This window comes from Escherichia sp. HH091_1A, from assembly GCF_030295175.1.
Classification (GTDB): Bacteria; Pseudomonadota; Gammaproteobacteria; order Enterobacterales; family Enterobacteriaceae; genus Escherichia; species Escherichia coli_F.
This window is the reverse complement of record NZ_AP025747.1, coordinates 1326447-1439516: the sequence shown is the minus strand read 5'-3', so window position 1 is coordinate 1439516 and position 113070 is coordinate 1326447. Positions and strand designations below refer to the sequence as shown.

Here is a 113070-nt window from a genome sequence, read left to right as displayed (position 1 = left end):
CCGCCGCACCAAGACGTTTCCCCATGCCGTAGCGCGGATGGGTCAGCATATCCCACAGACACCAGGCCATGTTGTTGCTGTATGCCGGTTTAAACGTTCCGTCCCAGATACCGCTGTATTGCCGCGTCTGCGGGTTATAGTTCGACGGCACCTGCAGAATGCGCCCGCGAAGATGATAATTACGACTCACCTGCTGGCTGCCGAACTGCTCCGAGTCCACCTGTACACCGACCAGTGCCGTGTTCGGGTAGCCCTGTTTCACATCGATGATTTCGGTGTATGACGACCAGAGCGTTTTGTTCTGCAGCTGGTCTGTAGTGCTGTCCGGCGTCATCCTGCGCATCCGGATACTGAACGGGCGCGGCGGCAGGTTACCCACCACCACCGAGGCCAGATACTGTGAGGTGGTTTTTCCCTTAATGGTGATGTCTTTTTCCGTCACCCAGCCACCGTTACGTTGTATCTGAACCAGCAGGCGGACTTCCGACGGATTCCGGTCCCCCTTTGAGGTGGTTTCCACCAGTGCCTGCACACCGAAGGTAAAGCGCAGACGGTCGATGTTTGCAGACGTGATGGTCCGGGTAATCGGCGTGTCGTACTTCACTTCCGTACCCAGCACCGTCTCGGAGCCGGAGGATTCAAATCCCTCCGGCGGTGTCTGCTCCTGCTCACCTGCACGGAACACCACCGTGACACCGGAGATATTGGTATTCCCCTCACTGTCCAGCACCGGCGTACTGTTCAGCAGCACGCTTTTTAATCCATCCACCGGACCTTCAACCGGCCCTTCGCTGATGGCATCGATCACACTCAGCAACTGCGTGGACTTCAGGTTATCCTTCGCTTCGCGCGGGGTATGCCCCTTACTGCTTCCTTTACCCATTCCTCACACTCCATAAACGACAAAGCCGCCCAAAAGGCGGCTCATGAGTTACGGCAGGATTAACTATTATTTACATGCATTAACACTATCAGCAAAAATTTTTGGCGTTAATGCTGGTACGCGTTCATAAAGAGTAAAACTACTGCCATTTCCTGCTTTTTTGATATCAAGCACAACATCGTACCCACCCATAGCCTGTGGAACTAAAAGGCTTACCCCATTCTCAATAGGAAGGGATGTTATAGGTGTTCCATTACCAGCCCATTGTCTGGATATGCAGCCTGACAATTCATCAATATTTTTTAATGAATTACCTTCCATTACAGGTTTTCCGGATTTTACGTAATCCAAAGATTTACATCCTGTTAAGGCAATAATCGTGCAGAATAAAATCGTTTTGTTCATATAGCTAACCAACAGAATAATTATCAGTATTCGATATAAATATTAAATCAGTTAAAACATGAGTAAATAATATTACCGCCCAATTACCACAACCTGACCACCATCCCCTTCATCTGCCGTGCTGATCTCCTGAGATGCCACACGTGACCCCACGCGCATTTCACCGTACAGAACAGGCAGGACATTGCCCTGGGCAACCATGTTATCCAGCGAGGAGAAATAGGTGTTCTGTTTGCCGTTATCCGTTGTCTGTGTACGTGGAGTTTTGGGTTTAGGGGCCAGCATCTGTGCAACACCACCAAGCGTCATCGCTGCCCCCATAGAAAAGAGAATGTCACTGAAAGCGATACTGATTCCCGGCATCCAGATTGCCGTAGCAATCAGCGCCGCACCCAGCACTGCCTGAAAAACACCGCCACTTTTGGCACCCGCCAGACGCGGTACGATGTGGATCACGGCACCATTTGCCAGCGGCTCATTAAGACGGGCAGATAATTCGTTTTCGCCTGCATCACGCCCGGCAATGCGCACCTGATACCAGCCCTCATTCAGTTTCTGGCGAAACGACGGTAGCTGCGTGGCCAGCGCCCGGATGGCTTCGGCTCCCGTTTTCACACGAAGGTCGATGCGGCGGCCAAATCGTTGCAAATCCCCGTAAAGGCAGATGCGTGCCATGCCCGGTGACGCCAGAGGGAGTGTGTGCGTCGCTGCCATTTGTCGGTATACCTCTCTCGTTTGCTCAGTTGTTCAGGAATATGGTGCAGCAGCTCGCCGTCACCACAGTAAATGGCGGCATGATTCGGCACAGATGAACCAAAACAGCACAGCAGCACATCGCCCGGCTGCGCCGCTGACAACGGCACCTGATACAGCCCTGTGGCCTCCAGATTATCCAGATAGAGATTCTGACCGTTACGCCACCAGTCATCCCCGCGATGAAAATCCGGCATCTCTATCCCCGCCAGATGATAAGCATCCCGGAACAGCGTGTAACAGTCCGTCACCCCGTGCTCAAAGAGCCGCCCTGTAAGATGCGGCACACAGCGGAACTTGTGAATCGCCCCCCGGCAGACCAGCCACCACGGCAAATCACTCTGCACCTGCAGCCGTCTGTCAGCCTCGCTCAGCCAGGGCAGGCCACCGGGGTGGCTGTGGACCAGCGCCATAATCTCACCCTGCATCTCTGCCCGCAGCCAGTCCTCCGGCGACATCCGGAAATACGCCTCCGGCTCACCGGAGATATTCACGCAGGGAAGATACCTGTCTTCCTCCGGCGTTCTCACCACGAAGCCGCACGATTCCGCAGGCGCACACCGCCGGGCGTGCGCCAGAATCGCTGATTCTGTCTGTGTCATGGGATTTACTGCGAAAGTTTGTTAATGGAAAGGAAGCCGCCAAAGTTGCCGACGTTATTGCGGAACTTACAACCGCTCAGGCATTTGCTGCATTTATCCTTCGTGATATCGGACGTTGGCTGGTCATATTCATCCGCGACCGCCGGACCGTGATAACCGCACTCATCGCCGCGATAGGTCCAGGTGCAGGTGTTGACCAGCATGATACGTCCCGGAAAAACAGCGCCGTCCGTTTCCGTCGGCGTGGACAGTACAAAAGAGGCACTCACCGCGCTCAGTTCGCTGCACTGCTCAATGCGCCAGCGGCTGATCACCTCCTGCTCCGGATCGGCGTCACTGTTTCCGTTGACGAAGTTCACCGCATCCAGAAAACGGGCGTAAACCTTACGCCGGACCACCGTTCCGCCGACCAGACTCTGCAGATCTTCCGCCATCCCGGTGACCATACCGTACAGGTTAGAAACCGTCAGCGTGGGGCGCGTACTGGTGCCTTTGCCATTCAGTTCAAAACCACTCCCCTGAATGGGATACGGCTGATACTGTCGCCCCTGCCAGGTGACCGGCTCACCTTTTTCGTTCTGCTCATTACAGAAAAAATAACGTTCACCACCGACCTCTGTCAGATCGATTTCCCAGAGCACCACGCTGGCCGACTGCTCCGCACGGGTGCATTCATTCAGTGTTTCCTGCCGGATATCCTGCATCAGTTCACCACCTGTTTAAACTCTGCGCTGAACTCAACACGCAACATACTGACCCGCGACGTCCATTTTGCGCAGGTCACCTTTATCTGCCGCCAGTCATAAGGCGGCGTCCACAGAAAGGCTTTCCAGCCTCCGTGCTCTGCCAGAAACGATTCCAGCGCCGTGGCCTCCCAACGGGGGACAGAAATCGTCACGCTGTACGTTTTCAGGTTGGCATTCAGCCCGGCAGGCGCGCGCTGGGAGTAACCATCACCAAAGCGCACCTCCCTGACGGAAGGAGCCGAAGCCACATCCATACCCGGTTTCACTTTCCAGCGGAAGGTTTTCATCGCCCACCTCCGGAGAACAGACCACCATCACGCATCTGCCCGGTCACGACATCCATTGCCGCCTTACGGGCTACGTCATAAACAGCCTTCAGCGCCTGTGGCCCTATCTGACCGTTCGTGCCGTCGTTATTAATCACCACATGGTTATTCTGCTCAAACTTCCCGGACGCCTGCGACCGACTGTCCGCCATGCTGCCCGGTGTACCGACATAACCGCCGGTGGCATAGCCGCGCATCAGCCGGTAAAGATTCCCCACGCCAATCCGGCTGGTTGCCTCCTTCGTGAAGACAAATTCACCACGGTGAACAATCCCCGCAGGCTCGTATTTGCCGCCAGTACCTGTAAAACCACCACCGGCAAACCCAATGGCACTACCGATACTCCCGACAATCCCCACCATTGCCTGCTTAAGCAGAATTTCTGTCATCATGGACAGCACGGAACGGGTGAAGCTGCGCCAGTTCTGTTCACTGCCGGTCAGCATCGCCGCCATATTCTGTGCAATACCGTCAACGGTCTGCGTGGCCGCGCTTTTAACCTGCGAAAAACTGTCCATGGCACTTTCCGCCCACTCACCCCAGCCGGATTTCAGCCCGGCCATCCAGCTTCCACGAAGCTGCTCCTCCGCAGACCAGGTGTTCTTCAGTGCAGATGTGGCCTTCGCCAGCGCATCCGGATTATCACCGTACACGTCACGAAGGCGCTGCTCTTCCGACTCCCGCTGCGCCTGACGGTCGGTGAGGCCGCGGGCTTTTGCGCTGATGGCGGCCTGCTTCGCGCTCTGCTGCTGTTCAAACCGCGCCGCCTGCTGTGCCAGCTCATTCAGCCGTTTCTGATGTTCAACCTTGTCGCCCAGGTCAGCCAGCTGGCGTTTGTACTCCAGCGTCTCGTCTTTATGCGCCAGCAGGGATTTCTCCTGTGCAGACAGCCGGCGACGTTGCGCCGCCTCCTCCAGTACCGCGAACTGACTCTCCGCCTTCCACAAATCCCGGCGCTGCTGGCTGATTTTCTCATTCGCACCGGCATGCTTCTCCAGCGTCCTGAGCTCAGTTTCAAGCGCCAGCATGGCTGCATGCGCCCGGTCTTCCTGACGCTCCCCGGCTGACACTTTGACACCTGACGACTTCGGTTTTTTCAGCGTCGATTCATAATCCTTTTTCGCCGCCGCCATCAGCGTGTTGTAATCCGCCTGCAGGATTTTCCCGTCTTTCAGGGCCTTATTCAGCTCTTCCTGCCGGTCAGTATATTTCTCCAGTGGCGTCAGCAGGCGCTCATACGCCTTCTGCGCCTCTCCGGTATACTTCAGCTGTGACGCCTCACGCTCAGCCCGGTCCCTTGCCGCCAGTTCACCGGCTTTTTCCATATCCGACTGCAGCGTGGCTGCCGCCAGCCCCAGACGGGCATTTTCACGGTCATCCCATGCACCCTGAAGGTTGGCACGGAAAGAGGAGGTCTTTCCCCGACGCTGACTCCGGCTCTGGTACCACTGCCATTTTTTATCCGCCTCATCAAATGCCTTCTGCGCACTGGCGAGCATATCCGCTGAGGATTCAGGACGACCGATATCCAGGATGGCATCCCACATCAATTTGAATGCCTTCCCGGTTTTATCCGCCCAGGTTTCCAGCGTCCCCATGTTTTCTTTCAGGCGACGGGTCTGCTCATCAAAGCCTTTTGTGGCGATATCGTTCGCCGCCTGTAAGGCCCCTGCCTCATCACCCGAACGCTGCAGCTGCGCAACATACGCAATCTGCTCTGCCGTCACGTTACGGAACTGGCGCGCCATAGCCATCAGTCCCGACGTCGGGTCGGTGGTCAGCTTTCCAAAAGCCTCTGCAACCTTGTCCACTTCCACACCGGATACAGAAGCAAAACGCGCCACACTCTGGTTGATGGCATCAAACTGTTCACCACCACGCACACCGGCATTCACCAGGGCTGCCAGTGACTCACTCGCCTGGTTAAACGTCAGCCCTGCTGCCTGTCCGGCTCTGGAGAGCGTCAGCATGCGATCGGCAGTCAGTCCGGACTGATTACCGGAAAGAACCAGGGTTTTATTAAACGCTGAAAGCGTGGAATCCCCCTGGTACCAGGCATACGCCAGCGCACCTGTCGCCACCGCCAGCGAGGTGACCCCGACCATCGGCAGGGTGATCGCACCGGCAAGCCCCCTGAACATGGGGAGCATCCCGCCGAAGGCGTCCTTCACCTGACCGCCCTGTTGCAGCAGAATAAGCCAGGGATTCTGACCACCGGCAAGCTGCGTGGCGATATCCGTAAACTGTGCAGGCAGGGTACGCATGGCCGCTTTATACTGCCCGACGGAAATCCCGGCTTTTTGTGCAGCCAGCGCCTGACGGCTCAGGCCCTGTTCAACGGCAGTGGCCTGTTTCTTAAAAGACTGGCTGACACGCCCGGCCATCAAATCCGCAAGGTCACTGGTTTCACCCAGTTCTTTCTTTACCCGTGCAGCCTCTTCAGAAAAACGGGTTGAATCCAGTGTAAGAACAGCTGTCAGATCGGCAAAATTACCCGCCATAGCGTACACCTCCTGGAATTCCCTCAGACACCATCATCAGCATGGCTTCATCCTCTGTACTGCTCCGCATGTCATCACTGACCGTAACGATTTCCTTCCCGTCAGCCCCAAAGCGGACACCACCAGAAAGTCCTGCCGCTTTCCGCATCAGCATATCGTCCTCATCCGGCATCTCCGTCTGCTCATCATCACGTCGGGGTGCAAGCAGACTGAAATCCGCCGGATGCATATCCGGATCGCAAAAAAACAGGCTGAGTACGGTGTACGTCAGCCCGGAAAAATGCATATCCAGCTGGGTATCGTGAAAATAATGCGTGCGGTAAAAACGGTGCCAGTCGGCATATTCGGTGGATGTCATCCCGGCAAGCATGGTGCGCCAGTCAGGCCTCCCCATCTCACGCGCCAGTCTGAGGGCAAAATTCAGCTCGCCGTCGAAGACTTTCCCGCAGAAAAATCATCATCAGTAAGCGCATTATTTTTCGCCACTTCGGTGATATCCGTATCCACATGAACAGGCTCACTCATCCCGGACAGGCACAACACCACTTCTTCCGCCCGGGCAACGGCATCGGCAGGCCAGGTGGTGAGCACTTCCTGCTCTATCTTCATCACGGCCTCATTCATTGACGGTGACTGCGTTTTCTGTGGATGGTTATGCCACAGGGACATCGCCACCAGAAACGCCCCGGTTCTGACAAGGTCTTCCACGCTCACCTGCAGGTTGCCGCTGACTTCAGCCTCTTCTGCCCGCCGTTTCAGGAGGGCAAGATGCTCAATACGCTGCAGCGCAGACAGCTCAGAAAGCGTGACAGACACACCGTTATATTCAAATTGTTCTGTTTTCAGAAACATGCTTTATCTCCCCTCTCAGCCTGAAGCGCCATCCGTGACGGTGATCTCCGCCACCGCCGCAAACTCACCATTGCCGGTGACAACAGGGATCTGCGCTTTACCTGCCGCAATACCTTTCACCGTGATCGTGTTCCCTTTCACAGTAATGGTCGCAAAATTCTGATTCGCCGACGTGGCGCGGAAGGTTTTATCCGTCGCCCCTTCCGGCTGAACAGCCACGGTCAGGGTGATATTCTGACCTTTTGCCACATTGCCCGTTGGTGGCGTCACGGTAATACCGGTGACCGGTGTGATGTCCCCCTGATCTTCCGCCAGCGACGGACGGCCGATATTGGTGATCTTAACGGTACGGGTGATCACCTCTCTGGCGGTCACCGCTTTACCAATGGCGCTCACCCAGCCACGGAACACATCCACCGTGCCGTTCGGGAAACGGATTTTGTAGGCCCGGGTCTCACTGCTGTCAAACCAGGCGATCAAATCGCGCTGCCCTTTCTCGCCCGGCTTCCAGGCCAGCGTAAAACTGGTGTCACCGGCAGATTTCTGCCCCTGCCCGGTGGATACCCAGTCAGCATCCTCATCATCCAGATAGTTATCATCGTAGGATTCTGCCGTCATCTCGCCGGGGGTCAGATCCTTTATTTTTGCCAGGCGCGTCCACTCATCGTCTGACAACGGGTTGGCATAAGCATCACCAGTGCCGGTGTACACCCATAGTGTGGTGCCGGAACCTTTCACCGGCTCAAGAGGATTTGGTATTGCCATATCGTCCTCACATCTCGTAGGTAATTTTCCACAGGAGATCTGCCGATCCCCACATCATAAACTCATCATCCCGGCGGTAGTCATACCCCTGAAGATTCATCTTCAGCAGTAACGCACTGAGGCCGGGAACCGCCTCCAGCGCAGGAAGGATTTTCTCTTCCATCCACATATCCAGTGCCGAGTCCGGTTCTTTTGCCCTGAGAAAAACTTCAATATGCAGTGTCGCCTCCCAGGTCCCCTCATCAACGAACTCGTCAGCAGCAGACGCATCAGTCAGGTAAACAGCAACAGCAGGTAGTTCCTGTTCATCAATAAAAACCGGGCGGCCGTCAAACCAGCTCACCCGCTCAGAAATATTTTCTTTCAGGGCAGACAGAACTGCCGCCCGTATTTCACGGTGTTTCATACACCCTCCCTGTCATTTTCTTTTCAGCACCAGGCGTAACTGATGCGTCATGGCTTTCATCATCTGTTCCGGTAATTTCTCCCGGTACATCCGGTCACGTTCGCGCTCAAAGGTTTCCGCCAGCGGTCTGGCCGTCGGTATTTTCACCACTTCGATCGGCAGACGGTGGCGTTTCGGCCTCCCTTTGCTGTCCGCGCCGGTGGACGATGATGCCCACGGCATACGCTGCATCACATGCCACCGGCCATTTTCCAGCCGGGTAATAAAAGCATTCGGGATCCGCCGTTTCCCGACAATCAGCACACTGCCACCGCCTTTCGTGACCGAACGCTCACCTTTCTTTCGCCGCTTTCTGCGGGAAAGCCGCACGCTGGCCGTCCCCAGTTTTATGACGGGCAGATTACCGGTGTTGATGATGACCTTCGCATAAACCCTGTCTGCGCTGGCCCGTTGCAGGCGGATACGCTCACGGATGAGACGGCGTGGGACCGCCAGCTCCCGGGCAACCGAAGAGGCCGTTTTCGCGATGATGGACTCCGCCACACGATTAAGCGTCGTGGCGGCAGCCCGGGGAACGGCACGGCGGTTAATCGCATCCAGATTTTTCATGGCCTGCGCCAGACCTTTTATCGCCATACTTATTCCTGTTCGACAAAAATCCGGGGATTACCGTTGTACGTGTCATAACGGGTCACCACCAGTGAGCGACCGTCAAACACAACCACATCATCGCGGGCCGGCCGGTACTGCGCTGAAAACACCACCAGTGACAACTGACTGCCGGAAAGCGCCCCCATATCCGCAGACTCATACTCCGGTATCACGTCATACACTACGCCGTTAATCTCCGCCGTTTTCCCCATCATGCGTACGGTCGCCAGGTCCATCCGGCTGCACATTCGCGCAAACAGATCAGGCATTGATTTTAACCGCCACCGTGGTGGTGCCTGACGGCGCATGCTCCCATGCCATTCCCGCCGCCACTGCACCGTCTGCGGCAGGCTGCACAGTCCCGTCCTTCAGATAAACCGCCACACCGGCCTGAATATCGTCGGCAGACTGTTTGGGCAGCAGGAACACGCCTTCGGCGAACCCGTCACCGGTCTCCCCGGCAGGAATATCGGTAATGGTCACTGCCACCATGCTGCCAACCACCACAGCGGCACCGCTCAGAATGGTCTGATCCCCGGCATTCACCAGCTCAATGGTGGTGCCGTCCTGTACAAAATTTTTAGCCATAATGCTGTCTCTCCGGACAGCCCCCGGGGGGCTGTTTTCAGGCATAAAAAAAGCCCTTTCGGGCAGTGATTGTGATAACGCGGTTATCAGGCCACCGACGAACGCACCAGTCCGCGCCAGTCAAGTGGTGCCACACCGGCATCAATACGGATTTTTGTGGCAATACCGTCAGTGGTGAAACCTTCCTGCTGATCAATGTATGGCGTGTCCACACCATCCAGCCAGGCCACTTCAATGGTGTCGGTGCCCTGTGCCGCCGCCAGATACCAGGTTTTCGGATCTGCCGCATCAAGACGCGCTTCCGCAATCACCTCAGCAAAGTTCTGGATAGGGTTAATGACACCGGCGTTTGCATCCGCCCCTTTCACACTGGCCGATTTGATGGTCTGGTTCGCCACCGTCTCCAGTGCCACCGGTACCAGCATAAAGGACGGACGGATATTCAGGGCGCGATCGCCTTCTTTCTGCAGGCGCATCATCTGACGGGCCGCATCCAGTCCGGAAACGGAGATCCCGCCGGTGGCAATATTTTTGTGATCGGCATGGAACAGCGCCTTACCGTCTGACAGTTTCGGGTTATCCGTCAACACCTTGTAGACCAGGTCACCAATCGTTGCCTTCGCCGCACGCCCCATCTTCATCGGCACGTCAACCAGCATATTCAGGTCATCATTGATAATGGCCTGGCGGGTGATGGAGAAAATCTCCCCGTAAGTGGCCAGAGCAATGGTCTCCTTGCGATCTGAGGTGGTGATGTATTTATACTCCGCCCCTTCACGAACCTGACGCAGAGAACCAAAACCGCCCATCCCCACGCGATACGCTGTTTTGAAGTCTGACAGGCGTCCCTTACGGGTCCACTTCTGGAAGGTTTCTTCTGATTCCTCCCAGCCCTGGATCAGCCCCTTGTTCGACACATCCAGCAGAATATTGCCAAAATCAGAGGTGCTGTGCGTCAGCGCCAGCCCGACCATCTGCATGGGGTTATAACTGGCCACCCCAATACCACGCTCGGTCAGTGACATGCGAGCCCATTCACGCAGGGTCATCCCGTTATAGACATTATCCTTCTCGACATTTTCAAATCCGGCACGGGCCAGCATCGCCTGGCGGATCCCGTCTCCCACAAAATTGCCGTTTCCGGCATAAATATGGGCCGGTGTGTTTTTGTTGGTCGGCGAGGACTCCTTGCCCATTTCATTCAGAAGGCGCTCGCGGGCCATTTCCAGCGAACAGTCAGGATCGGCCACACACTGCGCCTGAAGCGCCTGATAGCGCCCGCCAAACATGGCAAACAGATCGTTAATGCCTGACATGCGGGCTTTCTGCTCAGCCATAACGCGGGCGCGAATGGTCGCCTCATCAGACACTGCCGGTACCGGTGATGGTTCTGTTACCGCCGGTGCAGGGATTGTCACTGTGGTATCACGCGGGGCACTGTTGTGTGGCTGCGTGATCATATTTCGGATGGATTCCGGCATCTTTTTAAATTCCTCTGTACGTTTTGACTGAATACATGCCATTGCCTTAACGGCTGGCGTCACCTGGTCAGCAAATCCGTGTGCCAGACACTCGGCACCGGACATCCAGGTCTCATCCGCCAGCATGGCGGCAATTTCATCGGTGGTTTTTCCGGTTTTCTGCGCATATACCGGCACCATAACCGACTCAAGTTTGTCCAGACGTTCGGCATAAGTGCGCATTTTCTCCGCATCACCACCGCTGATCCCCCAGGGTTTATGGATCATCATGAAGGCATTTTCCGGCATAATGACCGTGTCACCGGCCATCGCAATCAGGGATGCCATCGAGGCGGCAACGCCATCCACATACACGGTAATGGCCGCACCGTGATTTTTCAGGGCATTAAAAATGGCGATGCCTTCAAAGACATCGCCACCCGGTGAGTTGATGTGGAGATTAATGTGGGTGATATCACCCAGGGCATTCATATCGCTGACAAACTGCTTCGCGGTGACGCCCCAGAAACCAATCTCATCATAAATATAAATATCCGCCTCACCCTGACCACCCGCCTGCATCCTGAACCAGGATTTATTCTTCATGCTGGCTGTCGGTGGCCTGCTGACGCTGTTGTTCAGTTCCGGCACTGTTGCCTCCTTTGTCGTTAGCGGGGTCAGTATCAAAGACCAGCCCCAGCCTGCGATTTTCCTCAGTTTCAGCCTTACGGCGACGTTTGACCTCATCCGGGTTGCGCCCGCCTGCGCGGATCCAGTCGGATTCCGTCGCGGCACCACCCCGGATCTGTATCCGCCAGGCTTCAGCCTCCTTAACCGGGTCGATCCACGGCATCACCGGACCGGAATACGTCGCGTTATATAGCGTCTTCATCTCCACATCCGCCGGAATTTTCAGCAGACCTGCCGCAACCACCATATTCAGCCATGTCCGGTACACCGGGCGGGTTACCGCACCAATAAAACAGTCCTGCAGGATCAGGTAACCATCCGTGGACTCGACCAGCTCCTGCCGCTGGGCGCTGTAGGTGCCGTTATAGTTACGCGCCGCACTGGAAAAACTCAGACGACTGCCAGCTGCCACTGCACGCAACTGGCCGTTGCGGAAAGTTTCAAGGTTGGGATTGGGACGATCGGATTTGACCATGCCGATATCCTCGCCCTTGCGCAAATCGTCATAAATAATCCCCGGGGTGATATGGACTTCCCGCTCGGTTTCTTTGATCCCCGGATCTTCATAGTCCTGTCCGTCACCTTTACGGATATACAGTCCCAGCGCCGCAGCAATACGCGCCGCTGTCAGTTCCGCATCCTCATACTCCTTAAGGGCACTGATCCGCATCAGCACCCCCGATAACATGGATGAGCCTCGCGTCTGATGCAGACGACGAGTGAACTTCAGGTGGATCATTTTTCCGGCGGCGATTTCTTTCGTATCACTCTGCCGACCACTGACCGGATAATTTTTATAAACCAGATATTTTTTCGGTCTGCCCCACTCATCAAGAAAAACCCCCTGATTCAGCCCGGCGGATTCATCACTGTGCATGGGAACAAAATCCGGCTCCATCGCTTCAAGCCAGAATGGCACTCCCGCCGTCCGTTCCAGACCGTTTCCCGCACCACTGACCATCTGCGCAAACACTTCACCATCCCGCAGCCAGGTCCGCAGCAGTAAACGCTCAAGCACGGGACGGGTATACTGCCCTGTCACATCCGGACTCACGGACCATTCAGCCCACAACCGGCGGATATCCGCAGCCAGCTCTGCCGCCATTTCCCCGTTTTTTCGTAATGGCTGAGGCTCCACAGTAATTCCTCTGGCACCAATCACCCGCTCTTCAAGCTTGTCAAACACACCAATCACCAGGTCATGATTGATATCCAGAAAACGGGCCTGCTCCCGCAGGGAAACCGCGCCATATTTACTGAGTTGATCAGCAGATCGATTTTCACGCCGGGCTTTATGTGTCCGGGTCGGTTTCACCGCCTCATAGGCCATGATTAACGCCCTTGAACGCAGTCTGGCCGCTTTCCAGCCTGGAGAGAACACGCCTATCACATCATCAATAATTGCCATTAAAACCTCGCCAGTTTAAATCCCGGTTTTCCCCGCCTGCGGCTCACCATCGCGGCAAGCCTGCGTTCCCACTCCTGACGTCCGGCGCGGATCTGAGAAAGGCTTTCCAGCGTCAGTTGCTGTCCGTTGAAGGTGACAGACTTCCCCTCCAGTACGGCCATTTCCGCTTCACGGTACCGCTGTATCATTTCTCTGGCTTCTTCTGTGCTCACAACCAGCCTCCTGATGTTATCCATGGATTATCTTCCGCACGCTCCGTCCGCAGTTTTTTCTTCCGGCGACGGCGTTTTTCTGCCCCGGCCGTCAGTTCCGGGGATGCCGTTTCACCAGAACGCTCCTGCGGGAAGACGAGCCACGTTTCCCGCTGTGCCCAGTCCGGTGCGGAGGGCCAGCGGATCTTTTCGTAACCATGCAGAACGGCAAGCGCATCCGCATAAACCAGCAGGTCAAACGCCTCGTTAGCGCCCCTGCCCGGTTTTCGCCATTTTCCGTCACTGCCGCGCTCTTCATAGGTCAGCTCATCGTAAAACCACCGCCCCAGCCAGTCGGGAAAGTGGATATAGTTCGGCCCCGGTGTGTCACGCCACAGGGCATTATTTACACGGTCCTTAAACGCATCCGTCTGAACCAGCCACAGCGCGACATCGCCACTGGCTCTGGCACGGCGGGCACTTCTGCCGGTATTATCCGGGAAGGTACGGTTAATCAGCCTGTCACGGCGAAGACCATCCCCCTTGAACAGAAACACCCTGTTGCCCAGTCCGTCACTCCGGCAACGACGCCAGAAACGATAGGCGTTATCTGTCACCCCGGCTTCCCCTCCCGTATCCACCGCCATGGCCATCAGACGCATGCGCACATCCGGATCAGAAGCCAGCGGCCATGTTTTATGGAACACATCCGTCAGCAACAAATCCCAGTCCTCCGGATATGCCGCCGGATCAACCGGCAGACTTTCACCGTTGGGACTGCAGCGCAGTGAATGCCGGATGTTGTAGCGATCAACAATCCAGCGTTCCCCCTGCTCTCCGTATCCGGTGATCTGCACAACAAAACGGCGATTTTTACCGCCCTGTACGTCAACCGTTGCCTCAATAAAACGCACACCATCCGGCACAGATCGCCGGGGAAACGGCTCGGCACGCTGTTCAAGCAGTTCACTTTTACGCTGTTCCGTGGCTGAACGGGGCAGATAGGGTCGTCCGATATCGGTGTTCACCACCGCTTTCAGGGTCTCTTCACTGCCGGTTCGCTCATACTCTTCTTCTGCCGCCAGCAGTTTAAAAATCAGTTGTTCCCAGGTCTGAAACGCCGCAGCCGGCCCCTCCATCCAGAATGACGCAATCCGGGAATTTCGTGGCGTTCCGGTGATACTGCCGTCCGCCGCCGCCCGTTCACCTTCACGAAGCCAGATCCCCTGGTTATTCAGTTCACGTTTCTGTTCCGGAGCAATCAGGCCGCAGCAGTGCGGACACATCAGGCGGGCCGCCTGCCCGGCAGCCACAAAATCAGGGTTATTCCGGTAACCGGTCATGTTATCCATCACCGGCTGAAAATATTCCCCACAGTGCGGACACGGCCAGTACCACCGACGGCGGTCTCCCCGGTTATACAGGGACAGGATCCCCGTTGTTGGGGGTGCCTCATGTGTGCCGCCACATCGCCATTTGGTGTCAGTGATATCCCGCCCGGGTGAACTCTCGACCAAGGTCATCCCGGAAGACATAAAGGTGGTGGTACGCTTTGATGCCAGGGTGAAGGCATCCCCTTCCCCGTCCACGTTTTCAGGGAAACGGTCATAATCCGTCAGCGCCACACGACGGTAATCCGAGGAGGAAAATACGGTGATCGACGGCCAGCCAATCTTCAGGAAGGAGCCGTCAAGAAACATTTTATCGTGGACGTTGTTGTCATTACGGGAAGGACTGAGACGCTTACTGACCTCCGGGCTGTGACGAAACGTTCTGGAAAGACGCGTTCTGGAGTGTTCCCGCGCCTTGGTCTCGGTCATCTGCACCACCAGCATATCCGCCGGATCACAGATGATGCCGTACACAATCCAGCCATCAATCAGCCCTTCGGTTTTCCCGGTCCGCGCCGGTCCTACAAACACCACCGCGTCATATTCACGGGCTGATAATGTATTAATGGGGTCAATCATATAGGGCGTCAGTGATGACTCCCACGGACCGGAAGTGTTGGCTCCCCGTGGTACCCGCATATAACGCCTGATGGCTTCCGCTACTGGTAACCGGCCAGGTGGGCGAAACAGCGAGGCCACTTCGCGCCAGATATCGGATGCGCGGCTATGGCTCTCGTTCACCTGATTCACATATCGGCCTCATCACAACAGTCAATGACTGCCTTTTCCAGTGTGTCGCGGATCTCATCAACCACAATCTGTACTTCATTCAGTTGTGATGCAGTCCACCCCCGGTCCCTCTCCAGCCGGTCAGGCCAGGTTTCCAGTACCTGAACTATCGCTTTCACCACGACAGAAAACGACCGCCTGACATCACTGACAGGGACAAGCTGAACAGTTTCATGCTGAAATTTAAGACGCTCGCGCTCGGACTGATACCATGCCTTGCGATCGTGTGGATTCATCTCCTCATCTTCGGTGGATGGTGTTTTTGCCAGCAGCGCAGTAATCAGGTCCGTCAGGAGATAAAGTTTTTTCTTCTCATTACTGCCCGGAGCAAGAGGAACATCCGCCATTCTTGCGGTAACGGTCTGCCGGTGCAGGCCTGAAAGGGCTGCCAGTTGATTAATATTTAACTTCATATTTTTCAGCTCGCCGTCCATCTACGCCTCCTCCACATACCCCTCTGAACAGAAGTGATTCTGTTTTTTTTGTAAAGAAATGCCGCCACCCAAAGATGTCGAACAAAAATTGGCCACAACCATCATCTTTTTTGCATCAATTACATTAAAAACAACAGCTTACATACATGATGATGATGACGATAAAATCACAAAAATGCGCTTTTTTCCGCGCCGACCCGCCCCGTGTACAGGCCCACCCCGCCAGGAGGACCCGAAAAATGATAATTGTTATCATTTTGTAATGTGTTCCGGTTTCTTCCACCATCGCACCGGCCAGGCGACTATGAGGGGACAACGCCGCGCTCCGTTAACGCAGTAAACCCCGGTGTGTATCGTTTTTGATTATCCCCGCACACTCGCGCAGAGGAGTCTCCCCGTAGGGCTGCGGTCTCTGTTAATGCGGAAATACGGCGACGATACAACGCATTGAAAAAACTATTTCAGGCACTGAGTACGGATATATTCCTGAAGCGTTCTCAATGCTGCCTGGTCGCTGATGATTCCGTCTCTGATACCGAGAACGTTTCGTCCAGCAACTGGAGAGAGTTCGACGCTGGCATCATTGCCCACGCGGGCGGTGGCGGTGGCTTCACGCACGGAGCCTGGACAGGTGGCGTTGATCCGCAGGCGCTTACGACCAGCGGTAACATCAGCACGCAGAGTTTCATTTTCAGCTCTCGCATCGGCTAATTCCCTCGAGTATTTTGCATCGAGCGCAGCAACATCGTGCTGGCGCTGCTGCATGTCAGCGATGGTGGCGGTCGCCTGCTTCAGCTCACTGACTTTTTTATCACGCTGTTCTTTGTAGGCGATGGCGTTATCACGGTAATGATTGACCGCCCACGACAGGCAGACGATGATGCAGATAACCAGAGCATAAATAATCGCGGCGACTCTGCTCACTGATCTATCCCCCAACAGGCTAATGCGCTTTCCTGGTCACGACGAATAACCTGTCCATAGCAGTTATTTGAACGTATGCGGCAATCGCGCCCACCATCTTTTATCCACCAGCGAATCGCCTCGCATGCACCCTTACGATCACCGGCATTCAGCCGCTTATAAAACGTCGACGGGAAACACTTACCGGGGCCAATGTTATAGGGACAAAATGACGCTATACCCGCTTTCTGTGGTTCGGTCAGTGGTACTTTAATATTGCGTTCCACCCATGCCAGCGCCTTATCACGTTCAATAGCGTTAACCTGGTTGCATTTTTCCTTCGACAGCTTCATTCCCGGTATGACGGGCTTACCATCCACCATTGTGACACCACGACAGATGGTCCATATACCGGAACCATCGCGGTATGCCGTAGTGTGGTTACCCTCTTTTTCATCCAGAAACTGGTCAAGTATTTGAGGAGCAGACGCGCCTGCAGCAATCAGCGCCAGAACGGCAGCTGACAGGCCGTATTTGATTTTTGCGCTCATGGATATTTATCAGGATGCTACCAATGAAAGATACTGGAAAGCCAACTGCAAAAAGCTAACAACCCGTAATCGAGTTATCAGAACTGTTAATTTTTATGGTATACCACGCCTCTGAACAGGGGCGCGTTTCTGGCAACAGCTCGTCCCCTTCACATAACCCGGCAGCAACATCCAGGAATACCTGTCTGATTCTCATTCTGGCTGCTGCCTCATAAAACTCCAGCGCGGCACCTTCAACACGGTCCAGCGAGATGTCCAGGTCAAAAATTTCACCGTCAAAGCGTTTTTTGTCCCGTAACGCTAAAGTTACCGTAACTTTATTCTCAAAATTGCGGATCCCTTTCACAATCAGTTCATAGTTTTGAGTCATTGAATTACTCTCCCCGTGCAGCCTTACGCTTGTCTTCTCTGATTTTGAAGTACAGATTTGTCAGATAAGTCAGGAAGCTCAGAACCAGACTCCCCAGTACACCAATCGCAGCCCACTGTGACGGACTGACCTGATCAAGCCACTGTAAAAACCAGTAGCCAGCACTGCCTGCGGAGGTGCCGTAGGCAATGCCCGTTGAAATTTTGTCCATGGATTTCATAACCCCCACCTCGCAGATGCGGGCGTTGTGTAATGGAAACAAAAAAGGCCACCAGCGGCCCGTAAAAACAACACCCAATCAAAGGCACCCGCAGATGCCTTTTGCGTGGTGTTATTCAGATTTGCGCAGTAAAGGCCGGAGCACGACCAGCACCATCACCACCAGCACACCATCTGCCAGTACCGACATCAGCCGTCCGGTAAAATCCACTGCCACTACCAGAAACAGCAGGATGGCAGCCAGCACAAGGCGCGCACTTTTCACAGGTACTGCTCCAGTGGTAGCTGCAGCGCCTGAGCAATTTTCTTGAGCTGTGCTTCTTCATCCGGACCAATGCCGTCCTGGTCAGCGATATCCAGACACAGGCACAGCACATTAACTGCGTCATCAGTACCTGCAATATCAGCCAGCTGGCGGAGGGCTTCGGCATTGGCAGAACGCGGCGATGCTTCATAACGGGCGCGGATATTTGCACTCATTTGTGCAATCTCACCCGAGAACGGCGCAAAGGCAGGAAGTGCTGCAATGGTTTTCTCCAGTACCGCGATTTCTTTCGCGTCACAGGTGCCGTCAGCATATGCAATGGAATACGCACCCCAGACGGTCGCCTCCACTGCATCGCGATTCTCCATCTTCTTCACTTCGGTAATGGCCTTGCGTGTTTTCTTTTTGAAAATACCAAACATCGTGACTTTTCCTTTTAGTGGGTGAGCCTGCGCCCGGGGGTGACCAGCCCACAGAGAAAGTCACACTGACCATCCCGTAAGCTCACCCCTGAAAGGCTCTGTGGTTTTTGATATGCGCCGGGCGTGGCGCGGATACAAAAAAAGCCGCCAATAGCGACCTCAGTTACGGGATTATTCTGGGGTTAAACGACTGTTACTCCCCCCAGACAAAATCATCACTTCCTGTTCGATGCGAGCCATAGTGAACCTCGTACTTATCTCCCATCTTTCTTGCTTCCGTTTCTGCGTCTTCCTCTGTCGCAAAAACCCCAACAAGATGCCAGGGCGAGCTTCTTACCACAGCCCAACCTTTAACCCATCCTTTGTTGTCCTTATCTTCCATTAACACTTCAGAAACAAACATATTTATCTCCTTGTGGGTACCCAGAGATATTTTATGATTGCTCCTGGTCAGATCAATAAAGTGGCTTCAATTTTGCCTTAATGATCAAATCAGGGTGATTGACGGAATCGTACACCACCTCAATATTTTCATCCGTGGCGTCGATAAGATATTCTTTTACATAAGGACCTGTTGATTTTCCATGAAATACATCTTCAACAAGTACACTCTCCCCCTGAACAACACGAAAACTAACTTCTGTTTCGAACGGACCAATCGCCACCATCAGTTTTTTCACATAGCCTCCTGATAAGCACTCGATTTATTAGTTAATGGTGTAACGCAGATACAAAAAAGGCCCGCCAAAGCGAGCCGGGAAAAATAAGTCTGGCGCGTTGTACAGGATTCGAACCAGTGACCGATTGCTTAGAAGGCAATTGCTCTGTCCGACTGAGCTAACAACGCATGATGCAGATAATGGACCGCCATCGAGGACTCGAACCCCGCACCAACAACCCTGTTATCGTGTCGTCTGCTCTTCCTGATGAGCTAATGGCGGTATGTTATGGTGGCCCTTGCTGGATTTGAACCAGCGACCTGGCGATTATGAGTCGCTCGCTCTCACCACTGAGCTAAAGGGCCGGGCGCAGGATAATAACGGTACGTAACTAATTCTGCAATATCATCCGTTCTGACTGACTAAATCCTGAACTTCCTTGACCGTCTGCTCAAAACGCTCAGTCTCCAGCTCAACGCCAATTGCACGACGTCCCAGCGCCATCGCTGCTTTGACCGTCGAACCCGACCCCATGAAAAAATCTGCAACCAGATCTCCCGGACGACTGCTTGCGCTGATTATCTGCTGCAACATTTCTGCCGGTTTTTCGCACGGATGTTTCCCGGGATAGTACTGCACCGGTTTATGCATCCACACATCGGTGTACGGCACCTGCACAGTCACACCGAAATACCGCCGCAAATTTTTATATTCTCTCAGCAGTTCCGTATACTGCCGGTTCAGTTCACTGTATGTGCTGACCAGCTGGTGGTGTGGCTGCTCCAGTTCACCGCGCTGATGTTTTTCTGCTGCAACACGCGCAAACAACGCCTGCAATTTGTTGTAATCAGCTTCGTTCGGTAACTGCCACTGGCGGGCACCAAACCAGTGCGACACCATGTTTTTCTTTCCGGTGGCTTCCGCTATCTGTTTCGACGTTATCCCCAGTGATTCACGCGCATCACGAAAGTAAGAAATCAGCGGAGACATCACATGCTGTTTAAGCTCGCGCTCCTTTGCCGCATAGCCGCCATTTTTTGGCTGGTATGGCCCCTGATAATGTTCAGCAAACAGAATACGCTCTGTGGCGGGAAAATACGCCCGCAGGCTTTCCTTACTGCACCCGTTCCAGCGTCCGGACGGCTTCGCCCAGATGATATGGTTCAGCACGTTAAAGCATTCGCGCATCATGATTTCGATATCAGATGCCAGGCGATGACCACAGAACAGGTAAAGACTTCCGGCAGGCTTCAGTACCCGCCAGAACTGCGCCAGACACTGGTCCAGCCATTTCAGGTAGTCATCGTCGCCCTTCCACTGGTTATCCCAGCCTTCGGGTTTCACTTTAAAGTATGGCGGGTCTGTGACTATCAGATCGACAGAGTTTTCCGGTAAGGTCTGGATAAATTCCAAGCAATCAGAGTTGATTAAATCAACACTGTTTATTTTCACAGTATTTTCATGGATCAGTAAGCGTAACTCTGGTAGGCTCATTCCGCTTTTGCGCAAAGCTGATGGGCCTGAGATTTGCTTGTGACCTCAACGCATGAGCAAATGGCTGGCAGGTGCCGCTAACACCCACCAGCCGCCCATTACCACAAATAAAACAGCCTTCACTGCGGAAGGCGTCTGTAACAACCGAACTGATAATCTGCCAGACCCGCCATAACAAGCTGGGTCAGTATTAACTGGCAATGTTCGCGTGAAAGGTAATTATTCTGCGCAATTTCCCCGACGGTCGCCGGTTCGGTAACGCTCAATTCATTAAACACCACTCTGGCGGTTTCGGTCATATCCTGCTGTTTTAGCATGTCTTTTTCCCTTTTCTGGTTAACGTGACATACCAATAACTCTTGTCGAAACAGCCAGCAAGCTGAAAGACCAGTATTCGCAACCACCAGCGCGTTTAATGTTCTGTACCGTTTTTCAGGCATAAAAAACCCGCTCAGCGGCGGGCCTTGCTTACTTTGCCATCGCGTACAAAATCGGCAAAATATCAAATTTACACGAAATGTACGCGATTTAATTGATTTTTGCAACATCTCGTCGCGAAAAGATCGCTTTTTGTTGTGTTCTCATTTTCACTGTACAAATCAAGGATTCCGTATCGAGATTCTTAAAAATATCGCACATCTTACGCCAGTAGTTCGCATAATTATGGCTCCAGTTGTCAGGTTTAATTCCACACAGCCTGGCAAGTTCCTGTCGCTGGTAGTTCTCATGCCCGGTTACCCATCCCCTGACATCCTGCGCCGCCAGCCAGATTAATTTTTTCAGGCGTTCCCGTGTTTTCTCCGCAATTTTTCTGGTACCAGATTGCGTGTTAAGTTCATTCCACGCCCACTGGGTTATCGCAATCTGGTGTTCCCAGCAAATGCTGCCGCTGTAACACCACAGCAACCAGGCTTTATGGTGTTCTTCAAGAGACAGAACTGCCCGTCGCCATGATGATGTCGAAAACTCAACCTGACTTACCAGAGGAATTGACGTCCCCTTTGCCAGCGATTGTTTCCCCGGGATTGGTGGATTATCCCGCGTGATCATTTTTCCAGTCACTTCATCGCGGTACCGGATTTTTTTACGCCTGTAACGCCCTGTATCAAACATGGCATTCTCCTGCCAGGCTTCAAGCTGACCTTTTGTTGCCCCACTCAAATCAGCGGTGGCGATAATGAGCTGCTCACGAACAAACTGTAAATACTGGTTATTCATGCGCACTCCAGTTCAGTAATTTTTATCCCCAGCCGCCCACCAGGTACAGGCTGACCGCGCACAATATTGATTTCATCAAACTGCTCGTCGTCTATGAGCAACCCCGCATGTGTCAGTGCATCCAGTGGTGCCTTCAGGATATTGTCCAGGTCACGACGGCGCTTATCCTGCGGCTCTGCGATAACCTTTATCGCCAGCCTTCCGGACAGATTTAATTTCAGCCGCTGCTGGCGAACAATAAGTGCCACATCACGGCGATAACGCTTACCGGCTTCCGATATAAAATACGTGCTGCCACGGCGTCGCCAGTAGGTGTTCACCGTCGGCGGGTAAGGCAAAACAAATTCTATACGCATCAGTAACCTCTTTTACCCGAGCACGCCGGTTGCAAAGGCGTGATCAAGAAAACGAAAAATTAAATCAACCTGGGAACCATGCTTTTCTTCGAACGCCAGCGGATCCGCATGAAGTTCATTGTGATGTTCCCGGCACAGCGGTAGCGTGAAAATATCGTGGGATTTTGTTCCCATTCCGCCCTGACCATGACCAATCAGGTGATGGGGATCGTCTGCTGGTTTACCACAACACGTACACGGCTGTGTCTTTACCCAACGCGTGTATTTCTCGTTAACCCAACGGCGATGTTTAGGTCGCTTCATGAATGATTCAGGAGACTCCGGATCAACGGCAATGCTGACCACCGTCTTTTCCTGTGGTGGGTTCTGTTGCTGGTGGGCGTGAGGCAGCGGCGCAAGATTTTTTGTGCGCTGCTTCAGTATGCTGTTGGCGGTCTGCTCTCCCGGTATGATGTCTCTTTCACGGTACACAGAGCGAATTTTTTCCGCACGCAACCCCAGAGAACGACGTAATACTGCCTCCGGAAGCGCGTCCGCCACCTGATTGCAGACCGACCACCAGGATAATTCAGCCAGCGATAATTCCCGCTCCTGTGTGCCATTCATTGCATGGCGTATGACGTCAATCATCCATGCTGACAGGTTTTGATGAGCAAGTTGCTCCAGTGATTCGGAGGTCTGGTCACGCAGCTGGTTGTCGCAGTGCCAGCACAACACCATCGCGCCGGTACCGTAACGATGTATGACGGTTTCACTGTGATGGTAATCACCATGAGGCCACTGGCAGGATTTAACATGACGCAGGAGCCAGTCAGACAGTGCACCAGCACCGCCTGCAGCGCGAATCACCCGTTCGTTGCTGAAAAATGGCAGTAATGATTTATCTTCCGCCAGCGGCTGGCGAACGGCAGGAACAACTCCGGACGGCAGACCGCGCATGCTTTTCGGTTCCGGCTCCACCAGCACTCGAGGATTATGAAATACCCGCATGGATTCACGGCCCGGCTTTAGCACCACCAGTCCAAGTTCCGGTACCGGAACAGGTCGAAGCAATACCCGCACGTTACCTCCAGATCCGTTGCTGTAATGTGCGGGACGGACGTGGTGGGCGTTCGGAATAAGGGAGTCTGACGTAGATTATCCAGAGACGATAATCGAGGGTGAGGGCTTTCCTAAACTCATACCCACGTCTGCGGTAGTTCTGAATCAGCCATTCGGCCTGTTCTTCAGTGCAGGGATCGTGCTGATACCAGTCATATTTGAATGCATGAGAACGCCGCCCGTGCCTGCTGGCACGAACGGTATCAGAATTGTGTAATTTGGTCTTGTGCGCCATCTGTTTTCTCTGCTGGCGCAGCAGGTGCCAGTTGTTCAGGCTGGCGTGCGGCAATATTGTCTCTGATTTCTGTTGTCGTCAACAGGCAACGTGCTATCATCGAATAGTGTTCTATCCTACTCCGTGAGGTTTACCATGCGTACAACCCAACAATTCAGCATTACATTAACTAACGAAATGGCTGACATGGTGCGCGCCCGTGTGGCTTCCGGTGCCTATGCTTCAGAAAGCGAGGTCATTCGTGAAGGACTTCGCGCACTGAATGAGCGCGATAAAGCAATCGAAGCGTGGTTAACGCATTCAGCCGCCCCCTCTCTTGATTCTATCCGCGAAAATCCAAACAACGGACGCTCCATTTCACAGGTTCGCGCCACGATTCGATCCGGGAAGTAATCTGCATGACATATGAAGTCATCATTACTCCTGAGGCCGAACAACAAATAATCAACCTGCACAGATATATAACGGAGAAAACAGGGAACGTCATTGCTGACAATTATGCCAATGCGCTTCTTGATTATCTTGATGGGTTTTCTACATTCCCGCATCGGGGCAATAAACGCGATGATATTCGCCAGGGGATGCGGGTAACTCATTTCCGCCACAGAACGATTATTGCTTTTGCCGTTGATGACAGAAAAGTCTTTATTGTCGGTATCTATCATGGTGGGCAAAGTTATGAAACCGATTTCTTATAAACTTTTACCCACATCATTCCGGTGTTAGAATAAACCATCCGCCCCCTCTCTTACTGGCGGATTCGTAGGCTATATAAATCAAAGATCCCGGCTCATGTTTGTGTCGGGATCTTTTTTCGGCGATTTATCCCCAGCGGCAAATCGAATACACCACCAGCGCCACCGCCATCGCAATTCCTACCGTTGTGAATGCTTCAGGCCAGGTCATCGATTCACCTCCTGCGGCGGTTCTGGTAGAGGCATCCAGTGAGTTGCCTGCTCAATACCATTACCCGGCTTAATCGTTGTTTCTCCTCGCCGAAAGGTGCTTCCGGTATAGCGTGCTGAGCATATTAGCGGCTCAACCAGATCACTATCGAAATTCACCGAAATAAGCACGTTCTGATTCTTTTCCGGCATTCGCTCACTACAGCTTATCCAACCATCCGGAGTTACCGGAGAGCTGGTTGACGTTTCCGAGATTTCCCGAAAATTGTTGGTTGACGAATTCGTATTTCCCCGAAATTTTCCGCCATGAAGCACGGCGGCGTTATATCCATCCGCGAAAATCTCTGCTTCTTCGTTATTCAGTTCGGCACCAAGTTTAAGCGCAATAGCTTTTGCCATTGAGGCGGTAATTTGATGGCATGGCTGACGTCCGTGAAGCATGGCGTCGCTCCGCTCTATGCCATCCAGCGCAATTCGAAGCGCATGAATTGTAGTGATGCAATCGTTTGGGGTTATTCCGTATCGTTCGAATACAGCGATATGGTTGCGCATAATCGCGGGTGTAAGCTCTTTGTAAGCAAGAGCAAGAGGTCCAGATACATCGTTCAGCACTACCGTCATCGGTGAGGCGGCGTAGACTTCAATAATCCCAGTATCAATAGGCCATTCCCCATCCTTGATATAGTAACTTGTTCCGTCAACTTGCTGTTCTACAATGTGGAAAGTACCTATTGGTTCTGCTTCCAGCGATGCCAGTGCAATTTTGAATAACTCGCCCTCTACCTGTGCCATCCCTGAATTTGGGTGGCATTTCGCAATCGCTATTTTTAATTTGGCTTCTTCGATTAATTGCTCTTTGGTTAATTCTGCCATTTTTATTACCGCCCTTTCGGGCGGCCTCCTGATGATTGAGGGTGCAGGGTTCCCTCCAGTAAAGGATTAATCTTTATTTACAATGCTGAATTTAATTATTCAGATTTGGATTCCGCTTTCAGAACAGCCTCTGCCATTCTGATATCTGAATTTTCTGAAATCATCTTTTCTGGTGAATCGCAGTCACCACCACATTCAGTAATGCGTTCGTAACCAGAACGAATTGTGATTTTATACGCATTAATCATTTGCATAAGCGCGTCTGTCAATTCTACAATGCGTTTGTCTTTATCTTCCAGTTCATCAAGAACCTTCTTTATGGCTGGTGAATGTGTCATATAACTCGCAGCCGGACCAGCAAGCATTATCCTGAGCTGTGCTTTCGCTTTTTCTATTCTCATCTATGCCATCACCTTGTTTCGCAACCAGACACAAACCGGACCATCTTCAGTATCATGAATGGAGCCAATAAACCAGCCTTCGCCCTCTGGTCGTTCCGGTTCCCAGGCGGAAATATCGGGGTCATCTGCAACCGGATTTAAATAATCTTCATCCATGCTGCAAATAGTCCACTGAAGATTATTTGCCTTCATCCAGGCGTTAAACTCTTCCGTTGAAATATATTCCCGACCGTCACAGAATTTTTCATATTCTGGATGTATCCAGCAGCCATATTCATCACGTTCTACTGGTATTTCTCTAATTTCATTCATTTCTGTTCTCCCACGTTTTCAGACTTTCACCGCAGAACGGGCAAAATGAAACCCGAACTGGTGATTTAGAAAATTCACCGGATCGCAACATCACCAAATCAGGGCCGCGAGTTAAACTCTCATTCCAGATTTTGTATATCAGCAGACCTTTTCGCGTCGTGTATTCAGCATCATGCTCAAGGGAGTTTGCCAGTGCCGTACACGGTTCTATCTTGTTGCCATAAACCTGGCATTTTGATTTACCCACTGGTCGCTTCCTTCACAAAAATAATCCAATGTGTTTTATCGTTCTTACCGGTGCGCTGGCTGATGATTGGTTTCGCGTCGGTTAGTGCCAATATCTGGCGGACAGGTATTTGCGTTTCATTCCATTTAAAAATCAGAACACCGTGTGGCCACAACACACGAAAGGCTTCTTTAAATCCCTGCTGCAAATCATCACGCCAGGTATCTTTATTCAGCCGTCCATATTTCTTTCCCATCCAGGCGTTATCACCAACACGCTCAAGATGCGGAGGGTCGAATACAACAACCGGAAACGATGCGTCTGCAAATGGTAATGCACGAAAATCTGCTATCAGGTCAGGGCTAATTATCAGGCGTCGTCCATCACATAATGTGTGCTCTTCTTTTCTGATATCGCTAAATATCGCCCGGTCGTCATTCTTATCGAACCAGAACATACGACTACCACAGGACATATCAAGAATGGTTGCCGATTCACTCACTGCTTACCTCCTGCAACGCTACCCGGTACGCCTTCTTTATCCACGCTGTACTGCCATATAACTTCGTCTTCATAAAAAACACACCTGCACGGCTCGCCGATATCCCCGGACAGGCTAACAGTACTGCATCCACCACACGGTTATGCTTCCGGAACTCCATTACAGTACTGCTGATAACCACCTGTCCCACCGGGCCGTAATCCTGATACAGGATTTTCACGCAGACACCCTCCTGTCGAAATAAACGTAGTTATTCACTGTGCGCAGCGGCATTCCAAATTTTCTGGCGATTTCTCTCCTGGACACGCCACGCTGATGCAATTGTCGCGTCAGCTCAATATCACTCTGCGGATATTTTGCTGACTGGTGAAAATCACCACGCAGAATCAGACTTATTCCCATCTCCCGGGCTTTCGTCCTGACCGCCGCCTCACTACGGCCAATCAGACTGCCGATGCTTTTTACCTTCATTGTTCCCGCGCACTGCCGAAGAATAAGGATTTCAGCCCGCACCCAGCCACGCCATCTCACTTCACATCCTCTCTGGAACAATTCATCTGCCGTATAATATCCCGGTACTTGTTCAGCTCCCGCAGCGCGGCGCAGACACGCTCCCACTTCTGGACATGATTTTTCGCCCGACGCAGTTCGCGGTTTGCTATATGCAGCGATGGTAAAATCAGGTCATCCCCTTGCGTTTCGGTGAGCGATGGTAACGACTGCACCATGTCCGCCACAGTTTCTGTTTTAATATCTTCCTGTGTTGCAGCTTCCTGTACCGGTAACGCAACACCGGCTGGCTGAGGAAAGGCTTTACCATCGGTTTCCGCTACCGATGCGGCTTTCAGCTCTGCTGGTAAATTATCTCCCGGCATGCAGTAGCGAAATTTACCGTTCTGATTTACGCGTGCCAGGCGTCCCGTTGCGGTTACCACCGCCAGCGTGGAAGCAACCTTGCGAGTGCTGACACCGAACTTACCCGCCAGTTCCTCACACGTTTTAGCTCCCTCCTGACCAATAAACTCAATCATCATGTCAGCGGTAACTTTTCGTTCGACCGCCCCGGTCAGCACATCCGGTACTTCAGATTGTGCTGGCTGCTCTTCGGTTACCCCGGATTCACCTTCACCAGCCAGAAACCAGGTGTGACCCGTTTTATCAACGACGCCATTTCTTTTCAGTTCCCACAGCTCGTTCAGCACTTCTTCACGACTGATATCAAGTCGCGCAGCCAGTTCTGCCGACGTGGCTTTCCCCATTGCTTTCAGTGCGTCAAAAACAGTCTCCATTAAAATTTCCTCCCGGTAAAAATCACTTCTCAACTCAAACAAAACCAGCCGCTTTCCGGCGTTCATACTCCTGTTTCAGCAACTCAATTGGCGTTGGTCCCGACGGGCGTTTTGGTGCCGCCAGCTGTCGCCGGACTGGCGGAATGCTCAGGCCGTTACCAACATGCTTTGCCCATTTCGTCAGTTGCCGTTCTGCAAGCCGTTTTAACTCCCCTTCGGTCATCTGGCGCTCAATCCCCTTTGAACGCATCTCGAGGCAAATGTGATACAGCACAGGCTGAGACCACGGATATTTATCGCTCCCGTCGTATCGCCAGGACTCGTTGCGCCAGCAGCGGTACTCCTCCATCACAACATCCACCGTCAGACCAAATGGATTTGCCCCGCTCTCCGAAATCAGCGCCACAAACTCAGCCAGGTCCGGAGGCCATGTTTCACCCGCCCGGCAGCGGTCCATGCACTGGCGGCAGACCTGCCGGATTTGCTGCTCAGTCATCGCGCCAATCTGTGCAATCCAGAGCTTCGAAGGTGCGGCCCCGTTCTTCCGGGTCCAGCGGTTCGAATAAACCTCCCCCATGAGTTCCCACAGCTTCCAGGCCGTTTCCGTCGCTGATAAATCCGTTTTCATGTTCCCACTGCTCACGTGCTGCCCGAATTTCCTGAACTGCCCGTGATGCGGTGCCACCTGGTGCTGCTGCATGGTTTGCCCCCTTGCTGACTGGTTTAACCTGCGCCCTGACGTGATTTACGTGACGGGCGAATTTCTGCTCCCACTGAATCTGCGTGAACACTTTCCCCTCCGCTGCCCAGTAGTCCCGGAAGGCTGCAAATTCAGCTGGTGTAAATTCCGGCTCAGGCAGAGCCACTCCCCACAGAGCAGCCCGTCGTCGGAAATCCGGCGACGGATGCCAGCCATCGGTCATCGGAAATTTCCCGATGGGTTCGCTCATGCCGTCCAGATATTCGGGCTCCGTTGTCTGCGATGGCGTACCGTTCGACTCACTGGTCGGAGCTCTCTCGCGCACGCGCGCGTTATGTGTGGGGTTTAATTCTTTATCTGTATCTTTATCTGTCGTGACTCGTCGTGACATGTCGTGACATATGCGTGACTCGTCGTGACACCCCTCATTCTGTTTTCGTAATTTTTCCCTCTCGCGCTGCGCTCTCTTGCGCTCTGCCGGGGATTTCGCGGTTTGTGAAACGTTGCCATTGTCCTCTTTCAGTACCTGGCGTTTTTCCCATCCAGTGATTAAATCACCATCAAGTACCCGCCCCTGCATCGTCTGCAAAATTGAATCAATTACCTCTTCTGTCACGTCGAGCGCACTTGCCAAATCTTCTGTCGTGACATCAATGTGACCTCGCGTGACATTTCGTGACGCGCTCACCAGGAGGTGGATATACACTGCCATCACTGTTGCAATTGGCTGCCCTGACACCCTGGCAATTGTTCGCCACTTAGGGTCATTTGGCATGTCATGCCATAATCTGAGCCAAGCGTTAGCCATACTCACCTCTTCTGATACCGAATCTTTTTACTCACGAGTTGCCGGAAGTGATTCGATATGGCTATTGTCAGTCAATGTACTGCCACAGCATTTCCTGCCGGGCCACCACGGTTCATCTGATTGAAACCGGCGATTGCCACTGCGACAAAATCATCAGCGTCTCTCACCAGTCGCTCCCGCGTCTCCACCAGCTCCCGAAAATAAGCTGAACTGTGGCTGCGCATTCTGGCCACCAGCAAAGGTGGCATTGCCTTTTCGATCGCTGGTAACAACGTCTGAATTTTTTCAACTGCATCAGGGGTGTCTTTCTCTACCCAGCGGAAAATTTTCTGGGTATTGCGAGCCAGGGCTTCCGGATGGCTGTCGTCGTACAGTTCCGGGAACGTCATTCCCAGTTCGAAATAAGCCTGGGTTATTCCAGCTGCTGGAACTTTTTCACCGTCCGGATACGCCCAGGCATTCATCGCCATGCGGATGTGTTCATGCTTGATTTTCATGAATCAAGCTCCTAGAAAGTGGTTGTGTTAACGTTTTGGTATCTTCCAGCTCGGGCCAAATATTCATCCAATCAAAAGGCCTTAGTTGCTGACGTGTAACTTCACCATTACTGGCTCGCTCAATAAGGACACATAACGATGCCCCTAACACTTGACCTTTACTCAATGCCTTTCTTAGATAACCGATGCTGGTACCACACTCGCATGCAAACATACGCTGTTCATCTGACGAAAGAGAATTGAGAAATATTCTTAATTCTTCCATAGCTACTCCTTAGTAAACACAGCAAAGAATACCCACAGGTAAACAAAAGTCAATACCCACAGGTTGTTTACCTTGCGGTAATCGCATCTATTATTTACCTATGGACAAATATGAATTTAGACGACAGCAACTCATCAAAATTCGTGATGAGAAATGCGATGGTAAAGCGGTTAACGTGGCCAGAAAGATCGGGCGCGAGCCTTCTTATGTATCAAGAATGTTGTACCCAGAGGGGAAAAAGGGAAAAAAACGGATCGCTGATGATATGGTGGAGATTATCGAAGAGTCCTTTGGGTTACCCCGGGGATGGATGGATGGTATCGTTTCATCATCAACGAACACAGCCTCCAGTTATGAAACAAGGGTTCTAACGCCACGACAACGTATTTTTTTAGATCTCTTAGACGAACTGCCAGAAAGTGAAGCGGATAAATTATTAAAAACTCTTGAAGAGAAAAAACAGTATTACAATATGATCTACGAAGAAATCCGTAAAAAGAAAGCACAAAACGCATCATAGCTCACCAAACAACTAGTCACCAGTTAAGACACCGCAAAAATTTACCCATGGGTATTTACTTTTTAAATACCTATGGGTATCCTTCTTTTCATACCAACCCACCCCGCCCCACAGAATGCAGGGCAATACTTCGAGTTACCAGGCAGTGGTCAGGGGTTAAGTAGCCAGCCCGAGGCGTAAGAACATGACGGCAGGGTTCAACTTTAATAACTATGCAGCAGGTTTTTGTTCCGCTACCCCGGCGTTAAGGGGAAATGAGGTCAGCATGGATACTATCGATCTTGGCAACAGCGAATCTCTGGTATGTGGCGTGTTCCCCAACCAGGACGGTACGTTCACCGCGATGACGTATACCAAAAGCAAAACGTTTAAAACCGAAAATGGTGCCCGTCGCTGGCTGGAAAGAAACTCAGGTGAGTGATATGGATTTCGACACAATCATGGAAAAGGCTTACGAAGAATACTTCGAAGGCCTTGCCGAAGGCGAAGAAGCTCTCAGCTTCAGTGAGTTTAAACAGGCGCTTTCCAGCTCGGCAAAATCTAACGGCTGATAAGCGAAGCAGCACCGCGAGGAATCAGTATGCAGAAACGAGACCCCGTCATCATCGCGCCAGACTATACCGATGATGAACTTTATGAGTGGATGCGCCAGAAAATTAATGCAGCGCAGGATCTGAAATGGGCCAATGAAGCCAGGGCTAAGCAGGCTGAAAATCTGTCCGCTCTGGAGCAGGATATCACCAAGCTGGAAAAAGCAGCGGCATTAAGCATTGCCAGAATGATTACATACCCGCGTTAATAGCTAACCAACGAAGCTAAGGTTGGTAATTAAGGAGTTCTCCACGGGTCAGGTGGAGTGCGTGCGCCGGACACGGGTGAGCATCCGGTACGTTCTTTAAAAATCTGGATAGTCCCAACTTATTTAAACGGTTAATTATCTTGAGTTCATCCAGAACTTATTATTGCAAGCGGGGCAAAAAGTACGAAAATGAGCATCAAAGCGCATTATTTCCATTGGCTGAAGTACAGATATTACCTTTTTTCCAAAACATTGTGGGCAAAGAGGCACAGTTATCTCAGTATCGCCTATAAATTGCTTCTTGGAATATACAAGGGTTCCAGAATCAAGCTTGTTAAGCTTGTAACCTTCCGCCTGTCGCTGAAAATCTTCTGTCTCTGCAATTTTTGCTTTGAGATGCATTATCTCTTCATCACGAAAGCGGATCGCATCGCAAAGAGAGAAGCATTCCGCCTGAAGCGTGATTAGTTTGTTCTGAAGTTCAATAGTTGCGGCTTTAACTTCTGCATCCGTTTTTGCGTCATTAATAACCTTAGCGAGACCAGCTGTCTCCTTTATCGCAGCCATAGCCGCTGACAGTTCTGCTATCACGTTGAGTACTCTTCTCGTTGTTGGGGATATCCGGATTATACAAATTTCTTGTTGTTGGGGAATAACAGGAACCACCTCGCCTGACGTGGTTAAAAGCAGGCACACAACGCGAAAGCGTACGGCGAGGTAGCTGGTTTATAGATAGCCTGTCGTTAAATTTTCGTCGACCGTGCGCTTCCGGTTGTGGCACTCCGCGAAATGGCGCGGCGGTAAGTATGGCGGGGTTATTCCTTCCCCGTTGAGAACACCGGGTTGTCAGGTTGACCATACGCTTAAGTGACAACCCCGCTGCAACGCCCTCTGTTATCAATTTTCTGGTGGCGTTTGGCGGTATCAGTTTTACTCCGTGACTGCTCTGCCGCCCTTTTTAAAGTGAATTTTGTGATGCGGTGAATGCGGCTAAGCGCACGCGGAACAGTTAAAACCAAAAACAGTGTTATGGGTGGATTCTCTGTATCCGGCGTTAATTGTTAACTGGTTAACGTCACCTGGAGGCACCAGGCACCGCATCACAAAACTCATTGTTGAGGGCGCGATAATGAAAACGTTATTACCAAACGTTAATACGTCTGAAGGTTGTTTTGAAATTGGTGTCACTATCAGTAATCCTGTATTTACTGAAGATGCCATTAACAAAAGAAAACACGAACGGGAGTTATTAAATAAAGTATGCATTGTTTCAATGCTGGCCCGTTTACGTCTGATGCCAAAAGGATGTGCACAATGAATCCAGTATTTGCACTTATTCTGACGGTTTTTCTTGTTTCCGGAGAGCCAGTTGATATTGCAGTCAGTGTTCACAGAACAATGCAGGAATGTATGGCAGCAGCAACCGAACAGAAAATTCCAGGCAACTGTTATCCGGTCGATAAAGTTATTCACCAGGATAATAACGAAATCCCAGCAGGATTTTAAAACAGCACCGTAATAAATATCCAGTTTCATTCTTATATGTCAGCAATGGCAGAGATTTGTTCACCCTTAAATCTGTGATGAGGTTTATCAATAATGAGCACTGATAAAGAAGAATTTGCACTATATTGCGAAGCAAAAAATGACAAAGTAAGAAAACGCCTAGGAATTAAAGGTGGTTTTTACTGGACTACAGCAAAAAAATTATCTGTTGCAATCTCCCGCTGCATTACCGCAATGGATGACAACGATTATGATGAAGACGACTTTAAAAAACCCGTCCGCGTCAATTTGCCCGTTGTTGACGACCTTCCGCCAGAAGGCGTGTTTGATACTGAATTCTGCAACCGCTATGAAAAAGGCGGGAAAGATGGCATCACAATGACATTTATCGGCCCTTCCCCCTCTGTTCAGGACAAACCAGCCAGCACTGACAATACCAACATCAACGGCGAAGACATGACTGAGATTGAGGAGAGCATGCTTCTGCCTGTCTCCGGTCAGGAACTGCCCATTCGTTGGCTTGCTCAACACGGCAGCGAAAAACCAGTAACGCACGTTTCACGCGACGAACTCCAGGCATTACACATTGCACGGGCTGAAGAACTACCGGCTGTTACTGCCCTGGCTATTTCGCATAAAACCAGTCTGCTCGACTCGCTGGAGATTCGCGACCTCCACAAACTGGTTCGTGACACTGACAAAGTTTTCCCTAATCCTGGTAATTCAGACCTGGGACTAATAACTGCTTTTTTCGAAGCATACCTGGACGCTGACTACACTGATCGGGGTCTGCTGACAAAAGAGTGGATGAAAGGAAATCGTGTTTCACGCATCACCCGCACGGCTTCCGGTGCTAATGCTGGCGGTGGGAACAAAACCGATCGCAATCCGAATTTAGTACACACCCTCGACACACTGGATGTGGAGATTGCAGCAGCCACACTTCCGATGGATTTTAATATTTATGAAATTCCGGGCAGCGTTTATCGTCGCGCAAAAGAAGTAGTCCTGAAAAAAGAAAGTCCGTTCAAAGAATGGTCCGCAGCACTTCGTGCAACCCCGGGTATTCTGGACTATTCCCGCGCCGCTATTTTTGCACTTATCCGAAGCGCACACCCTGAATTTTATCACTACCCGGGACGCCTTCAGGGGTATATCAACGCCTATTTGACGGAAACTGATCACGAGAACCCCAGCAAGGAAACTCTCACAGCTGCCCGGCATACGCCGGAAAAAGATATCCTGGAAGAAATTAACCGCGAGGTGGTTACTGAACGTGAAACAGAAGAAGAAAAACCACAACCATCTGACGCAATGGCAGGTGAACAGGCAACAACTGAAACAATGGAACCGGATACAACTGAACATTGCCAGAACGCTCAGTCGCAGGTGAGTTCCGCTAACCAAGTAAAAGTCACCGCTGACGAAGTAAACAAAATTATGCAGGCAGCCAATATCAGCCAGCCTGACGCCGATAAGTTACTTGCTGTATCGCGTGATGAATTTGTTGAGGGGATTAGCGACCCTAATGATCCGAAATGGGTCAAGGGGATCCAGACTCGCGATTCTGTGAACCAGAACCAGCATGAATCGGAACGGAACGACCAAAAAGCGGAACAAAACAGCCCAAATGCGTTACAAAACGGGCCAGAAACGAAACAATCCGAACCAGTAGCGCAACAGGAACCGGAAAAAGTCTGCACCGCCTGCGGTCAGAGCGGTGGCGGCAACTGCCCTGATTGTGGCGCGGTGATGGGCGACGCAACATACCAGGAAACATTCGATGAAGAGAATCAGGTTGAAGTTCAGGAAAATGATCCGGAGGAAATGGAAGGCGCTGAACATCCACACAAGGAGAACCCTGGCGGCAATCAGCATCACGCCAGCGATAATAAAACTGGCGAGGCGACAGATCCCTTAATTAAGGTGAATGGTCATCATAAGCTCACATCCACCAGCAGAGCGGGGATTCATCTGATGATCGACCTTGAAACCATGGGAAAAAATCCCGATGCCCCGATTATCTCAATAGGCGCAATATTTTTCGATCCACAAACCGGAGATATGGGACCGGAATTTAGCAAGACCATCGATCTGGATACTGCTGGCGGAGTCATTGATCGTGACGTCATTAAATGGTGGCTGAAGCAATCACGTGAGGCGCAGTCTGCCATTATGACCGATGAAATCCCGTTAGATGATGCACTACTGCAATTGCGGGAATTTATCGACGAAAACTCCGGTGAATTTTTTGTTCAGGTCTGGGGTAATGGGGCCAACTTCGACAACGTGATTTTACGCCGTTCATACGAACGACAGGGTATCCCCTGCCCGTGGCGCTACTGCAACGATCGCGATGTACGCACAATCGTTGAGCTGGGGAAAGCCATAGACTTCGATGCCAGAACTGCTATCCCATTCGAAGGTGAGCGCCATAATGCACTGGATGACGCCCGTCACCAGGCAAAATACGTTTCAGCTATCTGGCAAAAACTGATCCCGAATCAGGCTGATTTTTAATGTTCAACCGTCGCCAGTTGTCGTTGATATTCTGCAACTGGCGCGTTCCGGAGTGATAGCCATGAGCGAACAGTACCTGATAACGCTCGACGAGTGGAAACCAAAACGGTTCAGTCTCCCAATAACAAACACTACCCTGGTGAAATACGGAAAACTAGGATACATCGTTCCAAGACCACAAAAAATTCGTGGGCGTTGGCTGATAGATCGCCGAGCAGTATTTGTTGGGCCTGGTGAAACGGGAATTGCGCCGGAAATTCATACTGGCGATGATGATGCACTGAAGGAGATTTTAACTCATGTCACCGAGGCCACGAAAAAACAGCACTGACGTAGCCGGTCTTTACGAAAAGTTTGATCGCAGAACTGGCAGAGTTTACTACCAGTATAAAAATCCTGTGACTGGAAAATTTCACGGACTCGGAACAGACAAAGGTAAGGCAGAAAAAATCGCTTCCACAGCCAATCAGCGAATAGCTGCAGCAGAAGCTGAATATTTCATGCGCAAAATTGATGAAAGTCCGTCAGCAACAAAACGTCGGGGTATCAGATTAAAGGCATGGGTTGATCGATATCTGAAAATACAGGACACGCGACTGAAAAATGGAGATATTGCAGCTACAACTCACAAAGAAAAAACTCGAATGGCTGCATACCTGGTTTCCCGTCTGGGAAACCACCCATTGAAAGAACTGGAAGTAAGAGACTTTGCATTAATACTGGATGAGTGGCTGGATAAAGACATGGTCAGCACAGCGAGAGTAAATCGTGGATTATGGGTTGATATTTATAAAGAAGCACAGCATGCAGGGGAAGTTCCTCCTGGATGGAATCCTCCGGAGGCTACCCGTAAACCGATCCCTAAAGTAACCAGAGCCAGACTCACCCTGGAAGACTGGCAAAAAATTTACAACGCAACGCCTGAAAAACACTTTATCCGTAACGCAATGCTTCTTGCGATTGTAACTGGTCAGCGCCGTGATGACATTTGCCACATGCGTTTTTCAGATGTGTGGAACGAACACTTGCATATCACCCAGGGAAAAACCGGAATGCGTCTGGCGTTACCGCTTACACTACGCTGTGATGCCATTGGGATAACGTTAAAAGAAGTTATTGATGGGTGCCGAGACAGAATATTAAGTCCATATCTAATCCATAGTCGGCACCAGAAACAACCGAAGTCGATGAGTAAAGACAACCTGAGCGACTACTTTGCCAAAGCACGGGATCTGGCTGGGATAATTCCACCAGCAGGAAAAACTCCGCCAACATTTCATGAACAACGCTCTCTATCAGAACGGCTGTACCGTGCACAGGGTATCGATACAAAAACATTACTAGGACATAAAGTCCAGGCAACCACCGATCGCTATAACGATACTCGAGGTCAGGAATGGGTTAAGTTGGTTATTTGACAAACACCATATGGAATATCCGTCACCATCTCAGGAAAAAAGTGTTGTAAAATGCGTGGCCTAGTTTTGGGGAAACGTTTTGGAGAGATTTTGGAGAAAGGAAAAAATTGAATAAATTCAAAATCCTGAAAGTGTCCCGCCTTATGAATAAGAAGGTGGAACTCGAATGATCGGTCGACTGCTTCGCGGCGGTTTTATGACCGCTATCTACGCGTACCTGTATATCCCAATCATTATTTTGATTGTGAACTCCTTTAACAGCTCGCGCTTTGGCATCAACTGGCAGGGTTTTACCACCAAATGGTATAGCCTGCTGATGAACAACGACAGCCTGTTACAGGCAGCGCAGCATTCACTAACAATGGCGGTGTTTTCGGCGACGTTTGCTACGCTTATCGGTTCACTGACGGCAGTTGCGCTGTACCGTTATCGCTTTCGTGGTAAGCCGTTCGTTAGCGGAATGCTATTTGTGGTGATGATGTCACCAGATATCGTAATGGCGATTTCGCTGCTGGTGCTGTTTATGCTGCTGGGTATTCAGCTTGGCTTCTGGTCGCTGCTGTTCTCGCATATCACCTTCTGCCTGCCGTTTGTGGTGGTGACGGTGTATTCGCGCCTGAAAGGTTTTGATGTGCGAATGCTGGAAGCGGCGAAAGATCTCGGTGCCAGCGAATTTACCATTCTGCGAAAAATCATTCTGCCACTGGCAATGCCAGCGGTAGCTGCGGGCTGGGTGTTAAGCTTTACCCTGTCGATGGACGACGTGGTGGTTTCTTCGTTTGTCACCGGGCCGAGTTATGAAATTCTGCCGTTAAAAATTTATTCGATGGTCAAAGTCGGCGTATCGCCGGAAGTTAACGCGCTGGCAACCATATTACTGGTGCTGTCGCTGGTGATGGTAATTGCCAGCCAGCTTATTGCTCGTGATAAAACGAAAGGTAACACAGGGGACGTTAAATGAAAAAATGGTCACGCCACCTGCTCGCGGCGGGTGCTCTGGCACTGGGCATGAGCGCCGCTCACGCCGATGACAACAACACGCTGTATTTCTACAACTGGACCGAGTACGTGCCGCCAGGACTGCTTGAACAGTTCACCAAAGAAACCGGTATTAAGGTTATCTATTCGACTTACGAGTCGAACGAAACCATGTACGCGAAGCTGAAAACGTACAAAGACGGTGCCTATGACCTGGTGGTTCCTTCAACCTATTACGTCGATAAAATGCGTAAAGAAGGGATGATCCAGAAGATCGACAAGTCGAAGTTAAGCAATTTCAGCAACCTCGATCCAGACATGCTCAACAAGCCGTTTGACCCGAATAACGACTATTCCATTCCGTATATCTGGGGTGCGACGGCGATTGGCGTTAACGGTGATGCGGTGGATCCGAAATCTGTCACCAGCTGGGCCGATCTGTGGAAACCTGAGTACAAAGGCAGCCTGCTGCTGACCGACGATGCCCGTGAAGTGTTCCAGATGGCGCTGCGTAAGCTGGGCTACTCCGGTAACACCACCGATCCGAAAGAGATTGAAGCTGCATACAACGAGCTGAAAAAACTGATGCCAAACGTCGCGGCGTTTAACTCCGATAACCCGGCGAACCCGTATATGGAAGGCGAAGTTAACCTCGGCATGATCTGGAACGGTTCTGCTTTCGTTGCACGCCAGGCGGGTACGCCAATTGATGTGGTGTGGCCGAAAGAAGGCGGCATTTTCTGGATGGACAGCCTGGCGATCCCGGCAAATGCCAAAAACAAAGAAGGCGCGCTGAAATTGATCAACTTCCTGCTGCGCCCGGATGTGGCAAAACAGGTTGCTGAAACTATCGGTTATCCAACGCCAAACCTCGCCGCGCGTAAGCTGTTAAGCCCGGAAGTGGCGAACGATAAAACGCTCTACCCGGATGCTGAAACCATTAAAAATGGCGAATGGCAGAATGACGTTGGCGCAGCCAGCAGCATTTATGAAGAGTATTATCAGAAGCTGAAAGCAGGACGTTAATTCAGCAAGCGGGCGGTGATATTACCGCCCGTTTTTTATTTAGCAAGGATGTGGCTAATGTTGCTGTTATGGACGAGTAAACGCTAAAAGAGGCAGTAAATATGCCAGATGCGGCGTCAACGCCTTCTCTGGTCTACGACACCCGCAAATTCAATTCATTGCGCCCCATCGCAGGCCTGATAAGCGTAGCGCATCAGGCAATGCTTCCTGCTTTATAAGCCCTTCAGCAACTTTTCAACAAACTCTGGCACCACCTGGCTTGCCGGGCCGTAATATTTCTCGGCAAATTCATTACCGACCTGACTCGGTTCAAGATTGAGTTCCACAGTGTGCGCACCATGCAGTTTCGCTTCGTGAACAAATCCAGCCGCCGGATAAACATGCCCGGAAGTACCAATGGCAATGAAAATATCGGCCATCGACAACGCCATATAAATTTCATCCATGCCGAGTGGCATTTCGCCAAACCAAACGACGTGCGGGCGCAAGGGTGCCGGGAACTGGCAACAATGGCATTTATCTTCTGGCGTAACGTCTCCGGTCCAGTCGAGAATCTGACCACTTTGCGAACAGCGAACTTTCAGCAATTCCCCATGCATATGAATCACATTGGTATTACCTGCGCGTTCGTGCAGATTGTCGATATTCTGCGTCACCAGCAAAAAGCGATCGCCGAGAGCATCTTGCAGTTTAGCCAGCGCAAGATGCGCGGCGTTAGGCTGAATTTCTGGCTGCTGCAGCTGTCGACGGCGGGCGTTATAAAACGCTTGTACCAGTTCAGGATCGCGATCGAAACCTTCCGGCGTTGCCACATCTTCAACCCGATGTTCTTCCCACAGGCCATCTGCGGCGCGAAAGGTACGAATACCTGATTCCGCAGAAATACCTGCCCCAGTCAGTACGAGTACTCTTGGTTTTTCCATTGCTTCCGGCACCACTTTATCTCTGAAAAAAATACGCTGACGCAAACGCTCGCGCAGGCGGCGTTTATTTTTACGAAAACGACTTAACCGATGACCCCGACGCGACAGCATAGCAACCTCTGTTGTTTAATCGGTTAGATGTAGGAAAGCCGCACCACGCATTCCTCCCGCATCACCGTGGCGCGCGCGTTCAATGCGCGGAACACGAGCTACAGGTAAGAGATGACGAGGCAGCCTGTCCGCCAGTTGCGTTGTGATTGCCGGGAAATTCGATAAGCCACCACCAATGACGACCAGGTCAGGGTCAACAATGGTCAGGATATTTCCCAGACAAACCGCTAATAAATCCAGATAACGCTCAACGTGCGCCCTTGCCTGCTCATCGCCTTGATCATAAAGCGCAATAATTTCGGGAGCCTGCAACGGTTGATGATAATAGTGTTGATACAGCCACGCAAAACCGCGACCAGACAGATAATTTTCAATGCAGCCATGCTGACCACAGCCGCAGCGGCGTAATGGGAAATCCAGCCCCATCATGGTTAACGCATCAACCGGCAGACGCATATGGCCAAACTCGCCGGTAATATAGCTTTTACCGGTAATTGGTTTACCGTTGAAAATCAGCCCGCCGCCAACGCCGGTGCCGAGAATCAACCCCATCACCAGTGGATATTGAGTAAATTCATCATCCCAGGCTTCTGAAAGGGCAAAACAGTTGGCATCGTTATCAAGGCGGACATCGCGATCAAGACGTACGCTCAGGTCGGCACGCAGCGATTTACCGCTGGCAGCGGGGACATTGGCGGCATACAGCGTACCATCTTCTGTTTCCGGCATTCCCGGAATACCGATGCCTACAGAACCTTTACAGCCAAAACGCTTATCGGCTTCAGCCACCAGCTCGCACACTGCATCTAAAAATGCGTCATAGCTGTCACGCGGTGTCGGCACCCGCTTTTCCCACTGCAACTGCCGACCGCTATCAAACACGCCAAGCGCAATTTTTGTTCCACCAATATCAAACCCGTAATACATTGCCGCTCCTTGTTTTAATGTACTGCCTTTACTGGCCGCTAAGGACTCGCGCAGGGTCAATATTACTGGCGCGCCGCGCCGGATACCAACTTGCCAAAAGACTCAGCAACAATGCTGTGACCAGTACGTAGAAGACGTCCAGCCAGTGCAATTCCGATGGCAGGAAGTCAATAAAATAGATATCGCTGGAGAGGAACTGATGACCGATCAGCTTTTCAATCCACTCAATAATCGGGGTAAGTTGCAGTGAAACCACCACGCCGATAATCACCCCACACAGGCTGCCGAACAGCCCTGCCAGCAATCCATACCAGACAAAGATGGCGCGAATTAAACCATCTTTCGCCCCCAGCGTTCTTAATACTGCGATATCGCCACTCTTGTCTTTCACCGCCATCACTAAGGTAGAGACGATGTTGAAACAGGCCACGCCAATCACCAGTACCATCGCCAGATACATAATGGCGCGGATCATCTGGATATCGCGATACATATAGCCGTAAGTACCAATCCAGCTTTTAATATAAACATAGCTGTTGGTCACTTCACCCGCATCGCGTACCAGCTTATTGGCGTTGAAAACATCCGTCATTTTAAGGGCAATACCTGACACGCTGGAACCCATATCAAGATATTGCTGGGCATCCGCCAGCGGGATCATGGCAAAACTGTGATCGAGTTGGCCACTCAACTGCAAAATACCGGCAACGTGCAAACGCACGCGTTTTGGCTGCATCAGTTTATGCTCGGGATTCGAGTTGGGGATCATAATCGACACCCAATCGCCCTGCTTCACTTTCAGCGCATCCGCCACGCCTTTGCCGATGATAATTTGCTGTTCGCCTGCTTTAAAATTGCTCCACGCATCTTCCTGGACAAACGAGGGTAATGCGCTCAAACGCTGTTCCTGTTGCGGGTTAACGCCCTTGACCTGAATTGCGCGCAAATTGGCACCACTTTCCACCAGCCCGGTGAAATTGATATACGGCGCGGCAGCGGCAATACCCGGCACTTTTTGCACGTTATCCAGGGCTTCTTGCCAGTTAGTCCACGGCTGATCCACCGCCTCAATTTCGCCATGCGGCACCACCGCCAGAATGCGGTTGTTCAGTTCGCGTTCAAAGCCGTTCATCGCGCTTAAGCCGACGATCAATACCGCCACGCCGAGGGCAATGCCAATGGTAGAAATGACGGAGATCAGCGATACCATGCCGCCGCGCCGCCGTCCGCGACTAAAACGCAGGCCAATCAATAACGATAAAGGCATCGCCATTACTCCGCTCCCATCAGGCTCAGTTCCGCCGTCAGACGTCCATCACGCATTTCCAGTTGGCGGCTCATACGTTTCGCCAGTTGCAGGTCGTGAGTAACCACCAGGAAGGCGGTACCCTGCAAACGATTCAACTCCCCAAGCAACTGGAAGATGCTGTCGGCGTTACGTGCATCGAGGTTACCTGTAGGTTCATCCGCCAGTACCAGCCGCGGGTTATTGACCAGCGCACGGGCAATCGCCACACGCTGGCGCTCACCGCCAGAAAGTTCAGATGGACGGTGATTCGCACGATGCTCCAGCTCCACCGCTTTTAACATCTCCAGCGCACGGCTGTTGATTTCAGCGGGCTTTTTCTTGCCAATCAGCAGTGGCATAGCCACGTTTTCCAGGGCGGTAAAATCCGGCAGCAGGTGGTGAAACTGATAAATAAAGCCCAGCTTCTGGTTGCGCAGCTCTGCTTTCGCCGCCGAAGACAGTTTGCTCATCGGTTGACCGTTAAAGATCACATCGCCGGAGGTTGGCGTATCCAGCCCGCCCAGCAGGTGCAGCAGGGTACTTTTACCAGAACCAGAGCTACCGACGATCGCCATCATTTCACCTTCGCCGACGCTGAAACTGACATTGTGCAGTACATCGGTTTGCACACTGCCTTCCTGATAGCGTTTGCACAGGTTGTCGCATTGCAACAGGATCTTATTCATAACGTAAAGCCTCAGCGGGTTGAGTGGCGGCAGCGCGCCATGAAGGGTAAAGCGTAGACAGCAGCGCGATAGCCATCGCCACCAGCGCAATAACAATGACCTGTAAAGGTTCGATAGCGACTGGCAGTGCCGCACCATCAAGCAGTACGCCGATTATCGGCATCAGATTATTCAACTGGCTGGCAAGCAGTGCGCCAAGCGCCGCTCCGAGGATCGCACCGATAATCCCGGCGCTGGCCCCTTGCACCATAAAGACCATCATGATTTGTCGCGGAGTTAAGCCTTGCGTTTGCAGGATCGCTACTTCGCCCTGCTTCTCCATCACCATCAGCCCTAGCGAGGTAATAATGTTAAACGCCGCTACGGCAACAATCAGGCTCAGCAGCAAGCCCATCATATTTTTTTCCATGCGTACGGCCTGGAACAGCTCGCCTTTACGATCACGCCAGTCCTGCCATTTGCTGCCTTCAGGCAGTTTTTGCTGGCTTAAAGAATCAACTTTCAGCGGCTCATCCAGCCACAAACGCCAGCCAGTGATATTGCCTGCCGGATAACGCATCAGACGCGAGGCATCCTCAATATTCACCAGCATTTCATAGCCATCGACTTCACTGTTGGCGGCGAAAGTGCCAATCACATTGAACAGGCGCTGGCTTGGAATACGCCCCATCGGCGTGAACTGGCTGGCAGACGGCACCATCACGCGGATTTGATCACCGCGATTGACACCTAACTGTGAGGCAAGTTGTTCGCCGAGAATGACATTATATTTCCCCGGTTCGAGATCAGCTTGTTTCACATTGACCAGATACGGCGTTAGTGGATCTTTTTGCGCCGGATCGATACCCAGCATCACCCCGACCGCCACGCTGCGTGCACTTTGCAGTACCACATCACCGGTAGTAATAGGTGCGACGCGATTAACACCGTCCAGTTTGACTGCCGTTTCCGGGAGTTGCTGCGGGTTAAGAGAGCCATGCTCAGAAGAGAGAATTGCCTGTGGCATCAGGCCAAGGATGTTGTTTTGCAGCTCGCGCTCAAAGCCGTTCATCACTGACAATACTGTGACCAGCGCCATCACCCCGAGGGTAATGCCGATGGTAGAAAGCCAGGAGACGAAGCGACCGAAGCGATCCGCTGCACGCCCACGCATGTAACGCAGGCCAATAAATAGAGCGACAGGTTGGTACATGAAATCCGTCTGGTTGCTGTTAGCAAAGACACGAGTATATAAGCGAAAGCAAGATGGGTAAACGTCTGAACTGTAAGTGATCGTCAGGGCTAATCTGAAAAGTCCCCGTAAATCAATCGGCTAAATTGCCATGTTTTATCATCAATCTTGCCGCCTGATCTTAATCTGAAAAATCATCCAATACAGACAGATACCCATTACACCTCGGGTCATAACCCGCAGGATCAACCGCATGTAAATTAAAAAAGAGCGTGTTGTCCTGATGAAACAAAAAGAGCTATGGATTAACCAGATCAAAGGGTTATGTATTTGTCTGGTGGTGATTTATCACTCGGTCATTACCTTTTATCCGCATCTGACCACTTTTCAGCATCCGTTATCGGAAGTCCTGAGCAAATGCTGGATCTATTTCAATCTTTACCTTGCCCCCTTTCGTATGCCGGTTTTTTTCTTTATTTCCGGCTATTTGATTCGCCGCTATATCGACAGCGTACCCTGGGGAAATTGTCTCGATAAACGGATCTGGAACATCTTCTGGGTGCTGGCGCTTTGGGGCGTAGTGCAGTGGCTGGCGATAAGTGCACTAAATCAGTGGCTGGCACCTGAGCGCAATTTAAGTAATGCCTCCAATGCCGCTTATGCCGATTCTACCGGTGAGTTCCTGCACGGGATGATCACCGCCAGCACCAGCTTGTGGTATCTGTATGCTTTAATTGTCTATTTCGTGATATGTAAAATTTTTAACCGCCTGGCCCTGCCGTTATTTGTTCTGTTTGTACTGATGAGTGTGGCGGTTAATTTCGTACCCACACCGTGGTGGGGAATGAACAGTGTGATCCGCAATTTGCCTTATTACAGCCTTGGCGCATGGTTTGGCGCAACATTAATGACCTGTGTTAAAGCGGTGCCGTTGCGCCGCCATCTGCTGATGGCTTCTTTGCTGGCTGTTCTGGCGGTCGGTGCCTGGTTGTTTACTATCTCGCTGCTGTTGTCGCTGGTATCGATTGTGGTGATCATGAAACTGTTTTATCAGTACGAGCAACGTTTCGGTATGCGCCCCACCAGCCTGCTGAATGTGATTGGCTCCAACACCATTGCTATCTACACCACCCATCGCATTCTGGTTGAAATATTCAGCTTAAGCCTGATTCCGCAAATGAACGCGGCACGCTGGTCGCCGCAAGTCGAACTGACGCTCCTGCTGGTTTACCCCTTTGTCAGTTTGTTGATTTGTACTGTTGCGGGCTTGCTGGTAAGAAAACTTTCACAGCGCGCATTCAGCGATCTGTTGTTCTCCCCGCCTTCTCTGCCCGCTGCCGTCAGTTACTCCCGCTAAGCCATCGCCCCAGCCGGGGCGATTCAATTTGCTAAACCATGTCGATTACGGATAATGAACAGCATTGCTTATCAGAGATATGCCCCCATATGTTGAGGCATATCCTAACGAGAATCTGACAACCGTTATGCCTGAACAATATCGTTATACGCTGCCCGTCAAAGCGGGTGAGCAGCGTCTGCTGGGCGAGTTAACTGGCGCTGCCTGCGCGACGCTGGTAGCGGAAATTGCCGAACGTCACGCCGGTCCGGTGGTACTTATTGCACCAGATATGCAAAATGCTCTGCGTTTGCATGATGAAATCAGCCAGTTTACCGATCAGATGGTGATGAATCTGGCGGACTGGGAAACCCTTCCCTACGACAGTTTTTCACCTCATCAGGACATTATCTCCTCACGCCTTTCCACTCTTTACCAGCTACCGACGATGCAGCGTGGCGTACTGATTGTTCCGGTGAATACGCTTATGCAGCGCGTTTGCCCGCACAGTTTCCTCCACGGCCACGCGCTGATGATGAAAAAAGGTCAGCGGTTATCTCGTGATGCCTTGCGTACGCAACTGGACAGTGCCGGTTATCGCCATGTTGACCAGGTTATGGAGCACGGCGAATACGCCACGCGCGGCGCGTTGCTGGATCTTTTCCCGATGGGCAGCGACTTGCCTTATCGTCTTGATTTTTTTGATGATGAAATTGACAGTCTGCGGGTGTTTGACGTCGATAGCCAGCGCACGCTGGAGGAAGTAGAAGCGATCAATCTGTTGCCCGCGCACGAATTTCCGACCGATAAAGCGGCGATTGAACTGTTCCGCAGCCAGTGGCGCGATACCTTCGAAGTGAAGCGCGACCCGGAACATATTTATCAGCAAGTGAGTAAAGGCACATTACCTGCCGGGATCGAGTACTGGCAGCCGCTATTCTTCAGCGAACCGCTGCCGCCACTGTTCAGTTATTTCCCTGCCAATACGCTGTTGGTGAATACTGGCGATCTGGAAAACAGTGCCGAACGTTTCCAGGCTGACACGCTGGCGCGTTTTGAAAATCGCGGCGTCGATCCGATGCGTCCACTGTTGCCACCACAATCGCTCTGGCTGCGGGTAGACGAGCTCTTTTCAGAGCTAAAAAACTGGCCGCGTGTGCAGCTAAAAACTGAACATTTACCGACAAAAGCAGCGAATGCCAATTTAGGTTTCCAGAAGCTGCCAGACCTGGCCGTTCAGGCACAACAAAAAGCGCCGCTGGATGCGCTGCGTAAGTTCCTCGAGTCTTTCGACGGTCCGGTGGTGTTCTCGGTAGAAAGTGAAGGTCGCCGTGAAGCGCTGGGTGAACTGCTCGCGCGAATTAAAATTGCTCCTCAACGCATTATGCGTCTTGATGAAGCCAACGACCGTGGGCGTTATCTGATGATTGGCGCTGCCGAACATGGTTTTGTCGATACGGTACGTAATCTGGCGCTGATTTGCGAAAGCGATCTGCTCGGTGAACGCGTTGCCCGTCGTCGTCAGGATTCTCGCCGCGCCATCAACCCCGATACACTGATCCGTAACCTTGCGGAGCTGCATATTGGTCAGCCGGTGGTCCATCTGGAGCACGGCGTCGGGCGCTATGCAGGAATGACCACGCTGGAAGCCGGCGGCATTACCGGCGAGTATTTGATGCTCACCTATGCCAACGACGCCAAACTGTATGTTCCGGTGTCGTCACTGCATCTGATTAGCCGGTACGCAGGTGGCGCGGAAGAAAATGCCCCGCTGCATAAACTTGGCGGCGATGCGTGGTCACGCGCGCGGCAGAAAGCGGCGGAAAAAGTGCGTGATGTGGCGGCAGAATTGCTGGATATCTACGCGCAACGCGCCGCCAAAGAGGGCTTCGCGTTTAAACACGATCGTGAACAATATCAATTGTTCTGCGACAGCTTCCCGTTTGAAACCACGCCGGATCAGGCGCAAGCCATTAATGCAGTGCTTAGCGATATGTGTCAGCCGCTGGCGATGGATCGTCTGGTGTGCGGCGATGTTGGCTTTGGTAAAACAGAAGTTGCGATGCGCGCCGCTTTCCTGGCGGTAGATAACCACAAGCAGGTGGCGGTGCTGGTGCCTACCACCCTTCTCGCGCAGCAGCATTACGACAACTTCCGCGACCGTTTCGCCAACTGGCCGGTACGCATCGAAATGATCTCCCGTTTCCGCAGCGCCAAAGAGCAGACGCAAATCCTTGCGGAAGTGGCGGAAGGGAAAATCGATATTCTGATCGGTACGCACAAACTGCTGCAAAATGACGTCAAGTTTAAAGATTTAGGTCTGCTGATTGTCGATGAAGAACACCGCTTCGGGGTGCGTCATAAAGAGCGCATTAAAGCGATGCGGGCGAACGTGGATATTCTGACACTTACCGCAACGCCGATCCCACGTACGCTGAATATGGCGATGAGCGGAATGCGCGATCTGTCGATTATTGCCACGCCGCCAGCCCGTCGTCTGGCAGTTAAAACCTTTGTTCGTGAGTACGATAGTCTGGTGGTACGGGAGGCGATCCTGCGCGAAATTCTGCGCGGGGGGCAGGTTTATTATCTCTACAATGATGTGGAAAACATTCAGAAAGCCGCCGAACGAATGGCAGAACTGGTACCAGAAGCGCGGATCGCCATCGGTCACGGGCAGATGCGCGAGCGCGAACTGGAACGGGTGATGAATGATTTCCATCATCAACGTTTCAACGTGCTGGTTTGTACCACCATTATCGAAACCGGGATCGATATCCCGACTGCCAACACCATTATCATCGAGCGAGCGGATCACTTCGGTCTGGCGCAGCTGCATCAGTTGCGCGGTCGAGTCGGACGTTCGCATCATCAGGCATATGCATGGCTGCTGACGCCGCATCCAAAAGCGATGACCACCGATGCGCAAAAACGTCTTGAAGCGATTGCCTCGCTGGAAGATCTCGGTGCAGGTTTTGCGCTGGCAACGCACGATCTGGAGATCCGCGGCGCAGGTGAACTGCTTGGCGAAGAACAAAGCGGCTCAATGGAAACCATCGGTTTCTCGCTGTATATGGAGTTGCTGGAAAACGCCGTCGATGCGCTGAAAGCCGGACGCGAGCCATCGCTGGAAGATCTCACCAGTCAGCAAACAGAAGTCGAGCTGCGGATGCCGTCGCTATTGCCAGATGATTTCATTCCTGACGTGAATACGCGTTTGTCATTCTATAAACGTATTGCCAGCGCCAAAACGGAAAACGAACTGGAAGAGATCAAAGTTGAGCTTATCGATCGCTTCGGCCTGCTGCCGGATCCGGCGCGTACCCTGCTGGATATTGCCCGTCTGCGCCAGCAAGCGCAGAAACTGGGGATCAGGAAGCTGGAAGGTAATGAGAAAGGTGGGGTGATCGAATTTGCCGAGAAGAATCACGTTAATCCGGCCTGGTTGATTGGTTTGCTGCAAAAACAGCCACAGCATTACCGCCTTGATGGTCCGACGCGCCTGAAGTTTATTCAGGATTTGAGCGAGCGGAAAACGCGTATCGAATGGATTCGCCAGTTTATGCGTGAACTGGAAGAGAACGCGATCGCTTAATGGTAAATCGGGGGCGTTTCTGCGCCCCCATATCCAACATTTACAAATTATTTGCACTTCCCTGCACTATCCGACACTGTCACCATCCATAATTCATACTTATCTTTTTATTACAATAACCTTATATTTATTATGGATTTTTGGTGATGATCAAAACGCGTTTTTCTCGCTGGCTAACGTTTTTTACGTTCGCCGCTGCCGTGGCGCTGGCGCTACCGGTAAAAGCCAACATCTGGCCGCTGCCGCCAGCGGGCAGTCGTCTGGTTGGCGAAAACAAATTTCATGTGGTGGAAAATGACGGTGGTTCTCTGGAAGCCATCGCCAAAAAATATAATGTCGGCTTTCTCGCTCTGTTACAGGCTAACCCCGGCGTTGATCCTTACGTGCCGCGCGCGGGTAGCGTGTTAACGATCCCGTTGCAAACCCTACTTCCAGATGCGCCGCGCGAAGGCATTGTGATCAATATTGCGGAACTGCGTCTCTATTACTACCCGCCGGGTAAAAATTCGGTAACCGTGTATCCCATCGGCATTGGTCAGTTGGGTGGTGACACGCTGACACCGACAATGGTGACCACCGTTTCTGACAAGCGTGCAAACCCAACCTGGACGCCAACGGCAAACATTCGCGCGCGGTATAAGGCACAGGGAATTGAGTTGCCTGCGGTAGTTCCGGCTGGACCGGATAACCCAATGGGCCATCATGCGATTCGTCTGGCGGCCTATGGCGGTGTTTATTTGCTTCACGGTACGAACGCCGATTTCGGCATTGGCATGCGGGTAAGTTCTGGCTGTATTCGTCTGCGGGATGACGATATCAAAACACTCTTTAGCCAGGTCACCCCAGGTACCAAAGTGAATATCATCAACACCCCGATTAAAGTCTCTGCCGAACCAAACGGTGCGCGTCTGGTTGAAGTACATCAACCGCTGTCAGAGAAGATTGATGATGATCCACAGCTGTTGCCAATCACGCTAAACGGCTCAATGCAGGCGTTTAAAGATGCAGCGCAAACTGACGCTGAAGTGATGCAGCATGTGATGGATGTCCGTTCCGGGATGCCGGTGGATGTCCGCCGTCATCAAGTGAGCCCACAAACTTTGTAAATCCTGGATAAAAAAATCCCCGCGACACGGCATGTCGCGGGGAAAAAAATCAGCAGTAGCAGGCATTAATGAGGGTTAATGCTTATTTATAAATTACTGCTGTTCCATGGAGGGTATTCGGACCGGTTACAGAAGTAATACGGAAAGATTTTGCGCCCATCTCATCCGCTTTTTGCGCCAGCTGCTCTTCCAGCGATCCCAGCGATCCCAGATTTGTCCCCGCGTTAGCACTGATAGTACCGACTTTTTGTTGGCCTTCTGGCGTTGACTGAACTTCGACAGCCGCAAAGCTGGCAAATGACATGGAGCTTAAAATCGCCGCAGCGATGAGGGTTTTTACGTTTTTCATAATAGTGGCCTTATGCAGATGAATGACGTCGCAAGCAATTACTTAACGATCGATAACTAAATGATAGATGTGATCTGGATCACATACAAGATATTTTTTATAACAATCATTAATTAATTTAAAAATCTTTAAATTTCAGTTAAATAGAAAGCAATTATTTTTATGGTTTGTGGACTGGTGAACGGAGGTGATTATTTTTATAATAACCTTTCATTCACAGTCACCAGGTACAACGGCATCATGGCAACTGACTCAACACAATGTGTAAAAAAAAGCCGTGGCCGCCCAAAAGTGTTCGACAGGGATGCCGCGCTTGATAAGGCCATGAAATTGTTCTGGCAGCACGGTTATGAAGCGACTTCTCTTGCGGACCTCGTCGAAGCGACCGGAGCCAAAGCGCCCACGCTATACGCGGAATTTACCAACAAAGAGGGGTTATTCCGCGCCGTACTCGACCGCTATATCGATCGTTTTGCCGCTAAGCATGAAGCACAGCTGTTTTGTGAAGAGAAAAGCGTGGAGTCTGCGCTGGCTGACTATTTTGCTGCCATCGCCAACTGCTTTACCAGCAAAGACACCCCGGCTGGCTGCTTTATGATCAACAACTGCACCACCCTCTCCCCGGATTCCGGAGATATCGCCAATACGCTGAAATCACGCCATGCGATGCAAGAGCGCACTTTGCAGCAGTTTTTATGTCAACGACAAGCGCGCGGGGAAATCCCGACCCACTGTGATGTGACGCATCTGGCTGAATTCCTTAATTGTATTATTCAGGGGATGTCGATCAGCGCACGCGAAGGTGCATCGCTGGAAAAACTGATGCAGATTGCCCGAACGACTTTGCGTTTATGGCCCGAACTGGTGAAATAAGGCGCAAAAAAAAGCCCCTCAGCCTGAGCGAATGGGGGGCTAAATTGCAGAATACAGCCTTGTTATACTTTGTTATTCAAAATCAGTTGCCCCTTGCCATCTAACGGGATCTGCGTACCCGGATCGCGGTCCATGCGGATTTTGCCCTGCTGATCGCCAATCTTATAGGTCACATCATAACCGAGCATTTTTTCTGACTTGTCATACACCGTTTTACAACGCTGTTGCGTAGTCGTGTAAGTATCGCTTTCCTGGAGAGAGCCCTGGATCTGGTTACCGGCATAGCCACCTCCCAGCGCCCCCACAACAGTGGCGACATCTTTACCGCGACCACCGCCAAACTGATGCCCTATCACGCCGCCAGCAACAGCGCCGAGCACCGACCCGGTAATGCGATTTTCATCCTGCACCGGTCGACGATGGGTCACTGTGACGTTGCGACACTCCTGACGCGGTGTTTTAACCGTTTCCTTGATTGGGGTTGCAGAAACAACCTGAGCGTATTGCGGGCCACGTTCAAACACGTTCAGACTGGCCACTGCCGCTACGCCCAACGCAGCTGCGACACCAATCCCCATACCCGCCAACATTGATTTATTCACGGGAACACCTCCTTCTTTGCTGTTATGCCAATCATGCAAGTGAAGGAGAAAAGCAGCTATCAGACAGAAGATGAAAAGCGCGGGAATGGCTGGAAATACTTAGGGATTCGGAGGAGTCTGAAGGAATGCCTGATGCGACGCTTAACGCGTCTTATCAGGCCTACCGCTCGTACCATTTGTCCAGGGCGGATAAGGCGTTTACGCCGCATCCGCCAGTACAAGCCGATTAATGCAACTTCAAACGTGGACGGATAACGCGGTTAATACTCCCCACCAGCATCATTAATCCGGTTTTAAAGTAACCATGCAGCGCAATCTGATGCATTCTGTATAGCGAGATGTATACAAAGCGCGCAATTCGTCCTTCAATCATCATTGAGCCGCGCGTCAGGTTACCCATCAGGCTACCAACGGTGGAGAAATTCGACAACGATACCAGCGAACCGTGATCTTTATACTGATAATTTTTCAGCGGCTTACCGTTCATCTGCGCCAGAATGTTGTTCATTGCGCAGGTTGCCATCTGGTGTGCGGCCTGCGCACGCGGCGGAACAAAGCCCCCTTCCGGACGCGGGCATGACGCGCAGTCGCCAATAGCGTATATGTCTGGATCGCGAGTGGTTTGCAGCGTCGGTTCCACCACCAGCTGGTTGATACGGTTGGTTTCAAGACCACCGATATCTTTCAGGAAGTCTGGCGCTTTGATCCCGGCTGCCCACACCATCAGATCAGCCTCAATATATTCACCATCTTTAGTGTGCAGGCCGCCTTCATCAGCACTGGTGACCATGGTTTGCGTCAGCACGCGAACGCCAAGTTTCGTTAACTCATTATGGGCCGCAGCAGAAATACGTGGCGGCAACGCAGGCAAAATACGTTCGCCCGCTTCTACCAGCGTTACGTTCAGGGCTTCGTTGGTCAGACCTTTATAACCGTAGCTGTGCAGTTGCTTGACCGCGTTGTGCAATTCTGCGGAGAGTTCTACACCCGTCGCGCCGCCGCCGACAATCGCAATGTTCACTTTACCATTCGCGCCCAGGTTGGCGGAGTATTTCAGGAACAGATTCAGCATCTCCTGGTGGAAACGACGCGCCTGATGCGGGTTATCGAGGAAAATGCAGTTCTCTTTGACTCCTGGCGTATTGAAATCGTTAGAGGTGCTGCCCAACGCCATTACCAGGGTGTCATAGGCGATTTTACGTTCCGGAACCAGCAGTTCACCTTTCTCGTCGCGCAGTTCTGCAATAGTGATTGTTTTCGCTTCACGATCAATATCAATGACGGAACCCAGCTGGAACTGGAAACCATGATTGCGCGCATGGGCCAGATAGCTCAACGCATCGACGCCTTCATCAAGCGAGCCAGTCGCCACTTCGTGCAGCAGCGGTTTCCACAAGTGGCTGTGGTTACGATCGACCAGCGTAATTTTGGCTTTTTTCTTGCGTCCCAGCTTATGTCCCAGCTGTGTCGCCATTTCCAGCCCACCAGCACCGCCGCCGACAATCACAATTTTTTTCAATGGCGTAGTCAACGTGACCCCCTTAAATTTATTAACCAATTGTTAACTAATGGTTATTAGCATAGCTCTTAATTAACAACAGGTTACAGCAATGAAAATGTTCTTCGTTATTGAGAATAACATGAATGGTGCATTGGTCATACCAAAATTGATGTTAATCAAGTTTTGTTGCTGAAAAGATAGGCTGATTTGCCGGATGAGATCAAAAAATACAGCTTATTGTTTATTATTTAAACGAACCCAGGAGGGTGAGACGTATATGGAGGGCGTTTGGTAGATACTGTTATGGCCTGCAAGTTTTTTTCTACCCCGGTTTCCCAGATTGCAGGCATGCCAGACACAGCGCCGTCAGGCGCTGTTTTTTTCATCCCTTCCGCGATTTTTACGCAGCTACCGGATTATGCCGTGACGCATCGAACGGGACCCCTGACTTCAGCACGCCATACGCCACCTGTGCCAGCTTGCGCATCATCGCGCCGAGAATCACCTTTCCTTTCTTGCCATTAGCCGCCAGACGGTCGCGGAACGCCCGTCCCCACTCAGTCTTACTGGTGGCTACCATTGCAGGCATATACAACGCCCTGCGAAGCGACACATGTCCGGCTTTACTCAACCGGCTTGCCCCTCTCACACTACTGCCTGATTCATAACGCCGTGGTGTCAGACCCGCAAAAGCGGCGAACTGTCTGGCATGGGCGAAGCGGTCCTTCAGACCGATATAAGCCAGTAATACCGCAGATGTTTTCTCTCCGATACCCGGGATACTTTCCAGCAGTTTCCTGCGGTGTTTCATATCCGGATCATCGTCTGTCAGGTCTTTTATCTGCTTCTCAAGACGCTTCAGCTCTGCTTCAAGCCACAGAAGGTGAGCATCAATGCTCGGTCTCTGGACTTCCCGCGCCGTTTCAGTGCGGTTCAGTTCCTGCGTGTGCATATCTGTCAGCGCCTGGTGGCGTACTACCAGGGCACGCAACGCGCGTTCAAGCGGGTGAGGCGCTTCCCAGGCTGCAGGGCGCTTCTGACGACAGAACTCTGCCAGCATGCGCGCATCCACGGTATCAGTCTTGTTACGCAGTCCTTCACTCTGAGCGAAAGCTTTACCCAACGCAGGATTAATGACTGACACTATGTAGCCTGCATCGTAAAGGCACTCTGCGACAGGTTCCATATAGGTGCCGGTCGCTTCGATGCAGATATGCGCATGGTCAATCTTGTGACCCTTCAGCCAGCTCACCAGCTCATCGTGCCCTTTAGTGGTGTTAGCGAATTTTTTGGTGCGATGACGACCATCAGGACGCAACACATCGACATCCAGTTTCTCTTTAGCGGTGTCGATACCGATATAATGAAGTTCATGTTCCATCGTGAAACCAACCTTGCAAATACGGATTACCGGGAAAACCGGTCCATGATACTGTCCGGTTTATCACTTTGGGAGAAAGGCAGTCCGCTGCATAAATCTACGCAACAGGTTGAAAACCTAAGGCCCGATACGGCATGCGGACTGCAGGCAGAGAAAACTGGCCGATTTTCTCTGCACAGGAGGGATAATACAAGGCCTGATAAGACGCGAACGGCGTCGCATCAGGCACATTGCCAGTGTCGGATGCGGCGTGAACGCCTTATCCGACCTACAGAATTTACAGAATCTGGAACGCATCAGGTATCAGCAAGGTTACCTGATGCGACGAGGGCATTTAACCGAGGGTTTTGAACGCTTTAATGCGCTGCAAATGCGGGGAGATATTCTTGAATTTGTGCGTCTGCTCTTCGTCCCAGACAATCTCGTAATAATGATGCAACTCTTCAGATGTCCGCTGGCTGTTAAGCGCTTCATCGTTACGCGACAAAATCACCAGACAACGATCGCGATTCTTCTCGCGGAAGTTGGTCACACACTTAGTGGCAATATCGGCATACTCTTCCGGGCGATCAATCTTGCCTTCCATGTTCTCATAAGGGAACAAATTAGGATTGAAGATCACCTGGCGGATATCGCAAAGAAAACCAATTCGCTCCGCCCAGTATCCGCCCAGACCAACGCCGCATATCAGCGGACGCTCATCGACGTTTAGTTGCAGCATTTTGTCCACTTCTTTGAGCAGATGCTGCATATCATGTTTCGGATGCCGCGTACTGTAGCTTATCAAGCGTACATCCGGGTCAATAAACTGCAATTGTAAGACTTTCTCGTGGTTACCCGGACTGTTAGAGTCAAAACCGTGTAAATAGATAATCATCGCTTCCTCACATAAGCCAGGGTTAGTGACCTGCTTTCTCTTCCTGCCAGCGTTCATGTAACTGATTCAGACGGGCGCTGATCTCTTTCCAGCGAGCCGAGTCCATCAGTTCCTGTCGCGAAAATGAACCTTTATGATACAAACGTGTAACACGTTCTGCCTTGATCGGTGACAGATTATCTAACACGCTGACGGCCCCTTTACGATTATTGCAGACCAGGATCATATCGCAACCCGCATCCAGTGATGCCTGCCCGCGTTCGGCATAACTGCCCATAATCGCGGCACCTTCCATCGATAAATCGTCGGAGAAAATCACGCCGTCAAAACCCAGTTCCTGGCGTAAAACGGTTTTCAGCCAGTGGGGAGAACCACTCGCCGGACGCGGATCGACATCACTGTAGATCACATGCGCAGGCATAATGGCGTCGAGTTTATTTTCACGGATTAATGCGCTGAATACCGACATATCCTTGGCACGAATTTCCGCTTGTGGACGAGGGTCACGCGGCGTCTCTTTGTGTGAGTCTGCCGTTACCGCACCATGCCCTGGGAAGTGTTTACCGGTGGTTTTCATTCCGGCTTCATGCATGCCATCAATAAAGCTGCTGGCGATTGCCAGGGCTTTTTCGGGATCGGCATGATAAGAACGCTCACCAATCGCCGCGCTGATATGCCCGACGTCCAGCACTGGCGCAAAGCTGATATCAATATCCATAGCAATCATTTCGCTGGCCATCAACCAACCTGCCTCTTGCGCCAGTTTTCCGCCTTCTTCCATTCCCAACAGCGCAGCAAATGATTGTGCCGCTGGCAAGCGGGTAAAACCTTCACGAAAACGCTGCACACGCCCACCTTCCTGATCCACCGCCACCACCAGATGATTGCGCGAAGCTGCACGGATCTGGCGCACCAGTTCGCGTAACTGGGCAGGATCGTGATAGTTACGCGTAAAGAGAATCAGCCCTCCTACCAGCGGATGCGCCAATATTTCACGCTCTTCCGCGTCCAGTTCGTAACCTTCAACATCCAACATTACTGGACCCACACTGCTCTCCTTATTGTTTTATTGATAGCTGCCGCCAGGTGTCATCGGCAAGCCTGATAAATTGTTGATCGCCGGTTTGTCGCCAGCGGTACTCAAACCACCCAGCTTTGAGCATCAGCAGCCAGGGAAACCATCGCCTGACCTGATGCCATAATTGCGCCGGATTAATCTTCGCGCGCGCGGCATAGTCATTAACCAATCGCCGATGCTGGTCAGTATTTTCCACCCACACCGCCGCCAGTTCCAGCGCGATATCACCATCTCCGGCATACTCCCAGTCGATAAGTTTTAATCCTGACGCGCTATGCACTAAATTTCCGGCGTGGACATCCATATGCAATGGACTTAAGCGTAAAGGCTGTGGTTCCCGCGCTTTGCGCAGACGTTTTAACCTTCGCAGCCAACCCACTGTCCGCCGCGCCGGATCGCTTTGCTGCCAGTACAGTTCCAGTAACGGCAACAGAGTTATTCGCCAGCCAAAACGCGGTTGTTGATGTAGATAATACAGCAAGCCTGCCAGTTCGTTGGTATCCGGCAAATACGTTTTTACCTCGCCGGGCAGATAGTCGACCACCATCCAGTCACGGAGATATAAATGCGGCTTCGGTGCAATGCATGCGGGTAGTTGTGATAAAGCCCGATACTGGCGCAAGAACGCGAACCGCGGCGCATCAGGATCGTGCGGCTGACGCACAACAAAACGCTGGCCCTGATGTTCAATGAGAAAACTCCCGCCACTAAGCCCACTATTAAACGTCGTGACGGGATGAAATTGCGGGAAAAAGCGCGACAACAATTCGTCGCGCGTGATGGGATTATTGCTGCGAAACGGCACCTTTACCTGACCAGATAATTTCGCCCGTCTGCACCAGCATCAGCTGCATTTGTAGGGTCGGAGCGTTAACGTTGCCAGAGGCGCTGGAGTACAGCACGTAATGAGCGCCGACATTGCGGGCAATGCCTATGGCTTTACTACGGGTACCTAAACTGTCCTGCGGCGACAAACCTAACTGTTGCTTCGCCATCGACAGCTGCTGGGCGGAAACCAGGGTAAATTTACCGTTATTAGCCAGCGCATTTCGCAGCGTTTCGGTCGCTTCTGCGGCATTCAGCGAACCGTTAGTACGGTTGTTAACACTATCAACCAGCAGGACGCTACCCGCAGTCACACCGTCAGCCCCAAGCATTTTACTGACCATCGGCTGCATTGCGCCATTCCAGTCATAATGGCGAATATGCGGCGCAGGCGGTGCGGTTTGATCTTCATGCTCAATTGGCCCTGGCTGCTGCGGGATCGTCGGCACCGATGGCACCGTGGGCACAGGCTGTTGTGGCTCGGCAGGTTGTTCCGGCGCTGGTTTCACTTCTTCTACCGGTGCAGGTTCACGTTGCCCCACACACCCGGCGAGAAACATCGCCAGCGCGGCAATCAAAGCGTAGCGACTCATTTTTATCATCAAGATTCACCCCTTACAAATATAGATAAAGTCTGACTTTGTGCGCCCCCAGAAAATTGGCGCTGCCGTATAGCGTTACCGCCGAATGTGCGGGAATGGTAACGCTGCGTGGCGTTTCCAGAGGATGCATCTCAAGTCCTCTGGCGTCATACCAGTAAAAACGATAATGAACGGTAACGGGTTCTTGCCTTTCGTTATAAAGCGTTGAGGATGCTGAAGGTTGAATATCAGACGTCGAAAGGACGGGCTTTTCTGCACTGATGCCCGCAGCCAATAAAGATGACTCCATCACCAGCGATTGCTCATCATTCACCGGAATTTCCGGATGTGAACGACAGCCCACCAGCACTAACAACGCCAGAGACACCAGCCCAAAGCATCCTTTTCTCATCGTTACAGACCTTTATGCGCCAGCATTGGTCCCAGCGGACGGCCACCCAACAAGTGCATATGGATGTGGTAAACCTCTTGTCCGCCGTGGCGGTTGGTGTTCATGATCAGACGATAGCCATCTTCGGCAATACCTTCTTGCTCAGCAATTTTTGCCGCTACGGTGATCATGCGTCCCAGCGCCTGCTCATGCTCAGCAGACACGTCGTTCACAGTTGGAATAAGGATATTTGGAATGATCAGAATATGCGTTGGCGCTTGCGGCGAAATATCGCGAAACGCCGTTACCAGATCATCCTGGTAGACGATATCGGAGGGGATCTCACGACGAATAATTTTGCTGAATATAGTTTCTTCTGCCACGACATTTTCCTTTTTCAAATAGCCATGCGTTGCGCCATGCTACGCCGCGCCACACTGCGAGTATAGAGTATGGTCGAGTTAAACCTGCTCTTTCAACCTTAACTCACGATTTCTTAAGCAAAAAATCGTTTTGCTGCCGTATATATCGCCATTATTCCCATTTCTGCCTGCGAATTCACTGAAAAGACATTCTCTGTTTGGTTTACACGCCAAATATGAATACGTATATTTCTCATTTGCATTTACATGCAAAATTATTCGCACACTATATATAACCGCTCATCATCCTCCTCCGGCATGAGCCTGACGACAACATAAACCAAGAGATTTCAAATGCTTTCAACACAATTTAACAGGGATAATCAACATCAAACCACCTCCAAACCGTCACTACTTGCCGGTTGCATAGCACTGGCACTCTTACCTTCCGCCGCTTTTGCTGCACCAGCCACTGAAGAAACGGTGATTGTTGAGGGTTCCGCCACTACTCCAGTTGATGACGAAAATGATTACAGCGTAACGTCTACCTCTGCGGGTACCAAAATGCAGATGACTCAACGTGATATTCCTCAGTCGGTCACTATTGTTAGCCAGCAGCGGATGGAAGATCAGCAGTTACAAACGCTGGGCGAAGTGATGGAAAACACGCTGGGGATCAGCAAAAGTCAGGCGGATTCCGATCGTGCTCTTTATTATTCCCGCGGATTCCAGATCGATAACTATATGGTTGATGGTATACCCACCTATTTTGAATCGCGCTGGAATCTGGGCGACGCACTTTCTGATATGGCACTGTTTGAACGCGTAGAAGTAGTACGTGGCGCGACAGGACTCATGACCGGTACGGGTAATCCATCTGCGGCAATTAATATGGTTCGAAAACACGCGACCAGTCGTGAATTTAAAGGCGATGTCTCGGCAGAATACGGTAGCTGGAACAAAGAACGGTATGTGGCGGATTTACAAAGTCCACTCACCGAAGATGGTAAAATCCGCGCGCGAATTGTCGGCGGCTACCAGAATAACGACTCATGGCTGGACCGCTACAACAGTGAAAAGACCTTCTTCTCCGGCATTGTTGATGCTGATTTAGGCGATCTTACGACGCTTTCAGCCGGTTACGAATATCAGCGCATTGATGTTAATAGCCCAACGTGGGGCGGTTTACCGCGCTGGAATACTGATGGCAGCAGCAACAGTTACGATCGCGCACGCAGTACCGCACCTGACTGGGCGTACAACGATAAAGAGATCAACAAGGTCTTTATGACCCTGAAGCAGCGGTTTGCTGATACCTGGCAAGCGACACTGAATGCCACTCACTCCGAAGTCGAATTTGACAGCAAAATGATGTATGTCGATGCCTATGTAAACAAAGCGGATGGTATGCTGATTGGGCCATACAGTAATTATGGACCTGGCTTTGATTATGTCGGCGGCACCGGTTGGAACAGCGGCAAACGTAAAGTTGATGCGCTGGATTTGTTCGCTGACGGTAGTTATGAATTGTTTGGTCGTCAGCACAATCTAATGTTTGGTGGCAGTTACAGCAAACAAAACAATCGTTACTTCAGTTCATGGGCCAACATCTTCCCGGATGAAATTGGCAGTTTCTACAACTTTAATGGCAATTTCCCACAAACCGACTGGTCACCACAGAGTCTGGCGCAGGACGATACCACACATATGAAATCGTTATATGCTGCCACTCGTGTCACCCTTGCCGATCCGCTGCATCTGATCCTTGGCGCACGTTATACCAACTGGCGGGTTGATACGCTGACTTACAGCATGGAGAAAAACCACACCACGCCTTATGCTGGTCTGGTGTTTGACATTAATGACAACTGGTCGACCTACGCCAGCTATACCTCTATTTTCCAGCCGCAAAATGATCGTGACAGTTCAGGCAAATATCTGGCTCCAATCACCGGTAACAACTACGAGCTGGGTCTGAAATCGGACTGGATGAATAGCCGTCTGACCACCACGTTAGCCATCTTCCGTATTGAGCAGGATAATGTAGCTCAGTCCACCGGTACACCTATCCCCGGCAGCAACGGCGAAACCGCCTATAAAGCGGTGGATGGGACAGTCAGTAAAGGTGTGGAATTTGAACTCAACGGCGCAATTACCGACAACTGGCAGCTGACGTTTGGCGCAACGCGCTATATTGGAGAAGATAACGAAGGAAACGCCGTTAATCCTAATCTGCCACGCACCACGGTTAAAATGTTCACCAGCTATCGGTTGCCTGTCATGCCAGAGTTGACGGTCGGCGGTGGTGTTAACTGGCAAAATCGCGTGTATACCGACACCGTGACACCGTATGGCACCTTCCGCGCCGAGCAAGGTAGCTACGCGCTGGTGGATCTCTTCACCCGCTACCAGGTGACGAAAAACTTCTCGTTACAGGGGAACGTCAATAACCTGTTCGACAAAACCTACGATACCAACGTGGAAGGTTCTATCGTCTACGGCGCACCGCGTAATTTCAGCATTACCGGCACGTATCAATTCTGAATAACACCTGTAAAAAAGGCAGCCATCTGGCTGCCTTAGTCTCCCCAACGTCTTACGGATTAGTGGTTACGGATGTACTCATCCATCTCGGTTTTCAGGTTATCGGATTTAGTACCGAAAATCGCCTGAACACCAGAACCAGCAACCACTACGCCCGCTGCGCCCAGTTTCTTCAGGCCAGCCTGATCCACTTTAGACACATCAGCAACGCTGACGCGCAGACGGGTAATACATGCGTCGAGGTTAGTGATGTTTTCTTTACCACCAAACGCAGCAACCAGAGCCGGTGCCATTTCGCTGGTACCTGTCGCTTTTGCATCATCAGTCGCGTCTTCACGACCCGGCGTTTTCAGATCCAGTGCTTTAATCAGCACGCGGAAGATGGTGTAGTAAACAATTGCATAACCGATACCGACGATCGGGAACAGCCACAGTTTGCTGCTGTTACCAGACAGAACGATGAAGTCGATCAGACCGTGCGAGAACGACGTACCGTCACGCATCCCCAGAAGAATACAGATTGGGAATGCCAGGCCTGCCAGAATCGCGTGGATGATGTACAGGATCGGCGCAACGAACATGAAGGAGAACTCGATCGGCTCGGTGATACCGGTCAGGAACGAGGTCAGCGCCGCGGAGATCATGATACCGCCCACTTTCGCGCGGTTTTCCGGTTTAGCAGAGTGCCAGATAGCAATTGCGGCAGCTGGCAGACCGTACATTTTGAACAGGAAGCCGCCAGACAGTTTACCCGCAGTCGGGTCACCCGCCATATAACGCGGAATGTCGCCGTGGAAAACCTGACCTGCAGCGTTGGTGTATTCACCAATCTGCATCTGGAAAGGTACGTTCCAGATGTGGTGCAGACCAAACGGTACCAGGCAACGTTCGATGAAACCGTAAATGCCAAACGCAACTACCGGGTTCTGGTAAGCAGCCCACTGAGAGAAGGTCTGGATTGCAGAACCAATAGGCGGCCAAATGAAGGACAGCACAACGCCAGTAAATATGGCAGCCAGGCCTGAAATGATCGGCACAAAGCGTTTACCGGCAAAGAAGCCAAGATACTCAGGCAGCTTAATACGGTAGAAACGGTTAAACATGTACGCTGCGATCGCACCGGAGATGATCCCCCCGAGTACGCCAGTATCCGCCAGGTGTTTAGCGGCGATTTCTTCAGCAGGTAAATGCAGTACCAGTGGCGCAACCACGGCCATGGTTTTAACCATGATGCCATAGGCAACAACTGCGGCCAGCGCGGATACGCCATCGTTATTGGTAAAGCCGAGGGCGACACCGATCGCAAAAATCAGTGGCATGTTTGCAAAGACGGAACCGCCTGCTTCTGCCATAACATGCGATACAACGGCGGGCAGCCAGCTGAAATTCGCGGAACCGACGCCCAGCAGAATACCTGCGATAGGCAGTACGGATACCGGCAGCATCAGCGATTTACCGACCTTTTGCAGGTTAGCAAATGCATTCTTAAACATAATTGAGAGTGCTCCTGAGTATGGGTGCTTTTTTACGTTCTCACGCGTGGCAAGGGGGGAGAGCCTCGCCGTGTACAGGGCATCTAAGCGCCCTTTATTTATTACACAGAGTAAAATAATTCAGTGCCGATTTGTTTGACGGCTATCACGTTTCAACTTCAGATCATTAGAGAAGTTGCACATTTTGACAAAACATATGTCACAATATTTCAAACGTGGTTATTCACCGCCCAATTTTCGGCGGTGAACTTTACTCGTTTTAGCCATTAATTACGAGCTTTAAAAAAACTCATTCAACGGATGGATTGAAGGCGGGAAGTGTCGATGTGAAACAGACGGGCGAAGTTATCGGTGGTTACCTGCGCCAGTTCTTCAACGGCAACACCTTTCAACACAGCCATGTATTCTGCAACGTCACGAACCATCGCAGGTTGATTCTCTTTTCCTCGATGCGGAACCGGTGCAAGGTAAGGTGAGTCAGTTTCTACCAGTAACCGATCGAGGGGGACATAACGCGCGGCATCGCGCAGTTGCTCCGCATTACGGAAGGTCACAATGCCGGAAAAGGAGATGTAAAATCCGAGATCCAGTAATTTACCCGCCGTTTCTCTGTCCTCTGTAAAACAGTGTAGTACGCCACCGCAATCCGTCACTTTTTCTTCGCGCAGAATTGCCAGCGTATCGGCGCGGGCGTCACGGGTGTGGACGATAACCGGCTTGTTCAGTTCACGACCAATCTGGATATGATGGATGAAGGACTCTTGCTGCCGTACTTTCGTTTCCGGCGTGTAATAATAATCCAGCCCGGTTTCACCCAGCGCAACAACGCCCTCTTCTGCCGCCAGACGGCGTAAATCTTCTACATCGTAGGGATCATTCTGGTTGAGTGGATGCACGCCACAAGAAAATACGACGTTGTCACGTTCGCCTACCAGATCCCGCATGTGTAAATAACCCGGTAATGTTGTGGCGACTGCCAGACAAAATTTCACATCGCGTGCGGCGGCTTTCGCCAGAACGTCATCCACGTCCTTATGCAAAGATTCATAATCCAGACCATCGAGATGGCAGTGTGAGTCGACTAAAAACATGATGTCTCTCTTAAAGATGAGGAACCGGTAGCACAACGCCCGGTTGCAGGTAATGCTCAATACGCAGTAAAAGATCGGTGATGAGAAGCTCGCGGTTAATACCTGTGACAGACATTAACTGTTCACGAATGTGGCAAACATCCCCCAGTATAGCCTGCAGACGCGAGGGAGAAAGATGGTTTGCCAGTTCGACGACCAGGTCCGGCACATCAACATTGGTAACCTGCGCAGCGCCATGATGGCGTTTTAGCGCATCCATCAGCAACGTTGCCAGCCAGTGTAAACGCGCCGGAGCTTGTTCATGATTAAGGGCCGCTAGCAGCGAATACCAGTCGCCCGATTGCACGCTATATGCCAGCGCCTGACACAATGTTTCACGAGCCTGCCAGATATCTCCCTGAAACAACGCCAGTGCCGCACCAGGCGAACCGGCGCTTAAGCGCAATGCGGCAAGTAATGCATCCTGTGACATTGTCACTTCGCGTGAAAGCCAGGTCACGGCGTACTGTTCCGGCGGCGGCGCAAGGTAATGTAACCGACAACGACTACGTAATGTTGCCAGTAAACGTTCAGGCTCGCGGGTAGCAAGGAAAAACCAGGTTTCTGCTGGCGGCTCTTCAAGCGTTTTCAGCAATGCATTAGCCGCGGCGTCAGTCAGTAAGGCAGCATCGGTTACCCAGACCACTTTCGCACCACCTAAGCGTGCGTGCTCATTTAACTTTTCGGTGACTTCACGTACCGCATCAATGCCCAGCGCATTTTTCCCTTTTTCGGGAGCCAGGGTGTAATAATCGGGATGCGTGCCAGCCTGCATCAACTGACATCCACGACAGTGACCGCAACTTTTGTGGCCCTGCGGTTGTTGGCAGAGTAAATAACGGCTCAGGGCGTAGATTAAAGCATCCTCACCCATACCCGGTAACGCCTGAATGAGTAGCGCATGGTGACCTCTTCCGGCCTGATAGCTGGCTACCAGTTTTTCGAAATCAGGTCGTAACCATGGATACCATCTCATGCGTCCAACTCCTTCACCCAATTGGTCACGGTAGTGCGGATTGCATCCATCACGGACTCCAGCGGCTGGGTGGCATCAATGGTATGAATGCTTTTATCTTGTGCTGCCAGTTCCAGATAGCGGGCGCGGGTGCGATTAAAGAAATCGAAAGACTCTTGCTCAATACGATCCAGCTCGCCGCGCGCACGCGCGCGTTTTAAGCCAACTTCCGGAGTAACATCGAGATAGAGCGTTAAGTCGGGGCGAAAATCCCCGAGAACAGCATCACGCAATGTTGCCAGCATATGTTGGTCAATACCACGTCCGCCCCCCTGATACGCTTGAGTAGAGAGATCGTGGCGGTCGCCAATAACCCAAGTGCCGTTAGCCAGCGCAGGTTTGATGACCGTTTCTACCAGCTGAACTCGCGCGGCATAAAACATCAGAACTTCGGCTTTATCGGTAATGACTTCATCGCCTACCGATTTGATATCCAGCACCAGGCTTCTTAACTTTTCGGCAAGTTGCGTACCGCCAGGTTCCCGAGTGAAAACCATGTCGCGGATACCCAGTTGCTCAAGCGTCTCAACCACTACTTTACGCGCGGTAGTTTTGCCTGCGCCTTCCAGCCCCTCAATGACGATATACTTACTGCGCATTTTTTTCCTTAAGCACTTTCAGATAATCCTGCACAGACTTGTTATGACTGGCAAGATTGGTATTAAACGTGTGACCACCTTTACCATCGGCCACAAAATAGAGATACGGCGTTTTTGCCGGATGCGCAGCAGCCTTCAGCGAATCCGCCCCCGGCGTCGCTATCGCACCTGGCGGCAAACCGGTAATGGTATAGGTGTTATACGCTGTTGGCGTTTCCAGGTCTGCACGAGAAAGTTTGCCATTATAACGCTCTCCCATCCCGTAAATCACCGTCGGGTCGGTCTGCAGGCGCATACCAATGCGTAATCGGTTGATAAATACCGAGGCAACCTGATCGCGTTCGCTGGCAACGGCGGTTTCTTTTTCGATAATTGATGCCATCGTCACCAGCTGGTTTTTATCTTTATAGGGCAGACCGTCCGCACGCCCTTCCCAGGCGCTATCGACCGCTTTCACCATTTTCTTGTGTGCACGCTTGAGTAACGCGACATCTGTGGTATTAGCGGTATACATCCAGGTGTCTGGCCAGAACCAACCTTCAATCCACTCCGGGTTTTCCAGTTCAAGTGCCTGCGCTACGGTGGCGTACTTATCGTCGCTCAGCGTGTGCTTGATATACGGGGCCTCACGCAATTGCTTGAGGTAATCGCTCAAACGCATCCCTTCTACCAGTCGCAGAGGGAACTGTGCTTCTTTACCGCTTTCCAGCAATTTCAGCATCTCACGTACGGTCATCTGCGGTGTAAAGCGGTAAGTCCCGGCTTTAAAGTGAGAAAGATCCGGTTCGATACGCAGCAGCCATTGAAAAACCCGTGGGCGATTGATGATCTTATCGGCGTAAAGCTGTTCACCGAGCGCCAGACGTCCGGTCCCTGGCTTCAGGGTAAATATCGTCTCTTCTTTGATAAGCAATTTGCTGTCGGCAAGATGGCGAACCTTCCAGACGCCCACACCAGCGGCGATACCTAGTACCACCAGCAATAACAAGATAATCAATAACACTTTTTTCATGACTAATTCGGGCGCTCACAAAGTGGGGCTAAATATTCATATAACGTTGCTGACGAAAAGGAGACATCGCCACAGGCACGTACGGGCATCACTGGCATTAACGCATTACAAATAACCATCTCATCTGCCTGCAACGCCTCTTCCAGAGTGGCTTGCACTTCGACAAGCTGATAAGAGGATTGTGCCAGTAAACGGATACAGAATTGTCGCATAATGCCGTTAACACCTGCCTGCTCCAGTCGCGGCGTATAAACTACATTGCCCTTCCGCCAGAACAAATTAGCCGCACAGCATTCCGTAACCCACCCTTCGCTGTCAAGGACCAACGCCTCATCGGCATTTGTCTGCTCAAGATGAGAGCGAATCAATACTTGTTCAAGCCGATTAAGATGTTTAATACCTGCAAGATGAGGATTGCGCCCCAGCCGCACCGGGCTTAGCGCCAACATCATCCCCTCGTTACGCAAACGATCGTAATGTGCAGGATAAGCCGTAACGGAGAGAATCCGCGTTGCCGGTCCGCTGTTCAATGTGCTGTACCCTCGCCCGCCACTACCGCGACTGATCACGACCTTCAGCACACCATTCTGCTGTTCTGCTGCCAGCGTTTTCATCTCTTGTTCAAGCTGAGGCCAGTAGTCACAGGAAATCATCAACCGCTGACAAGCATCCTGTAGTCGCTGGATATGTGCCGATAACAAACTGACTTTACCGTCGATAATTCTTGCGGTGGTAAAACAACCATCACCAAACTGCGTTGCTCGATCGCTTACTGCCAGCGATTCCTGTTTATGACCGTTAATTAAGAACATACCAACTCCTTACCAGAGAATTGTTAGTGTGGCAGCATGTTCACTACGGTACAAGTCGGAATAAAAGCTAAGAAAAAAGGCCCGCAAGCGGACCTTTTATAAGGGTGGGAAATGACAACTTAGATCTTTTTAAAGATCAAAGAACCATTAGTACCACCGAAGCCGAAGGAGTTACACAGCGTGTATTCCATTCCGCTAACCTGACGCGCTTCGTGCGGTACGAAATCCAGATCGCAACCTTCATCCGGGTTATCCAGGTTGATGGTTGGCGGAACAGCCTGATCGCGCAGTGCCAGGATGGAGTAGATAGACTCTACTGCACCCGCCGCACCTAACAGGTGACCGGTCATAGATTTCGTGGAGCTCACCAACACACGGCTGGCAGCTTCACCGAAGATGCTTTTAACAGCCTGCGCTTCAGCTTTATCGCCAGCCGGTGTAGAAGTACCGTGCGCGTTAACGTAGCCAATCTGACTCGCTTCAATGCCTGCATCACGCAGAGCATTTGCCATTGCCAGAGCTGCGCCTGCGCCGTTTTCTGGCGGTGACGTCATATGGTAAGCATCGCTGCTCATACCAAAGCCAACGAGTTCAGCGTAAATTTTCGCCCCGCGTTTTTTCGCGTGTTCGTACTCTTCCAGTACCAGCATACCGGCACCATCGCCCAGTACGAAACCATCGCGCTCTTTATCCCACGGGCGGCTCGCCGCTTGCGGGTTATCATTGCGGGTAGATAATGCACGTGCCGCGCCAAAACCACCAACGCCCAGCGGCGTACTGGCTTTCTCTGCGCCACCTGCAACCATCACGTCAGCATCGCCATACGCGATAATACGCGCAGCATGACCGATGTTGTGCACGCCAGAAGTACAGGCGGTCGCGATAGAGATGCTTGGGCCACGCAGGCCATACATGATAGTCAGATGACCTGCCACCATGTTCACAATCGTTGACGGAACGAAGAATGGGCTGATCTTACGTGGGCCACCATTCATCAGAGATGTGTGGTTTTCTTCAATCAGTCCGAGGCCGCCAATCCCGGAGCCAATTGCGGCACCAATACGGGTTGCGTTCTCTTCCGTTATTTCAAGGCCAGAATCCTGCATGGCCTGAACGCCAGCGACAATTCCATATTGAATGAAGGCATCCATCTTGCGCTGTTCTTTGCGCGAGATAATGTCCTCACAGTTAAAATCCTTTACTAAGCCAGCAAATTTCGTTGCATAGGCGCTAGTATCGAAATGGTCGATTAGGCTGATGCCACTCTGACCGGCAAGCAGAGCTTTCCAGGTAGACTCTACGGTATTGCCGACAGGAGACAACATGCCCAGTCCGGTCACAACTACACGACGCTTAGACACGTTTGTCCTCCAGGGAGGGAAAAAATGATTCTAGTGGGACAAAAAGATAAAACTCAGGCGGTCGAACGACCGCCTGGAGATGTTCACTTACGCCTGGTGGCCGTTGATGTAATCAATGGCAGCCTGAACGGTGGTGATTTTCTCAGCTTCTTCGTCCGGAATCTCAGTATCAAACTCTTCTTCCAGAGCCATTACCAGCTCAACGGTGTCAAGAGAATCCGCGCCCAGGTCTTCAACGAAAGAAGCATTGTTGGTAACTTCTTCCTGCTTAACGCCCAGCTGTTCGCCGATAATTTTCTTAACGCGTTCTTCGATAGTGCTCATACTCTTAAATTTCCTATCAAAACTCGCTTTCGCGATGGTTTTCGTAGTGTATAAAATGTTGAAAAATTTGCAACTAAATCCCGGCAGGTCTTACCACGATTTTACGTTATTTTGAGGCCTTACCCCCCAATAACGCAAATCATTTTGCACTAATTATTACTCATAACCACGCAGACTGCGCGCAACATGAGCATTTTGTGCAAATCGCGGTCAGACCATGTACATCCCGCCGTTCACATGCAAAGTTTCACCCGTGATGTAAGCTGCTTCGTCGGATGCCAGGAATGCAACCGCGTTGGCGATTTCCTGTGCACCGCCGAGGCGACCCGCAGGAACCTGCGCCAGGATACCCGCACGCTGGTCATCGCTCAGCGCACGTGTCATGTCCGTTTCAATAAAGCCCGGAGCAACAACGTTTACAGTAATACCGCGTGACGCGACTTCGCGCGCCAGTGATTTACTGAAGCCGATCAAGCCCGCTTTCGCCGCAGCGTAGTTGGCCTGACCGCCATTTCCCATGGTACCAACCACAGAACCGATAGTGATAATGCGACCATGACGCTTTTTCATCATAGCGCGCATTACCGCTTTTGACAGACGGAAAACAGATGAAAGGTTGGTTTCGATAATATCGTTCCACTCTTCATCTTTCATTCGCATTAACAGGTTATCACGAGTGATACCGGCATTATTGACCAGGATATCCACTTCACCAAATTCTGCGCGAATTTTTTCCAGAACAGATTCGATAGATGCCGGGTCGGTCACATTCAACATCAGACCTTTGCCGTTGGCACCTAAATAATCACTGATCGCCTGAGCGCCATTTTCACTGGTCGCAGTGCCGATAACTTTCGCGCCACGGGCTGCGAGCGTTTCAGCAATTGCGCGGCCAATTCCGCGGCTTGCACCGGTTACCAGTGCGATTTTTCCTTCAAAATTCATGATTTTCCTCTTTTAAAGCTCGAGCGCCGCTGCCATCGCTGAAGGTTCGTTCAGCGCCGAGGCGGTCAGGGTGTCGACAATGCGTTTCGTCAGGCCAGTAAGCACTTTGCCCGGGCCGACTTCATAGAGATGTTCTACGCCTTGCGCTGCCATGTATTCAACAGACTTCGTCCACTGAACCGGGTTATACAACTGACGTACCAGTGCGTCACGGATGGCATCACCATTGGTTTCGCATTTCACATCAACGTTATTCACAACAGGAACTGTTGGTGCGTTAAAGGTGATTTTCGCTAATTCTACTGCCAGTTTGTCGGCTGCCGGTTTCATCAGCGCACAGTGAGACGGTACGCTCACTGGCAACGGCAGCGCGCGTTTTGCGCCTGTAGCTTTACAGGCAGCTCCAGCACGCTCAACGGCTTCTTTATGTCCCGCAATTACCACCTGGCCTGGAGAGTTGAAGTTTACCGGAGAAACCACCTGACCTTCTGCAGCTTCTTCACACGCTTTCGCAATAGACGCATCATCCAGACCGATGATTGCCGCCATAGCGCCCGTTCCTTCCGGTACGGCTTCTTGCATGAACTTGCCGCGCATCTCAACCAGACGCACCGCATCAGCGAAATCAATCACACCAGCGCAAACCAGCGCAGAGTATTCCCCGAGGCTGTGACCGGCCATCATCGCTGGTGCTTTACCGCCCTGCTGCTGCCATATGCGGTACAGAGCAACTGATGCAGTCAACAGCGCTGGCTGAGTTTGCCAGGTTTTATTAAGTTCTTCGGCTGGCCCCTGCTGAGTCAGCGCCCACAGGTCATAACCCAGCGCCGCAGAAGCTTCAGCAAACGTTTCTTCGACAATGGGATAGCTCGCCGCCATATCAGCCAGCATTCCAACGGTTTGAGAACCCTGTCCAGGGAACACAAATGCAAATTGCGTCATCTTTTAATCCTTATCCTAGAAACGAACCAGCGCGGAACCCCAGGTGAATCCACCGCCAAAGGCTTCAAGCAGAACCAACTGCCCCGGCTTAATACGCCCATCACGTACAGCTTCATCCAGCGCGCACGGGACAGAGGCCGCAGAGGTATTACCGTGGCGATCCAGCGTCACCACGACATTGTCCATCGACATGCCGAGTTTTTTCGCCGTTGCACTGATAATACGCAGGTTGGCCTGATGCGGCACCAGCCAGTCCAGTTGAGAACGGTCAAGATTATTCGCCGCCAGCGTCTCATCAACGATGTGCGCCAGTTCCGTTACCGCAACCTTGAAGACTTCGTTGCCCGCCATCGTCAGATGAATTGAATTCTCTGGATTCACACGGTCAGCATTAGGCAGCGTCAGCAATTCACCATAGCTACCATCGGCGTGCAGATGGGTAGAGATGATTCCCGGCTCTTCAGAGGCAGCCAACACCGCAGCGCCCGCGCCATCGCCAAAAATAATAATAGTCCCACGATCTGTAGGATCGCAGGTGCGCGCCAGTACATCGGAACCGACGACCAGAGCATACTTCACCGCCCCAGATTTCACGTATTGATCGGCTACGCTTAACGCGTAGGTGAAACCTGCGCAAGCTGCTGCAACGTCAAATGCAGGGCAACCTTTAATACCCAACATGCTTTGAATCTGACAAGCTGCGCTCGGGAAAGCGTGTGTAGCAGAAGTCGTTGCCACAACGATCAGGCCAATCTGGTCTTTCTCAATGCCCGCCATCTCAATTGCGCGTGTCGCCGCTTCAAAGCCCATGGTTGAAACGGTTTCGTTTGGTGCAGCAATGTGGCGTTCGCGGATACCGGTACGAGTGACAATCCACTCGTCAGAGGTATCCACCATTTTTTCCAAATCGGCGTTTGTCCGCACTTGTTCGGGCAGATAGCTGCCAGTACCAATAATCTTCGTATACATGTACGCTCAGTCACTTTTCGGTTATATACCGTCACTTGCAAACTGCGAGTTCGCTGGCAGCGTCCTGCTACCGCAGAGTTCCGCTTTTGCCACCGTCCAGCAGCTCAAAACCAGCTGGGTATACAGATTCCAGGCGAGCGGCAATTCGCTGAGGAACTTGTCGCTGCACCGCCTGCACTGCCTGTTCAATCGCGACCGCAAAAGCTCGCTGATTGGCCGCACCATGACTTTTTATCACCGTGCCGCGCAATCCTAACAGACAGGCGCCGTTATACTGGTCGGGGTTGAGGTGACTGAATCGCCTCGTCAGGCTCTTTTGTAGCCAACGCTTTAATAACAGTAGCCACCACGACCGTTTTTTCCCTTCACCCTGAGATTTCAGCAGAGAAAGGAACATCCTGACAACACCTTCCATCGTCTTTAATGTGACATTTCCTGTAAAGCCGTCACAAACCAGCACATCTGTCTTGCCAGTTAACAACTCATTGGCTTCAAGATAGCCGATATAATTGATAGAAGGGATTGTTTTAAGCACTGCTGAGGCATCCCGAATACTGTCGAGACCCTTTACTTCTTCTTCACCAATATTGAGCAACGCCACGCGAGGATTGGGAATTTCCACCACCTCTTCAGCCAGAACTGAGCCCATAATGGCAAATTGCACCAACATTGTACTGTCACAATCGACGTTGGCCCCTAAATCGAGGACCACCGTTTTGCCCTTTTGCTGATGCGGTAATACCGTCACCAGCGCCGGACGCTCAATCCCCTCCAGGGGCTTGAGTAATAATTTTGCCAGCCCCATCAGCGCCCCGGTATTACCGGCACTGACACAGGCTTGCGCTCGACCTTCTTTCACCAGCTCCAGGGCCACGCGCATTGAACTCCCACGACTGGCGCGGATAGCTTGCGAAGGCCGGGCATCACTGGCGATAACTGACTGCGCAGGAATAATCTGCAGACGCGAACGTTGTTCAAAGTCAGCTTTAGCAAGTAATGGCGTGATGGCGTCGGGATTGCCGACTAAAAGAAGAGTGAGTTGCGAATTAGAATTCAGTGCCTGCAATGCTGCAGGCACTGTCACGGAAGGGCCAAAATCCCCTCCCATGACATCTAACGCCAGGGTTAGACGTGTCAAGGTATCGTCGCCGCCCGGTTTGGTCTTTCCCCAGTTGCCTGGGGAAAATCCTCACTAAGCTTCATCACGCAGACGCGTGATTACTTAGCGATGACCTTGCGGCCGCGGTAGTAACCGTCGGCAGTGATGTGGTGACGCAGGTGTTTTTCACCAGAAGTTTTGTCTACAGACAGGCTGGTGACTGCGGTCAGCGCGTCATGGGAACGACGCATGCCACGTTTGGAACGGGTTGGTTTATTCTGTTGTACGGCCATGGACCTTACTCCTCAATTACGGTTTATCCCCGATCCAACGGGGAGCACCAATTACTTACGCTTTAAGCTGGCTAATACGGCAAATGGGTTTGGCTTTTGCGCTTCTTCAGGCAGTTCACCAAAGACCATGTCCGCTTCGGACACTTCACAGTGTTCAGAATCATGCACCGGAACTACCGGCAAGGCGAGGATGATTTCATCTTCAACCATTGCAAGCAGATCGATTTCACCGAATTCGTTAACCTCAATCGGTTCATACGCTTCCGGCAGTGCTTCAGCCTGTTCGTCTGAACGCACAGGACTAAAACAATACGTTGTGTAGACCTGATGAGTAAACGGCTTCCCGCAACGCTGACACTCGAGCGTTACCGTCACCTTCGCATCGCCGTTTAACACTGCGAGACGTTGGTTATCGATAGCGAACGACATGGAGCATTCCACATCACTGTCCACACTGACTACGGATTCGGCGACGCGCTCAACCTGATCAGGGGTATAGATACCCTGGTAATCAAGGCGTTTTTGAGCCGTACGAACCGGATCGAGAGTCAGGGGTAATTTTACCTTTTGCATAGGGCGCGCATATTAACTTTGTAACGTCATAGAGTCAAAGAAAAAGGTAGCCTGTGGTTGCCTTTTGCCAATAATTCGCACACATTGCGGGTTACTGCTTTATTTTCGTTCAGTGCTGGTAACGAACATCAACCTGCAAAACGAAGCGCATAGTTTAAAATGGCTATCATCAATACGCTATATCTGATGGAAAAAAATATGCCTAAACTTATTTTAGCCTCCACCTCGCCCTGGCGCCGCGCGCTACTGGAAAAACTGCAAATCTCTTTTGAATGTGCAGCACCCGAGGTCGACGAAACCCCACGCAGCGACGAATCACCGCGACAGTTGGTGCTTCGGCTGGCACAAGAAAAAGCGCAATCTCTGGCGTCACGTTATCCGGATCATTTAATTATTGGTTCAGACCAGGTATGTGTTCTTGATGGCGAAATCACCGGTAAACCGTTAACGGAAGAAAATGCCCGTCTGCAATTACGCAAAGCCAGCGGCAATATCGTCACCTTCTATACTGGACTGGCGTTGTTTAATTCGGCGAATGGGCATCTGCAAACAGAAGTGGAGCCTTTTGACGTCCATTTCCGTCACCTGAGCGAGGCGGAGATTGATAATTACGTGCGTAAGGAGCATCCCCTGCACTGCGCGGGTAGCTTTAAGAGTGAAGGATTTGGCATTACGCTGTTTGAGCGTTTAGAAGGGCGTGACCCTAACACGCTGGTTGGTTTACCGCTAATCGCGCTGTGTCAGATGTTACGTCGGGAAGGGAAAAATCCGCTGATGGGATAGTTTTTTACGCCGGATGCGGTTACGTCGCATCCGGCAATCGGTGCTGGCGGCCTGATGCGGCGTAAACGCCTTATCAGGCCAACCGCCCATTATCAGGTTTATATGCTTGTATTAGCGCGCGTTACGCAGCTTTTGCAAACAACGCTTCAAACCTTCATCCATCGGCGCTTCGATACGCATCACCTCACCGGTTCCCGGATGGGTAAACTTCAACGCTGCGGCGTGCAGGAACAGACGATTTAATCCCGTGCCTGCTTCAGTGAGCTGTCTATCAAATTCACGGTCACCGTAGCGATCGTCAAAGGCAATCGGATGACCCGCATACTGTGTATGCACACGGATCTGATGAGTACGCCCAGTTACCGGGCTACAACGCACCAGGGTGGCAAATGCATAGCGTTCTTCCACTTTAAAGCGTGTTTCCGACGGTTTACCTTCCTGACTCACACGCACGATACGTTCGCCGCTTTGCAGAATATTTTTCAGCAACGGCGCTTGAACGCTCTTCACATGCGACTGCCACTGACCGCGCACCAGCGCCAGGTAATCTTTTTGCATCCCTTTTTCACGTAATTGCTCATGCAGAGAACGCAACGCCGAGCGTTTTTTCGCTACCAGCAACACACCTGAAGTGTCCCGGTCGAGACGATGTACCAGTTCAAGGAACCGCGCTTCCGGGCGCAACGCCCGTAAACCTTCGATAACGCCGAAGCTTAAACCACTGCCGCCATGTACTGCCGTACCGGAAGGTTTATTGAGTACCAGGATATGCTCATCTTCATATAAGATGACGTCCGCCAGCGCCGCCACCTTTTGCAGATGTGGCGAAACCGCCTCCTCTTCACGTTCAGCAACGCGAACCGGTGGAATACGCACCTCATCACCTGCTTCGAGTTTATATTCAGGCTTAATACGTTTTTTGTTCACCCGCACTTCGCCTTTACGCAAAATACGGTAAATCATACTTTTAGGTACGCCTTTCAATTGGGTACGCAAAAAGTTGTCGATACGTTGCCCCGCTTCGTCCGCGGTGATAGCAACAATTTTTACGGATGGAGTCTCTGTTTTCATGGTGGGCGATTCTAATTAGCCAACAGGATTCGCGCCACTCATTTTTCTATGCTTATATTTAGTTTTGCACCTTATTACTTCACTACGTCATCACTTTATTGATGGTTATTAAACCAATCACCATTAAGAAGTGAAAAAACTGTGAGTAAGCGGGTGATAAATGGTAAAAGTCATCTTGCTATAACAAGGCTTGCAGTGGAATAATGAGAACGTTTCCGTGTCCATCCTTGTTAAAACAAGAAATTTTACGGAATAACCCATTTTGCCCGACCGATCATCCACGCAGCAATGGCGTAAGACGTATTGATCTTTCAGGCAGTTAGCGGGCTGCGGGTTGCAGTCCTTACCGGTAGATGGAAATATTTCTGGAGAGTAATACCCAGTCTGTTTCTTTGATAATTGCGCTGTTTTTCCGCATGAAAAACGGGCAACCGACACTCTGCGCCTCTTTGAGCTGACGATAACCGTGAGGTTGGCGACGCGACTAGACACGAGGCCATCGGTTCACACCCGGAAAGGCGTTACTTTGCCCGCAGCTTAGTCGTCAATGTAAGAATAATGAGTAAGTTACGATGAAAAGAATGTTAATCAACGCAACTCAGCAGGAAGAGTTGCGCGTTGCCCTTGTAGATGGGCAGCGTCTGTATGACCTGGATATCGAAAGTCCAGGGCACGAACAGAAAAAGGCAAACATCTACAAAGGTAAAATCACCCGCATTGAACCGAGTCTGGAAGCTGCTTTTGTTGATTACGGCGCTGAACGTCACGGTTTCCTCCCACTTAAAGAAATTGCCCGCGAATATTTCCCTGCTAACTACAGTGCTCATGGCCGTCCCAACATTAAAGATGTGTTGCGTGAAGGTCAGGAAGTCATTGTTCAGATCGATAAAGAAGAGCGCGGTAACAAAGGCGCAGCACTGACCACCTTTATCAGCCTGGCAGGTAGCTATCTGGTTCTGATGCCGAACAACCCGCGCGCGGGTGGTATTTCTCGCCGTATTGAAGGCGACGACCGTACCGAATTAAAAGAAGCACTGGCAAGCCTTGAACTGCCGGAAGGCATGGGGCTTATCGTGCGCACCGCTGGCGTCGGCAAATCTGCTGAGGCGCTGCAATGGGATTTAAGCTTCCGCCTGAAACACTGGGAAGCTATTAAAAAAGCCGCTGAAAGCCGCCCTGCCCCGTTCCTGATCCATCAGGAGAGCAACGTCATCGTTCGCGCATTCCGCGATTACTTACGTCAGGACATCGGCGAAATCCTTATCGATAACCCGAAAGTGCTCGAACTGGCGCGTCAGCATATCGCTGCATTAGGTCGCCCGGATTTCAGCAGCAAAATCAAGCTGTACACTGGTGAAATTCCGCTGTTCAGCCACTACCAGATCGAGTCGCAGATCGAGTCCGCCTTCCAGCGTGAAGTCCGTCTGCCGTCTGGTGGTTCTATTGTTATCGACAGCACTGAAGCGTTAACTGCCATTGATATCAACTCCGCACGCGCAACCCGCGGCGGCGATATCGAAGAAACCGCGTTTAACACCAACCTCGAAGCTGCCGATGAGATTGCTCGTCAGCTGCGCCTGCGTGACCTCGGCGGCCTGATTGTTATCGACTTCATTGACATGACGCCAGTCCGCCACCAGCGTGCGGTAGAAAACCGTCTGCGTGAAGCGGTGCGTCAGGACCGTGCACGTATTCAAATCAGCCATATTTCTCGCTTTGGTCTGCTGGAAATGTCGCGTCAGCGCCTGAGTCCATCGCTGGGTGAGTCCAGCCATCACGTCTGCCCGCGCTGCTCTGGTACCGGCACCGTGCGTGACAACGAATCCCTGTCGCTCTCTATTCTGCGTCTGATTGAAGAAGAAGCGCTGAAAGAGAACACCCAGGAAGTCCATGCCATTGTTCCTGTGCCAATCGCTTCTTACCTGCTGAACGAAAAACGCTCTGCGGTAAATGCCATTGAAACTCGTCAGGACGGCGTGCGCTGTGTGATTGTGCCAAACGATCAGATGGAAACCCCGCACTACCATGTGCTGCGCGTACGCAAAGGGGAAGAAACCCCAACGTTAAGCTACATGCTGCCGAAACTGCATGAAGAAGCGATGGCGCTGCCGTCTGAAGAAGAGTTCGCTGAACGTAAGCGTCCGGAACAGCCTGCGCTGGCAACCTTTGCCATGCCGGATGTGCCGCCAGCGCCAACCCCGGCTGAACCTGCCGCGCCTGTCGTAGCCCCAACGCCTAAAGCAACACCGGCAACACCAGCAGCTTCTGCACAACCGGGGCTGTTGAGTCGCTTCTTCAGCGCACTGAAAGCGCTTTTCAGCGGTGGTGAAGAAACCAAACCGACCGAGCAACCGGCACCGAAAACTGAAACGAAACCGGAACGTCAACAGGACCGCCGTAAGCCACGTCAGAACAACCGTCGTGACCGTAATGAACGCCGCGACACACGTAGCGAACGTAATGAAGGCAGCGATAATCGCGAAGAAAACCGCCGTAATCGTCGCCAGGCACAGCAGCAGACTGCCGAGACACGTGAAAGCCGTCAGCAGGCTGAGGTAACGGAAAAAGCGCGTACCACCGACGAGCAGCAAGCGCCGCGTCGTGAACGTAGCCGCCGCCGTAATGATGATAAACGTCAGGCGCAACAAGAAGCGAAAGCGCTGAATGTTGAAGAGCAATCTGTTCAGGAAACCGAACAGGAAGAACGTGTACGTCCGGTTCAGCCGCGTCGTAAACAGCGCCAGCTGAATCAGAAGGTGCGTTACGAGCAAAGCGTAGCCGAAGAAACGGTAGCCGCACCAGTGGTTGAAGAAACTGCCGCTGCCGAAACCATCGTTCAGGAAGTGCCTGCTCCGCGTACAGATCTGGCGAAAGTCCCGCTGCCAGTCGTAGCGCAAACTGCGCCGGAACAGCAGGAAGAGAACAATGCTGATAACCGTGATAACGGTGGCATGCCGCGTCGCTCTCGCCGCTCGCCTCGTCACCTGCGCGTAAGTGGTCAGCGTCGTCGTCGCTATCGTGACGAGCGTTACCCGACCCAGTCGCCAATGCCGTTAACCGTAGCGTGCGCGTCTCCGGAACTGGCCTCTGGCAAAGTCTGGATCCGCTATCCGATTGTACGTCCGCAAGATGTACAGGTTGAAGAGCAGCGCGAACAGGAAGAAGTACAAGTGCAACCGATGGTGACTGAGGTCCCTGTCGCCGCCGCTGTCGAACCGGTTGTTAGCGCACCGATTGTTGAAGAAGTGGCTGAAGTCGTAGAAGCCCCCGTTCAGGTTACCGAACCGCAACCGGAAGTGGTTGAAACGACGCATCCTGAAGTGATTGCCGCCGCGGTAACTGAACAGCCGCAGGTGATTACCGAGTCTGATGTTGCCGTAGCCCAGGAAGTTGCAGAACACGCAGAACCGGTGGTTGAACCGCAGGAAGAGACGGCTGATATTGAAGAAGTTGCCGAAACTGCTGAGGTTGTGGTTGCTGAGCCTGAAGTTGTTGCTCAACCTGCCGCGCCAGTCGTCGCTGAAGTCGCAGCAGAAGTTGAAACGGTAGCTGCGGTTGAACCTGAGGTCACCGTTGAGCATAACCACGCTACCGCGCCAATGACGCGTGCTCCGGCTCCGGCATATGTTCCGGAGGCACCGCGTCACAGTGACTGGCAGCGCCCTGCTTTTACCTTCGAAGGTAAAGGTGCCGCAGGTGGTCATACGGCAACGCATCATGCATCTGCCGCTCCTGCGCGTCCGCAACCTGTTGAGTAATAATTAGCTCAAGTAATCAAGCCCTGGTAACTGCCAGGGCTTTTTTATTTCATCTTTGAATCAACATATTAAATGGCATCCTTGCTAACCAACAATACAAAATAGGCAAAAAAATGCCCGCCCCGGCGATCCCAGAGCGGGCAGACAAAACATACCCAGTTTCATGATATGTTTTAAAGCGAGCTTATTTGTTGAGCTGGAACAGCGACAATCCCTGCATATCTGTAAATGCTTTATACGATGCCTGCAATGCCGTTTGCTGCATGATGTAAGATGAAATAGTTGCATTCCAGTCCACATCAACCAGATCGCTCATCTGCTGCGTTTGCCCTAAAGCGCGATCGCTACCTAATGAATCCAGCGACTCCAGTTCGTTCAGCTGCGTGCCTAATTCCGCGCGAACGGTCAGCACATTGTTCAGCGAGTTTTTCAGTCCGCGGTTGGATTTATCCAGTGCCGCAGCGGCGGTTTCTTTATCCGCTTCGCTTTCCGCGACCGGCGTTTTCAGGGCTGCGATGGCGCTATCCAGCATGGCAAAAAGATTGGTTTCAGAAGCGCTACCGTCTGGTTCCGCTACCGCGTTGCTGGTAATACTGTCGAAAATTTTGTCACCCGTGTGCCCTATCACCATCGAACGCGAAGCATCGACCTGTTGTTTAATACTTTCTGCTCCGCCAACATATTCGCCGTCTGCCTCACTAAACGGCGCAGTTTCTGTTTTATAACCGGCAAAAATGTAGCGCCCGTTACCATCCGTAGTGTTCGCCAGATTCAGCAACTGGTCACGAATACCCTGGATATCGGTTGCCAACGACGCCCGGTCATCATCACTCAAGGTGCCATTGCTGGCGTAGACAATTTTTTCCTGAGCATTCTGGATAGCAGTGGTGACCTAGCTAAGCACACTCTCTTCCAGTGACACTTTTTGAGTGGCGAAAGTACGCGCCAGCGTGTACTGGCTGTTTTGCGCCTGTGCCTGGGAGAGAACAACAGCTTGTGATGCAGCAATGGGATCATCTGAAGGGTTAACGACTCGCTTACCCGTCGACATCTGTTCGCCGTACTTCATCCATTCGGCCTGAGAATTGGTGATGCCACGCATGTTTTGCTGGTACATCATCTGGGTACTGAAACGCATTTTATCTCCCCTTAGCGAATGTTAATCAGCGCATCAAAAATCGCGTTTGCCGTCTGCAGAACCTGCGCATTCGCGAGGTAATACTGCTGAAAACGTTGCAGATTTCCGTACTCCTCGTCGAGATTGACACCAGAAATCGACTGCTGCTGATTGGAAAGCTGCGTCACCACATTACCTTGCGTGGTGCTACTGGTTTTCAACGTCGCGGTTTTATTACCGATATCACTCACTAACGAGGCATAAGCGTCGTTAAAGGATTTCGCACCGCCCACCGTTTTACTGTTACTTTGCAGATCCAGCAGGGCCTGCCCGTTGCGGTTGTCGCTATCACCCGCATCTTCTTCGCTCGCCATGGCGATTTTCGCTTCGTCAGTGATTAATACATCCATGTTGACGATGGCGTCACTTACCGGTTTCAGCGTGAAGCTGTCGTTAACGGCAGGCGTTCCTGTAAACGTCAACTCCAGACCATCAAATGCCACTTTACCGTTGGCATCCGGCGTCACCGTAAAAGTGGTATTGCTGGCAAGGCGGGTGACCTGCCACTGATTATTATCGAACGAGATTTTGTAATCTGTCGCCAGTACCGCGGAGGCATCGGTTACCGTGGCACCGATCGCAACGCCACCATTGTTGTTAGTATTTTGCAGAACCGCGGGCTTACCGATAGCAAAGAAATCTTCACCGGCATCGCCGTTAGCATCAAATCCGGCTTTGTGTTGGGTGTTGAAAGCCTCGGCAAATGCCAGCGCCAGTTGTCCAAGCGTATTACGCGTCTGGTCAAGATCCTGAGAACGGAATGTCAGAATGCCGCCCAGCGACCCGGTATTCAGTAATTTCTCCGGGATCTCAATATTGCCTGCCGTCCCATCAACATAAGCGACAGTCGTACGAGAAGGGTCGGCGCTGGAAGGAACTGCCGCAAGTTGCCGCGCCGTACTTCCCTGAACCAGTGAGTAGCCATTGGCCATCGTGATGTTATAAGTGCCACCATCCTGAACGCTGACTTCTACGCCAACAATCTGGTTTAATTCGCTCACCAGTTGATCGCGTTGATCCAGCAGATTGTTAGGTGACGCCCCTGCCCCCACGCCTGTCAGGCGGGAGATCTGATCGTTCAGGCTGGCGATTTGTTTAGCGTAATTGTTGATCTGATCAACGCTGGCACCTATCGCGATATTGACCTGTTTGTCCTGGTCGCGCAGATATTGATCGGTGGTTTTAAACTGATTCACCAACCCTTCTGATTTCCCAATCAGCGCCTGGCGTGCTGCCGGGTCTTCCGCGTTACTTACCAGCGTTTGCAGGCTTGTGAAGAAATCCTGCATCTGTGTTGCCAGCGAAGAGGTACTGGTGGAGAGCATATTGTCGATTTTCGACATCTGCTCATAGCGGGCAGTCAGGCCGCTACTTTGCATCTGAGCCGCACGTAACTGGTTGGTAATAAAAGCATCATACTCACGCTGCACACCGGAAACGTAGACACCATTGCCAACCCAGCCACCCGCGCCCAACGTGCTGTTGGCCTGCGCCATAATAGTGGTTTGGCGGGTATATCCGGCAACGTTATAGCTGGAGATATTATTACTTGCCGTATTTAACGCCGCCTGAGCCGCGTTCAGTCCGCTCATGGCGTTATTGATCAAGCTGGACATGGAGGTTCCTTATAAGCCTTCAATTACAGAGTATTATCGGCAGCGACACGCCGGACTTGAGTTATTCAGAATAGATTATCAATGTTCATGCTGTAGGTTTTGCTCACCTTGTCGCTTATCGATTTCATCTGCTGAATCATGTTGGTGAGTTTTCGGGCATAGTGAGGATCGGTAGCATAGCCCGCGTCCTGTAGGGCCTGCGCCCCCTGCTCCGCACTCGCGGCGGTCGTCACGGCAGCGTAGCGCGGGTTACGTGTTAATAGCCCAACGTAATCCGACAATGCTTCCAGATACGAGCTGTAGACCCGAAACTTCGCTTTTACTTTCTTCGCTTCGCCATTTTCATATTCAGTCGTGGTGATTTCAGTGACTGGCCCTTTCCAGTTGCCAGAGGCTTTGACGCCAAACAGGTTATAGCTCGGCTCGCCGTTTTCACGGCGGATTTGCCGTTGTCCCCAGCCAGATTCCAGCGCCGCCTGAGCGAGGATCAAATGATGTGGCACACCGCTTTGCTGGCTTGCCAGTTGGGCGGGCAACGAGAGTTGCGCGAGGAATGCTTTACTGTCACCCGGCAACGAATCATCGTAGTTACGTGGTACGGCCTTTTGCACCAGCTGCGAAAGCGTCTGATTTTGATAACGCACCACGGTTTCGAGCGGGAATTTCATCGGTGCTGCTGGCGTGGACTCCTCTGGCAATGGTTGTTCTGGCGTCATCTGTTTAACCATCATCTCTGCCAGCCCCAGACCTTTGCCCGCCGTCATCTGTTGGGCAATCTGCTGGTCATACATACTGGTATACAGGCGAGTGTGCTCGCTGCTGAACAGGCCATCTTTTGGTAAAGCGTCGCGCATGCTTTTCAACATCATCTGCACGAACATCCCTTCCACCTGGCGGGCCACCGGACGGATATTTGCCGCCGGATCTTCGCCCGCTTTCGCCTTAAGTTCGTTGAGCGATTGTGCATCCCAGGCCGCACTTGCCAGTAGTTTGCTGTCGCTGATCATCAGATGATTTCCAGTTTTGCCCGCAGACATCCCGCACTTTGCATTGATTGCAGTATGGACATCAGATCCATCGGCGTAGCGCCCAGCGCATTGAGCGCACGCACCACGTTATTGAGGCTGGCGCTGGAACGTACGCTTTGCAGCGAACCGCCGCTCTGGCGTAAATCGATCTGCGTTTGTGGAGTAACCACAGTCTGCCCGCCACCAAACGGTGTATCTGGCTGGCTGACATTGGCCTGCCGATTTACCGTAACCGAGAGATTCCCCTGCGCTACCGCGCAGCTGTCGAGGGTCACTTCGCGATTCATCACCACCGAACCAGTGCGCGAGTTAATCACTACTTTAGCGTCCTGCGGGGTGACATTAACCTGCATATTCTGGATATCGGCAAGGAAACGGACCTGGGAACTGTTGCCACTCGGTACGCGCACCTGAATAGTCCGCGCATCTAACGCGGTGGCGCTGCCATATCCACGCACGCGGTTGATGGTGTCAGCGATTTGCTGCGCCATACTGAAATCTTCGTCGTTAAGTTGCAAATTAAGGGTATTCCCGACGCCAAACTGGCTGGGCAATTCACGTTCAATAACCGCACCATTGGTGATCCGTCCACCGTTCAGTTGGTTCACCTGAACACTGCTACCGCCAGCGGAGGCCCCTGCGCCGCCAACCAGAATATTGCCCTGTGCCAGCGCATACACCTGACTGTCAACGCCCTTAAGCGGTGTCATCAATAACGTACCGCCACGCAGACTTTTGGCATTTCCCATGGAAGAAACCACCACGTCAATGGTTTGCCCCTGACGTCCAAACGGTGGAAGTGACGCCGTCACCATTACCGCAGCGACGTTTTTTAGCTGCATATTAGTGCCCGTCGGAACGGTAATTCCCAGCTGTGAGAGCATGTTATTAAGCGTTTGTGTGGTAAACGGCGTCTGAGTTGTCTGGTCACCGGTGCCATCCAGCCCCACCACCAGGCCATAGCCAATCAGTGAGTTTTGCCTTACCCCCTGAACACTGGTGAGATCGCGAATACGCTCAGCCTGAGCTGCCGTGATAACCAGTAGAAGAATTAATGCAGAGAGAAATTTAATCACCACAGCCTCACTTACATTGGCGACAGGTTAAGGAAGAAACGCTGCAACCAGCCCATATTTTGCGCTTCGTTAATGTAGCCATTGCCTACGTATTCAATGCGCGCATCCGCCACCTGAGTAGACGGTACGGTATTACTGCCGCTGATGGTGCGAGGATTAACTACACCAGAGAAGCGAATAAATTCGGTACCCTGATTAATGGCGATCTGTTTTTCACCCACCACATGCAGGTTACCGTTGACCAGTACCTGGTCAACCGTCACCGTCAACGTGCCGCTAAAGGTATTGCTGGCATTGGCCCCGCCTTTTCCGTTGAACGTGTTACCACCGGAGGCTTCGACATCGGCACGAGCGTTACCAAACAGCCCCTGCAAATAGCGCGGCACAGTATCAAAGCCAAAATTAGTTTTACCGTCACGGCTGGCATTCGCAGAGGAGCTTTTGCTGGCGCTGACGTTCTCCTGCAATACGATGGTCAGCGTATCGCCAATATTGCGTGGTCGACGATCTTCAAACAGCGGTTGATAGCCATAGTTAATCGGCTGAGCAGACTGGAAAATAGAACCGTTGGCGACGGGCGTCGGACCGGGAACCGGTTGTGCACTGGTCGCCCCCTGTACCAGCGGCGTGGAGGGTATCCAGGCGCAGCCGGTTAGTGAAAGCACCAACAAGCTGGAAATGGCATAAGTATGCGCAGCGTTTTTTTGCATGGCTATCATCTTCAAAAATCAGTAAACCGGTGAATCTGCCACCGGTTATGCCTTAGAGTTGCGTCAGTTTTTGCAGCATCTGATCGGTGGTGGATACCGCTTTACTGTTGATTTCGTAAGCGCGTTGCACCTGAATCATATTGACCAGTTCTTCCGCCACGTTGACGTTAGACGTTTCAACATACCCTTGATACAGCAGTCCCGCGCCGTTCAGGCCCGGCGTGCTTTCGTTCGGTGCACCGGAGGATTGCGTTTCGGTGTAGAGATTTTCGCCAATGCTCTCCAGTCCGGTATCATTCATAAAGGTGGTGAGATTGAGCTGCCCAACCTGAACCGGAGCTGCCTGGCCTTGTTGGGTTACGCTGACCACGCCATCACGACCGATGGTGATACTTAACGCATTCGCCGGAATGGTGATCGCTGGCTGCACCTGAAAACCACCAGCCGTCACCAGCTGCCCGTTCTGATCCACCTGGAAAGAGCCGTCACGGGTATAGGCTGATGAGCCATCTGGCAACATCACCTGGAAAAAGCCCTGCCCTTTAATCGCGACGTCTTTACTGTTGTTGGTCTGCGACAGGTTGCCCTGGCTGTGTAAGCGTTCAGTGGCGACCGGACGTACCCCCGTGCCGATTTGCAACCCGGATGGCAAGGTGGTTTGTTCGGAAGACTGTGCCCCCGGCTGGCGGATGGTTTGATAAAGCAGATCTTCAAAAACGGCCCGCTGGCGCTTAAAACCGTTGGTACTGACGTTTGCCAGGTTGTTGGCAATGACGTCCATATTGGTTTGCTGGGCGTCAAGGCCCGTTTTGGCGATCCATAATGAACTGATCATAAAATGTCCTGTGGTGGATTATTGACAAAATGCATATGTCTTCATGCCGGATGCGGCGTAAACGCCTTATCCGGCCTACAAGGGATAGAAAAATCAATAAATTGCGATGTACCCCGTAGACCGATAAGTTTGCACACTGGGCAACTTACATTTGTCATGTATCCGTTCAATTAACTCATCGACAGCAGTTGGTTGGCACGGCCTGCGTTATCATCGACGCTGCTGATCACCTTCATCTGCATTTCAAAACGCCGCGCGCTGGCAATCATGTCGCTCATTGCCGCAACGGCATTGACGTTACTGCCTTCCAGAACCCCCGACATCACACGTAAGGTTGGATCTGCCTGCAGTACCGGCCCACGCGTAGCCTGGCTTTCTGCGCTTAAACGAAAAATGCCGTCGTCACCGCGCTGCACTTCGCTGCCCGTGGCTTTCACCAGCTTCAGACGCCCCACTGGCGCGACAGTATTTGCCGGATCGCCAGAATTCAGCGCCGAGATTGTGCCATCGGCAGCAATAGTGATTTCCGCCCCTTCCGGCACAGCAATTGGCCCCGCCTCGCCGATCACCGGATGTCCCTGAATTGTCAGTTGCCCGGTGGGATCAACCTGAATGCTGCCATTACGCGTATATCCTTCGCTGCCGTCAGCGGTCTGCACGGCCAGCCAGCCGTCCTGCTGCAACGCGACGTCCAGCGGGCGCGAGGTGTAATCCATCTTACCGGGCGTCATGTCAGCACCCGGTGTTGACGCCGTAACCAGCGTGCGCGTGGGTAGTGAAAGCCCTTCCACCGGAACTGCACGCAAGGCGTTTAACTGTGCGCGAAAACCGGGCGTAGAGGCATTGGCCAGATTACTGACGGTCACCGCCTGTTGATTCAGCGTCTGGCTGGCTGCCCCCATCGCGGTATAAATTGCGTGATCCATTGAGCTATCCCGTCAGCGATTAGCGTAAGTTAACCAGCGTGTTGAGGATCTGGTCCTGGGTTTTGATGGTCTGGGCGTTAGACTGATAGTTACGCTGGGCAACGATCATATTGACCAGTTCTTTGCTGAGATCGACATTGGACGCTTCCAGCGCACCGTTGGTCAGGGTGCCAAAGTTGCCCGTCCCGGCTGTCCCCAACAGCGCCACGCCAGAAGATTGCGTCGCAGACCAGACATTGTCACCTTCAGATGCCAAACCTTCGTTGTTGGCAAAGTTCGCCAGTACAATCTGCCCCAGCAGTTGGGTTTGTTCGTTGGAATAGTTGCCGACAACCGTACCGTCATCATTGATTTGATAACTCACCAGATCGCCCGGTTTGTAGCCATTCTGGGTGGTTGCCACGATGTTGTTAGCGCCGGTATTTTGCTGCATAGAATTGAGGAAGCTCAGGCTAAACGTGGCGGGATCTGCGCCGTTAATTGCGCCGGTGGTAATATCCTTTGTTGGATCTGAGGTCAGAACGCCATTGGCATTAAACACCAGCGTCGTTGCAGGGTTAGCTGTGCCTTTTGGATCACTGCTATCCAGGGTGTAAACATCCCAGTTATTATCCCCGGTCTTCACAAAATACACGCTCATGTCATGAGCATTACCCTGACTATCGAAAACAGTCACCGAACCTTTTTTGTTATAGCTATCCGCATTGCTGGCATCAAATGCTTTAACAGAGGGAAGCGGATCACTGGAATTCAGGTTGATCTGCATCGACGCCGTGGTGGTAGTTTTCGCTGCCATCAGGGTATTCGGGATCGAAATATTGGTCGGATTCGCCCCTTGCTGAATAGTCGGCGGCGTACCGGTTGCCGGGTAACCCGTCAGCTGTAAACCTTGCATATTCACCAGGTTACGGTTTTCATCCAGCTTAAATTGTCCGTTACGGCTGTAGAACACCGAACCGTTGCTGTCTACCAGACGGAAAAAACCGTTCTGGCTGATAGCAACGTCCAGACCTCGCCCGGTGTTGGTGGTCGTGCCATCGGTAAAGTCCTGAGTGATACCGGCAACTTTTACCCCCAGTCCCACTTTCGAACCGGCAAACATATCGGCAAAAGAGGCCGTGCCTGATTTAAAGCCGTAGGTGGCGGAGTTGGCGATATTGTTGCCAATAACATCGAGGTTGGTGGCGGCAGCGTTTAATCCGCTAACCGCTTGAGAAAAGGCCATGACTGACTCCTGAAATTTGAGGGCTTTAAATTATCTGCCGTACTTCGTCGAGGGTGGTGGTGCCGTAAGTGCCGAGATCCAGCGTATTACCGTTGTTGCCGCGGATCACCCCCTGCACCAGAGCAAACTGCAGCGGCTGGGCAACCAGTTGTGTACCACCGTTACTGGCGCTAATCGCTACATTGTAAGAACCGTTCGGCGCAGTGCTGCCGTCAGTCAACGTACCGTCCCAGGTGAAACTGTGGACTCCGGCAGTCAGTTCACCGATATCAATGGTACGGACAACCGCGCCGTTTTTATCGGTGATGGTGGCCGTAACTTTGTCTGCCGCCTGCTGCAACTCAACACCAAACGGTGTGGTCGTGGTCACAGCCCCTTCTTCACTGCCGGTTCCGGCAAGAACTGTGGTGCCGGGGATCATCACACCGTGACCGATCAGGTTACTGGCCTGTAGCGACTGGCTGTTATCAATCTGTCCGGAAATAGATCCGAGCGTAGTATTGAGTTTTTCTATCCCGCTGACCGTGCTGATTTGCGCCAATTGCGACGTCAGCTCGTTGTTTTCCATTGGATTGGTCGGGTCCTGGTTTTTCAGCTGCGCCACCAGCAAAGTCAGAAAACTGCTTTGTAAATCTGCGGCGTTGCTACCCGTGAGCGAGCTACTGCTGGTGGTGCTAACGCCGGTATTTGTCGGATCGGTGGTGGTTACCGCAATGGACATAGATTTCTCCTTTATTGACCAAGCGTAAGGGTTTTCAGCATCATGCTTTTCACCGTGTTGAGCACTTCAACATTGGCCTGATAGCTGCGTGACGCCGACATGGTGTTAACCATCTCCCCGACGACATCAACGTTTGGCATTTTCACGTAGCCCTTTGCATCCGCCAGCGGATTACCCGGTTCATAAACCAGTTTGTCCGGGGCCTGACTTTCTATAACATCAGCCACCTTTACGCCGCCTGTCGCAGCACCTGGCGCAGCGTTAACCTGAAATACCACCTGTTTTGCCCGATATGGCTGTCCATCGGGACCGGTCACGCTATCAGCATTCGCCAGATTACTGGCCGCCACGTTCAGGCGCTGGGACTGAGCAGTTAACGCCGACCCGGCGATATCAAAAATATTCAGCAGTGCCATCCGTTAATTTCCGCTCTGTAAAACGTTCATCATGCCTTTGATTTGCCCGCTCAACGCGCTAAGGCTCATCTGGTATTGCAGGCTGTTATCGGCAAACTGGGTGCGTTCGCGATCCATATCGACGGTATTACCATCCAGCGAAGGCTGGTCCGGAATACGGTATTGCAGTTCTGCGGTAGGAGGCGTCAGCGCCTGCGCCGGAATGTGTTGCGTTGAGGTCATCGTCAGCGCAACCATGCTGGTTTCATCCCGTCCACGCTGCATGACCTTTTTAAGTTCACTGGCAAAATCGATATCGCGTGCCTGATAACCAGGGGTATCGGCATTGGCGATGTTTGCTGCCAGCACTTCCTGACGCTGGGCGCGCAGATTGAGCGCCTCTTGTTGAAAACGTAAGGCGGCGTCGAGCTTATCGAGCATATCTCCTCCGCAAGTATCAAAATTCTGCCATCAGCTTAAATGCCTTTACGCGCGCGTTATCGGCGGAATAAACGCAAAATGGGTCGCTATTTATGCCGTTGATGGTCATTGCGTACAGGTACAATTCACGTTGTAGAAATGGCTGGGAGCGAAAATGCTGACAATAAAACGTAGCGTGGCGATCATCGCGATACTGTTCAGTCCGTTAAGTACGGCGAGCAATCTCACATCGCAGTTACAAACCTTTTTTAGCGCCCAGCTCGCGGGAGTAAGTGATGAGGTTCGTGTTTCTATTCGTACATCGCCCCATCTACTTCCGCCGTGCGAGCAACCACTGCTTTCGATAAGCAATAATTCCCGCCTGTGGGGAAATGTGAATGTGCTGGCACGCTGCGGTAACGACAAACGATATTTGCAAGTCAATGTACAGGCCACAGGAAATTATGTTGTTGCCGCGATGCCCATTGTGCGGGGAGGAAAGCTGGAAGCTGGCAATGTAAAACTGAAACGCGGACGACTGGACACCTTGCCGCCGCGTACTGTGTTGGATATCAATCAACTTATTGATGCCGTTAGCCTGCGCGATCTATCACCCGAACAGCCTATCCAATTAACCCAGTTGCGCCAGGCCTGGCGTGTAAAAGCGGGACAACGCGTCAACGTGATCGCCAACGGTGATGGATTTAGCGCCAACGCTGAAGGTCAGGCGTTGAACAATGCTGCCGTCGCACAGAATGCGCGGGTGCGCATGGTATCGGGACAGGTGGTCAGCGGCGTTGTTGATGCAGATGGGAATATTCTTATAAACCTGTAAGCTGTTAAAGATTACCCGTCCCTTGCCGATAAATAAGCAACACATGATAAAAGCGCCCTCAATGAGGAATAAACCATGAGTATTGACCGCACTTCACCTCTGAAGCCCGTAAGCACCGTTCAACCGCGTGAAACCACTGACGCGCCGGTAACGAATACCCGGGCGGCAAAAACAACCGCCGCCACCAGCACCAGTGTGACGTTAAGCGACGCGCAAGCAAAACTAATGCAACCCGGCAGCAGTGATATCAATCTTGAACGTGTCGAAGCGTTAAAACTGGCGATTCGTAACGGTGAACTAAAAATGGACACCGGCAAAATTGCCGATGCGCTAATCAACGAAGCGCAGCAAGACTTGCAGAGTAACTGATCGTATGACGCGTCTTGCAGAGATCCTCGACCAGATGTCCGCAGTGCTTAACGATCTCAAAACGGTAATGGATCAAGAGCAGCAACATCTCTCAATGGGGCAGATCAACGGCAGCCAGTTGCAATGGATTACAGAACAAAAAAGCTCACTGCTGGCGACGTTGGATTACCTCGAACAGTTACGCAGAAAAGAACCCAATGCAGAAAATAGCGTTGATATTAGTCAACGTTGGCAGGAAATTACGGTGCAAACTCAGCAACTACGTCAAATGAATCAACATAATGGCTGGTTACTGGAAGGACAGATTGAGCGCAATCAACAGGCGCTGGAAATGTTAAAACCGCATCAGGAACCGACGCTGTACGGGGCGAACGGTCAGACATCAATACCCCATCGCGGCAGTAAAAAGATTTCGATCTGAAGATTATCTCCGGCCTGCAGTGCAGGCCGGAATGCATTGTTATACCGTCCGACGGGCAAACTCTTTAACTTTGAAGCCCAACACCGCCAGTGCAGCGAAGTACGCGGCAATTCCCGCCAGCACGACCGCCATTAAACGCAGTAAACGCCAGGGCATAGTACCCAGTGACCACTCAGGCATGATATGTAACATACCTAAAAGCACGCCAGACATCACCAGTACCGCCACCACCAGACGCAACAGAAACGGCATCCAGCCGGGTTGCGGGGTAAAGATTTTCTGCTTACGCAACTGCCAGTAAAGCAGAGAAGCATTCAGACACGCCGCCAGACCAATAGAAAGGGACAGCCCGGCATGTTTCAACGGGCCGATAAACGCCAGGTTCATCAATTGCGTTAAAATCAGCGTAACGATGGCAATTTTCACTGGCGTTTTAATGTCCTGGCGGGAATAAAAGCCAGGAGCCAACACTTTCACGACAATCAGGCCAATCAAACCCACCGAGTAGGCAATTAACGCCCGCTGGGTCATCAGCGCATCAAAGGCGGTAAATTTACCGTACTGGAACAGCGAAACGGTTAACGGACCTGAAAGAATGCCCAACGCAACCGCACTCGGCAGCGCCAACAGGAAACAAAGACGCAGCCCCCAGTCCATCAAACGGTTGTATTCATCATGATTGCCACTGGCAAAACTTTTCGACAGCGACGGCAGCAAAATGGTGCCAAGCGCCACGCCCAGTACACCGGACGGAAACTCCATTAGGCGGTCGGCGTAATACATCCACGACACCGAACCGGAAGCAAGAAACGAGGCAAAAATGGTGTTGATGATTAAGGAGATCTGGCTCACAGAGACGCCAAGGATCGCTGGTCCCATCTGTTTCACCACGCGCATTGCCCCGGCATCGTGGAAGTTAATGCGTGGCAAAACCAGCATGCCGATCTTCTTCAAATGCGGTAGCTGATACACCAGCTGTAGGATGCCGCCGACCGTAACAGCCCATGCCAGCGCCAGCACCGGAGGATTAAAGTACGGTGCGGCAAACAGCGCGAAGCCAATCATGCTGATGTTAAGCAGTGTTGGAGCAAATGCCGGAATCGAGAAGCGGTTCCAGGTATTCAGAATCGCACCCACCAGCGACGCCAGGGAAATCAGCAAGATATAAGGAAAGGTAATCTGTAATAACTGGGTAGTCAGGGCAAATTTGTCGGCCGTGTCAGCAAAACCCGGCGCGGTCACCATGATCACCCACGGCGCGGCGAGCATCCCGGCGACCGTCACAACCGCCAGCGCGAGTGTCAGCAGGCCAGAAACATACGAGACAAAGACCCGCGTGGCGTCTTCACCCTGCTTGCTTTTATATTCCGCCAGAATCGGTACAAATGCCTGGGAAAATGCCCCTTCGGCAAAAATACGGCGCAACAAGTTAGGAAGTTTAAAAGCGACGAAAAAGGCGTCGGTTGCCATCCCTGCGCCAAAGATTCTGGCGACAATTGCGTCACGTGCGAAGCCAAGCACACGCGAAAACATGGTCATCGAGCTGACGGCGGCCAGCGATTTTAATAAATTCATCGGTGTTCTAATCCAGACCCACGGGCAAAACGCCTGCAAGGCAGGCGCTGAAAGAGGCGAATAGTCTACCTGGATTATGGTGAATTGCTACCGCCAGATGTTACAGGGTTTATTCACTCATCGCATCGCGCCAGATCTTGTCAACGATACGTTGCGCCAGCACGGCCTGTTCGCCGGCGGTTTGCGGAACTGTCTGATTTTGCACGCATTCAATGAAGTGCCGCGCACAGCCGACAAATCCACGTTGCTCAAGAGTACTCTGCCAACCAAGAATCGGTTTATGCACTACGCCCTGCCCGCGCTCCTCACGCCATTCGCGCATATCTGTAATATCGATGAGCGCACCGTCAGTCACGGCCTGCACGGCTTCACGCTGACTTCCGGCACGGCGATGCATACAGGTGGTGATCTGCAAAGGACCGGCCGAAAAATGGTGCTCGGCAAACAGCATTTCGCCAGCGTCATTAGTCAGTAGCGTACCGCCATCCAGAGAGGCTTTACCGCCCGACAACCACAGCGCGGTATCCACCACATGCAGATAATCATCCAGCAACGTGAAATAAAGATCGTGTGGCCCGACACTATTGCTACGATGTTTATCCATTCTTAGCGAGGCTGCGGTGGCGAGTTGCGTTTTTAACTCACCGTAGAGTGGTGCGAAACGACGGTTAAAACCGACCATCAACGTCAGTTTTTTCCGCGCCGCCAGTTCCACCAGCCGTTCAGCATCGCGCAGATTTTCTGCCAGCGGTTTATCGACACAGACATGTACCCCCGCATTGAGTAACATACTGACCACGTCAAAGTGGCTGGCGGTGCTGGAATGCACAAAAACTGCATCGCAACTAGCGGCAAGGCTGGATAACGAATCGGCATAAGGAATGCGCCAGCTGTCACAAATTGGCAAGGCTTTCGCGCGCGTAGGCGACCAGGCGCCTTGTAAGGTCCAGTCAGATGCTGCCGCCAGCACCGGCAACCACGCTTTTTGCGCGATGCTGCCTAATCCCACTACGCCGATACGTAATTTTTTCACTTTAATCTCCCAGATGGGCCAGCAACGAATCAAGACGCTGTTTCAGTTCTGCCACTTCAATTTCCAGGGTTTCGACGCGGGCCTGTAAATCACCGTTACCCACGTTCGACGTATCCGTTAGCGGCGGCTGTTCCTCAACATCACCACTGAAAAGATGCATGTAACGGCTTTCACGTTTACCGGGTTCACGCGCCAGACGCACAACAAAAGGGCCATCTTCGCGATTCGCCAGTTGTTCAAGCGTCGACTCCACTTCCGCCATATCGCTGAACTCATACATTCGCGCGGCGCGACTGCGCAGTTCTCCCGGTGTCTGGGCACCACGCAATAACAACGTGGTGATTAACGCCACTTCTGCGGCGCTCAGTTTCAGATCGCCAAATTCTGAATTACAAAAACGTTGCTCATATTTGGTGACCCGATTACCAAAACCGCTCACCGTGCGAAGATAATGACGTTTGACCAGGTTATCCAGCTGCTCCTGCACTTCAGATTCACTCAGATTCATGACCGGTTCACGGTTCGTTTTCTGATTACAGGCCGTTACTACACCATTTACTGATAGCGGGTATTGCTCCGGCGTAGTCACCTGTTTTTCCAGCAAGCAGCCAATCACGCGGGCTTCCAGAGCAGTAAGTTGATATTTCATCAGATTCTCCTTAGCGGCCAGGCGTCCAGTCTGGGGTGGTTAATGCCGTCAGAACATGATCGCGCCATTGTCCATCAATCAACAGATAGTTTTTCGCATAGCCTTCTTTTTCAAAACCCAATCGCGCCAGTAAATCACCGCTGCGTTTATTGTGCGGCATATAGTTGGCCATAATGCGATGAATATGTTGGGTGCGCTGCATATAACGAATAGCTGCGGTCAGGGCTTCAAACATGAGTCCTTTGCCCTGCCATTTTTGCCCAATCGAATAACCGAGATAGCAGGCATGAAAAGAGCCGCGAACAACATTGGAAAAATTGGCAACGCCAATAATCTCTTTTTCGTCCGGGTCGAATAAGCCAAAGTAGAAAGCTGAACCTTGTTTATGAAATTCGTTAATCATCCCCAGCCTGGCCTGCCATCCTGAAGGATAGCAGTGGCTTTCGTCGCGCACTGGCTCCCAGGGCTTGAGGAAATGGCGATTCTCTGCGTAATAATCCGCAAGACGCCAGGCATCACGATCATGCACCAGACGCACGACCAGTCGGTCAGTGGTTAAGCGCACTTTTGGCACGTTACTGCGATAGCCAAACATTCTATACCTACTCCTTCCCGTAACGTCTTTAATACGCTGTAAGTATTACTATACCTGCGCAACCAGACCCTGTGAAAAGTCCAGAATGCCATTTTCTGCATTATTCACATATTTGATAAAAACTCTCTATCAAAGCGACGTTTTGATAAAAAAATATTGTCCCCGAAGTGATGGGAAAAGTCTTAGCGGCAATGCAGAATAGAAAGTGCTCATCTTTTATTTCCCGGGAGGGGAAATGTCCCGCGTGTCGCAGGCGAGGAACCTGGGTAAATATTTCCTGCTCATCGATAATATGCTGGTCGTGCTGGGGTTCTTTGTTGTCTTCCCGCTGATCTCTATCCGCTTCGTTGATCAAATGGGCTGGGCCGCCGTCATGGTCGGTATTGCCCTCGGCCTACGCCAGTTTATTCAGCAAGGTCTGGGGATTTTCGGCGGCGCAATTGCCGACCGCTTTGGTGCCAAACCGATGATTGTCACCGGTATGCTGATGCGTGCCGCCGGATTCGCCACAATGGGTATCGCCCACGAACCGTGGCTACTGTGGTTTTCATGCCTGCTTTCGGGACTCGGCGGCACGTTGTTTGATCCTCCGCGTTCGGCGCTGGTGGTGAAACTAATCCGCCCGCAGCAGCGTGGCCGTTTTTTCTCACTATTAATGATGCAAGACAGCGCTGGTGCTGTCATTGGCGCATTGTTGGGAAGCTGGCTGTTGCAATACGACTTTCGCCTGGTTTGTGCCACAGGAGCCGTTTTGTTTGTGCTGTGTGCAGCGTTCAATGCGTGGTTGTTACCGGCATGGAAACTCTCCACCGTACGCACGCCCGTTCGCGAAGGCATGACCCGCGTGATGCGCGACAAGCATTTTGTCACCTATGTCCTGACGCTGGCGGGTTACTACATGCTGGCTGTACAAGTGATGCTGATGCTGCCAATTATGGTCAACGACGTGGCGGGCGCACCCTCTGCCGTTAAATGGATGTATGCCATTGAAGCGTGTCTGTCTTTAACGTTGCTCTACCCTATCGCCCGCTGGAGTGAAAAACATTTTCGTCTGGAACACCGATTGATGGCTGGGCTATTAATAATGTCATTAAGCATGATGCCAGTGGGTATGGTCAGCGGCCTGCAACAACTTTTCACTCTGATTTGTCTGTTTTATATCGGGTCGATCATTGCTGAGCCTGCGCGCGAAACCTTAAGTGCTTCGCTGGCGGACGCAAGAGCTCGCGGCAGTTATATGGGGTTTAGCCGTCTGGGTCTGGCGATTGGCGGCGCGATTGGTTATATCGGTGGTGGCTGGCTATTTGACTTGGGTAAATCAGCGCACCAACCAGAGCTTCCGTGGATGATGCTGGGCATTATTGGCATCTTCACTTTCCTTGCGCTGGGTTGGCAGTTTAGCCAGAAACGCACCGCGCGTCGTTTGCTGGAACGCGACGCCTGATTTGATACTCCCCCCTGACTCCTCCATACTGAAAGTGAACTGACAGCCAAATGGAGGAGTCACGTGAAGCTATACATTTACGATCACTGCCCTTACTGCCTCAAAGCCCGCATGATTTTCGGCCTGAAAAATATCCCCGTCGAATTACATGTTCTGCTCAATGACGACGCAGAAACACCCACCCGGATGGTCGGTCAAAAACAGGTTCCCATTCTGCAAAAAGATGACAGCCGCTATATGCCAGAAAGCATGGACATCGTTCACTATGTCGATAAACTCGACGGCAAACCGTTACTGACCGGCAAACGTTCGCCTGCCATTGAAGAATGGCTGCGCAAGGTCAACGGCTACGCCAACAAACTGCTGTTACCGCGTTTTGCCAAATCGGCATTTGATGAGTTTTCTACTCCCGCCGCACGCAAATATTTTGTCGACAAGAAAGAAGCCAGCGCGGGTAATTTTGCCGACCTGCTGGCCCACTCTGACGGTCTGATTAAGAATATCAGCGATGATTTACGTGCGCTGGACAAACTTATCGTCAAACCGAACGCCGTGAATGGCGAACTTTCGGAAGACGATATTCAGCTATTTCCGCTCCTGCGTAATCTGACGCTGGTAGCCGGAATCAACTGGCCAAGCCGCGTTGCTGATTACCGCGATAATATGGCGAAACAGACACAAATCAATTTGTTATCATCAATGGCGATTTAATCCTGACCCGCCGCGGCAGCCTGTATTCGCGGGTTGCCGCCGTTTTCAGTTTTTTCTGCTGGCGAGTTTATCGCTGGTGACACATGCTGCGTTGTGTCAGGATATTGACGCAGATTTCATGTCGAGGACTACCATGAACAAGTTTTTATTTGCCGCTGTATTGTTCGTCAGTGGCCTGCTCGTTGGCTGTAATCAACTCACCCAATACACCATCACCGAACAAGAAATTAACCAGTCGCTTGCGAAACATAATAATTTCTCAAAAGATATCGGTTTACCCGGCGTGGCTGACGCCCATATTGTTCTGACAAACCTGACCAGCCAAATTGGTCGCGAAGAGCCGAATAAGGTTACCCTAACCGGAGACGCCAATCTGGACATGAACTCCCTGTTCGGTAGCCAGAAAGCGACCATGAAACTGAAGCTGAAAGCGCTGCCTGTGTTTGATAAAGAAAAAGGCGCGATCTTCCTGAAAGAGATGGAAGTAGTCGATGCGACGGTACAACCGGAAAAAATGCAAACGGTGATGCAAACGTTGCTTCCCTATTTGAACCAGGCATTACGCAATTACTTTAACCAGCAACCTGCTTATGTCCTGCGCGAAGATGGCAGTAAGGGCGAAGCAATGGCGAAGAAACTGGCGAAAGGTATTGAAGTGAAGCCTGGTGAAATTGTCATTCCGTTTACTGATTAATCACGAGGGCGCATTTGCGCCCTTTATTTTTCGTGCAAAGGAAAACGTTTCCGCTTATCCTTTGTGTCCGGCAAAAACATCCCTTCAGCCGGAGCATAGAGATTAATGACTGCACCATCCCAGGTATTAAAGATCCGCCGCCCAGACGACTGGCACCTTCACCTCCGCGATGGCGACATGTTAAAAACTGTCGTGCCTTATACCAGCGAAATTTATGGACGGGCTATCGTAATGCCCAATCTGGCTCCGCCCGTGACAACCGTTGAGGCTGCCGTGGCATATCGCCAGCGTATTCTCGACGCCGTACCTGCCGGGCACGATTTCACCCCGCTGATGACCTGTTATTTAACAGATTCGCTGGACCCTAATGAGCTGGAACGTGGATTTAACGAAGGCGTGTTCACCGCTGCAAAACTTTACCCCGCAAACGCAACCACTAACTCCAGCCACGGCGTGACGTCGGTTGATGCAATCATGCCGGTACTTGAGCGCATGGAAAAAATCGGTATGCCGCTACTGGTGCATGGTGAAGTGACACATGCAGATATCGACATTTTTGATCGTGAGGCGCGCTTTATAGAAAGCGTAATGGAACCGCTTCGCCAGCGCCTGACCGCGCTGAAAGTCGTTTTTGAGCACATCACCACCAAAGATGCTGCCGACTATGTCCGTAACGGAAATGAACGGCTGGCAGCCACCATCACTCCTCAGCATCTGATGTTTAACCGTAACCATATGCTGGTTGGTGGCGTGCATCCACACCTGTACTGTCTGCCAATACTCAAACGCAATATTCACCAACAGGCATTACGTGAACTGGTCGCCAGCGGTTTTAATCGTGTATTCCTCGGTACGGATTCTGCGCCGCATGCACGTCATCGCAAAGAGAGCAGCTGCGGCTGCGCGGGCTGCTTCAACGCCCCAACCGCGCTGGGCAGTTACGCTACCGTCTTTGAAGAGATGAATGCTCTGCAGCACTTTGAAGCATTCTGTTCTGTAAACGGCCCACAGTTCTATGGCTTGCCGGTCAACGACACATTCATCGAACTGGTCCGCGAAGAACAGCAGGTTGCTGAAAGCATCGCATTGACTGATGACACACTGGTGCCATTCCTCGCCGGGGAAACGGTACGCTGGTCCGTTAAACAATAAAAATCGTAGCTTCCTGTTGTCATTAGGTTATTTTAACTGTATAAATAACCAGTATATTCAACAGGGGGCTATTATGCGAATTGAAGTCACCATAGCGAAAACTTCTCCATTGCCAGCGGGGGCTATTGACGCCCTGGCTGGCGAACTTTCCCGCCGTATTCAGTATGCGTTTCCTGATAATGAAGGCCACGTATCGGTACGTTATGCCGCAGCGAATAATTTATCGGTTATTGGCGCGACAAAAGAAGATAAACAGCGCATTAGCGAAATTCTCCAGGAAACGTGGGAAAGCGCCGATGACTGGTTTGTCAGCGAATAATATGCAGTGATTTTTTTTTGCCGGGTCGCCCCGGCTTTTTTATTTTACTTACGAATTTCGAGTACAAAATTTCTACACTTCCTCAAAATAATTGCACAATATGCTAAAAAAATATGAATGACATGCTGTTTTATTGTTCATATAAATCTTAAAAGCAAAAATTTATCTGTTCCCCCCTTTAAAAATTCGGTGAATACCCTTACTTATTGGTATACTGAAGTTGCTTCAGATAAAAACGCATTGAACCTCGAATAACGTTGTCTAGTAACACGAATTAGGGGGCCATGATGGAAAAAAATAATGAAGTCATTCAGACTCATCCGCTCGTAGGGTGGGACATCAGCACCGTTGATAGCTATGATGCGCTGATGTTGCGTTTGCATTACCAGACCCCAAATAAGTCCGAGCAGGAAGGGACTGAAGTTGGTCAGACGCTCTGGTTAACCACTGATGTTGCCAGACAATTTATTTCGATATTAGAAGCAGGAATCGCCAAAATTGAATCCGGTGATTTCCCGGTAAACGAGTATCGGCGTCATTAACATGACATGACCATCCACCCAAAAGGCACCTCACTGGTGCCTTTACCATTTCTGGGTTGTATATCTGCATTCAGTTAATTACTCTGCTTAAACCATGAGAGCAGAGAGAAAAAAATGAAATACGATCTCATCATTATTGGCAGCGGTTCCGTAGGCGCTGCCGCCGGGTATTATGCAACCCGTGCCGGTTTAAACGTGCTAATGACCGACGCCCATATGCCACCGCATCAACACGGCAGCCACCACGGCGATACGCGATTAATTCGCCATGCTTATGGTGAAGGCGAAAAGTATGTCCCGCTGGTCCTCCGCGCGCAAACGCTGTGGGATGAACTCTCCCGCCACAACGAAGAAGATCCCATTTTTGTACGCTCTGGCGTCATTAACCTTGGCCCGGCTGATTCCACATTTCTCGCCAACGTCGCCCACAGCGCCGAACAGTGGCAACTCAACGTTGAAAAGCTCGATGCGCAAGGGATTATGGCCCGCTGGCCGGAAATACGCGTCCCGGACAACTACATCGGCTTATTTGAGACTGATTCCGGCTTTTTACGCAGCGAACTGGCGATTAAAACCTGGATCCAACTGGCGAAGGAAGCGGGTTGTGCGCAGTTGTTCAACTGCCCGGTCACCGCAATTCGTCATGACGATGATGGCGTAACTATTGAAACCGCTGACGGTGAGTATCAGGCGAAAAAAGCGATCGTCTGCGCGGGAACATGGGTAAAAGATCTGCTCCCGGAACTGCCTGTCCAGCCCGTACGCAAAGTATTTGCCTGGTATCAGGCCGATGGTCGCTATAGCGTGAAGAATAAATTCCCGGCGTTTACCGGTGAACTGCTCAATGGCGATCAATATTATGGTTTTCCGGCAGAAAACGACGCGTTGAAGATTGGCAAACATAACGGAGGCCAGGTTATCCATTCAGCGGATGAACGTGTTCCGTTTGCGGAAGTGGCCAGTGATGGGTCAGAAGCCTTCCCGTTCTTGCGCAATGTATTGCCGGGTATCGGTTGCTGCCTGTACGGCGCTGCCTGCACCTATGATAATTCGCCTGACGAAGATTTTATTATCGATACTCTACCCGGCCACGATAATACACTGCTCATTACCGGCCTGAGCGGGCACGGTTTTAAATTTGCGTCAGTTTTAGGGGAAATAGCTGCCGATTTTGCGCAAGACAAAAAAAGCGATTTTGATTTGACGCCATTCAGGCTTTCCCGCTTCCAATAATCATCATTACGGCCTCCAGAATGAGGCCGTTTTTACAGGAGTATTTAATGCGTCGGCTGTTGCACTATCTCATCAATAATATTCGCGAGCATCTGATGCTTTATCTTTTTCTCTGGGGACTGTTGGCAATTATGGACCTGATCTACGTGTTTTATTTTTAGTTTTTCCGCACTGACATAAACTGACAAATATTTAATCTCCCTTTCATTTAGCGTGAAAAATTGAATGAGATTCTTCCTGCCTCTACAGCACTCACCAGACCTTCCAGATGCTGAACCCACTAAACTTATGAAGATTCTTTCATTATTAATTCAAAATTATTGAAATAAAAATAAATATCATTCAATTTGTTATTTTTGTGTTGCAATTCATTCTCCGACACGCCATTTTCTTTCTCTCGCAAATTCGTTTTGGATGCACTTATGTCATTCACAAATACCCCTGAACGCTATGGTGTTATATCTGCGGCCTTACATTGGCTAAGCGCAATTATTGTCTATGGCATGTTTGCTTTAGGTCTGTGGATGGTCACGCTCAGCTATTACGATGGCTGGTACCACAAAGCACCCGAATTGCATAAAAGCATCGGCATTTTGTTAATGATGGGGCTGGTTATTCGCGTTCTTTGGCGCTTCATATCTCCACCGCCGGGTCCGCTGCAAAGTTATTCGCCCATGACTCGTGTTGGCGCAAAGGCAGGACATCTTGCATTGTACCTATTGCTGTTCGCCATCGGCATCAGCGGCTATCTGATCTCCACTGCCGATGGTAAACCGATCAGCGTTTTTGGCTGGTTTGACGTCCCCGCGACCCTCGCCGACGCTGGCGCACAGGCTGACTTTGCCGGTGCCCTGCATTTTTGGCTCGCGTGGAGCGTCGTAGTACTGTCCGTTATGCACGGATTTATGGCCCTGAAGCATCATTTCATCGATAAAGACGACACTCTGAAGCGCATGCTAGGAAAGTCGTCATCTGACTATGGAGTATAAAAAATGAAAAAAAGCCTGCTTGGTTTAACCTTCGCTTCCTTGATGTTCTCTGCGGGTTCAGCGGTTGCCGCCGATTACAAAATTGACAAAGAAGGTCAGCACGCCTTTGTTAACTTCCGCATCCAGCATCTTGGCTATAGCTGGTTATATGGCACCTTTAAAGATTTCGACGGTACTTTTACCTTTGATGAAAAAAATCCAGCTGCCGATAAAGTGAATGTGACAATTAACACCACCAGCGTCGATACTAATCACGCCGAACGCGATAAACATCTTCGCAGTGCAGATTTCCTCAATACCGCAAAATATCCACAGGCAACATTCACCTCCACTAGCGTAAAGAAAGACGGTGATGAGCTGGATATTACCGGCGATCTGACGCTGAACGGGGTCACCAAACCCGTCACGCTGGAAGCGAAATTAATTGGTCAGGGCGACGACCCGTGGGGCGGTAAACGTGCAGGCTTTGAGGCCGAAGGCAAAATTAAGCTCAAAGACTTCAATATCAAGACAGATTTAGGTCCAGCTTCTCAGGAAGTGGACCTGATTATTTCAGTGGAAGGCGTACAGCAGAAGTAAGCGTGAAATGTTGCCGGATGACACGCATCCGGCAATGATATTTATTCTGTTGGATCAGGAATGCCCAGTGTTGTATTCAGACGTCCACGAGACTTATTAAAGATCTTATTGCCATTTTCACGTCCTGCCCGACGGCGTCGCTGTTCTTCTGGCGGTAACGCGCTTTCTTCGCAGCAAATCTCACTGCAACAACCTTTGTATTTTTCTGCACATACTGGACACTGAATAAACAGCAGGTGGCAGCCATCATTTTTACAGTTGGTATGGCTGTCGCACGGCGCACCGCACTGGTGGCAATGCGCGATAATCTCATCAGAGATACGTTCGCCCATCCGCTCGTCAAACACAAAATTTTTGCCAATAAAACGCACTGGTAAGCCCTGCTCGCGCGCCTTACGGGCGTATTCAATAATTCCGCCTTCGATATGCCAGACTTTATTGAATCCGTTATGTTTCATCCAGGCACTGGCCTTTTCACAACGAATGCCGCCGGTGCAGTACATAATGATTTTTTTATCTTTATGTTCCTGCATCATCTCGACTGCTTTTGGCAGCTGCTCACGGAAGGTATCTGCCGGAATTTCCAGCGCGTTTTCAAAGTGCCCCACTTCATACTCATAGTGGTTACGCATGTCGATAAACAGTGCATCGGGATCGTCAAGCATGGCGTTCACTTCTGCCGCTTGCAGATACTCACCAACATTACTGGCATCGAAGTGAGGATCGTCAATACCGTCGGCTACGATGCGATCGCGCACCTTCATGCGCAGTACCCAGAAGGATTTCCCGTCATCATCCAACGCGATATTCAGGCGTAAGCCATCTAAAGCCGGGTCGAAGCCGTATAGCTGTGCGCGAAATGTTTCAACATTGCTCGCAGGTACACTGATTTGCGCGTTAATCCCCTCATGCGCCAGATACACTCGCCCAAAAATATTCAGCGCAGTAAACAGCTGATATAAAGCGTCACGGGTCGCTTTCGGATCGGCGATGTGGAAATACTTATAAAACGAAATGGTGGTGCGCGGTTCGCGCTCAGCCAACATTTTGGCTTTCAGCGCGTCGTTGGAAATGCGGTTGTGTAACACTGGCATGGTGTACGGTTCCTGCGAGATGGGAAAGTAAAAATCCGCGGCATGATATAGCAATTATCGATAATTAACATCCACACATTTTACGCTACATTTGCGCATTAAAAATTATTTATTATTTACAAGCGCGGTAATTTCGCCCAGTCTTCAGTCACAAATTTTGGTTGCGGGCGAAAAAATGCGACAATACATACAATTGCCCGAATAGGTTGAAAAACAGGATTGATATGACGAATCTACCCAAGTTCTCCACCGCACTGCTTCATCCGCGTTATTGGTTAACCTGGCTGGGTATTGGCGTACTTTGGTTAGTCGTGCAATTGCCCTACCCGGTTATCTACCGCCTCGGTTGTGGATTAGGAAAACTGGCGTTACGTTTTATGAAACGACGCGCAAAAATTGTGCATCGCAACCTGGAACTGTGCTTCCCGGAAATGAGCGAACAAGAACGCCGTGAAATGGTGGTGAAGAATTTCGAATCTGTTGGTATGGGGCTGATGGAAACCGGCATGGCGTGGTTCTGGCCGGACCGCCGAATCGCCCGCTGGACGGAAGTGATCGGCATGGAACACATTCGTGACGTGCAGGCGCATCAACGCGGCATCCTGTTAGTTGGCATCCATTTTCTGACTCTGGAGCTGGGTGCGCGGCAATTTGGTATGCAGGAACCCGGGATTGGCGTTTACCGCCCGAACGATAACCCACTGATTGACTGGCTACAAACCTGGGGCCGTTTGCGCTCAAATAAATCGATGCTCGACCGCAAAGATTTAAAAGGCATGATTAAAGCCCTGAAAAAAGGCGAAGTGGTTTGGTACGCACCGGATCATGATTACGGCCCGCGCTCAAGCGTTTTTGTCCCGTTATTTGCCGTTGAGCAGGCGGCGACCACGACCGGAACCTGGATGCTGGCACGGATGTCCGGCGCATGTCTGGTGCCCTTCGTTCCACGCCGTAAGCCAGATGGCAAAGGGTATCAGTTGATCATGCTGCCGCCCGAGTGTTCTCCGCCGCTGGATGATGCCGAAACCACCGCCGCGTGGATGAACAAAGTGGTCGAAAAATGCATCATGATGGCACCAGAGCAGTATATGTGGTTACACCGTCGCTTTAAAACACGTCCGGAAGGCGTTCCTTCACGCTATTAAATCTCCCATGCCGGATGCTTCAAAATGGCATCCGGCATTACCACAGCAAATCCCCCTGATTTAGCGATAAAAGCTCTCTGGATTGCGCCCCCTGGAAGTCGGGCGCATAATTAGTGTGCTTATCTTTTCTTCTTATGTTCACCGCGCCTGGCGCACCAACAGCGGATTGCTATGTCACCCTGTGAAAATGACACCCCTATAAACTGGAAACGAAACCTGATCGTCGCCTGGCTAGGCTGTTTTCTTACCGGTGCCGCCTTCAGCCTGGTAATGCCCTTCTTACCCCTCTACGTTGAGCAGCTTGGCGTTACCGGCCACTCCGCCTTGAATATGTGGTCCGGTATTGTCTTCAGCATTACATTTTTATTTTCTGCCATCGCCTCACCGTTTTGGGGTGGGCTTGCCGACCGTAAAGGCCGAAAACTCATGCTATTACGCTCTGCCCTCGGCATGGGCATCGTGATGGTGTTGATGGGGCTGGCACAAAATATCTGGCAGTTTTTGATCCTGCGGGCGCTGCTTGGTTTGCTTGGCGGATTTGTTCCCAACGCTAACGCACTGATCGCCACACAAGTACCGCGTAATAAAAGCGGCTGGGCGCTGGGTACGCTCTCCACAGGCGGCGTTAGCGGCGCGTTGCTCGGCCCAATGGCTGGTGGTTTGCTTGCCGATAGCTACGGCTTACGTCCGGTATTCTTTATTACCGCCAGTGTGCTGATACTTTGCTTTTTCGTCACCCTGTTTTGCATCCGAGAAAAATTCCAGCCAGTCAGCAAAAAAGAGATGCTGCATATGCGGGAAGTGGTGACATCACTTAAAAACCCGAAACTGGTACTCAGCCTGTTTGTCACCACGTTAATCATCCAGGTGGCGACGGGCTCAATTGCCCCCATTCTGACGCTGTATGTCCGCGAACTGGCGGGTAACGTCAGTAACGTCGCCTTTATCAGTGGCATGATCGCCTCGGTGCCAGGCGTGGCTGCTCTGCTGAGTGCACCACGACTCGGCAAACTTGGCGATCGAATCGGCCCCGAAAAGATCCTGATTACGGCGCTGATCTTTTCTGTACTGCTGTTGATCCCAATGTCTTATGTTCAGACGCCATTGCAACTTGGGATTTTACGTTTTTTGCTCGGTGCCGCGGATGGTGCATTACTCCCCGCCGTACAGACACTGTTAGTTTACAACTCGAGCAACCAAATCGCCGGGCGTATCTTCAGCTATAACCAATCGTTTCGTGATATTGGCAACGTTACCGGACCATTGATGGGAGCAGCGATTTCAGCGAACTACGGTTTCAGAGCGGTATTCCTCGTCACCGCTGGCGTAGTGTTATTCAACGCAGTCTATTCATGGAACAGTCTGCGCCGTCGTCGGATACCCCAGGTATCGAACTGATTTTTCGCCTTTCATACTTGCAAAAGCGGAGAATCAGCTACCCTTTTCCCTGAAACCTCATCAACTCAAAGGGAGAATCGTGATGACCATGTACGCAACGCTTGAAGAAGCCATTGACGCTGCACGCGAAGAATTTCTTGCAGACAACCCCGGCATCGACGCCGAAGACGCGAATGTGCAACAGTTCAATGCCCAAAAATACGTTTTGCAGGACGGCGACATCATGTGGCAAGTTGAGTTTTTTGCCGACGAAGGGGAAGAAGGTGAATGTTTACCCATGCTTAGCGGTGAAGCCGCGCAAAGTGTCTTTGACGGCGACTATGATGAGATAGAGATCCGCCAGGAGTGGCAGGAAGAGAATACATTACATGAATGGGACGAGGGGGAATTTCAGCTTGAGCCACCGCTGGATACGGAAGAAGGACGGGCAGCGGCTGATGAGTGGGATGAACGCTAATTACTCATACGGGCCATGATGAATGTCGATCGGCAGCAGTAAAGTATCGAAAACAAGGGAGAATGGCAGATCAAGGATCGTGACGTAACGCCAGGCGGAGTCACGCACGTCCCATTGCACACCAGGATAATATTGGTTGCCATGCCCCTGCCCCGGTATAGTGCGACTAATAATACTGCCGCAGCCACTCAACAAGGTCACCATAATACTGACCATGATGAAACGCATTTGATACCTCTCCCGTAAAAAAATACCGGCATAACGCCGGTATTTTTATTGGCTCGTTGTTTTTGCCGGATGCAGCGTGACCGCCTTGTCCGACCTACAAAATATTGCAAAATCAATACATCGTAGAACGTTGTAGGCCTGATAAGCGTAGCGCATCAGGCCACTACGTTTTATTGCGAAGCCGCATCCGATTTACGCAATGCCAGCGGATTCAGCTTTATCCCTTCATAATAACTCACCCATGAAGAATATCTCTCAGGGGAATTCCAGACCCGGAAATGCAGACGGGCCATCGTCACCGGATCGCTTAGCAGCACCAGGCGACGATCGCGATTCAGCTTCTCTGGCGTCTCGTTCAGCGCCTGTTCAACGTGGCGGTCACGGGCGATTTCCAGCACCTTACTGGCGCGGTGACGCGCCGTCGCCATGGCGGTTGCCAGAGCGTTAAATGACGGGTTAAACACCGCATGCATAAAGCCATCGTCGAGGGAGCGTTGACGATTCATCTCGAGGAAACGATCGGTATCAAGCAGTACCTGCGGCGGTGAATACTCTTCCGGGATCAGGAACAGTTTCCAGCGTTTGGTACGCAGACCCACTGTAGTACGGCTGGAGATCACCGAAACAAACGGTGACAGGATCAACGAGAAAACAATCGGTGCCAGCCAGAACAGGAAACGCAGATCCAGCCACGCCATACCAACCGCCCACACTAACCCCAGCAGCAGCTGAGAGCCGTGGCGTTTGAATGCTTCGCCCCAGGAAGTGGAGTCATCATCACGCTGCGGTGAATTCCACACCACTTCCCAGCCAAGGAAAGCGCTGACGACGAAGACCGTATGGAACAGCATACGTACCGGAGCCAGCAACACGGAAAAAAGCACTTCCAGCAGCAGCGATAATGTAACGCGCCAGAAGCCACCGTATTCTTTCGTTCCTTTGCACCAGATAAGCAAAATGCTCAATAACTTCGGCAGGAACAACAGCACCATAGTCGAAGCAAACAGCGCTATCGCCAGCTCAGGACGCCACTGCGGCCACACCGGGAACAACTGCCGTGGTTGCAGGAAGTATTGCGGTTCGGTCAACGCATGAACTACCTGCAATGCCGTAGAGAGCGCGAGGAACATAAACCACAACGGCGCGGAGAGATAAGACATCACACCTGTCAGGAACACCGCACGGTGAACCGGGTGCATACCCTTCACCAGGAACAGGCGGAAGTTCATCAGGTTGCCGTGGCACCAGCGGCGGTCACGTTTTAGTTCATCGAGCAAGTTAGGCGGCAATTCTTCATAAGAACCCGGGAGATCGTAAGCAATCCATACCCCCCAACCTGCGCGGCGCATCAACGCAGCTTCCACGAAGTCGTGCGAAAGGATTGAACCGGCAAAGGAACCTTCTCCCGGCAACGGCGCCAGCGCGCAGTGCTCGATAAACGGTTTCACGCGGATAATCGCGTTATGCCCCCAGTAGTGCGACTCACCGAGTTGCCAGAAGTGCAAACCGGCTGTAAACAGTGGCCCATACACGCGGGTCGCGAACTGCTGACAGCGCGCATACAGCGTATCCATACCGGACGCTTTCGGCGACGACTGAATGATCCCGGCGTTCGGGTTGGCTTCCATCAGGCGCACCAGGCCGCACAAACAATCACCGGTCATTACCGAGTCAGCATCCAGCACCACCATGTAGCTGTACTGGCTGCCCCAGCGACGGCAGAAGTCATCGATATTACCGCTTTTACGCTTCACGCGACGACGGCGGCGGCGATAGAAAATCTGACCTTCGCCACCGACTTCAGCGATAAGCTCCATCCACGCTTTTTGCTCTGCGACGCAGATATCCGGGTTGTAACTATCACTCAAAATGTAGACATCAAAGTGTTTGGCATTCCCGGTGGCTTTTACTGATTCCCACGTTGCACGCAGGCCAGCAAAAACACGGTTCACGTCTTCGTTACAGATAGGCATGATCAACGCCGTGCGATGCTCCGGGTTTAATGGTTCATCGCCAACTGTCGACGCAGATATACTGTATTTATCGCGACCAATAAGCAACTGCAGGAAGCCCATCAACGCCGTCCAGAATCCGGCGGACACCCAACAGAACAGAACCGCAAAGAGGATCAGGATACCGGTTTGCAGCATATAAGGCAGAAGCTGCATAAAGGAAACCCACAGATCCTGACCAACCATATCCATAGGATTAATCAGCGCCCACCCCTGATATGGAAGAATGGTCTTCATATACCAGGTCGCGACAACAGTTTGCGCGAGCGTCAGGATTAACAGAATGTAACGGCGGATGGTGCCGACGGTACGCCACTTTTGCTCGCTCTCCTGCTCTTCTTTGGTCAAACGAGCCAGATAGCGCGGCGTCACATCGCGTCCACGCAGGCGATCCCAGAAACGGCCTACCGGGTTGGTACGCCACGGGTCGGGAAACATCGAGGAGCGTTTTGCTTCTGGCATCGCCTTAAGCTGATCGCGCCCTTCATCGTCTTTAATTAACTGTCCATCAGCAAGTGAATCTGGCCAGGCTTGTTCCAGACGCGCCTTTACCGAGCCTTGCGGGGAGTCATCCTCCCGCGCCCAGGTGCGGTGTTCGGCATCCAGCGCCTGATGAACGGCGCGGATATCAGTCTTCGGCAATGCCGCTTTCTCGCTTGCGGCGATGGGCATTGCGTCAATGTACTCAGTTGTCTTATTCATTGGCAGGTAACTGGTAGCTCCAGGTTTCACTCAACGTCTGATCGGCATTCACCAGCGCAGCACGCATTTCAGTGGTTTTCTTGGCATCTTTCACTTTCACACGCATCACCAGACGCCAGCCTTTGGTAACCGGGTTATAGCGCACCGTGCTCTCAACTATCTCACCATTATCACCAATGCTGGTTTGCGCTGTGACCGGGGTATCCTCTGGCAGTTTTTTCATCTCTGCGCCGGTAAAATCGACCACAAAGGCGATAGTACCGTCAGGCTGGCGAATCAGGTTCGACTGCTTCACATCCCCCGTTGAACGACGCGTTTGTTGCACCCATGCGTTATCTGGTGCATGCAGTTTGTCTTCATCACGGCTAAAGGTGATGGTGTATTTAAAGTTCATCTCTTTACCCGGCTCCGGCAGCTGATCCGGCGTCCAGTAAGCAACGATGTTATCGTTGGTTTCATCGTTGGTTGGAATTTCCACCAGCTCAACGCTGCCTTTGCCCCACTCCCCTTTCGGAGTCACCCATGCGCTTGGACGGAGGTCGTAACGATCATCGAGATCTTCGAAGCGGGAGAAATCACGACCGCGCTGCAACAGACCGAAGCCTTGCGGATTTTCCATCGAGAAGCTGCTGACCGCTAAATGTTTCGGGTTATTCAACGGACGCCAGATCCACTCACCATTACCGGCATGGATAGAGAGACCGTTAGAGTCGTGCAACTCCGGGCGATAGTTATTTGCAGGCGAAGGTTGGTTCGGCCCAAACAGGAACATACTGGTTAACGGTGCAACCCCCAGTTTGCCGACTTTATCGCGCAGATAGATTTTCGACTGCACATCCACAACCGTGTCACGCCCTGGCATAACCACGAATTTGTAAGCACCTGTCGCACGCGGCGAGTCAAGCAATGCATAAATGGTTAAACGTTTATCAGTCGGTTTTGGACGCTCGATCCAGAACTCTTTGAAACGTGGAAATTCTTCACCCGATGGCAAGGCGGTATCAATTGCCAGGCCGCGGGCAGAAAGGCCATAAACCTGACCTGCGCCAATCACGCGGAAATAGCTGGCCCCGAGCATGCTGACGATTTCATCGTTTTTATCTTTGCTGTTGATCGGGTAAAGCACTTTAAAACCGGCAAAACCAAGGTCTTTTACCGTGTCTTTATCATGCTGAACATCGCCGAAAGTGAAATAATCCGGGCTGTATTTGATTCGTTTGACTGCGGTGGCAGTCACTTCATTTATTTTGACCGGGGTATCGAAGTACATACCCTGATGGTAGAACTCGAGTTTGAATGGGGTCTTCAGATTGTTCCAGTACGCTTTATCATGATTAAACTGGATCTGCTGATAGTCCGCGTATTTCATGTCGCGGAAAACGGAGGGCAAGTTGCTTTTAGGCGCCTCATAGCCTTTCCCGGCTAAGGATTGAGCTTGCTTTGCGACATCATCAATACTGAAAGCCCAGCTTGAAGATGTATACAGGGTTAACATTACTGCAGCACTCAACCAACGCATTTTCATCATTTGTAGTTTATGTTTCATAATTAGTAAGCACTTCCCCCTTTGTGTGCTTATATCGATCCGATCTATTTTAATGGATAACCAGCCATTCCGACAACAGAATCCCGGTATCGTTCAGCACGCTGGCTCATGGATTAAGCACCTGATTGCAACCGTTTTCACTTTCCGTGCTTCTCCTAAAGACAGAAGCATCGACTTCGTGTAGGGTTTGCCAGCAAATTTATTTATCAACCGTCTTACAGACGCTTCCATTCTGGTTAGTGGTAGCGATGATGCTATGCATAAAAACCTTGAAGCCTGCGCCTGGCGCGGTCAGGTCGGTGTCGCTATGGCAACAAGCCTAAAGGCATAACCCGACAGGGATAAGACGAAAAATCCGAGATTAGTTAACCATATATGAACCCAGTACCCGCGCAACGTGAATATTTCCTCGACTCCATCCGCGCCTGGCTGATGTTGTTAGGGATCCCTTTTCATATTTCTTTAATCTATTCGAGCCATACATGGCATGTGAATAGCGCCGAACCGTCATTGTGGCTGACCCTTTTTAATGACTTCATCCACTCGTTCCGCATGCAGGTATTTTTCGTTATATCCGGGTACTTTTCCTACATGCTTTTTTTACGCTATCCCTTGAAAAAATGGTGGAAAGTACGTGTCGAACGTGTAGGGATCCCGATGTTAACAGCCATCCCCCTACTGACATTGCCGCAATTTATTATGCTGCAATACGTCAAAGGGAAAGCGGAAAGTTGGCCTGGACTGTCATTGTATGACAAATATAATACGTTGGCCTGGGAATTAATATCGCATCTGTGGTTTTTATTGGTGCTAGTGGTCATGACGACGCTGTGCGTATGGATATTTAAACGCATCAGAAATAATTTAGAAAATTCTGATAAAACGAATAAAAAATTCTCGATGGTAAAATTATCGGTGATTTTTTTGTGCCTCGGCATCGGTTATGCGGTAATAAGAAGAACGATTTTTATTGTGTATCCACCCATTCTGAGTAACGGCATGTTCAATTTTATTGTCATGCAAACGCTATTTTATTTGCCGTTCTTTATCCTCGGCGCACTGGCTTTCATTTTCCCTCATCTTAAAGCCTTGTTTACCACGCCGTCTCGTGGCTGTACCCTCGCAGCAGCATTGGCATTTGTCGCTTACTTACTCAACCAGCGCTACGGCAGTGGCGATGCCTGGATGTACGAAACCGAGTCGGTGATCACGATGGTCCTCGGTCTATGGATGGTGAATGTGGTCTTCTCCTTTGGCCACCGTTTGCTTAATTTCCAGTCGGCGCGGGTGACTTACTTTGTTAACGCATCGCTGTTTATCTATCTGGTTCATCACCCGTTAACGCTGTTTTTCG

The 113070-nt window shown here is 51.5% G+C and carries 129 protein-coding genes, 3 tRNA genes and 3 pseudogenes (2 of these 135 running past the window's edge); 37 read left to right on the top strand and 98 right to left on the bottom strand.

All coding sequences use genetic code 11. From position 1 onward, the window contains the following. The 36 genes and pseudogenes from gpJ to QUF14_RS06930 form a co-directional block, all read right to left on the bottom strand. A pseudogene (gpJ, locus tag QUF14_RS07110) lies at positions 1–883 on the bottom strand (phage attachment tail tip protein J) (its annotated part extends 2336 nt beyond the left edge of the window); the annotation flags it as partial. Positions 884–949: 66 nt separating this feature from the next. Next, a complete protein-coding gene (locus tag QUF14_RS07105; RefSeq protein WP_001332187.1) occupies positions 950–1288 on the bottom strand; it encodes a hypothetical protein in 339 nt (112 codons plus the stop codon). A gap of 72 nt (positions 1289–1360) precedes the next feature. Further along, positions 1361–1936 (bottom strand): tail assembly protein, encoded by a 576-nt coding sequence (locus QUF14_RS07100; protein WP_236927366.1) that lies wholly within the window; start codon positions 1934–1936, stop codon positions 1361–1363. Further along, a complete protein-coding gene (locus tag QUF14_RS07095) occupies positions 1900–2643 on the bottom strand; it encodes a C40 family peptidase (RefSeq protein WP_047089014.1) in 744 nt (247 codons plus the stop codon). Before QUF14_RS07095 ends, QUF14_RS07100 begins: the two co-directional genes overlap by 37 nt. A gap of 5 nt (positions 2644–2648) precedes the next feature. Continuing rightward, positions 2649–3347, bottom strand: coding sequence for a phage minor tail protein L (locus QUF14_RS07090; protein WP_286333497.1), 699 nt, complete (start codon positions 3345–3347; stop codon positions 2649–2651). Next, positions 3347–3676: a phage tail protein gene (locus QUF14_RS07085; RefSeq protein ID WP_047089015.1), complete on the bottom strand. Its 330-nt coding sequence runs from the start codon at positions 3674–3676 to the stop codon at positions 3347–3349. Before QUF14_RS07085 ends, QUF14_RS07090 begins: the two co-directional genes overlap by 1 nt. Next, positions 3673–6216, bottom strand: coding sequence for a phage tail tape measure protein (locus tag QUF14_RS07080; protein WP_286333496.1), 2544 nt, complete (start codon positions 6214–6216; stop codon positions 3673–3675). Before QUF14_RS07080 ends, QUF14_RS07085 begins: the two co-directional genes overlap by 4 nt. Further along, positions 6206–6610 carry a phage tail assembly protein T gene (locus QUF14_RS07075; protein WP_042965924.1) on the bottom strand — a complete coding sequence of 135 codons (405 nt, stop codon included), beginning with the start codon at positions 6608–6610 and terminating at the stop codon, positions 6206–6208. Before QUF14_RS07075 ends, QUF14_RS07080 begins: the two co-directional genes overlap by 11 nt. A gap of 26 nt (positions 6611–6636) precedes the next feature. Then, the gene (gpG, locus tag QUF14_RS07070; protein ID WP_042965925.1) at positions 6637–7068 is read right to left on the bottom strand and encodes a phage tail assembly chaperone G; all 432 of its coding nucleotides are present in this window, start codon (positions 7066–7068) and stop codon (positions 6637–6639) included. A 15-nt stretch (positions 7069–7083) separates the two neighbouring features. Continuing rightward, entirely contained in the window at positions 7084–7833 is a 750-nt protein-coding gene (locus QUF14_RS07065) for a phage tail protein (RefSeq protein ID WP_047088887.1), read from the bottom strand. Positions 7834–7840: 7 nt separating this feature from the next. Next, positions 7841–8239 carry a phage tail terminator protein gene (gene gpU / locus QUF14_RS07060; RefSeq protein ID WP_000682716.1) on the bottom strand — a complete coding sequence of 133 codons (399 nt, stop codon included), beginning with the start codon at positions 8237–8239 and terminating at the stop codon, positions 7841–7843. A gap of 12 nt (positions 8240–8251) precedes the next feature. After that, complete coding sequence (locus QUF14_RS07055) at positions 8252–8875, bottom strand: phage tail protein (protein WP_047088888.1); 624 nt, start codon at positions 8873–8875, stop codon at positions 8252–8254. Between the two features lie 2 nt (positions 8876–8877). Further along, complete coding sequence (locus QUF14_RS07050; protein WP_001113015.1) at positions 8878–9159, bottom strand: DNA breaking-rejoining protein; 282 nt, start codon at positions 9157–9159, stop codon at positions 8878–8880. After that, a complete protein-coding gene (locus QUF14_RS07045) occupies positions 9152–9478 on the bottom strand; it encodes a DUF2190 family protein (RefSeq protein WP_047088889.1) in 327 nt (108 codons plus the stop codon). The genes QUF14_RS07050 and QUF14_RS07045 overlap by 8 nt, the downstream gene beginning before the upstream one ends. Positions 9479–9564: 86 nt before the next feature. Further along, positions 9565–11544 carry a ClpP-like prohead protease/major capsid protein fusion protein gene (locus QUF14_RS07040; protein ID WP_286333533.1) on the bottom strand — a complete coding sequence of 660 codons (1980 nt, stop codon included), beginning with the start codon at positions 11542–11544 and terminating at the stop codon, positions 9565–9567. Further along, positions 11534–13036, bottom strand: a complete 1503-nt coding sequence (locus tag QUF14_RS07035; protein ID WP_040091148.1) for a phage portal protein — start codon at positions 13034–13036, stop codon at positions 11534–11536. The genes QUF14_RS07040 and QUF14_RS07035 overlap by 11 nt, the downstream gene beginning before the upstream one ends. After that, complete coding sequence (locus QUF14_RS07030; RefSeq protein WP_000102415.1) at positions 13036–13248, bottom strand: DUF6148 family protein; 213 nt, start codon at positions 13246–13248, stop codon at positions 13036–13038. The genes QUF14_RS07035 and QUF14_RS07030 overlap by 1 nt, the downstream gene beginning before the upstream one ends. Continuing rightward, positions 13245–15368: a phage terminase large subunit family protein gene (locus QUF14_RS07025; RefSeq protein ID WP_042965930.1), complete on the bottom strand. Its 2124-nt coding sequence runs from the start codon at positions 15366–15368 to the stop codon at positions 13245–13247. Before QUF14_RS07025 ends, QUF14_RS07030 begins: the two co-directional genes overlap by 4 nt. Further along, the gene (locus QUF14_RS07020) at positions 15365–15841 is read right to left on the bottom strand and encodes a DUF1441 family protein (protein ID WP_040091145.1); all 477 of its coding nucleotides are present in this window, start codon (positions 15839–15841) and stop codon (positions 15365–15367) included. Before QUF14_RS07020 ends, QUF14_RS07025 begins: the two co-directional genes overlap by 4 nt. A 456-nt stretch (positions 15842–16297) precedes the next feature. Then, positions 16298–16765, bottom strand: coding sequence for a lysis protein (locus QUF14_RS28990; RefSeq protein WP_052934284.1), 468 nt, complete (start codon positions 16763–16765; stop codon positions 16298–16300). Beyond that, positions 16762–17295: a lysozyme gene (locus tag QUF14_RS07005; protein ID WP_052934283.1), complete on the bottom strand. Its 534-nt coding sequence runs from the start codon at positions 17293–17295 to the stop codon at positions 16762–16764. Before QUF14_RS07005 ends, QUF14_RS28990 begins: the two co-directional genes overlap by 4 nt. Before the next feature lie 55 nt (positions 17296–17350). Beyond that, complete coding sequence (locus QUF14_RS07000; protein ID WP_052934282.1) at positions 17351–17665, bottom strand: DUF1327 domain-containing protein; 315 nt, start codon at positions 17663–17665, stop codon at positions 17351–17353. 4 nt (positions 17666–17669) lie between these two features. Beyond that, on the bottom strand, positions 17670–17885 hold the full coding sequence (locus QUF14_RS06995) for a class II holin family protein (RefSeq protein WP_052934281.1): 216 nt from the start codon (positions 17883–17885) through the stop codon (positions 17670–17672). Positions 17886–17996: 111 nt separating this feature from the next. After that, on the bottom strand, positions 17997–18149 hold the full coding sequence (locus tag QUF14_RS06990; RefSeq protein ID WP_286333495.1) for a DUF3927 family protein: 153 nt from the start codon (positions 18147–18149) through the stop codon (positions 17997–17999). Continuing rightward, a complete protein-coding gene (locus QUF14_RS06985) occupies positions 18146–18571 on the bottom strand; it encodes a tellurite resistance TerB family protein (RefSeq protein WP_042966258.1) in 426 nt (141 codons plus the stop codon). The genes QUF14_RS06990 and QUF14_RS06985 overlap by 4 nt, the downstream gene beginning before the upstream one ends. A gap of 193 nt (positions 18572–18764) precedes the next feature. Continuing rightward, entirely contained in the window at positions 18765–18974 is a 210-nt protein-coding gene (locus QUF14_RS06980) for a hypothetical protein (RefSeq protein WP_000498121.1), read from the bottom strand. Between the two features lie 52 nt (positions 18975–19026). Further along, positions 19027–19251, bottom strand: coding sequence for a hypothetical protein (locus QUF14_RS06975; protein ID WP_286333494.1), 225 nt, complete (start codon positions 19249–19251; stop codon positions 19027–19029). Positions 19252–19341: 90 nt separating this feature from the next. Then, a tRNA-Arg gene (locus QUF14_RS06970) sits at positions 19342–19418 on the bottom strand. A 13-nt stretch (positions 19419–19431) separates the two neighbouring features. Then, a tRNA-OTHER gene (locus QUF14_RS06965) sits at positions 19432–19512 on the bottom strand. 7 nt (positions 19513–19519) lie between these two features. Further along, a tRNA-Ile gene (locus tag QUF14_RS06960) sits at positions 19520–19595 on the bottom strand. 40 nt (positions 19596–19635) lie between these two features. Further along, entirely contained in the window at positions 19636–20724 is a 1089-nt protein-coding gene (locus QUF14_RS06955; RefSeq protein WP_286333493.1) for a DNA-methyltransferase, read from the bottom strand. Positions 20725–20843: 119 nt separating this feature from the next. Next, the gene (locus QUF14_RS06950) at positions 20844–21041 is read right to left on the bottom strand and encodes a TrmB family transcriptional regulator (protein WP_286333492.1); all 198 of its coding nucleotides are present in this window, start codon (positions 21039–21041) and stop codon (positions 20844–20846) included. Between the two features lie 211 nt (positions 21042–21252). Then, a complete protein-coding gene (locus tag QUF14_RS06945) occupies positions 21253–21942 on the bottom strand; it encodes a bacteriophage antitermination protein Q (protein WP_286333491.1) in 690 nt (229 codons plus the stop codon). Next, complete coding sequence (locus QUF14_RS06940; RefSeq protein ID WP_286333490.1) at positions 21939–22298, bottom strand: RusA family crossover junction endodeoxyribonuclease; 360 nt, start codon at positions 22296–22298, stop codon at positions 21939–21941. Before QUF14_RS06940 ends, QUF14_RS06945 begins: the two co-directional genes overlap by 4 nt. A gap of 12 nt (positions 22299–22310) precedes the next feature. Then, positions 22311–23360 (bottom strand): DUF968 domain-containing protein, encoded by a 1050-nt coding sequence (locus QUF14_RS06935; protein WP_286333489.1) that lies wholly within the window; start codon positions 23358–23360, stop codon positions 22311–22313. Between the two features lies 1 nt (position 23361). Then, positions 23362–23634 (bottom strand): hypothetical protein, encoded by a 273-nt coding sequence (locus QUF14_RS06930; RefSeq protein ID WP_105268783.1) that lies wholly within the window; start codon positions 23632–23634, stop codon positions 23362–23364. 135 nt (positions 23635–23769) lie between these two features. Between QUF14_RS06930 and QUF14_RS06925 the strand changes: the two genes are divergently transcribed. Both QUF14_RS06925 and QUF14_RS06920 read left to right on the top strand, forming a co-directional pair. Next, a complete protein-coding gene (locus QUF14_RS06925) occupies positions 23770–24027 on the top strand; it encodes a type II toxin-antitoxin system ParD family antitoxin (protein WP_105268784.1) in 258 nt (85 codons plus the stop codon). A 5-nt stretch (positions 24028–24032) separates the two neighbouring features. After that, a complete protein-coding gene (locus tag QUF14_RS06920; RefSeq protein ID WP_105268785.1) occupies positions 24033–24332 on the top strand; it encodes a type II toxin-antitoxin system RelE/ParE family toxin in 300 nt (99 codons plus the stop codon). Between the two features lie 204 nt (positions 24333–24536). Here the strand turns inward: QUF14_RS06920 and QUF14_RS06915 are convergent. From QUF14_RS06915 to QUF14_RS06860, 12 genes and pseudogenes are all read right to left on the bottom strand, one after another. After that, positions 24537–24776 (bottom strand): annotated as a pseudogene (locus QUF14_RS06915) (DUF551 domain-containing protein); the annotation flags it as partial. A gap of 731 nt (positions 24777–25507) precedes the next feature. Next, a complete protein-coding gene (locus QUF14_RS06910) occupies positions 25508–25813 on the bottom strand; it encodes a hypothetical protein (RefSeq protein WP_001217588.1) in 306 nt (101 codons plus the stop codon). Beyond that, the gene (locus QUF14_RS06905; RefSeq protein WP_040091023.1) at positions 25814–26125 is read right to left on the bottom strand and encodes a hypothetical protein; all 312 of its coding nucleotides are present in this window, start codon (positions 26123–26125) and stop codon (positions 25814–25816) included. Then, positions 26118–26372, bottom strand: coding sequence for a hypothetical protein (locus tag QUF14_RS06900; RefSeq protein ID WP_042966814.1), 255 nt, complete (start codon positions 26370–26372; stop codon positions 26118–26120). The genes QUF14_RS06905 and QUF14_RS06900 overlap by 8 nt, the downstream gene beginning before the upstream one ends. Next, on the bottom strand, positions 26365–26853 hold the full coding sequence (locus QUF14_RS06895) for a class I SAM-dependent methyltransferase (RefSeq protein ID WP_136800793.1): 489 nt from the start codon (positions 26851–26853) through the stop codon (positions 26365–26367). Before QUF14_RS06895 ends, QUF14_RS06900 begins: the two co-directional genes overlap by 8 nt. After that, positions 26846–27073, bottom strand: a complete 228-nt coding sequence (locus tag QUF14_RS06890; protein ID WP_042966816.1) for a hypothetical protein — start codon at positions 27071–27073, stop codon at positions 26846–26848. Before QUF14_RS06890 ends, QUF14_RS06895 begins: the two co-directional genes overlap by 8 nt. After that, a complete protein-coding gene (locus QUF14_RS06885; RefSeq protein ID WP_077630125.1) occupies positions 27070–27324 on the bottom strand; it encodes a DNA-binding protein in 255 nt (84 codons plus the stop codon). The genes QUF14_RS06890 and QUF14_RS06885 overlap by 4 nt, the downstream gene beginning before the upstream one ends. A gap of 56 nt (positions 27325–27380) precedes the next feature. Continuing rightward, positions 27381–28142: a DUF1627 domain-containing protein gene (locus tag QUF14_RS06880; protein WP_047662376.1), complete on the bottom strand. Its 762-nt coding sequence runs from the start codon at positions 28140–28142 to the stop codon at positions 27381–27383. Between the two features lie 34 nt (positions 28143–28176). Beyond that, a complete protein-coding gene (locus QUF14_RS06875) occupies positions 28177–28638 on the bottom strand; it encodes a replication protein P (protein WP_236923123.1) in 462 nt (153 codons plus the stop codon). After that, positions 28631–29650 carry a pyocin large subunit gene (locus QUF14_RS06870; protein WP_047662378.1) on the bottom strand — a complete coding sequence of 340 codons (1020 nt, stop codon included), beginning with the start codon at positions 29648–29650 and terminating at the stop codon, positions 28631–28633. Before QUF14_RS06870 ends, QUF14_RS06875 begins: the two co-directional genes overlap by 8 nt. A gap of 71 nt (positions 29651–29721) precedes the next feature. Beyond that, positions 29722–30147, bottom strand: a complete 426-nt coding sequence (locus tag QUF14_RS06865) for a toxin YdaT family protein (protein WP_047662379.1) — start codon at positions 30145–30147, stop codon at positions 29722–29724. Then, entirely contained in the window at positions 30131–30412 is a 282-nt protein-coding gene (locus QUF14_RS06860; RefSeq protein WP_000391950.1) for a transcriptional regulator, read from the bottom strand. The genes QUF14_RS06865 and QUF14_RS06860 overlap by 17 nt, the downstream gene beginning before the upstream one ends. Before the next feature lie 100 nt (positions 30413–30512). On the opposite strand from QUF14_RS06860, the gene QUF14_RS06855 reads away from it, so the two are divergent. The 4 genes from QUF14_RS06855 (at position 30513) to ydfC (ending at position 31731) form a co-directional block, all read left to right on the top strand. Further along, complete coding sequence (locus QUF14_RS06855; protein WP_000362153.1) at positions 30513–30932, top strand: hypothetical protein; 420 nt, start codon at positions 30513–30515, stop codon at positions 30930–30932. Between the two features lie 265 nt (positions 30933–31197). Then, complete coding sequence (locus tag QUF14_RS06850; RefSeq protein WP_000379589.1) at positions 31198–31353, top strand: DUF1391 family protein; 156 nt, start codon at positions 31198–31200, stop codon at positions 31351–31353. A 1-nt stretch (position 31354) separates the two neighbouring features. Continuing rightward, positions 31355–31483, top strand: coding sequence for a protein YdfB (gene ydfB / locus QUF14_RS06845; RefSeq protein ID WP_000344964.1), 129 nt, complete (start codon positions 31355–31357; stop codon positions 31481–31483). A 29-nt stretch (positions 31484–31512) separates the two neighbouring features. Then, positions 31513–31731, top strand: coding sequence for a protein YdfC (gene ydfC / locus QUF14_RS06840; RefSeq protein WP_001171906.1), 219 nt, complete (start codon positions 31513–31515; stop codon positions 31729–31731). Between the two features lie 135 nt (positions 31732–31866). Here ydfC and QUF14_RS06835 read toward each other — a convergent pair whose 3' ends face one another. After that, the gene (locus tag QUF14_RS06835; RefSeq protein WP_286333488.1) at positions 31867–32322 is read right to left on the bottom strand and encodes a hypothetical protein; all 456 of its coding nucleotides are present in this window, start codon (positions 32320–32322) and stop codon (positions 31867–31869) included. Positions 32323–32860: 538 nt separating this feature from the next. On the opposite strand from QUF14_RS06835, the gene dicB reads away from it, so the two are divergent. From dicB to potD, 7 genes are all read left to right on the top strand, one after another. After that, positions 32861–33049 (top strand): cell division inhibition protein DicB, encoded by a 189-nt coding sequence (gene dicB, locus QUF14_RS06830; protein ID WP_000854558.1) that lies wholly within the window; start codon positions 32861–32863, stop codon positions 33047–33049. Next, on the top strand, positions 33046–33237 hold the full coding sequence (locus QUF14_RS06825; RefSeq protein WP_001070255.1) for a DUF1482 family protein: 192 nt from the start codon (positions 33046–33048) through the stop codon (positions 33235–33237). Before dicB ends, QUF14_RS06825 begins: the two co-directional genes overlap by 4 nt. A gap of 93 nt (positions 33238–33330) precedes the next feature. Further along, on the top strand, positions 33331–35757 hold the full coding sequence (locus QUF14_RS06820; protein WP_065275690.1) for a 3'-5' exonuclease: 2427 nt from the start codon (positions 33331–33333) through the stop codon (positions 35755–35757). A 61-nt stretch (positions 35758–35818) separates the two neighbouring features. Beyond that, the gene (locus tag QUF14_RS06815; RefSeq protein ID WP_000003742.1) at positions 35819–36088 is read left to right on the top strand and encodes an excisionase; all 270 of its coding nucleotides are present in this window, start codon (positions 35819–35821) and stop codon (positions 36086–36088) included. Further along, on the top strand, positions 36057–37175 hold the full coding sequence (locus QUF14_RS06810; protein ID WP_000074979.1) for a phage integrase Arm DNA-binding domain-containing protein: 1119 nt from the start codon (positions 36057–36059) through the stop codon (positions 37173–37175). The genes QUF14_RS06815 and QUF14_RS06810 overlap by 32 nt, the downstream gene beginning before the upstream one ends. Positions 37176–37341: 166 nt before the next feature. Further along, positions 37342–38136 (top strand): spermidine/putrescine ABC transporter permease PotC, encoded by a 795-nt coding sequence (potC, locus tag QUF14_RS06805; protein WP_000580316.1) that lies wholly within the window; start codon positions 37342–37344, stop codon positions 38134–38136. After that, a complete protein-coding gene (potD, locus tag QUF14_RS06800; RefSeq protein WP_000759309.1) occupies positions 38133–39179 on the top strand; it encodes a spermidine/putrescine ABC transporter substrate-binding protein PotD in 1047 nt (348 codons plus the stop codon). The genes potC and potD overlap by 4 nt, the downstream gene beginning before the upstream one ends. Before the next feature lie 212 nt (positions 39180–39391). On the opposite strand, the gene cobB is transcribed toward potD, so the two are convergent. The 5 genes from cobB to lolC are packed head-to-tail and all read right to left on the bottom strand — an operon-like array spanning position 39392 to position 44306. Then, positions 39392–40213 carry a Sir2 family NAD+-dependent deacetylase gene (gene cobB, locus QUF14_RS06795; protein WP_000952729.1) on the bottom strand — a complete coding sequence of 274 codons (822 nt, stop codon included), beginning with the start codon at positions 40211–40213 and terminating at the stop codon, positions 39392–39394. A 15-nt stretch (positions 40214–40228) separates the two neighbouring features. After that, positions 40229–41140, bottom strand: coding sequence for an N-acetylglucosamine kinase (nagK, locus tag QUF14_RS06790; RefSeq protein ID WP_000291250.1), 912 nt, complete (start codon positions 41138–41140; stop codon positions 40229–40231). Between the two features lie 28 nt (positions 41141–41168). Next, positions 41169–42413, bottom strand: coding sequence for a lipoprotein-releasing ABC transporter permease subunit LolE (gene lolE / locus QUF14_RS06785; protein ID WP_001251355.1), 1245 nt, complete (start codon positions 42411–42413; stop codon positions 41169–41171). Further along, the gene (lolD, locus tag QUF14_RS06780) at positions 42413–43114 is read right to left on the bottom strand and encodes a lipoprotein-releasing ABC transporter ATP-binding protein LolD (RefSeq protein ID WP_001033693.1); all 702 of its coding nucleotides are present in this window, start codon (positions 43112–43114) and stop codon (positions 42413–42415) included. The genes lolE and lolD overlap by 1 nt, the downstream gene beginning before the upstream one ends. Beyond that, positions 43107–44306 carry a lipoprotein-releasing ABC transporter permease subunit LolC gene (gene lolC, locus QUF14_RS06775; RefSeq protein WP_000284708.1) on the bottom strand — a complete coding sequence of 400 codons (1200 nt, stop codon included), beginning with the start codon at positions 44304–44306 and terminating at the stop codon, positions 43107–43109. Before lolC ends, lolD begins: the two co-directional genes overlap by 8 nt. Positions 44307–44568: 262 nt before the next feature. Here lolC and QUF14_RS06770 point away from each other — a divergent pair, with 262 nt between their 5' ends. From QUF14_RS06770 to ldtC, 3 genes are all read left to right on the top strand, one after another. After that, on the top strand, positions 44569–45642 hold the full coding sequence (locus QUF14_RS06770; protein WP_000810234.1) for an acyltransferase family protein: 1074 nt from the start codon (positions 44569–44571) through the stop codon (positions 45640–45642). 127 nt (positions 45643–45769) lie between these two features. Then, complete coding sequence (gene mfd, locus QUF14_RS06765) at positions 45770–49216, top strand: transcription-repair coupling factor (RefSeq protein ID WP_001354916.1); 3447 nt, start codon at positions 45770–45772, stop codon at positions 49214–49216. Between the two features lie 143 nt (positions 49217–49359). Further along, a complete protein-coding gene (gene ldtC / locus QUF14_RS06760; protein ID WP_100734027.1) occupies positions 49360–50322 on the top strand; it encodes a L,D-transpeptidase LdtC in 963 nt (320 codons plus the stop codon). A gap of 82 nt (positions 50323–50404) precedes the next feature. Here ldtC and bhsA read toward each other — a convergent pair whose 3' ends face one another. Beyond that, a complete protein-coding gene (gene bhsA / locus QUF14_RS06755) occupies positions 50405–50671 on the bottom strand; it encodes a multiple stress resistance protein BhsA (RefSeq protein WP_100734028.1) in 267 nt (88 codons plus the stop codon). Between the two features lie 240 nt (positions 50672–50911). On the opposite strand from bhsA, the gene comR reads away from it, so the two are divergent. Further along, entirely contained in the window at positions 50912–51544 is a 633-nt protein-coding gene (comR, locus tag QUF14_RS06750) for a TetR family copper-responsive transcriptional repressor ComR (RefSeq protein ID WP_001356845.1), read from the top strand. A 62-nt stretch (positions 51545–51606) separates the two neighbouring features. On the opposite strand, the gene QUF14_RS06745 is transcribed toward comR, so the two are convergent. The 9 genes from QUF14_RS06745 to hinT all read right to left on the bottom strand — a co-directional run bounded on the left by QUF14_RS06745 (position 51607) and on the right by hinT (position 59163). Beyond that, positions 51607–52146: a glycine zipper 2TM domain-containing protein gene (locus QUF14_RS06745; protein ID WP_024212305.1), complete on the bottom strand. Its 540-nt coding sequence runs from the start codon at positions 52144–52146 to the stop codon at positions 51607–51609. Positions 52147–52372: 226 nt separating this feature from the next. Next, the gene (gene ndh / locus QUF14_RS06740; protein ID WP_000211045.1) at positions 52373–53677 is read right to left on the bottom strand and encodes an NADH-quinone dehydrogenase; all 1305 of its coding nucleotides are present in this window, start codon (positions 53675–53677) and stop codon (positions 52373–52375) included. 370 nt (positions 53678–54047) lie between these two features. Further along, on the bottom strand, positions 54048–55028 hold the full coding sequence (locus QUF14_RS06735; protein ID WP_000399629.1) for an IS110-like element IS621 family transposase: 981 nt from the start codon (positions 55026–55028) through the stop codon (positions 54048–54050). 334 nt (positions 55029–55362) lie between these two features. Next, positions 55363–55905, bottom strand: a complete 543-nt coding sequence (gene ycfP / locus QUF14_RS06730) for an alpha/beta hydrolase YcfP (RefSeq protein ID WP_000587933.1) — start codon at positions 55903–55905, stop codon at positions 55363–55365. Between the two features lie 22 nt (positions 55906–55927). Next, positions 55928–56953: a beta-N-acetylhexosaminidase gene (gene nagZ / locus QUF14_RS06725; RefSeq protein ID WP_000529294.1), complete on the bottom strand. Its 1026-nt coding sequence runs from the start codon at positions 56951–56953 to the stop codon at positions 55928–55930. A 10-nt stretch (positions 56954–56963) separates the two neighbouring features. Next, positions 56964–57788, bottom strand: coding sequence for a thiamine kinase (gene thiK / locus QUF14_RS06720; protein WP_001116586.1), 825 nt, complete (start codon positions 57786–57788; stop codon positions 56964–56966). Beyond that, complete coding sequence (gene lpoB / locus QUF14_RS06715; protein WP_000594311.1) at positions 57769–58410, bottom strand: penicillin-binding protein activator LpoB; 642 nt, start codon at positions 58408–58410, stop codon at positions 57769–57771. Before lpoB ends, thiK begins: the two co-directional genes overlap by 20 nt. Before the next feature lie 13 nt (positions 58411–58423). Beyond that, a complete protein-coding gene (locus QUF14_RS06710) occupies positions 58424–58801 on the bottom strand; it encodes a YcfL family putative periplasmic lipoprotein (protein WP_001225293.1) in 378 nt (125 codons plus the stop codon). Positions 58802–58803: 2 nt separating this feature from the next. Then, positions 58804–59163: a purine nucleoside phosphoramidase gene (gene hinT, locus QUF14_RS06705; protein ID WP_000807125.1), complete on the bottom strand. Its 360-nt coding sequence runs from the start codon at positions 59161–59163 to the stop codon at positions 58804–58806. Between the two features lie 333 nt (positions 59164–59496). Between hinT and fhuE the strand changes: the two genes are divergently transcribed. Beyond that, positions 59497–61686 (top strand): ferric-rhodotorulic acid/ferric-coprogen receptor FhuE, encoded by a 2190-nt coding sequence (gene fhuE, locus QUF14_RS06700; RefSeq protein ID WP_000953428.1) that lies wholly within the window; start codon positions 59497–59499, stop codon positions 61684–61686. Positions 61687–61745: 59 nt separating this feature from the next. On the opposite strand, the gene ptsG is transcribed toward fhuE, so the two are convergent. From ptsG to yceD, 14 genes are all read right to left on the bottom strand, one after another. After that, positions 61746–63179, bottom strand: coding sequence for a PTS glucose transporter subunit IIBC (ptsG, locus tag QUF14_RS06695; RefSeq protein WP_000475696.1), 1434 nt, complete (start codon positions 63177–63179; stop codon positions 61746–61748). Between the two features lie 293 nt (positions 63180–63472). Next, positions 63473–64270 (bottom strand): metal-dependent hydrolase, encoded by a 798-nt coding sequence (locus QUF14_RS06690; RefSeq protein ID WP_000480247.1) that lies wholly within the window; start codon positions 64268–64270, stop codon positions 63473–63475. Between the two features lie 10 nt (positions 64271–64280). After that, the gene (holB, locus tag QUF14_RS06685) at positions 64281–65285 is read right to left on the bottom strand and encodes a DNA polymerase III subunit delta' (protein ID WP_001267965.1); all 1005 of its coding nucleotides are present in this window, start codon (positions 65283–65285) and stop codon (positions 64281–64283) included. Beyond that, positions 65282–65923 carry a dTMP kinase gene (tmk, locus tag QUF14_RS06680; RefSeq protein ID WP_001256991.1) on the bottom strand — a complete coding sequence of 214 codons (642 nt, stop codon included), beginning with the start codon at positions 65921–65923 and terminating at the stop codon, positions 65282–65284. The genes holB and tmk overlap by 4 nt, the downstream gene beginning before the upstream one ends. Further along, entirely contained in the window at positions 65913–66935 is a 1023-nt protein-coding gene (gene yceG / locus QUF14_RS06675; protein ID WP_000756838.1) for a cell division protein YceG, read from the bottom strand. Before yceG ends, tmk begins: the two co-directional genes overlap by 11 nt. 2 nt (positions 66936–66937) lie before the next feature. Beyond that, the gene (gene pabC, locus QUF14_RS06670) at positions 66938–67747 is read right to left on the bottom strand and encodes an aminodeoxychorismate lyase (RefSeq protein WP_000478668.1); all 810 of its coding nucleotides are present in this window, start codon (positions 67745–67747) and stop codon (positions 66938–66940) included. A gap of 119 nt (positions 67748–67866) precedes the next feature. Continuing rightward, the gene (fabF, locus tag QUF14_RS06665) at positions 67867–69108 is read right to left on the bottom strand and encodes a beta-ketoacyl-ACP synthase II (protein ID WP_000044678.1); all 1242 of its coding nucleotides are present in this window, start codon (positions 69106–69108) and stop codon (positions 67867–67869) included. An 87-nt stretch (positions 69109–69195) separates the two neighbouring features. After that, a complete protein-coding gene (gene acpP / locus QUF14_RS06660) occupies positions 69196–69432 on the bottom strand; it encodes an acyl carrier protein (protein WP_000103754.1) in 237 nt (78 codons plus the stop codon). Positions 69433–69642: 210 nt separating this feature from the next. Next, positions 69643–70377: a 3-oxoacyl-ACP reductase FabG gene (gene fabG / locus QUF14_RS06655; protein ID WP_001008535.1), complete on the bottom strand. Its 735-nt coding sequence runs from the start codon at positions 70375–70377 to the stop codon at positions 69643–69645. 12 nt (positions 70378–70389) lie between these two features. Continuing rightward, positions 70390–71319: an ACP S-malonyltransferase gene (gene fabD / locus QUF14_RS06650; protein WP_000191359.1), complete on the bottom strand. Its 930-nt coding sequence runs from the start codon at positions 71317–71319 to the stop codon at positions 70390–70392. Positions 71320–71334: 15 nt separating this feature from the next. After that, the gene (fabH, locus tag QUF14_RS06645) at positions 71335–72288 is read right to left on the bottom strand and encodes a beta-ketoacyl-ACP synthase III (protein ID WP_000288132.1); all 954 of its coding nucleotides are present in this window, start codon (positions 72286–72288) and stop codon (positions 71335–71337) included. A 67-nt stretch (positions 72289–72355) separates the two neighbouring features. Then, on the bottom strand, positions 72356–73426 hold the full coding sequence (gene plsX, locus QUF14_RS06640; protein ID WP_000197578.1) for a phosphate acyltransferase PlsX: 1071 nt from the start codon (positions 73424–73426) through the stop codon (positions 72356–72358). Positions 73427–73506: 80 nt separating this feature from the next. Further along, entirely contained in the window at positions 73507–73680 is a 174-nt protein-coding gene (gene rpmF / locus QUF14_RS06635) for a 50S ribosomal protein L32 (RefSeq protein WP_000290727.1), read from the bottom strand. Positions 73681–73731: 51 nt separating this feature from the next. Beyond that, positions 73732–74253 (bottom strand): 23S rRNA accumulation protein YceD, encoded by a 522-nt coding sequence (gene yceD / locus QUF14_RS06630; RefSeq protein ID WP_001174481.1) that lies wholly within the window; start codon positions 74251–74253, stop codon positions 73732–73734. A 198-nt stretch (positions 74254–74451) separates the two neighbouring features. On the opposite strand from yceD, the gene yceF reads away from it, so the two are divergent. Then, positions 74452–75036 (top strand): 7-methyl-GTP pyrophosphatase, encoded by a 585-nt coding sequence (gene yceF, locus QUF14_RS06625; RefSeq protein ID WP_001125202.1) that lies wholly within the window; start codon positions 74452–74454, stop codon positions 75034–75036. Positions 75037–75147: 111 nt separating this feature from the next. Here yceF and rluC read toward each other — a convergent pair whose 3' ends face one another. Continuing rightward, positions 75148–76107, bottom strand: a complete 960-nt coding sequence (gene rluC, locus QUF14_RS06620) for a 23S rRNA pseudouridine(955/2504/2580) synthase RluC (RefSeq protein ID WP_000846356.1) — start codon at positions 76105–76107, stop codon at positions 75148–75150. Positions 76108–76679: 572 nt separating this feature from the next. On the opposite strand from rluC, the gene rne reads away from it, so the two are divergent. Next, entirely contained in the window at positions 76680–79865 is a 3186-nt protein-coding gene (gene rne, locus QUF14_RS06615; RefSeq protein ID WP_100733692.1) for a ribonuclease E, read from the top strand. A gap of 184 nt (positions 79866–80049) precedes the next feature. Here the strand turns inward: rne and flgL are convergent. From flgL to flgB, 11 genes and pseudogenes are all read right to left on the bottom strand, one after another. Beyond that, positions 80050–81003: pseudogene (gene flgL / locus QUF14_RS06610) on the bottom strand (flagellar hook-associated protein FlgL). 11 nt (positions 81004–81014) lie between these two features. Beyond that, positions 81015–82658, bottom strand: a complete 1644-nt coding sequence (flgK, locus tag QUF14_RS06605; RefSeq protein ID WP_000096436.1) for a flagellar hook-associated protein FlgK — start codon at positions 82656–82658, stop codon at positions 81015–81017. A gap of 65 nt (positions 82659–82723) precedes the next feature. Next, the gene (gene flgJ, locus QUF14_RS06600; RefSeq protein ID WP_001305885.1) at positions 82724–83665 is read right to left on the bottom strand and encodes a flagellar assembly peptidoglycan hydrolase FlgJ; all 942 of its coding nucleotides are present in this window, start codon (positions 83663–83665) and stop codon (positions 82724–82726) included. Continuing rightward, complete coding sequence (gene flgI / locus QUF14_RS06595) at positions 83665–84762, bottom strand: flagellar basal body P-ring protein FlgI (protein WP_000589300.1); 1098 nt, start codon at positions 84760–84762, stop codon at positions 83665–83667. Before flgI ends, flgJ begins: the two co-directional genes overlap by 1 nt. Before the next feature lie 11 nt (positions 84763–84773). Further along, positions 84774–85472 carry a flagellar basal body L-ring protein FlgH gene (flgH, locus tag QUF14_RS06590; protein WP_001295442.1) on the bottom strand — a complete coding sequence of 233 codons (699 nt, stop codon included), beginning with the start codon at positions 85470–85472 and terminating at the stop codon, positions 84774–84776. Positions 85473–85524: 52 nt separating this feature from the next. Further along, positions 85525–86307, bottom strand: a complete 783-nt coding sequence (gene flgG / locus QUF14_RS06585) for a flagellar basal-body rod protein FlgG (protein WP_000625837.1) — start codon at positions 86305–86307, stop codon at positions 85525–85527. A gap of 170 nt (positions 86308–86477) precedes the next feature. Further along, entirely contained in the window at positions 86478–87233 is a 756-nt protein-coding gene (gene flgF, locus QUF14_RS06580; protein ID WP_000349351.1) for a flagellar basal-body rod protein FlgF, read from the bottom strand. Between the two features lie 19 nt (positions 87234–87252). Then, the gene (gene flgE / locus QUF14_RS06575; RefSeq protein ID WP_000885843.1) at positions 87253–88458 is read right to left on the bottom strand and encodes a flagellar hook protein FlgE; all 1206 of its coding nucleotides are present in this window, start codon (positions 88456–88458) and stop codon (positions 87253–87255) included. A gap of 25 nt (positions 88459–88483) precedes the next feature. Continuing rightward, entirely contained in the window at positions 88484–89179 is a 696-nt protein-coding gene (gene flgD / locus QUF14_RS06570; protein ID WP_000020484.1) for a flagellar hook assembly protein FlgD, read from the bottom strand. An 11-nt stretch (positions 89180–89190) separates the two neighbouring features. Next, entirely contained in the window at positions 89191–89595 is a 405-nt protein-coding gene (flgC, locus tag QUF14_RS06565) for a flagellar basal body rod protein FlgC (RefSeq protein WP_001196460.1), read from the bottom strand. A 3-nt stretch (positions 89596–89598) separates the two neighbouring features. Beyond that, positions 89599–90015, bottom strand: a complete 417-nt coding sequence (gene flgB / locus QUF14_RS06560; RefSeq protein ID WP_000884705.1) for a flagellar basal body rod protein FlgB — start codon at positions 90013–90015, stop codon at positions 89599–89601. A 154-nt stretch (positions 90016–90169) separates the two neighbouring features. On the opposite strand from flgB, the gene flgA reads away from it, so the two are divergent. From flgA to flgN, 3 genes are all read left to right on the top strand, one after another. Further along, a complete protein-coding gene (flgA, locus tag QUF14_RS06555) occupies positions 90170–90829 on the top strand; it encodes a flagellar basal body P-ring formation chaperone FlgA (protein WP_000955728.1) in 660 nt (219 codons plus the stop codon). 75 nt (positions 90830–90904) lie between these two features. Further along, positions 90905–91198, top strand: coding sequence for a flagellar biosynthesis anti-sigma factor FlgM (gene flgM / locus QUF14_RS06550; protein WP_000020882.1), 294 nt, complete (start codon positions 90905–90907; stop codon positions 91196–91198). 4 nt (positions 91199–91202) lie between these two features. Then, entirely contained in the window at positions 91203–91619 is a 417-nt protein-coding gene (flgN, locus tag QUF14_RS06545) for a flagella biosynthesis chaperone FlgN (RefSeq protein WP_000197347.1), read from the top strand. Positions 91620–91658: 39 nt separating this feature from the next. Here the strand turns inward: flgN and murJ are convergent, their stop codons facing one another. The 4 genes from murJ to rimJ all read right to left on the bottom strand — a co-directional run bounded on the left by murJ (position 91659) and on the right by rimJ (position 95471). Then, complete coding sequence (gene murJ / locus QUF14_RS06540) at positions 91659–93194, bottom strand: murein biosynthesis integral membrane protein MurJ (RefSeq protein ID WP_001050688.1); 1536 nt, start codon at positions 93192–93194, stop codon at positions 91659–91661. 109 nt (positions 93195–93303) lie between these two features. Next, a complete protein-coding gene (locus QUF14_RS06535) occupies positions 93304–94227 on the bottom strand; it encodes a Gfo/Idh/MocA family protein (protein WP_000736176.1) in 924 nt (307 codons plus the stop codon). Position 94228: 1 nt separating this feature from the next. Next, complete coding sequence (locus tag QUF14_RS06530) at positions 94229–94876, bottom strand: YceH family protein (protein WP_000877108.1); 648 nt, start codon at positions 94874–94876, stop codon at positions 94229–94231. A 10-nt stretch (positions 94877–94886) separates the two neighbouring features. Further along, positions 94887–95471, bottom strand: coding sequence for a ribosomal protein S5-alanine N-acetyltransferase (rimJ, locus tag QUF14_RS06525; protein WP_000468190.1), 585 nt, complete (start codon positions 95469–95471; stop codon positions 94887–94889). Positions 95472–95706: 235 nt separating this feature from the next. Here rimJ and mdtH point away from each other — a divergent pair, with 235 nt between their 5' ends. The 10 genes from mdtH (at position 95707) to QUF14_RS06475 (ending at position 103134) form a co-directional block, all read left to right on the top strand. Next, a complete protein-coding gene (gene mdtH / locus QUF14_RS06520; RefSeq protein WP_286333487.1) occupies positions 95707–96915 on the top strand; it encodes a multidrug efflux MFS transporter MdtH in 1209 nt (402 codons plus the stop codon). Positions 96916–96978: 63 nt separating this feature from the next. Then, positions 96979–97626 carry a glutaredoxin 2 gene (grxB, locus tag QUF14_RS06515; protein ID WP_000780912.1) on the top strand — a complete coding sequence of 216 codons (648 nt, stop codon included), beginning with the start codon at positions 96979–96981 and terminating at the stop codon, positions 97624–97626. Between the two features lie 133 nt (positions 97627–97759). Next, positions 97760–98320 carry a lipoprotein gene (locus QUF14_RS06510; RefSeq protein ID WP_001353288.1) on the top strand — a complete coding sequence of 187 codons (561 nt, stop codon included), beginning with the start codon at positions 97760–97762 and terminating at the stop codon, positions 98318–98320. Positions 98321–98425: 105 nt separating this feature from the next. Then, positions 98426–99472, top strand: coding sequence for a dihydroorotase (gene pyrC / locus QUF14_RS06505; protein ID WP_000126546.1), 1047 nt, complete (start codon positions 98426–98428; stop codon positions 99470–99472). A 73-nt stretch (positions 99473–99545) separates the two neighbouring features. Continuing rightward, positions 99546–99791: a DNA damage-inducible protein I gene (dinI, locus tag QUF14_RS06500; protein WP_001217754.1), complete on the top strand. Its 246-nt coding sequence runs from the start codon at positions 99546–99548 to the stop codon at positions 99789–99791. Positions 99792–100078: 287 nt separating this feature from the next. Then, a complete protein-coding gene (gene bssS, locus QUF14_RS06495; RefSeq protein ID WP_000414437.1) occupies positions 100079–100333 on the top strand; it encodes a biofilm formation regulator BssS in 255 nt (84 codons plus the stop codon). A gap of 114 nt (positions 100334–100447) precedes the next feature. After that, on the top strand, positions 100448–101566 hold the full coding sequence (gene solA / locus QUF14_RS06490) for an N-methyl-L-tryptophan oxidase (RefSeq protein ID WP_000872830.1): 1119 nt from the start codon (positions 100448–100450) through the stop codon (positions 101564–101566). Between the two features lie 47 nt (positions 101567–101613). Beyond that, on the top strand, positions 101614–101727 hold the full coding sequence (locus QUF14_RS06485; protein ID WP_001253418.1) for a YceO family protein: 114 nt from the start codon (positions 101614–101616) through the stop codon (positions 101725–101727). 261 nt (positions 101728–101988) lie between these two features. Continuing rightward, the gene (locus QUF14_RS06480; protein ID WP_000011127.1) at positions 101989–102555 is read left to right on the top strand and encodes a cytochrome b; all 567 of its coding nucleotides are present in this window, start codon (positions 101989–101991) and stop codon (positions 102553–102555) included. Between the two features lie 3 nt (positions 102556–102558). After that, the gene (locus QUF14_RS06475; RefSeq protein ID WP_000749261.1) at positions 102559–103134 is read left to right on the top strand and encodes a YceI family protein; all 576 of its coding nucleotides are present in this window, start codon (positions 102559–102561) and stop codon (positions 103132–103134) included. A gap of 41 nt (positions 103135–103175) precedes the next feature. Here the strand turns inward: QUF14_RS06475 and trhO are convergent, their stop codons facing one another. Next, positions 103176–104228 (bottom strand): oxygen-dependent tRNA uridine(34) hydroxylase TrhO, encoded by a 1053-nt coding sequence (trhO, locus tag QUF14_RS06470; protein WP_001354912.1) that lies wholly within the window; start codon positions 104226–104228, stop codon positions 103176–103178. A 224-nt stretch (positions 104229–104452) separates the two neighbouring features. On the opposite strand from trhO, the gene lpxL reads away from it, so the two are divergent. The 3 genes from lpxL to QUF14_RS06455 all read left to right on the top strand — a co-directional run bounded on the left by lpxL (position 104453) and on the right by QUF14_RS06455 (position 107228). Beyond that, entirely contained in the window at positions 104453–105373 is a 921-nt protein-coding gene (gene lpxL, locus QUF14_RS06465; RefSeq protein WP_024211957.1) for a kdo(2)-lipid IV(A) lauroyltransferase, read from the top strand. A gap of 171 nt (positions 105374–105544) precedes the next feature. Then, a complete protein-coding gene (mdtG, locus tag QUF14_RS06460) occupies positions 105545–106771 on the top strand; it encodes a multidrug efflux MFS transporter MdtG (protein ID WP_000074172.1) in 1227 nt (408 codons plus the stop codon). A gap of 82 nt (positions 106772–106853) precedes the next feature. Further along, positions 106854–107228, top strand: coding sequence for a MysB family protein (locus tag QUF14_RS06455; RefSeq protein WP_000180056.1), 375 nt, complete (start codon positions 106854–106856; stop codon positions 107226–107228). On the opposite strand, the gene QUF14_RS06450 is transcribed toward QUF14_RS06455, so the two are convergent. The 3 genes from QUF14_RS06450 to mdoG all read right to left on the bottom strand — a co-directional run bounded on the left by QUF14_RS06450 (position 107229) and on the right by mdoG (position 111698). Then, positions 107229–107456, bottom strand: a complete 228-nt coding sequence (locus tag QUF14_RS06450; RefSeq protein ID WP_001211028.1) for a YceK/YidQ family lipoprotein — start codon at positions 107454–107456, stop codon at positions 107229–107231. Between the two features lie 170 nt (positions 107457–107626). After that, the gene (mdoH, locus tag QUF14_RS06445; RefSeq protein ID WP_001354910.1) at positions 107627–110170 is read right to left on the bottom strand and encodes a glucans biosynthesis glucosyltransferase MdoH; all 2544 of its coding nucleotides are present in this window, start codon (positions 110168–110170) and stop codon (positions 107627–107629) included. Beyond that, positions 110163–111698, bottom strand: a complete 1536-nt coding sequence (gene mdoG, locus QUF14_RS06440) for a glucans biosynthesis protein MdoG (RefSeq protein WP_001300662.1) — start codon at positions 111696–111698, stop codon at positions 110163–110165. The genes mdoH and mdoG overlap by 8 nt, the downstream gene beginning before the upstream one ends. Before the next feature lie 393 nt (positions 111699–112091). Here mdoG and mdoC point away from each other — a divergent pair, with 393 nt between their 5' ends. Next, positions 112092–113070 carry the 5' portion of a glucans biosynthesis protein MdoC gene (gene mdoC, locus QUF14_RS06435; RefSeq protein WP_001070350.1) on the top strand. 179 nt of this gene lie beyond the right edge of the window, so only the first 979 of its 1158 coding nucleotides appear in the window; its start codon is at positions 112092–112094; the stop codon falls past the right edge of the window.

What these genes read in the sequence shown, in the direction of transcription:
- lolD (WP_001033693.1), bottom strand. Translation starts at nt 43,114, where the DNA reads ATGAATAAGATCCTGTTGCAATGCGACAACCTGTGCAAACGCTATCAG.
- QUF14_RS06820 (WP_065275690.1), top strand. Translation starts at nt 33,331, where the DNA reads ATGAGCACTGATAAAGAAGAATTTGCACTATATTGCGAAGCAAAAAAT.
- QUF14_RS06865 (WP_047662379.1), bottom strand. Translation starts at nt 30,147, where the DNA reads ATGAAAATCAAGCATGAACACATCCGCATGGCGATGAATGCCTGGGCG.
- pyrC (WP_000126546.1), top strand. Translation starts at nt 98,426, where the DNA reads ATGACTGCACCATCCCAGGTATTAAAGATCCGCCGCCCAGACGACTGG.
- potD (WP_000759309.1), top strand. Translation starts at nt 38,133, where the DNA reads ATGAAAAAATGGTCACGCCACCTGCTCGCGGCGGGTGCTCTGGCACTG.
- QUF14_RS07085 (WP_047089015.1), bottom strand. Translation starts at nt 3,676, where the DNA reads ATGAAAACCTTCCGCTGGAAAGTGAAACCGGGTATGGATGTGGCTTCG.
- rluC (WP_000846356.1), bottom strand. Translation starts at nt 76,107, where the DNA reads ATGAAAACAGAGACTCCATCCGTAAAAATTGTTGCTATCACCGCGGAC.
- QUF14_RS06955 (WP_286333493.1), bottom strand. Translation starts at nt 20,724, where the DNA reads ATGAGCCTACCAGAGTTACGCTTACTGATCCATGAAAATACTGTGAAA.
- ydfC (WP_001171906.1), top strand. Translation starts at nt 31,513, where the DNA reads ATGCAGAAACGAGACCCCGTCATCATCGCGCCAGACTATACCGATGAT.
- QUF14_RS06875 (WP_236923123.1), bottom strand. Translation starts at nt 28,638, where the DNA reads ATGACTGAGCAGCAAATCCGGCAGGTCTGCCGCCAGTGCATGGACCGC.
- bhsA (WP_100734028.1), bottom strand. Translation starts at nt 50,671, where the DNA reads ATGAAAAACGTAAAAACCCTCATCGCTGCGGCGATTTTAAGCTCCATG.
- trhO (WP_001354912.1), bottom strand. Translation starts at nt 104,228, where the DNA reads ATGCCAGTGTTACACAACCGCATTTCCAACGACGCGCTGAAAGCCAAA.
- flgJ (WP_001305885.1), bottom strand. Translation starts at nt 83,665, where the DNA reads ATGATCAGCGACAGCAAACTACTGGCAAGTGCGGCCTGGGATGCACAA.
- QUF14_RS06480 (WP_000011127.1), top strand. Translation starts at nt 101,989, where the DNA reads ATGTCATTCACAAATACCCCTGAACGCTATGGTGTTATATCTGCGGCC.
- QUF14_RS06455 (WP_000180056.1), top strand. Translation starts at nt 106,854, where the DNA reads ATGACCATGTACGCAACGCTTGAAGAAGCCATTGACGCTGCACGCGAA.
- nagK (WP_000291250.1), bottom strand. Translation starts at nt 41,140, where the DNA reads ATGTATTACGGGTTTGATATTGGTGGAACAAAAATTGCGCTTGGCGTG.
- flgD (WP_000020484.1), bottom strand. Translation starts at nt 89,179, where the DNA reads ATGTCCATTGCGGTAACCACCACCGATCCGACAAATACCGGCGTTAGC.
- QUF14_RS06810 (WP_000074979.1), top strand. Translation starts at nt 36,057, where the DNA reads ATGTCACCGAGGCCACGAAAAAACAGCACTGACGTAGCCGGTCTTTAC.
- QUF14_RS07055 (WP_047088888.1), bottom strand. Translation starts at nt 8,875, where the DNA reads ATGGCGATAAAAGGTCTGGCGCAGGCCATGAAAAATCTGGATGCGATT.
- lolE (WP_001251355.1), bottom strand. Translation starts at nt 42,413, where the DNA reads ATGGCGATGCCTTTATCGTTATTGATTGGCCTGCGTTTTAGTCGCGGA.
- mdoG (WP_001300662.1), bottom strand. Translation starts at nt 111,698, where the DNA reads ATGATGAAAATGCGTTGGTTGAGTGCTGCAGTAATGTTAACCCTGTAT.
- QUF14_RS06910 (WP_001217588.1), bottom strand. Translation starts at nt 25,813, where the DNA reads ATGAGAATAGAAAAAGCGAAAGCACAGCTCAGGATAATGCTTGCTGGT.
- dinI (WP_001217754.1), top strand. Translation starts at nt 99,546, where the DNA reads ATGCGAATTGAAGTCACCATAGCGAAAACTTCTCCATTGCCAGCGGGG.
- QUF14_RS06735 (WP_000399629.1), bottom strand. Translation starts at nt 55,028, where the DNA reads ATGGAACATGAACTTCATTATATCGGTATCGACACCGCTAAAGAGAAA.
- ydfB (WP_000344964.1), top strand. Translation starts at nt 31,355, where the DNA reads ATGGATTTCGACACAATCATGGAAAAGGCTTACGAAGAATACTTCGAA.
- QUF14_RS06930 (WP_105268783.1), bottom strand. Translation starts at nt 23,634, where the DNA reads ATGGCGCACAAGACCAAATTACACAATTCTGATACCGTTCGTGCCAGC.
- QUF14_RS06475 (WP_000749261.1), top strand. Translation starts at nt 102,559, where the DNA reads ATGAAAAAAAGCCTGCTTGGTTTAACCTTCGCTTCCTTGATGTTCTCT.
- QUF14_RS07090 (WP_286333497.1), bottom strand. Translation starts at nt 3,347, where the DNA reads ATGCAGGATATCCGGCAGGAAACACTGAATGAATGCACCCGTGCGGAG.
- QUF14_RS06690 (WP_000480247.1), bottom strand. Translation starts at nt 64,270, where the DNA reads ATGTTTTTAGTCGACTCACACTGCCATCTCGATGGTCTGGATTATGAA.
- QUF14_RS07040 (WP_286333533.1), bottom strand. Translation starts at nt 11,544, where the DNA reads ATGAAGAATAAATCCTGGTTCAGGATGCAGGCGGGTGGTCAGGGTGAG.
- acpP (WP_000103754.1), bottom strand. Translation starts at nt 69,432, where the DNA reads ATGAGCACTATCGAAGAACGCGTTAAGAAAATTATCGGCGAACAGCTG.
- QUF14_RS07035 (WP_040091148.1), bottom strand. Translation starts at nt 13,036, where the DNA reads ATGGCAATTATTGATGATGTGATAGGCGTGTTCTCTCCAGGCTGGAAA.
- flgE (WP_000885843.1), bottom strand. Translation starts at nt 88,458, where the DNA reads ATGGCCTTTTCTCAAGCGGTTAGCGGATTAAACGCTGCCGCCACCAAC.
- dicB (WP_000854558.1), top strand. Translation starts at nt 32,861, where the DNA reads ATGAAAACGTTATTACCAAACGTTAATACGTCTGAAGGTTGTTTTGAA.
- flgN (WP_000197347.1), top strand. Translation starts at nt 91,203, where the DNA reads ATGACGCGTCTTGCAGAGATCCTCGACCAGATGTCCGCAGTGCTTAAC.
- lolC (WP_000284708.1), bottom strand. Translation starts at nt 44,306, where the DNA reads ATGTACCAACCTGTCGCTCTATTTATTGGCCTGCGTTACATGCGTGGG.
- mdtG (WP_000074172.1), top strand. Translation starts at nt 105,545, where the DNA reads ATGTCACCCTGTGAAAATGACACCCCTATAAACTGGAAACGAAACCTG.
- mdoH (WP_001354910.1), bottom strand. Translation starts at nt 110,170, where the DNA reads ATGAATAAGACAACTGAGTACATTGACGCAATGCCCATCGCCGCAAGC.
- fhuE (WP_000953428.1), top strand. Translation starts at nt 59,497, where the DNA reads ATGCTTTCAACACAATTTAACAGGGATAATCAACATCAAACCACCTCC.
- QUF14_RS06940 (WP_286333490.1), bottom strand. Translation starts at nt 22,298, where the DNA reads ATGCGTATAGAATTTGTTTTGCCTTACCCGCCGACGGTGAACACCTAC.
- QUF14_RS06860 (WP_000391950.1), bottom strand. Translation starts at nt 30,412, where the DNA reads ATGGAAGAATTAAGAATATTTCTCAATTCTCTTTCGTCAGATGAACAG.
- rpmF (WP_000290727.1), bottom strand. Translation starts at nt 73,680, where the DNA reads ATGGCCGTACAACAGAATAAACCAACCCGTTCCAAACGTGGCATGCGT.
- comR (WP_001356845.1), top strand. Translation starts at nt 50,912, where the DNA reads ATGGCAACTGACTCAACACAATGTGTAAAAAAAAGCCGTGGCCGCCCA.
- QUF14_RS06450 (WP_001211028.1), bottom strand. Translation starts at nt 107,456, where the DNA reads ATGCGTTTCATCATGGTCAGTATTATGGTGACCTTGTTGAGTGGCTGC.
- QUF14_RS06985 (WP_042966258.1), bottom strand. Translation starts at nt 18,571, where the DNA reads ATGTTTGGTATTTTCAAAAAGAAAACACGCAAGGCCATTACCGAAGTG.
- QUF14_RS06885 (WP_077630125.1), bottom strand. Translation starts at nt 27,324, where the DNA reads ATGAAGGTAAAAAGCATCGGCAGTCTGATTGGCCGTAGTGAGGCGGCG.
- QUF14_RS06880 (WP_047662376.1), bottom strand. Translation starts at nt 28,142, where the DNA reads ATGGAGACTGTTTTTGACGCACTGAAAGCAATGGGGAAAGCCACGTCG.
- ycfP (WP_000587933.1), bottom strand. Translation starts at nt 55,905, where the DNA reads ATGATTATCTATTTACACGGTTTTGACTCTAACAGTCCGGGTAACCAC.
- QUF14_RS06925 (WP_105268784.1), top strand. Translation starts at nt 23,770, where the DNA reads ATGCGTACAACCCAACAATTCAGCATTACATTAACTAACGAAATGGCT.
- ptsG (WP_000475696.1), bottom strand. Translation starts at nt 63,179, where the DNA reads ATGTTTAAGAATGCATTTGCTAACCTGCAAAAGGTCGGTAAATCGCTG.
- gpU (WP_000682716.1), bottom strand. Translation starts at nt 8,239, where the DNA reads ATGAAACACCGTGAAATACGGGCGGCAGTTCTGTCTGCCCTGAAAGAA.
- flgG (WP_000625837.1), bottom strand. Translation starts at nt 86,307, where the DNA reads ATGATCAGTTCATTATGGATCGCCAAAACGGGCCTTGACGCCCAGCAA.
- rne (WP_100733692.1), top strand. Translation starts at nt 76,680, where the DNA reads ATGAAAAGAATGTTAATCAACGCAACTCAGCAGGAAGAGTTGCGCGTT.
- mfd (WP_001354916.1), top strand. Translation starts at nt 45,770, where the DNA reads ATGCCTGAACAATATCGTTATACGCTGCCCGTCAAAGCGGGTGAGCAG.
- fabH (WP_000288132.1), bottom strand. Translation starts at nt 72,288, where the DNA reads ATGTATACGAAGATTATTGGTACTGGCAGCTATCTGCCCGAACAAGTG.
- QUF14_RS07065 (WP_047088887.1), bottom strand. Translation starts at nt 7,833, where the DNA reads ATGGCAATACCAAATCCTCTTGAGCCGGTGAAAGGTTCCGGCACCACA.
- flgK (WP_000096436.1), bottom strand. Translation starts at nt 82,658, where the DNA reads ATGTCCAGCTTGATCAATAACGCCATGAGCGGACTGAACGCGGCTCAG.
- flgM (WP_000020882.1), top strand. Translation starts at nt 90,905, where the DNA reads ATGAGTATTGACCGCACTTCACCTCTGAAGCCCGTAAGCACCGTTCAA.
- flgC (WP_001196460.1), bottom strand. Translation starts at nt 89,595, where the DNA reads ATGGCACTGCTGAATATTTTTGATATCGCCGGGTCGGCGTTAACTGCT.
- QUF14_RS07080 (WP_286333496.1), bottom strand. Translation starts at nt 6,216, where the DNA reads ATGGCGGGTAATTTTGCCGATCTGACAGCTGTTCTTACACTGGATTCA.
- QUF14_RS07020 (WP_040091145.1), bottom strand. Translation starts at nt 15,841, where the DNA reads ATGGACGGCGAGCTGAAAAATATGAAGTTAAATATTAATCAACTGGCA.
- lpoB (WP_000594311.1), bottom strand. Translation starts at nt 58,410, where the DNA reads ATGATAAAAATGAGTCGCTACGCTTTGATTGCCGCGCTGGCGATGTTT.
- QUF14_RS06995 (WP_052934281.1), bottom strand. Translation starts at nt 17,885, where the DNA reads ATGAAATCCATGGACAAAATTTCAACGGGCATTGCCTACGGCACCTCC.
- mdtH (WP_286333487.1), top strand. Translation starts at nt 95,707, where the DNA reads ATGTCCCGCGTGTCGCAGGCGAGGAACCTGGGTAAATATTTCCTGCTC.
- QUF14_RS07045 (WP_047088889.1), bottom strand. Translation starts at nt 9,478, where the DNA reads ATGGCTAAAAATTTTGTACAGGACGGCACCACCATTGAGCTGGTGAAT.
- QUF14_RS06905 (WP_040091023.1), bottom strand. Translation starts at nt 26,125, where the DNA reads ATGAATGAAATTAGAGAAATACCAGTAGAACGTGATGAATATGGCTGC.
- cobB (WP_000952729.1), bottom strand. Translation starts at nt 40,213, where the DNA reads ATGCTGTCGCGTCGGGGTCATCGGTTAAGTCGTTTTCGTAAAAATAAA.
- QUF14_RS06770 (WP_000810234.1), top strand. Translation starts at nt 44,569, where the DNA reads ATGAAACAAAAAGAGCTATGGATTAACCAGATCAAAGGGTTATGTATT.
- yceG (WP_000756838.1), bottom strand. Translation starts at nt 66,935, where the DNA reads ATGAAAAAAGTGTTATTGATTATCTTGTTATTGCTGGTGGTACTAGGT.
- bssS (WP_000414437.1), top strand. Translation starts at nt 100,079, where the DNA reads ATGGAAAAAAATAATGAAGTCATTCAGACTCATCCGCTCGTAGGGTGG.
- QUF14_RS06950 (WP_286333492.1), bottom strand. Translation starts at nt 21,041, where the DNA reads ATGCTAAAACAGCAGGATATGACCGAAACCGCCAGAGTGGTGTTTAAT.
- QUF14_RS07005 (WP_052934283.1), bottom strand. Translation starts at nt 17,295, where the DNA reads ATGAGCGCAAAAATCAAATACGGCCTGTCAGCTGCCGTTCTGGCGCTG.
- tmk (WP_001256991.1), bottom strand. Translation starts at nt 65,923, where the DNA reads ATGCGCAGTAAGTATATCGTCATTGAGGGGCTGGAAGGCGCAGGCAAA.
- QUF14_RS07075 (WP_042965924.1), bottom strand. Translation starts at nt 6,610, where the DNA reads ATGGGGAGGCCTGACTGGCGCACCATGCTTGCCGGGATGACATCCACC.
- fabG (WP_001008535.1), bottom strand. Translation starts at nt 70,377, where the DNA reads ATGAATTTTGAAGGAAAAATCGCACTGGTAACCGGTGCAAGCCGCGGA.
- QUF14_RS06825 (WP_001070255.1), top strand. Translation starts at nt 33,046, where the DNA reads ATGAATCCAGTATTTGCACTTATTCTGACGGTTTTTCTTGTTTCCGGA.
- rimJ (WP_000468190.1), bottom strand. Translation starts at nt 95,471, where the DNA reads ATGTTTGGCTATCGCAGTAACGTGCCAAAAGTGCGCTTAACCACTGAC.
- QUF14_RS06710 (WP_001225293.1), bottom strand. Translation starts at nt 58,801, where the DNA reads ATGAGAAAAGGATGCTTTGGGCTGGTGTCTCTGGCGTTGTTAGTGCTG.
- QUF14_RS06855 (WP_000362153.1), top strand. Translation starts at nt 30,513, where the DNA reads ATGGACAAATATGAATTTAGACGACAGCAACTCATCAAAATTCGTGAT.
- pabC (WP_000478668.1), bottom strand. Translation starts at nt 67,747, where the DNA reads ATGTTCTTAATTAACGGTCATAAACAGGAATCGCTGGCAGTAAGCGAT.
- QUF14_RS07050 (WP_001113015.1), bottom strand. Translation starts at nt 9,159, where the DNA reads ATGCCTGATCTGTTTGCGCGAATGTGCAGCCGGATGGACCTGGCGACC.
- gpG (WP_042965925.1), bottom strand. Translation starts at nt 7,068, where the DNA reads ATGTTTCTGAAAACAGAACAATTTGAATATAACGGTGTGTCTGTCACG.
- QUF14_RS06510 (WP_001353288.1), top strand. Translation starts at nt 97,760, where the DNA reads ATGAACAAGTTTTTATTTGCCGCTGTATTGTTCGTCAGTGGCCTGCTC.
- fabD (WP_000191359.1), bottom strand. Translation starts at nt 71,319, where the DNA reads ATGACGCAATTTGCATTTGTGTTCCCTGGACAGGGTTCTCAAACCGTT.
- QUF14_RS06945 (WP_286333491.1), bottom strand. Translation starts at nt 21,942, where the DNA reads ATGAATAACCAGTATTTACAGTTTGTTCGTGAGCAGCTCATTATCGCC.
- QUF14_RS06850 (WP_000379589.1), top strand. Translation starts at nt 31,198, where the DNA reads ATGGATACTATCGATCTTGGCAACAGCGAATCTCTGGTATGTGGCGTG.
- QUF14_RS06980 (WP_000498121.1), bottom strand. Translation starts at nt 18,974, where the DNA reads ATGTTTGTTTCTGAAGTGTTAATGGAAGATAAGGACAACAAAGGATGG.
- potC (WP_000580316.1), top strand. Translation starts at nt 37,342, where the DNA reads ATGATCGGTCGACTGCTTCGCGGCGGTTTTATGACCGCTATCTACGCG.
- murJ (WP_001050688.1), bottom strand. Translation starts at nt 93,194, where the DNA reads ATGAATTTATTAAAATCGCTGGCCGCCGTCAGCTCGATGACCATGTTT.
- QUF14_RS06485 (WP_001253418.1), top strand. Translation starts at nt 101,614, where the DNA reads ATGCGTCGGCTGTTGCACTATCTCATCAATAATATTCGCGAGCATCTG.
- yceF (WP_001125202.1), top strand. Translation starts at nt 74,452, where the DNA reads ATGCCTAAACTTATTTTAGCCTCCACCTCGCCCTGGCGCCGCGCGCTA.
- QUF14_RS06870 (WP_047662378.1), bottom strand. Translation starts at nt 29,650, where the DNA reads ATGGCTAACGCTTGGCTCAGATTATGGCATGACATGCCAAATGACCCT.
- lpxL (WP_024211957.1), top strand. Translation starts at nt 104,453, where the DNA reads ATGACGAATCTACCCAAGTTCTCCACCGCACTGCTTCATCCGCGTTAT.
- holB (WP_001267965.1), bottom strand. Translation starts at nt 65,285, where the DNA reads ATGAGATGGTATCCATGGTTACGACCTGATTTCGAAAAACTGGTAGCC.
- flgH (WP_001295442.1), bottom strand. Translation starts at nt 85,472, where the DNA reads ATGCAAAAAAACGCTGCGCATACTTATGCCATTTCCAGCTTGTTGGTG.
- QUF14_RS07095 (WP_047089014.1), bottom strand. Translation starts at nt 2,643, where the DNA reads ATGACACAGACAGAATCAGCGATTCTGGCGCACGCCCGGCGGTGTGCG.
- QUF14_RS06530 (WP_000877108.1), bottom strand. Translation starts at nt 94,876, where the DNA reads ATGAAATATCAACTTACTGCTCTGGAAGCCCGCGTGATTGGCTGCTTG.
- QUF14_RS07105 (WP_001332187.1), bottom strand. Translation starts at nt 1,288, where the DNA reads ATGAACAAAACGATTTTATTCTGCACGATTATTGCCTTAACAGGATGT.
- solA (WP_000872830.1), top strand. Translation starts at nt 100,448, where the DNA reads ATGAAATACGATCTCATCATTATTGGCAGCGGTTCCGTAGGCGCTGCC.
- flgB (WP_000884705.1), bottom strand. Translation starts at nt 90,015, where the DNA reads ATGCTCGATAAGCTCGACGCCGCCTTACGTTTTCAACAAGAGGCGCTC.
- flgA (WP_000955728.1), top strand. Translation starts at nt 90,170, where the DNA reads ATGCTGACAATAAAACGTAGCGTGGCGATCATCGCGATACTGTTCAGT.
- yceD (WP_001174481.1), bottom strand. Translation starts at nt 74,253, where the DNA reads ATGCAAAAGGTAAAATTACCCCTGACTCTCGATCCGGTTCGTACGGCT.
- QUF14_RS06920 (WP_105268785.1), top strand. Translation starts at nt 24,033, where the DNA reads ATGACATATGAAGTCATCATTACTCCTGAGGCCGAACAACAAATAATC.
- flgF (WP_000349351.1), bottom strand. Translation starts at nt 87,233, where the DNA reads ATGGATCACGCAATTTATACCGCGATGGGGGCAGCCAGCCAGACGCTG.
- QUF14_RS06815 (WP_000003742.1), top strand. Translation starts at nt 35,819, where the DNA reads ATGAGCGAACAGTACCTGATAACGCTCGACGAGTGGAAACCAAAACGG.
- QUF14_RS07000 (WP_052934282.1), bottom strand. Translation starts at nt 17,665, where the DNA reads ATGACTCAAAACTATGAACTGATTGTGAAAGGGATCCGCAATTTTGAG.